Origin of the sequence: Streptomyces sp. TG1A-8, assembly GCF_030499535.1 — a bacterium.
In the GTDB taxonomy this organism is placed as follows: Bacteria; Actinomycetota; Actinomycetes; order Streptomycetales; family Streptomycetaceae; genus Streptomyces.
Genome location: NZ_JASTLB010000001.1, coordinates 3,325,284 through 3,440,009 on the forward strand (window position 1 = coordinate 3,325,284; position 114,726 = coordinate 3,440,009).

Genomic DNA, 114,726 nt, shown 5'->3' on the forward strand with positions numbered 1-114,726 from the left:
TTCCAACCCAGGGTGTTGACGATGTGGTGGACCAGCGCCGGTTCCAGGCCGTCGGCGGTGGTCACGGCAGTTCCAGCTCGATGTCGTCCGCCCGGTCGGCGGCGGCGTTGCGTTCGGTGTCCGTCAGCTCGCCGGCCGAGACGGTGAGCTGGTAGTGCTTGCGTGGGTCGAATTCCTCGAACTCGTCGACACGGTCGAGCACGTCGGCGACGAGCTTGCGCAGGAAGACGCGGGGGGCGATGCCGACGTTGCCGCCCAGACCTCCGGTGACGGCGGTGGCGAGTTCGCCGACGTAGGAGTCGTCGACCCGCGCGGTGACCCGCTCGGGGTGGCGGGCCGCGCCCTGGTAGAGGTCCCGCACCTGCCGGCCGAGTTCCCCCAGGCGCGGCAGGTCGAAGCCGGGCAGGCGGAGCTGGACGGCGCGGGGCGAGTCGAAGCGGGCGTCCGTGGTGAAGTCGGTGGCGAGCCGCTGGGCCAGGGGCGGGAGACGCTGGACACCCTGCTGGCCGTCGTAGAACGCGGGGGTTCCGGTGATGACGAGGAAGAGGCCGGGGAAGCGTCCGGCGTCGATCTCGTCGAGCAACTGGCGCAGTGCGTTGAGGCCCTTCTCCCGGACGTCGCCGCGGACGCGTTGCAGGGTCTCCGTCTCGTCCAGGACGAGGAGCAGCCCCGGGTGGCCACAGTCACGCAGCACGGTCAGGAGTCCCTGGAGGAAGCCGAGCGCGGCGAAGTGGTCGAGATCTCCGCGCACTCCTGCGGCCCGACGGGCGGAGGCTGCCACGGACTTCTGGCCGCCGAGCCAGGCGATCAGGGCCTCCGCCGTGGCGCCGTCCCCGGCGGTGACAGCACGGCGGTAGCCGCGCAGGGCGGCGGCGAACGCAGGCGTGGTGCGGGCGACATCGGCGAGCCGGCGTTCCATCAGCGTGTCCACGGCCTCGGCGAGGGCTTTTTCGTCGTCCTCGTCGATCTCCGAGCCGTCGAGGACCTCCTCCTCCAGGGTGTAGAACCACGAGTCGACGACCGCACGCAGTGCGCTGGGCTGGTGGGTGGCAGTGGCCAGGCGCTCGGTGAGCCGGCGGTAGACGGTCTCCAGCCGGTGCAGCGGTGTCTCGGTCTCGGAGATCTGCACCTCGGCGGTGGCAAGTCCCGCACGTTTGGCGCGTTCGGCCAGCCAGCGGGCGAAGAAGGTCTTGCCGGAGCCGTAATCGCCGCGGACGGCGTGGAAGGCAGCACCGCCACGGGTGACGGTGGCGAGGTCGTCGTCCAGGGCGGCTTCGAACCGGTCCAGTCCGACCGCGAACAGGTCGAGGCCGGACTGCGGGACGGCGCCGCGCCGCAGGGCGTCGATGACCTCGCGGCGGCGGACCGCGCTCACGGAGGCGGGCTCGGTCACGCCTTCTCCTCCTCCCGCTGTCCGTCTTCGGCCTCGTCCGTCTGCTGCGCGCTCTGCTCCGGCAGGAACTGCCCGCGCAGGAGCGGCACGTCGAGCTTCACCGCGTGCCCGCCGTCGATGAACCCGAGGACGGGGTACCCCTCGACGTTCAGCAGCCGCTGTACCGTGGTGACGAAGCCCTCGATGTTGCGGCGGACCCGCCCGGTCGCGGAGATCGCCGTGGCGAGAGCGGCCGGGGACATGGTTCCGCCCGCGGAGACGAGCGCGTCGACGACCGCGGCCACCACCTTCGCCTCGGGCGCTTTGCGGACGTACTCCTTCTGGGCTGCGTACACCTCGCTGCCTACCACCAACGTCCCCAGAGACTGCGCCACCGGCGGTGCGGCCTCCGTCCGGGCAGACGGCCGCGCCTCGGTGGCCGGCGCGCTCACGGCGGGTGCCGTGGGGTGCGTGGGCGAGGGCACCACCGGCTGATCAGCGGGCACGACAGTGGGCTGGGGAGCGTCCCGGTTGACGTGCGTCCGCCACCAGCCCGGCGTGGACAGCTCCCGCGGCAGCGGCACCCAGTCCTTCGGGGTCTCCTCCCCGGCCGGGAGCAGGACGAGCACCGGGACGGTCACCTCGGCCAGGGAGGCCCCGCCGTGGTATCCGGCGCGCCGCCCGGTGTAGCGGATGTCCTCGCGCCACGGCAGGATCACCGCTCCCCCGCCCTCGCGCACCCTCGGGCCGTGGACGGCTATCTCCCCGTCCCCCACGGCGTCGCCGGTACGCCAGCGGGCGGACTCCGCGCCGTCGGCGGCCGTCATCGGGCCGTCGCTGCGGCTGCCGCGCTCCAGGACGTGTCCGTGGTCGGCGACGAGGACGACCGGGCGACCGTAGCTGCGGGCGGCGGCGAGCAGTTCCCGCAGGTGCGTGACGTCGGCCAGGGACCAGGTCGTGCCGCGGCCGTGCCGGCCGTTGTCGAGTGCCTCGTCGATGGTGTTGAGGACCACGCCCACCACGGCGTCGGAGGCGAGGGCGGTCATCAGCTCGTGGGAGAGCGCGTGGCCGGCCTCGCCACCGATGGCGGCCTTGTGGAAGAGGGCCGCCATCTTGCGCCGCCGCTTCCAGAAGGCGGTGAAGCCACTCGTCTCGGCCGACTGGCCACCGTCGGCCGCCTCGCCCGCCAGCAGAGAGGCACGGCTGACGCGGGTGACGGACGGCAGCATCGAGACGGCGGCGAGCCGTGCGGGGGACTGACCGGGCTCCGGGCGCGGCACGATCTCACGCCAGCCGTCGCGTTCCGCCTCCTCACCGAGCTGGGCGGCGACCGCGCTGCTCATGCCGTCGAGGACGAGGAGGAGCGGAGCGGTCTGGCCGGCCAGCGGGCGTACGACGGTGTCCAGCACGTTCTCGACGACGAGGCAGCCGTCGGGGTGCTGGGCGGTGGCGTGCGCGGCCCAGGCTGCGAGCCTTGGGGCGAACTCCTGATCGAGGCGCTGCCTGCGCTCACGTGCCTGCTCGTACAAGGCGCGCAGGTCCCGTCCGGTCTCCAGGTCGCCTTCTGGGTCGCCCGCCCACAGCACGGTGAGCGCCCGGTCCACCCAGCCCCAGTCGCAGACGTGCGCCCGCACGGCGGCGGCCACGCCGGTGACGGCGGGCTCGGGGCCGCTGAGCCAGCGCGCCACCCGTACGGCCGTCTCGGCGGCCTGGACGTGGTCCGGGCGGAGGCCAGCCAGGGCGTGGCCGAGCAGGTCGGCCAGCGCGGCCTCGCCGGCGGCCGGGGAACGGCGGGCTTCGGCAACGGTCCGGCGCAGTTGCGCGGTGAAGCTGGAGGGAAGGAACCGGCTCGCGGTGAGGCCGGGGGTGAGTCCCGCCTTCTCGGCCAGCTCGTCGGCCCTCTCCAGTACGGCGACGACGCGCAGGCGGGCGTCGTGGCTGGTGCGGGCGTCGGCGATCCAGCGGGTGAGGGTTCCCTCCACGGCGTCGGTGAACACGGCGAGTTCCGACCGCCGGGGCATGACCTGCCCGAACAGTCCGCCGAGGGCGAGCACCGTGTCGGGCTGGGCGGCGGGGTCCCGCAGTGCGGCGCCGAGCAGTCCGAGCGGCAGGGCGTCGTGGCCGAGGCCGGCTTCGGCAAGGGACAGCAGGACGGGGACGGCCGGTCCCGCCACCTCCGCGAGCCATTTCTTCAGTTCGGCGCGCTCGGTGGCCCCCAGTTCGGCGAACCGCCGGGGACCGGCGGGTGTGCGGGACCAGGCGAGCAGAGTGTCGGCGTCGAGAGTGACCTGCCCGTCCTGGCCGGGGGAGCCGTGCACCGCACGCAGGCCGAGCCGTTCGGTGGTCAGGGCGCGCAGGGCCGCGTCCCGGGTCAGCACGCCGCCGACGCGCGGCCAGCCGGCTTCGGCGGGCTCCGCTTCGACCAGGGCTTCCAGCAGCCACCGCTCGCGGTACATCCGCGGGTCCAGGCCGGTGGCACCGAAACGCTGCAGGACGACCTCGGCGTTCTCGACGGTGAGGGTCTTTCGCCGTACGGCTCTGCCGCGTACGTCCCAGCCGAGCTGCTCGTCGTCGACGCCCGTGGTCACCACGAGCACATCGGAGGAAGCAGCCGCGCTCCGGTGCTCGTGCAGGGCGTCGACGACGCCGAGGGCGGAGGCTTCGTCCCGTACGTGAACGCGCCGCGTCTCGCCGTCCAGGGTGATCGTGAACTGCGGCGGGGCGCCGGGCGCGTACTGACCGTGGACGAGTACGAGGCTGCGCTCGCCGAGGTCCTTGGCGTTCGCCGCGAGCAGGGCCTCGACGGTACGGCGGCCCACTCGGGGCAGGGCCGGGGCCATCAGCCGGCAGTCCCTTCGCCGTCCGCTTCCGCCTCGGTTCCGGCGGAGGTGTCGGTCGCGGACCCGGTGTCGGTGACCGGATGCCAGGTGACCTGGATGCGGGTGCCGGGGTGGGCGGCGAGGTAGGCGCGGATCTCCGCGTCGATCTCGGTGACCGCGGTGGCCAGCGACACCTCCAGCTGGGTGGGCTCGACCAGGTGGACGGCGCGCCGGCGACCGGCCTGTGCCGGGACCACGGCCTGGGCGCCGCTCCCGCCGTGAGAGGCGTCGTCCGGAGTGGGCGTCGAGGGAACGGGGGGCTTGCCGTGGTCGGTGAGGCTGACGTCCTCGGCGGTCGGCTCCGGCGTGAGGGGCGCCACGGGCGGAGTGGCCGGCCGGGCGGGCTGGGCGAGGCGGGTGGCCTCACGCATCAGGGCCATGACGGTGTCCGGGAGCCGGTCCAGGACGGGCACGAGCGAGACGGTCTGCTCGTGCTCGCGGGCAGCGCGGTGCACCTCGTCCAGGAACCGAGCCGCCCGCTCGCCGAGGCCGTCCTGGCGTACCGCGAGGTCGCGGCGCACGTCTTCCAGCAGGGACCACTGGGCGCCGCGCAGCACGGCGGCGACCTCGGGAGCGTGCCGCAGGGCGCCCGCGATCTCCTCGTCGGTCACGTCGTACGCGGCGGCGGCCAGCTCCCGCACGCACGCGGCCGGTTCGGTGGTGCGCAGCAGCCGGGCGACGAGGTCGGCGGCGGCCTTGGTGGACTTCAGGCGGGGTGCGTCGGCGCCGGTCAGCCCGAGGTGGCGCGCGTGCTCCGTCAGGAGGGTGCGCACCTCGCCGAGGGCCACGCGGTGTTCCTCCGCGACCGCGCGCACGCCTTCGGCGAGCCGGGCGACGTTGCGGGCGAACAGGACACGCGAGACGGTCCGGCCGAAGATCGTCCCGGCACGGCCGAGCGCGGTGTGGAATTCTTCCTCGGTGGGCAGTTCCACGGCCCTCAGCCCGTATCCGGGGCCGATCCGCTCCAGCTCCGGGGCCTTGGGCAGCGGCGAGGTCTGGTAGACCCAGGTGCGGTCGTCCAGCAGGGCGTACGTGGCGATGATCAGGTTGCTGACGTGGCGGTCGAGGCCGGTGTAGCCGAGTTCCTCGATCCAGTCGCGGATGTCCTCCACGGACAGGTCCGGGCCGGCGTCAGGGGTCTCGGCGGCCTTCTTGTTGATGCGCAGGCGCCAGTCGGTGGTGACGTTCAGCGGGCCGTCGTGGACCTCGCCGAGCTGGAGGGCGTGCACGATCCGGCGGACGACGGGAAGCTGGTGGCTGTCGACCACGACACGCCGGGAGCCGTCCTCCATCGCCTTCGTGATCCATTCGAGCGCGGTCTTCAGCTCGCGGGTGGTGACGGCCTTGCGGGTGAGCCGCGGGTCGAAGTCGGGGTGCTTGGGGTGGCGGGCGCCGAGGAGCCCGTCGGCGAGCAGGAAGAGGTTCTCCTCGAAGCCGACCGCCGGTTCGGGCCGGGTGCGGGTGAAGCCCGGCTGGAGCGAGATCAGGTGTTCGCCGTCGCGGACCTCGGCTCCCGTGGTGCCCGGTTCGGCCCTGTTGATGCCGTACAACTGCAGCAGCGCGTCGGTGAGCTGGGTGGTCAGGCTGTCGCGGGACGCCTTGAGCTGGTTGCGGATCTGGATGCGCTCCTCGGCGGGGCGGGTCGCCGTGTGATCGTCCAGCCGGTCGCGCTCCAGCAGGTAGTTGATCTTCAGAAGGCGTCCGAGGCTGCGGGCCTTCTGCTCGGACAGGAAGTGCGGCAGCCATACGATCGTCGGCGCCGTCTTCCCGGCACGCTTCAGCCGCTCCACCCGCTGGGCGTCGTCCATCGGCGAGTGGTCGTGGCCGTCGAAGGGGTAGTCGAAGACGAAGCGGATGTTGCCCTCGGTCTGCGGCGCGAACTCGGCGTCGGGCAGGTGGGGGTCGCGGACGTTGCCGAAGACGAACTCGACGGTGCGTTTGGTGCCGCGCCAGACGACGGTCCGCTCGCACACGAACGCCTGGGTGTCGGGGATGCCCAGCGCGGCCCACAGCTGGTCCTTGATCCACTGGCGGCGGTAGCCGTCCTGGTCGGCGACGCCCTGCACCTCCTCCAGCAGCGGCTCGACGTCCAGGTCGGACAGGTGCAGGTGGAAGACGGGGTCGGCGGGGTCGCCCTCGCTGCGCAGCTCGCCGTCGAAGCCCTCGGCCTGGAGCTCCTGCAGACGCTTGACGGCGACGGCGCCCGCGTCGCCCACCCGGGTCCTGATGGTGCCGTGGTTCAGCGCGGCGAGCCGGCCGCCGGTGAGCCGGGTCAGGGCGGGCACGTTGGGAGCGAGGGAGGCCAGCAGCAGCGTCTTGACCAGCCGCTCGTCGGTCCGGAAGCGCTTGTCGTCCGCCGAGCCGTACTTGGTCAGCAGGTGCTCGCGGACGCGGGCGTGGAAGCGGTGCGCGATCTCCGACTCCTTGCGGAGCCTGGCGGTGAACGCCTCACCGGTCCGCGCGGCGATCACGTCCCACAGGTCGCCGATCGGGACGAGCTGGCCAAGCCGCAGGTCGTCGCGGTGCCGCCGCAGCAGCTCTTGCACCAGCTTCAGACCGGTCCGCTCGCGCTGGAGCGCGCCGGAGAGATCCACCAGCACGTTCAGCAGCGCCGGGGACAGCGGGTACAGGGTGCGGAAGTCGTCCCAGCTCGCCTCGGTGCGCCCCTGCGCGTCGAGCAGCACCTGCCGCACCTCATCCCGCGACGACTCCACGATCTTGAACGCGTCGTCGCGCGCCTGCTCCATGCCCGGACGCGGGGCGAGCACCCGGTGCTTGATGATCTCGACGAGGTTGCTGTCCTCCAGCTCGACGACGTCGATCCGGCCGGCGAGGTAGTCGACCTGCTGTTCCAGGTTCTGCACGTCGGCGCCGGCCACGTCGGAGCCGATGAGCTGGGACAGGTCACGCTGGCGGGAGATGAAGGACACGAGGGGCACGGGCCGGCCGCTGTCGGCGGACTCGATCAGCTTGACCAGCCGCTGCACCTGGTCGCGGACGAAGTCCTGGTCGCCCATGTGCGCCTGGAGCCACAGGATCAGCTCGTCCAGGAAGAGGACGACGCCGTGGTAGCCCAGTGACTTCGCGTGGCGGGAGATGACCTTCAGGCCGTTCTCCAGCGGGATGAAGGACTGGGCGTCACCGCGGGCGGCCTGCGTGTACGCGGCCATGGGCCCGGTCAGCAGCGCCGACACCAGCCGCTCCCGCTCCTCGCTGCCGGGCGGCGCGGCGAAGGCCCGGTCCAGCTCGGCACTGCTCCAGCCGTCGCTGCCGGGCAGCTCGGTTCCGGCGTCGATGCCCGGCAGATCGTCCTCGTCGTCCGCGCCTCCGCTGCCGGAGGTGGCCGCCGCCCCGGCGCCGAGCCACTGCCGGAACTTGTCGTCGTCGCCGAGGAACTTACGCTGCCGGTCCGCGTCGGCGAGCAGCGCGTCCGACCGGTAGACGGCGGGGGTCGCCGCCTCCGGGTGCAGCTCCCGCACGGTGTGGACGTACCCGCCGAGCAGCGCCGAGTCCAGGTCGGTCGATCCGACCAGGTGGTACGGGATCATCAGGAACCGGCTGCCGCCCAGCCAGTCCCGGTGCTCGGCGACGACCTCCTTCAGCCCCGGCTTGTGCAGAGCCCCCTCGTGGCCCTTGAGCACGGCGTGCAGCACGGTGAGGAAGTGGCTCTTACCGGCGCCGAACGAGCCGTGCAGGTACGCGGCGTGCGAGTCACCCGTGCGGACGGCCTTCCCGACGACGCCGAGCGCCTGCCGGAACGCCCTCTGCAACTGCTCGGTGACGACGTACTCCGCCACCCGCTCGTCGGCTTCGTGAAATCCCTGGGAGAGGTCGACCTTGAAATCGCCCGCGTGGACGTCCTCCTTGATGTCGATGACATCGCGGAGGAACAGCTCTGTGGTCGACATCAGGCGATCATTCCCTCACTGTGCTGGCGGCCGGCCCGGACAGCGCCCCCCTCAGGCGTTGGCGCGACGTCCATCTTGCCAGGTGGGTCCGACAGCGGGAGGAGAGATCGTCACACCTCCGGGAAGAGGTCTCACCATGGGTGATCGGCCGGGCCCGGACGGCCGGGTGCGCTTACGTGGAGTGCCCGGCGCGGGTCCCCGCCGCGAGGTCCAGCTCCGCCCACACCGTCTTGCCCGGCCCGGTGCGCTCGGTCACACCCCAGCGGGAGGCGAGCGCGTCGACCAGGAGCAGGCCCCGGCCCCCGTCGGCGTCCGCGGGCGCCGGGGCCAGGCACACGGGCAGCGCCGGATGCGTGTCGGACACCTCGACGCGGATGAGCGCGGCAGCGGGCCGGTGCACCAGCCGCAGTGCGAAGTCACGCCCCGGTACGCGCCCGTGCCGGACGGCGTTGGCGGCCAGCTCGGCGACGATCAGTAGGAGGGTGTCGGACGCGGCGGAGCCGTACGGCACGCCCCACGCCTCCAGTCGGTGCGCGGCGAGCCGGCGGGCGAGGCGTGCTCCACGGCGGGTCGAGGAGAAACGCTGGGCGAACGTACGTACGGTGACGGTGACTTGGGTCTGCGGCGTCGGCATGCACACCAAGGTCCCGCCGTCGCACCCCCGTCAACAGGACCGACGCCGATACAGAGTCGGCTGTACTGGTTCACTCGCTGGACTGGATGGGTCACGGTGCGTAACCATATAGCGGGTTCGTGTGCACGGTGCACGGGGAGGCGACTGTATGGCGACGGACAACGGCGGGGAGATCGGCAGCGGGGGCGGTGGCTGTGGCGGTGGCGCCGGGGGCTCGAACGGGGAGCACGACCTGTCCGACAGCCTCAAGACCTTCGGCGCGGTACTGAAGGCGCTGCGGGAGGAGGCCCGGCTCACCCAGGAGGAGTTCGCCCGACGAGTGCAGTACTCCACCGCCTACGTCGCCAAGATCGAGCAGGGGAAGCGGTTCCCGCCGAGCGACCTGCCGCCGCGGGCGGAACCGGCACTGGGGGCAGCCGCGGCCAAGGTGCTGGGAGCTGCGGCGCGGAGTCTTACGCGGAGGGCGGGGTTGGCGTCGTGGTTCCGGCAGTGGGCGGGGATCGAGGAGGAGGCGGTGTCGCTTTATGCGTACGAGTGCCGTGCGATTCCTGGGCTGTTGCAGCCGGAGCCGTACATTCGGGCCATCTTCGACCAGAGGTTGCCGCCGCTGACCGAGGAACAGATCGAAACCCAGGTGAGCGCTCGTCTGGAGCGGCAGAGGCTGTTGGACGAGCGCCCGAACACCACGTTCAGCTTCGTGATCGAAGAGGCGTTGCTGGTACGGCGGATGGGGGGTGCGGAGGTGACGAAGCAACTTACTGACCACCTTCTGGCCCAAGGTGCGCGTCGCAACGTCGAGCTTCAGGTGATGCCCTTACAGCAGGAGGATCACGGCGGCATCGACGGCCTGATTTACCTCGCGGAGACACCCGCCCACGAGTGGGTGGGTTACTTGGAGGGCCAGCAGACCAGCATGCTCATCACCACTCCGAAGAACGTGAGCATCATGCTCCAGCGCTATGGCAAGCTGCGCTCGCAGGCACTCGACTGCCGAGGCACTGTACGCCTGCTGGAGAAGATGCGAGGAGCGCTATGAGCACCCCCGAGCTGGACTGGTTCAAGAGCAGCTACAGCGGCAGCTCTGGTGACAACTGCGTCGAGGTGGCTTTGACCCCACAGGCTGTGCACGTACGGGACTCCAAAGACACCCGGATTCAGCCGCTGCTCGTGTCCCCCACCGCCTGGTCGGCGTTCACCGAACACGCCTCCGGCACCGCCCGCTGAGTCGCCGGTTGGCAGCTCGGGGAGAGCGCAGTGGCTCTCCCCCTTCGCCTCGCTCTACGCGTCGTCCAGCTCCGGCTGTTCGGTCGTCTCCCGGCGCTGGGCTTTCCGCCCCCGCGTCTTCCGCACGGGACGCCAGTCCTTCATCTGCGCCTCGCTCACGCCGTGCATGCGCAGGTAGCGCTGGAACTCCGCTTCCAGGTCCTCGGCCGGGGAGCCCTCCCACTCGTCGTCGTACGCGCTGTACCACTGACGTACCCACGGCATGACCTCATGCAGCCCGGCGAGCAGCGGCACGAGCCGTTCGGCGCCCCAGGCGTCGCTCTTGACGCGCGTCTCGATCAGCTGCGTGAGGGCCAGCGCCTGATCCTTGTGGTCCCAGCCGGCCCAGCCGAGCATCAGCGTGGAGTCGCTGTCCGGGCCCGCCTCCGGGTAGGAGATGAACCGTTCCTTGGGCACGTCGAGCTTGCCGCGGTGAGCCCAGTAGGACTGCTTGAGGAAGTCGGAGGACTTGTACCTGGTCGGCGGGTCGATGTCGTGCCGCGTGCCCGTACGGTCCTCCTCGCGCTGCTTCTCCCAGACCTTCTCCCACTCGCGGCGGGTGCGCAGACCGGAGTCCTTGTAGCGCATCGCGGCGAGGTAGGGCACGTGCTCATCGGCGATGATCTCGTTGAGGATCTGCGCGAGGGGGAGGTCCGGCTTTTTAAGGTGGTCGGTGGCGTACAGCGCGGCGACGGACGTGAAGTCGGGATCGGAACCGAGCCGGTCGGCAAGGTTGTTGATGGTCAGCGTCCGTGGACGGCGCAGGCCGTCACGTACCTCGAACCACAGATCCTCGTCCTCGCAACGGTCCAGCAGCCAGTTCCGCAGCGCGGCGCGTTCCTTCTTCTCCCACGAGTCGGTGGCCCAGCGGCGCTTGCACTCCGGGCGCTCGATGAGGGCGATGTCCTTGCGGCTGGTGATCAGGTCGATGCGGGCCTGGACGATCTCGCGGTACCAATCCGGCCAGCGGGTGGGAATCTCGGTGACGCGCTTCGAACCGTGGCGCGTGAACCAGGCGGTCTCCACCTCTCCGGCTTCAACCTTCCGCGCGAGGACGATCTCGAAGGCGCGCTCACCGAGCTTGACCTCGGGGATGGTCTCGGGGTCAGGTGACGGGGTCACGGTCCGGTCGACCTCGCGGTCGCTGAGCAGCCCGTAGAGGCCGTAGACCTGCCAGTCCAACTCCTCTTGCAGGGCGATCATGCGGCGACGAATCCTGGCGTGTTCGGCTTCCGCGTCATCCAGCGCTTGCCGCGTGGGTACGACGGTTGCGGCCACGGCCGAAGGCTCCAACTCGGCGAACTTCTGCGCCTGGGCGTCGAGAATGCAGCCGAGGTGGAGCGGGAGCTTGGCCGGGAGGGGGAACTCTTGCAGCTTGGTCCCGGTGAACTCATAGAAACGTTCCCACTCCTGGGACTTGAAGCCCTCGTTGACTCCCTGGCTACCCTTGTCGTGGCTGACCTGCTTCAACCAGAAACAAGCCGCCGAAGAATTGAGCAACCCCAGCAACTCCAGGTGCTCCTCCTCAACAGCCCCCTCGGGGAGCTTGATCACGGGAGCAGTTCGGTTGAACAGCCGTCCATCTCGGTCGTACGAGAAGTGGTTGTGCGTGGCAACGAAGGCGAACCCGAGCCCCTCCTTGACGCTCAGCTTGCTGGAGTAGTTCTCAAGGTGCACGTACCAGGGCGCGTCGCTGTCTGCCATCGTCTTACCGAAGATCACACGGCGTTCTAGCAGCGCGCGATATGGCCAGAGGGAACGCGCGACCAACGGGTCGGCCTCCCCCACAGGTCGCTTGTTCGCCCGGCCCAGATAAGGGTTGCGCACCTGCGTGACCCTGCCGAACGAAAAGTCCCGGACAACGTCCCCCGTGACCAGCTCCCGAACCCTGTCCCCCTCGTGCAAGCGCTCGGCTGTTTTGCGGTCAGGCAGGAAATAGGCGTCGTCCGCACCGCTCGCGGTCGTACGCCCAATGCTGGCGCACCGATCCCGGAGCCGGGACACCGCTGCCGCTTCCAGATAGCCCTGCACTTCGCCGGATCCGCCGCCGGACAGACTCCACGGAAAATCACTGAGGCTGTGACGTGTGGCATCAACGACGTTGATCCACTCGGACTCGCTGCCGGGCAAGCCGGTCTTCTTGGCGATCTCCTGCCAGACGACGCCATGCTCTGCCTTCCTAGGCTGCGAGGGCTCTCCCCGCACCCCCAGCACCGCCCGCACCGCCCGCTCAGGACTCGGGACCCGGTTCCGCCCGACCAGAATCACCGTCGGCGTGCCGTGCCCCGGAATGTAGGCGCCCGAGGTGTCGATGACATGCGACAGCTCGACCCGGTTCCGGAAGACGACCTCGATCAGCTTCTTGCCGAACTCCCGCTTCATGAACGAGTTCGCGGTGATCTGTCCCACGAACCCGCCCCCGCCCAACCGCCCGCCGGGCCCCTTCACTGCCAGCTCGAACATGCGCTGCGCGAACGGCACCGACAGCGCGTACGTCCCCGCGCACGCGTCGTACGCCGCCCGGTAGTTCTCGTTCTCCTGCTTGTCCTTCACCGTGATGTACGGCGGATTCCCCACCACAACGTGGTACGACCCCCGCCCCAGCAGGTCCACCCGCTTCGCGTACTCCCACACGTCCTCCGTGGCGTACGCGTACGTCTCCCCCTCCTCGCGTCCTACGACCGCCTCCGCGAACAGCGTGTCCAGGTCGGTCTGGATGCCCGCCGCGTCCCGGCCGTGCAGCAGCGAGTCGCCCACGGCCACGTTGATGGGGAACGGCGGCGCGTCCGCGAGCCGCCGTGTCCCCGCCGCGCGCATCGCCGCCACCAGGAGCCGGAAGCGGGCGATGCTCGCGGCGAAGGGGTTCTTGTCGCAGCCGTGGACGGACTCCAGGACCCGGCGGACCAGCGTCCAGTCGTCCGTGCCGGGTTCCGCCTGGCGCCACTTGTCCAGCAGGCGATGGAAGATGCCGAGCAGGAAGTGGCCGGAGCCGCACGCCGGGTCGATGGTGCGCAGGCCGCGGCGCTCCCGGCCGTCGGGGCCGGTCCAGACCGGGTTGAGGCCGAAACCCTGGCCGTCGTCCGCGACCGCCGGTTCCAGGGTCAGGTTGAGGATGAACTCCTCGACGAACTCCGGGGTCTGCAGCAGCGCGTAGGTCTTGCGGGCGTGCTCGCTGAGGTCCTGGTAGAGGTCGCCGAGGAAGCGGGTGTCCCACTCGGGGTCGGTGAAGTCGTAGCGGATCTCGCCGTCCGCGCCCCAGCGGCGCCAGAACATCAGCAGTTCCGTCGCCGTCTCGTAGCTCGGGGTCAGTCCCCACAGCGGGTTGTGCCGCTCGTCGAAGAGGCCGGCGGCCGTCTCGTTGGTGCCCGCCAGGTGGCGGAACGCCTCCATCAGCCAGTCGCGGTTGTTGTGGTGGGGGTAGGTGCGGAAGTGGGCCTCGTGCCGGGCCTCCGCCTCGGCGAGGCGTTCGCCGGGTCCCGCGAGGTACGGCTCGTCGATCAGGCCGTTGTCCTCGCAGAAGCGGACGAAGACGCAGCCGAGCACCCACGCCACTGCGGCCTGTGTGACGCGCTCGTCCCGCCAGGCCGGGTGGGACAGGGCGGTGCGCCGGGCCTCCTTGGCCTCGCGCCACTCGCGGTCCAGGCGGGTGCGGAACTCCTCCTCGGACTGGCTGCGGGCCCGCAGGTCGTCCTCCAGGTCGACGACCAGCTTCTTCAGGTCCTTGAGCAGGGCCGCCTTGTCCGTGCCCGTCGTCGTCACCGTCACTCTTCGCTTCCTTCTCCCTGCACCGCGTCAGCGCCCCACCGCGTCAGCCGCGGACCGGACCTCCCATCCTGCCGCACCCGTGCCCCCGTACGGCGGCCCAGGGTGGTCGCGATCTGGGAAAAGCCGCCGCGAGCTTCTTGATCGGCTCGATAGAGTGATCGTCGTGACGGCCTCGACACCCTCCGCGACACAGCCTCCCGCGTTCGCGACGGCGAGCAGGAACCACTATCGCGCCGCCGTACTGGCCGCGAAGGAGAACCTGCGGATATCCGCCGACCATCTGGCCGGGCTGGCGGCGGAATGCGGTATCAAAGCCATCCTGGCCGATTTCCTGGGTTCTCAGCTCAACACGCGCAACCGACTGGTGAACGACGAAGTCGCCACCTGGGCAAAGAAGAAGGGCGCCCCAGGCGTGCGGGAGTGGAGACCGCAGGAACACGGGCACCTCCCCGAGCTGTGGGAACACCTCACCGCCGTCGCCCACCGCCGCCGGGGAGGCGGAGCGGGCGCGCTCTTCACGCAGCTCATCTGGAAGAACCCGTTCGCCGGCTGGGACGTCGCGGGCCGCTACTGCGACGGCACCGCGATCACCGACGCGGAGGTCGACCGGCACCTCAAGGCCGCGTACGACCTCATCGCCGCCCATGAACAGGCCGGCATCCTGGGCACGAGGACCCACTCATGAGCCGTTCCCGTGCGCGTTTCGACACCGCCTGGCAAGCCGCCCGCGACCACGCTCGGCAGGCAGCGGCGCAGTTCGGCATGGACGTCGTCGTCACCCGCGACGTGCTCGGCCGGGCCTGTCTGCTCATCGACGACCGGGGACGCGCCCTCGCTCACGACGACGCTGACGTCGTCGCCCTCCGTGACGCTTTCGTGGCCGCCACGCGTCCCTTCACGGGCCTCGAACCCCTCCTCTTCGGCGAAAAGCTCTTCGCACCGGAGCTGTACTTCGACGCCGAGGACCGCGCACCGGTCAGCCCACGGCAAGGCTCCACCGGCAGCGTCCACGCGCTGGAGCGAACCGTCATCGGCACCGACTGGGCCCGGAGCGTCCGCACCCCTGCCCACGGGGCCCTCGGGCGCCGGGACCGAAGGGTGGCGTTGTACGGCTTCAAGGGCGGGGTGGGGCGCACCACCGCCACCGCCGTCCTCGCCCGGTACCTGGCCGGGACGGGCCGCTGCGTGCTCGTGGTGGACCTCGACCTGGAGTCCCCGGGCGTCTCGAACCTGCTGGAGGACCCCGCCGGCATCCCCCGTCACGGCATCGTCGACCACCTGATAGAAGGCGGCGTCGGCAACGCCGACGGGCTGGAACTGGTGGCACGCAGCTCCGCACTGCCCGTCAAGGGCAACGGGGAAGTGTGGCTCGCCCCGGCGGGCGGCTCACCGCTGGCGGGGGAGCCGTACGACTACCTCGCCAAGCTGAACCGCATCTACAGCGACCTCGCCGGACTCAACCCCGGTGACGGCGACCGGCCGTTCGCCGCACGGCTGGAGGAGGCCATCGCCGCCTGCGAGGACCAGGTGACCGAGCTGTCGCGGCCACCGGACGTCGTCCTGCTGGACAGCAGGGCCGGCATGCACGACATCGCGGCGGTCACCCTGACCCATCTCAGCGGGCTCGCCCTGCTGTTCGCCGTGGACAATCCCTCCACCTGGGAGGGCTACAAGATGCTGTTCGAGCAGTGGCAGCAGCGGCCTGCCCTGGCCCGGGAGTTGCGGGAGCGGCTGCGGGTCGTGGCGGCCATGTTCCACTCGGCCGGGGACGCGAAGCGGCTGCCCGCCCTGCGCGACCGCGCCCAGCAGCTGTTCGCCGACACCCTTTACGACCAGCTCGGCACGGACGAGGACGGCCCGGACGACGTGGACGACGCAGGCGACGAGGGAGACGAGCTGTACCACCCTCCCCTGGAGGACGACGACGCGCCGCACGCCCCCATCCCGATCCTCTTCGGCAACGACCTGGTGGGCCTTGACCCCCTGCGCAGCCGCGACTGGCCCGAGCTGCCGTTCGTCGAGGCCGCGTACCGGACGTTCACGACTACGGTGGAGCGTCTGCTGCCGCCACCGCACCCCGCCCCGGAGTCCTCATGACCGCCCCGCCGACCACCGACGAGTACCGCACCCTGATCTCCAGGGCCCTCGGTGCCGCACTCGACGCGGACACGGACGGTCCGGACCGGCAACGCCTGTTCACCCCGTCCAGCCACCGCCTCGCGCTCGACCCCGACGTGACCGTGGTCCGGGGCGCCCGCGGCACCGGCAAGACGTACTGGGCGAAGGCGCTGATCGATCCAGAACTGAGGGAGGTGGCCGCGCGGTCGTACATGATGCCGCGGCTACGGCGGGTCCGGGTCACCACTGCGTTCAGGGCGGGCGGCAACAGTGAGACCCCTTACCCGGGCAAGCGGAAGATCGCCAGACTGCTGCGGGACGTGATCGACCCCGACAGCTATGCCTATGACATCTTCTGGCGCGCGGTCGTGATGATGGCGCTCGAGGTACCGCAGATCGCGAGCCTGGCTGACTGGCCCGACCGTATCCGCTGGGCCGCGGCGAACGAAGACGCGTACGACGACGCGCTCGGCAGGGCCGACCGGGAGGCCCGGGACAGCGGCGAGACGCGTGTGCTGCTCTTCGACGCCCTGGACCACCTCCACTCCGACCGCAGGACGGCCGACCGGCTGGTGTCGGCGCTGTTCCAGGTGGCGCTGGAACTGCGGCTGACCACAGGGGCGCTGCGCGCCAAGATCTTCGTCCGTCCGGACATGTACGACAGCGCGCCCAAGGCGTTCGCGGACGCCTCGAAACTGGGGGCCAACGCGGCCGATCTGACGTGGAGCCGGGAGAACCTCTACGGACTTCTCTTCCACCGGCTGGGGAACCATCCGGGCAGGGAGGCGGAGAAGTTCCGGGCGCAGTACGGCACGTGGGAGACGCAAGGTGAGGGGCGGTTCGTCGCGCCGGTCGACCTGATCGCCGACGAGAAGTGCCAGGAGCGGGCTTTCGTCGCTCTGGCGGGGTCCTACATGGGCACCGACCGGCGCAAGGGCCACACGTTCACCTGGGTGCCTAACCACCTCCAGGACGGCAAGGGGCGGGTGAGCCCGCGGACCTGGCTGCTCGCCCTGCGCACGGCCGCGGACCTGACGGCGGAGCGGTACGCCACACAGCCGTACCCGCTGCACTACGAGGCGTTGCGGGAGAGCCTGCACGAGGCGTCGCGGGTCCGGGTGGACGAGCTGAAGGAGGACATCGGCTGGGCCGCCACCGCCATAGAGCTGCTGGAGGGCGGACAGGTGCCCATGGAGCCGTCCCACGTCCGCCAGTACTGGGCGCAGGGCGGGCTGGCGGAGATCTTGCGCCGTAGGGGGGAGAACGACGACGAGAACAGCGGCCCCCGTGACGCCGACGATCCCTTTGCGCTGATAGAGGAACTGGTGGAACTCGGCGTCCTGACCAAACGCACCACCGGCGCCCTCGACCTGCCCGACGTGTACCGGCTGGCGTTCGACATCGGCCGCAAGGGCGGGGTGCGCCGCAGGTCCTGAGTCGGCGGCCGGTGCGGGCCGGGTCCGCTCAGCCGGTCACGGCCGGCACCCGCAGCGAGTCTAGGAACTCCGCGTCCAGGTGCGCCCGTTCGCCGTCGCCGCCGATGACCTCCACCGTCCGGCCGTCCAGCTTCGGCTCCTGCGCGCGTGTCTCGACCGTGCACAGCAGCCACAGGCCGTGCGGCGCGTCGGCGGGGCGGCGGGCGGCGTTCTGGAGCCGGACGAGGAAGGCGTGGCCGCCCTCGTCCCAGTAGCGGGCGACCAGGCCGGCGTCGTGGAGGAACAACACGGTGCGCGGCGCGTCGGCGCGGGCGAGGACCGCCTCCTCCACACGCTGCCAGACCACTCGGACGAAGGACGCCAGCCCGGGCTTGATGCCGCCGGGGGCGGAGAGACTGTCGGCGCGCAGGACCTTCCGCCAGTCCTGGCCCTTCTCCGCGGCCAGGGCGCGGAAGGCGGTGAGGAACACGTCCGACAGATCGACCGCCTCGACCGGGAAGGCGGCTGCCACGGTCTCCGCGGCTCCCGCGAACGCGTTCGGTTTCACCGTGAGGGCGAGGAAGCCGCCCCGTTCCGCCACGGCGGTGAGCCGCTCCCGCAGCGGGCCGTGCGGGTCCTCCCGTTCGGCCCGGGTGACCGGGGTGGGCGGCTGGTAGCTGGTGAGGGCACCGGTGGAGCTCCAGGTGCCCGTCGACTCCGGCGCCCTGGGGAAGAACTTCTCCGCCTCGTCGTCGTACACGAGGTCGAAGCGCGCCCCTTCCAGGGCGTCCAGCAGCTCCACGTGGGTGGGTTCGCGGGAGCCCGACACCAGGTCCAGACCCGGGAAGCGGGCACGCAGGCGGGCCACCAGCTCGCCGACGGTGATCCCCCGGTCGCGGCGGACGCCAGCGCCCGCCTGGGAGATGCGCAGCGCCCGCTCCAGGCTCAGGTCACGCGGGTACAGCTCCAGCCGGGGCGTGGCCGCGACGCCGGGGGCCGTCGCGGCGGCCAGGGACACGAGGCGGGTGTCGGCGAGCGGGGCGAACCCGTCAGGTGCGGGCACGGCGCGCAGGATGCGCAGGACCTCGCCGCGGCCGGGCAGCGGGTCCTGCCGTGCCAGCCGTTCGGCGGCCTGGCCGAGGAGCGCCGCGTAGTCCGCCAGCTCCCTCGGGCTGGGGTCGTCCGCACCCGGCAGGGACTCAGCGGCGAGCAGGACCGTCTCGCTCCGCCGGTGCACGGCGAAGCGGGGCTCGTGCGGCCCATCGAGGTCCTCGTCCGGGCGTTCGGTGGTCTCCGCGTCGGCGGCGGCCCGTACGACGGCCAGGGCCCTGGCGAGCGTCCGCTCGGGCGTGTCCGATCCGGCGCCGTGACGGGCCCGGAGTTCGGCCGCGGCCTCGTCGGCGGTCATCACCCGGCCGACGGACTGGAGGATCTCGGTCAGCTCGGTGCGGACCGGGTCCAGCCAGTCCGCCTCCGTCCACCTCCTGATCTCGATGCGGTGATGCCGGGAGACGGAGGTCTGCTTGATGCCCAGGTGGTCGGCGATCCGGGCCTGCACGGGCCAGACACCGAGCGGGGAGAGTCCGCCGTCGTCTGGGGGCAGGCCCAGGGTGAGGCGTACGACGTCGGCTCGGTGGGAGCCCTTGCGGCCCGGCTCGGGGGCGAGGAGCGCGGCCATGTCGTCTATCGACAGGATGCGGGGCTCGCCCTCGCCGGAGGCGGAGTGCTTGCGGCCGGTGTCGTCCGGCGCCTGCCTGCGGGGTGCGTACGGCGCCGCCGGGCGCAGCGCGGTGGCCCACTGCTTGCGGCGCCGGTTGAGTTCCTTGCGGACGAGGGCGCCCGCGCCGCGCGCCTTGGAGATGGCGTACGGCTGGATGTCCAGCAGTTCCCCGACCGTGGTCGCGCCGAGTCCGCCGGCCACCGACACGGCACGCGGGGACAGGCCGGCGGCGTCCAGCGGCGTCGTCAGGTCGGCCGCCGCAGCGGCCCGGTCGCGGGCTTCCTCCGGGTCGTCGGATGCGGTACCCACGGTGGAGGGGGTTGTGGCGGGGGCGGTCGCGTCGGCCGCCCGGAACACCTCCCGCCAGGCGTCCCACATCTGCCGCAGCGTGTCGAAACGCTGCTCGGTGTCGCGGTGCAGCGCGCGCTGGAAGAAAGCGGTCAGTCCATCGCGCAGCGCGGGCTCGAACAGCTCAGTGGCGACGTGGAGTTCGGCCGACTCGTTGGTCAGCGGGTCGAGCTGTCCCTCGCCCCACAGCGGGCGCTCGCCGCTCGCCATCTCGTGGAGGGTGACGGCGGCGGCGTACCGCTCCGCGTGATCGTCGTAGTGGGCGCGGCGCATCGAGCCGAGGAACGGGTCGAGGTAGCCGCGTGTGCCCGCCTTCACGTCCCGGTCGGAGGCGTCCGTCAGGGAGAAGTCGAACAGCTTGAGCTGCCAGGTGCGGTCCTTGCGGCGCTGGATGCCGAAGTTGTCCGGTTTGATGTCGCGGTGGCGGACGCCCTGCGCGGCGAGCTGGTCCAGCGCGTGGAACAGGTCGTCCGCGAAGCGCTCCAGCTCGTGATAGGTGAGTCGGCCCTTGCCGCGCAGCCGCTCGCCGAGCGACTGCTCACCGGCGTACTCCAGCTCCAGGACGGTCCGCCCGCCGAGCTCCCGCAGCCCTTCGCCGCGCAGCTGGACGACGGAGCCGCCGCCGACCTTGCGGAGCGCCCGCTCCTCGGCGCGCAGCCGCCCCGCCTTCTCCTCGTCCAGGGCGACCTTGAAGACGTGCTCGTCGATCTGGGTGCGGCCGTCCTCGTCCTCGGTGGCCCGCTCCACGAGCAGGGCGCGGGCGGTGGCGCCGGTGCCGAGGACCCGGCGTACCGTCCACTCGGCGTCCAGCGACTGGCCTGGCGCCGCTTCGAGCGGGTCGACGCAGGCCGCCGCCGGTGAGTCGGGGAGGATACTGGCGCGTTCCGCCTCGTCCAGCAGGTCCAGGAACGCCTCGGCCGAGCCGAGCCGCTCGTTGACGTCGGCGCGGGTCGCCCGGAAGACCAGGTCGTCGAGAACGTCGGGCAGACCGTCGGTCACCGCGAACAGGCGCAGGCCGCCGTCACTGCGGAGCCGTTCGGCCAGGTCGCTGCGCTGGGTGGCCGGCGGGCGGCTGCTCAGGATCAGGTAGGCGACCGCACCGAGACCGAAGATGTCCAGGTCGGCGGGGTCGGCGTACGGCTGGTCCGACTCGGGGGCGAGATAGATGCGGGCCGCGTCCTCGATCAGGGCGGCGTCGAGGGCGGAGCCGCCGATGGAACGGAAGAAGGTGGCGTTGCTGTCGAAGTCCCGCGCCGCTGTCTGCCAGTCGGTGATCCGCAGTTCGGGAGCCGCCCCGTCGGCCCGGAACGACACATAGACGGAGCGGGCCGCGAGCGCCCGGTGGTAGAGGGAGCGGTTGTGCGCGTAGCGGACCGCCTCGGCGAGCTGCCGGACGAGGTCCAGGCGGATCTCGGGCGTGAGCCTGCCGCCGTAGGTGTCCAGGTACTGGTTGAGGCGGAGATCGCCGTGCCGGTGGCGGAAGAGGATCGCCGGTCCGCCCTGGTGCTCGCGGAAATCGAGCGCGTCGACGATGCCGCGATGGGTGATGCCCTGCAGCACCTGGTACTCGCGGCGCGCGGCGCGCTCGGTGGCCCGGCGGGCCGCTTCCGTCGCCTTCTGGCTCACCAGGTAGATGCGGACCCGGCCCTCCTCCTGGACGAGGCCGTCGTCCCGGACGGCCAGCCGGTCCTCCCAGGAGGGACCGGCGTCCAGCGGATGCGGCTCCATCTTCCAGGCGTCGCCGAAGCGGAGGTGGGCGGTGGACTGGCGGATCCCGATCGTCTTGAGCAGCTGCGGCAGGGTGTGCCGCGAGAACTCCGGCGTGATACGCCGGTCGGGACGGTCGGGGGGCAAGCCGAGGAAGTCCTGCCAGATCCGCTTCAGGCCGCTGCCGCCGTCGTCCCGCCCGTAGACCTTGATCTGCTGGACTTCGTCCAGGTGGCTTTCCAGGTCGGGCGACGACAGGAGCACGGCGGGCTCGACGCGCGGGACCACTCGCTCGGACAGGCCCAGCTTGCGGGCCGCCCACTGGAGCTGGCTCTTCAGCTCCTTCGACTTCAGGTCGGTCAGGTGCAGCGGGTTGTTGATGGTCCGCATGCGGTCGGATCCCTGGAAGTTCCAGGTCGACCCGGTGTTGCGGAGCTGCCCGGGATGCCCCTTGATCTCGATGAGGAAGAGTCCGGCGGGGACGGCGACCAGCAGATCGCACTCGTTGACGCGGCCGGACATCGCGGTGAAGGAGAACGTGGCCCAGGCACGGAACGGCTCGGCCTGCGGCATGAGCCCCCGCACATGGTCCAGCGCGTCCTGCTCCCACGGGTATGGCGAGGGACGGTCCTGGAACCACTGCCGGGCGGGGCGCGGCGGGCCCGGCTTGGGTACGCCAGGCTTCGATGCCGACGTGCCTGACTGAGCTGTCACCGTCCGGCCTCCCCAGGCTTTCCTCACGGACACGATGCGAAAGTGCCTGGTCGAGCCTATCGCGAGAGAGAGCGGCCGAAAGCGGTTTGTGGACGGGGGCAGAGCCCTTGGCCGCGCAAGGGGGAGCAGGGCCCTGGCCGGGGGGAGCCGGGGCATTTTCAGCCACCCGCCGGTAGCAGCCGGACGCGCCGCGTAATCTCGCAAACATGGAGCCACCCGCATCCGGGGCCGCGCGGGACGCCGTACCGCGGGATCAGGCCGCGCAGAACGCCCCTAGCGAAGCACGCCGCCGGCTGGACGCCTACTCCTACCTCAGCGCCCCCGAGCGGCTGGAGCACCTGGCGATCATGCGGGTCTTCTGCGGGACCCTGCTGGCCGACCTGGCTGTCCCGGACGTCCTGGCGAAGCTGCGGCAGGCCGGGGACCCTGCCGCCGGGCTCGACGCCGACACCCTCACCGTCCGGCTGGAGCAGCTGGTGAAGTGGGGCAACCTGCTGCGCAGCAGCCACACGGTCAAGGCGTCCAGCATCAGCGAGTACCAGCGGTCCCGGGCCCGCTATCAGCTGTCGAAGTTGGGCGAGCGCATCCAGCGGGACGCCGATGGCGTCCTGGCCGAGGCGGACGCCGCCCGGGAGGTGAGCAACGAGCTGCTCGCCCTGGTCGAGCGCGGGCTCAGGGAGCTGGCCGAGCTCGTGACCGCGCCCGGCGGCATCGAACCGCAGGACGGGCTGGAGCGGGTCAGCACGCTGTTCGTGCAGTTCACCGACTTCGCGGATTCCATCCGGGACTTCTACGCCTACCTTGGCCAGGTTCTGGCCCGGTACGACCTGGATAGCGCCGAGTACCAGGGCTTCAAGGAGCTGCTCCTCGACTACGTCGAGGCGATCACTGAAGACGTGGCGTTCCGCGCGCCCCGGATCTCGGCGGCACTGGACACGCTGTGGCCACATGTCCCGGGTCTGCTCGCCCGGCTGGACGCCCATGCCCAGGGCCTCACCGGGCTGTCCCCGCAGGGCGACGGCCGTTTAGAGACGCGGGTGCAGCGCAGCCGTGGGCGTGAGTTCGCTGACTGGGAGGGCCTGCGCGGCTGGTTCAACGACACCGACGGGCAGGGCAGCCAGGTCGATCAACTGCGGGATGCCACTCTGCGCGCGTTGCAGTCGCTGCTCGCCAACGCCAAGCGGATGCTGCGGTCGGCCACCGGGGAGATGTCCCGGCGCAAGGACCTGCTGCGGCTGGCCCGGTGGTTCGAGGAAGCGGCGCCGCAGGACGCGCACGACATCGCCGTCGCCGCCTTCGGGCTGTACGGCGCCCGTCATCTGGGCATACCCCCGGCCACCGACAAGGTGGTGCCCGCCTACACGAGCTGGTGGACCGGGCCGGTGGTTGAAGTGCCGGTGGCCCTGCGGGAAAGGGGCAGCCGCGCCCAGCGTGGCCGGACCGCCACTGTGGAGGACCACTCCGCACAGAAGCAGCGGCTGCGGGAGGCAGCCCGTGAGCGAGCAGCGGCCAGGGCAGCGGCGGCGGACGAACTACGCAGCGCCTCGGGCCACTTCGGCGAGGTGCGCCTCACCTCGGCTGCGCTCGATCTGCTTCTGGAGCTGCTGGCCACCGCACTCGGGAATGCGCAGTTGAGGCGTCGCGCCGGAGCGGGCGCGACGGAATTCGACCTCGACCAGGCACACAGCGAGGACGCCGAGCTGGGCATCCGGCTCACCGTGCGACGCACGGCGGGCGCCCGGTGCGTCTTGCACTCGGTCGACGGCAACCTGCTGCTGGACAACCTAGAGCTGGACGTCGGCCGCACCTCCTCCGACGCGGCCGACGGCGATGCGGAGGTGAACGTCTCATGACCCTCCCTTCGACACACGACGTGGCCTTAGCCGCCGAGCGCCGCAGCGCCGCCCGGCTGCTGCTCGCACATCCGCTGGTCACCTCGGACGGCCCGCACGCCGACCTCTTCCCGCTGATCCGCAGGCATGCCGACTGGCTGGGCAAGCGGTTCCAGCAGGTGCTCGGCTACCGCCTGCTGATCGACAGCTCCTACGCCCGGCTCTTCAAGGCGGGCCTGGGAGCAGGCGCGGGCCGCCGGCTGGAGCGCTCCACCGGCACCCCCTTCACCCCGCACACCTACGCCTGTCTCGCGCTGGCCCTGTCCGTGCTGGTGACCGCACCCGAACAACTGCTGCTGTCGCAGCTGGTGGCCGACATCAGGGCCGCCGCGGCCGACGCGGAGATCGAGCTGGACGAGACGGGTAGGGCTGCCGGGAAACGGACCTTGGTAGCAGCTCTGCGCCTGCTGGTCGGGTGGGGCGTCCTCATCGAGACCGAGGGCCATGTGGCCGCTCTTGCACAGGATGCGGGCGGAGAGGCTCTGATCACAGTGGACCGCGAGCTGGCCCGTGTCGTCGTAGCCGGCCCACTCGCCCAGGCCCGTGATGGCGCCGACCTGGTCCGGCGGGCAGCGGACCCGGGGTTCGGCGGACCTCGCACCTATGTGCGCCGGATGCTCGTCGAGACACCCGTCGTCTACCTTGACGAGCTGACCGACGCCGAACGCGACTGGTTGCGCACCCGGCAGCGCCGCGAAGCGCAGGCGTTCTCCGAACTTCTGGGCCTGGAGATGGAGATCCGCGCCGAGGGAGTGGCGCTGGTGGATCCAGAGGACGAGCTGACGGACCTGCACCTGCCCGGCACCGGGACGGTCGCGCAGGCCGCGCTCCTGCTGGTGGAACGGCTCGTGGAGCGCCTTCGGCCGCGGGAGCCCGGCCACCCGGCGACCGGAGGGACGCTCGTCATCGGCGTGGCTGTTCCGGACAGCCTGGTGGACGAGTTGCTGGCCGAACTGGTCGCTGAGTACGGACAGCGCAGCAACTGGCAGCGTGACTACCTGGAAGACATCCGCGCCCTGCGGGAGGCCGTGCTGGACCTGCTGGCCCGCATGCGGCTGATGGCCCGGACTGGCCGGCTGCGTGCCGAGGGCTATGGCCTGCCGGAGGGGTACGCCGATGAGGCACCGGAGGGGCGCACCGTGACCGATGTCCGCGGGGTACGTCCCGGCGGTGACGGCTGGGTGCTGCTGGCCGCGGCGGCGCGCTACGCCACCCACGTGACCGTGAGCCCGGCCACCGCAGTCGGCAAGGGCACGGATGTTCAAGAGGAGTTGCCGTTGTGACCACCGATGCGCGTGGCCTCGTCCCGCTGCCGCGTTCCGGCCCCACGACCACCGCCGGCACCCGCTTCCGGCTGCACCGGGCGGGCATCCAGAATGTGTGGCAGTACGACGAGCAGGAGTTCGCCTTCGGTGACGGACGGTTGCTCCTGCGTGGCAAGAACGGCGCGGGCAAGTCCAAGGCCCTGGAAATGCTGCTCCCGTATCTGCTGGACGGCGACTCACGGGCGCTGGACGCGACGGGCACCGGCAGGACCACTCTCGCCTGGCTGATGCTGGACGGGTTCGAGCAGACCAACCGTCTCGGCTACCTGTGGGTGGAGTTCCAGGGCACGACCGACGGCGGCGACCATCGCCACCTCACCCTCGGCGCCGCCATCCGCGCCTCGAAGTCGACGCAGAAGGCGCTGCCGACGTTCTTCGTCACGCCGCTGCGCGTCGGTGAGGACCTGCACCTAGTCGAGAGCGGAAGGCCCCTGCCGGTCGACCGGCTCAAGGAGATCGTCGGCTCCGACAACGTCACTGACCGCGCGGTCGTCCACCGCTCGCGGGTGGCCCGGGAACTGTTCGGCATCACCGACGCGACCCGCTACCGCAACCTCACCCAGCTCCTCCACCGGCTGCGGCGGCCCACCGTCGGGGACCGTATCGAGCATGGAGGACTCGCCTCCCTGCTGAGCGAGACCCTGCCGGGACTCGACGAGGACGTGGTCGAGAAGGTCGCGCGCAACCTCCACGACCTCGACGCCGTACGCGACGAACTCGGCCGCCTGGAGCGCACCGATACGGCGTTGCGCACCTTCCTCACCAGTTACCGCGGCTACCTGTCCGGTGTCCTGCGCACCTCCGCGCAGGCGGTGAGCCGGGAGCTGGAGATCCTCGCGCAGCGACGCCGGGCGACCGGAGACGCCGCACAGCGGACCAGCGAGCTGAGGACACAGGAGGAGGAGTCAGAAGCCCGGCTGGAGGCTCTGCGCGAAGAGGAAGAAGCCGCCCGGACCGACCTCGCCGCCCTGCATGCCAGCCACGCCTATCGCAGCCTGCGCGAGCTGTCGGAACGCCGCACCACGGTCGAGGCGCTGCACACCGCCGCCGTGGCTGCCTTCACTGCGCTCAGCAACGCACACGGCGCAGAGGAGGGTGCGGCCGAGCGCCTGTCCGACGGTGTCGACCACCTCGGGAGCCGGCTCGCCGAACTGGGCACTGAACACCGGGAACTGCTGACGCAGGCGGAGAAGGCCGGACTTCCCACCGGCCATCTCGGCGAGGCAGTCGCCCTGCCCCGCACGGTTCGCTCCCAGGCCGGCGAGACGGAGCTGACCGCTCCGGACGGGGAGACGCACATCGTGCAGCACCGGTCGGCCGTCCGTGTGGACACGGCGGCGGTGCAGGACGGACTGCGGTCATGGCAGGGGCAGCTGGAGGACGCCGAGACGGTCGTGAAGAACCGGACCCGGATGGTCCAGGAGGTGACGCGTCTCACCGCGCAGGCCGAGAAGGCCCGAAGCCGGGCGGAGCAGGCCGACACCGAGCGGGAACGGTGGGAGGGCGAGGCGGAAGAGGCCGCCGGCCGTCTCGACGCCGGCCGCGAGAAGGTCGCCGAGGAGAGCGGTGCCTATGCCCGCCAGGTCGCCGAGTGGGTCACCCGCACGCGAGCCGCCGTCGGGTCCGACTGCCTGCCGCTGGATGCCGTCCACGTAGTGGTTGCCTTCGAGAGCTCCGCCGACGCCGCGTTCGCGGACCGCACGCTCCCGCCCGACACCGACAGCCAGGCGTGGCAGGCCGCCCATGCCGCACTGGATCCGTACAGCGAGGAACTCACCAGCCGCCGCGACGCCCTCGCACTCACCGTCGGCCGGCTCGATGAGGAAGTCGGGCACCTGGCGCGTCAGAAGCGTGACTGGGAGCGACGTACGGATCCCGAGCCGCCGGTCCCCCACCACCGCGTCGCCGAAAGGACACCTGGCACCGGAGCGCCCTTCTACCGGCTGGTGGACTTCGTGGATGATCTGAGCCACGCGCATCGAGCCGGTCTGGAAGCAGCGCTGGAAGCCAGCGGAATCCTGGACGCGTGGGTCGGTGCAGACGGCGCCCTTGTCGATCCCGGCACTCGTGACACTCTGCTCCGTCCAGGCCCCGCGCTGCCGGATGGGGCGACCCTCGCCTCGGCCTTGCGCCCAGCGCCGCAACCGGGGTGTGGAGTCACGTCCGAGCAGGTGGAACACCTGCTGGCCACTATCGCGCTCGCACCGGCCGAGGAAACGACCGCTCATGACGCGGTGGACTACAACGGAAGCTGGCGTCTGGGCATCCTCAGCGGCCGGCACCACAAGAGTGACGCCGAGTATGTGGGAGCTGCTGTACGCGCCGAGACCCGACGGCGCATCCTGGCCGAGCTGGAACAGCGGCTCACGCAGACGGAGCAGCGGCTGGCTGACGCCCGTCACGAACTCACCGAGGCCGACGCCCGGCGTCGGGCTCTCAGGCTCGCGGAACAGAACTTCCCCCGGGCACGCGGTCTCGCCGACGCCTGGAGCAGAACCGAGTCGGACGAGAGGAGACTGCGTGACCTGACCGCCAAGGCCACCAGCGCGGCACGGCTGGCCGAGGAGGCCCGCGCCCTCGCCGTAGCCGCACGCACCGAGGCGGACGCCACCGCCACCGCTCATGACCTGCCTAGCGACCCCGCCGAGCTGGAACGCGTGCGCACCGCGCTGGCTGCCCTTCTCACCGGCATCGGACATCTTCGCCGAGCGATCGGCAGCACGAGCGAGCGGCTCGGCACCCATCACGCCGATGCCGAGCGATACGAACGCGCCCGTACAGAACGCCTGGCTGCGGAGGAGAACTACCGGCTTCGCCTCACCGGGCTGCATACCGCGCAACAGGACCTGCGCACCCGCGAGGAGGCCATCGGGGCGACCGAAGAAGAGATCCTCACCCGCGAGCAGGAAACCAGACAGCGCATCGCGCACGCCGCCCAGGCCCTTCCGGCGGCACAGCGGGCCCGCGACGACCTTCATGACCGGCGCGTGCGTGCAGAAGAGGAGGAGAAGCGTCTGCGCGAGAACCTGGCCGCGCAGGAGACGGCGGTCATCGCAACCGGCAGCGCACTTCGCGGCGCACTCGGCCGGCCGGAGGTGATGCGCGGCGCCGGGCTGGACCGATCCTCACTGCCCGAGGACGTGGCGGACGATCCCGGCTCGGGCGTCCGCAGCCGTCTGCGGGCACTGCGGACACTGGCCGACGCCGTGGAACAGGCCCTCGGCCGTCCGAAGGGCGAGGTCTCGGACAGCACCCTGCTCAACCGGCACACTGAACTGCGCGACCAGCTGGCCGGCGGTTACGACGCGCAACTGGAGGAACGCGACGGGATCAAGGTGTGCCGCCTGATCGACGACCACGGCTCCCACGACGTCGCGGCCGTGGGCGAGCGGATCGCCGTCCAGGCGGCAGAGGCCCGAGGACGGCTCACCGAGCGCGAACGTGAGGTGTTCCAGCGGTTCCTGACCGGCGAGCTCGGCGACCATCTCTCGGCCCAGGTCATCACCGCGGCGAACCTGGTCGCGGCTCTCAACGACACCCTGCGGACCGTACGCACCTCCCACGGTCTCGGCGTGGAACTGCTGTGGAAGCTGGACGAGGACGTCGACGCGGACGTGCGGGCGGCTGTCGAGCTGCTGCGCAGTCCGTCAAGCCTGCGCACGCGTGAGCAGACCGAGCAGCTCCGCGAGGTGCTGCAACGCCGGATCGAGGATGCCCGACGGGCCGATCCCTCAGCCGGTTACGCCGCTCATCTGCGAATCGCGCTCGACTACCGCGACTGGTTCCACTTTCACACCTTCGTGGTCGAGGACGCCGCCCCGGGACGCAGGCGGAAACTGACCGGCCGCACCGGGCTCAGCCAGGGCGAGCAGCGAGTGCTCTCCTACCTCGTTCTCTTCGCCGCGGCCGCTGCCCACTTCACCAGCCTCGCCGAGTCCGCACCCCACGCCCCCCGGCTGATCCTCCTGGACGACGCCTTCGCCAAGGTCGACGAACCTACCCACGGGCGGCTGGGACGCATCCTCGTCGACCTCGATCTCGACTTCGTCCTCACCAGCGAACGGCTCATGGGCAACTGGCCGGAGGTGCCGTCCCTGCACATCTACGAGTGCCTCCGCGATCCCCATGTGCGCGGGGTGGCCACCCTGCACTACACCTGGAACGGCCGGCACCGGCGCCTGGTGCCCGTATGAGCAAGCTGCCCGCGGCGACACAGGACTGGCTGGCCGGTCCCGGGCTGACCAGGCTCTGGGAAGCCGTACGCAAGCGCCTGGAAAGCAACGGCGTGCAGGCCACCGGCTCCCTCCGGCTGACCTCGCTGAGCACCCAGGAACGCAACGACCTGTCGCTCCTGCTGGGCAAACCCGTCACGGGTGCTGCCGTAACTGTGCGACTCGACGGCCTCGACACGCGGCTGCGCGCCTCGGCGGCCGGACTCGGACTCAGAGAGGTGCTGGAGGAACTGGGCCCCCCGCTCATCGACCGCCGTGCCGTCCGCGCGGGTACCGCGGCACGGCGCGAGCACGTCTGGTCGTCGCTCGCCTCGGCGCTGGACGCCTCTCCGCTCGCCGGACAGGACTGGACCGGGCAGTGGTACGACCTGCTGCGCCGCACCGGCGTACCGAGAGGAGTGACACCCGAAACGGCGGTACGCACGCTTCAGCAGGCAGTGCAGGTCCTCACCGTACTGCTCGGCCCGGAACGGGGTGGCACCCGAGGCCGAGGAGAACTCGCCGCCCTGGCGACCGGGTCCGCACACGGCCTGGACGACGGCACCTGGCTCGCACGTCTCGTCCAACGCGGCATTGCCCTCGCCCACAGCACCGAGTTCCCCGGCGACGCGGCCGGTCGGCGCGCACTCTGGCGGCTGGTGTCCGTCACACCGGACGAGGTCTCCAGCACAGTGCTGACCTACGGGCTGCGGCCCATCGGCGGGGGCTGGCGGGAGCAGGCTCTGAGGCAGCGAGCCGACCATCACGCCGAAGCCCACCTCACCTCCCGGGACCTGCACGACCTGCAACTGCAACTGCCTGCCGGAACAGTGATCCACATCTGTGAGAACCCACGCGTGGTGGAGGCTGCGGCGGACGCTGCCGGTGTCCACGCCCTGGTGTGCACCTCCGGCAGCGCCGCCACGGTGGTCCTCACACTCCTCGACGCCCTCGCCGCCACCGATTGCCGTTTCGCGTATCACGGGGATTTCGACTGGCCGGGCATCGCTCTAGCGAACCGGATCATCCGCCGCTACGGAGCCCGGCCATGGCGCATGGGCGCCGAGGACTACGAGCACCTGGCCGCTCGCAGCCAGGCCGATGGAATCCCTCAGCTGCCGCTCGACGGGCAGCCCGTCAGCGCGGCCTGGGACCCGGGTCTCGCCCCCGCGATGACCGCTCTCGGGGTCGCGCTCCATGAGGAGGTCACCCTCGACCTTCTGGTGAACGACTTGTCGGGTCTGGCGTAAGGACACCCTGGACACGCGACAAATGCTCAGGGTAGGAGTGCCGGTGCTGGGAGCCATCTGGGAGCCAACCCGCTCCCCGAGCCCCTTCCCGGCCGCGCGACACCAACCGAGTCCACTGCTCCGACCTGCGGAGATGCCATCAAGGCTGGCAGTCTCCCCAACCGAACCTCATTCGGGACGAAGAGGTCGTGGGTTCAAATCCCGCCACCCCGACAGAGAAACACCAGGTCAGGCCCGGTGCTGAGAAATCAGCACCGGGCCTGGTTCGCTTTGTGTCCCTGATGTGGGAGCCATCGGGGAGCCGACTCCTGGAACCGGCTCCCAGGGCCCGTCTGTGACGAGCGCGCAGGAGCGTGCGGTCAGAGCCAGTCCCAGTGCTTGAAAGCGAAGTACAGCGTCAGAGAGGCAACGACGATGACGACGCTGGAAACGATGAAACCCCACTGGTGTGCGAAGCCGGGGCAGGGAAGGTTCTGTCCGTAGAAGCCGGTGATCGCCGTGGGCACGGCGGTGATCGCGGCCCAGCTCGTCACCTTCTTCGTGATCAGGTTCATCCGGCTCGCCTGCACCGACAAGTTGGTCCCCATCACCGGGGCCACCCGGTCGCGCAGCGACTCCGTCCACTCGCCGGCACGCAACACGTGGTCGTACACGTCTCGGTAGTACGGCAGCAAGGGGCCGTCGACGACGTCGAGGTCGGGGCGCATGAGGGCGTTGACGACCTCCCGCACGGGCAGGACCACGCGGCGGAACCGGACCGTCCTCGGGCTCGTGGTGTTCCTCGCCGCTCCGGGGCCCTCCACGGGGACCGTGTGTGCCTGGTGGGTGCCGGCGGTGTCGATGAGGATCTGTACGGCATCGGTGACGTCGTCAGCCCGGACAGCCCTGGCCATCGCGGCACGGGCGGCCTCGACTGTCGCGTGCGGCGGGACCACGAGAAGAGAGAAGTGGTCCTGGTCGCCCCCAGTGATCAGGACGGTGCCGTCACCCAACGGAAAGGAGTCGATACGGACGACCTGGTCGCCGATCACCAGGCGCGTGGGAAGTTCATCCCAAGCGGTGGCGTCCAGACCGACGCGCGTGATGGGGCCGAGGTGCCCGGTCAGCGCGTGGACGGGGCCGGGCAGCTCAGCACCGATGTCGCGGGAACCGGGAACGCGGCCGCCACGCACCGTCGAGGTTGCCTTCCCGGGATCGTGTCGTCTCCAGCCGCAGAAGGACCGTCCCGGGTTTCGCGGCCCGATGGATCGCGTCCGGCAGGAGCCCGGGGGCACGAGGGGCGTCGGATTCGATCATGATGTGTCCGCCTGTCCGCGGGATTCGGTACCGCCGCCGACCGCGGGACCTCGTCCTCCCACCGTGAGCCGTGCTTCGCCGCAGCAACCGCGCCGACGGTCCCGGGCCTCGTTGCCCATCAGTGCAATGCCTGTTCACGCACATGTCCCGGGACCTCCGCAGCGGCGTAGAGTGAAAGCACCGGGAGTACTTCGCACACCGGCCGCCACGCCGGTGCCGTTCTCGGCGAGCAACAACACCGGCCTCCGCGAGGAGGCTCGGGGACAGGTCCGCGTCATGACCGCGACCATCGAACCCACGATCATTCAAGAGCGACTGCTGTCGGCGCCGGCCCGGCTGTCCCTGGCGCCGGCCGGCTCGGTTCCAGGTCTCCTGGACGGTGCCTGGTGGCCCCGCTCCCGTGATCTCCTCCGCGAGATCCCCACTCTGACGGACGCGCTGGACGCGTGCTGGGGCCGGATCACCCACGTCACCGTGAACCCGACCCACTGGCCCGTCATCCCGCGCAAGGTCCCCGTCACGGGGCACACGGTGCGTGTCGGCTGGTTCGCCGCCGAGCAGGACCCGAACAAAGTGATCCTCCTGTCCTACGCGGTGGGCCGCCTGGACCTGCTGGTGATCCCTCCGCAGACGGACCCGGCCGCCGCCGCCCGGCTGATGGCAGCGGCAACCGTTCCGAGAGGTATCCGCACCGCCGGCGGTCTGATGGCCGACGAGGCCATCAGCCACGACGCGACAGGTACTCAGATCCGGGAAGAGGAAGGGGAGACCGACGGTGGAGCCGCTTCGACGGCAGGAGCCGCGACCGGGGTCCTCCGTTCCGCCCTGAGGGGATGAAGACGTGGAAACGGCCGTCACCGTTGCCGTGATCCTCTTCGTGATCGTCGCGGGCATGTTCCTGATCCACCGGCTCAACGTGCAGCACGCCGAGAGGATCGGGGCGTTCCGCTACAGCGATGCCCTGCCGGGAATCCGTCAGCGGACCCGTAAGGGCCCGGGCGCCACCGTGTCGAACGGCCCTCCGGCCGACACCACACGTCGTGAGCACCGACAGGGGGGCCGCTGATGCCGCAGACCTGCTTCCAGTCGGGGTGGGTGTGAGGCGACGGCCGTCACGCCCATCGGCACGTCGCCCCCGCTGCACGACTTCCTGCAGGAGCAAGGGACACCGTGAAGTCACCGGAACCGCCGTCAGCCGGGCACGCGGAGGTCCGTGTCGTCGCCGCGGACCCGGAGGCGGCTCGCCAGGTCACGGAGGTTCTCCGGCGTTGTTTCGCCACCACCGGGGCGCGCGGCTACCCCGCATCCACCGACGGCGGAACACGCCTCCACCTCACCGTGGACACCACGCGCATGGCGGAGGCGGTGCGTACCTGGCTGTTGACCAGCCAGTCCTCCCGGGACGGTCACCCACACCCGGACGAAATCCGGGAGACGGGCCTCGGTGGGAGAAGGACGCTGCCCCAGACGTACGGGTTTCCGTCGGTGCCGCACGAGAGGCGGCGACCGGAGGAACCCCAGGCACTGGAACGGCGGGCCGGCAAGCCCGTGGGCGAAGCCGGTGCGCCGGTCGCGGGCGCAGGAGGAGTTGCGGCCCGGACAGCATGATGTGCGGCCAAGCATCACTACGATCACGGTCATGGATTGGCTGGAGCGTGCCGCGAAGCTGAGGCAGTGGAGTCGGGATGGTGCGCGGGCGCCGCACAAGCCGTTGCTGCTGCTGTACGCGCTGGGCCGTTTTCAGGCGGATGCCGCGGACGAGCTGCCGTACAGCGCGGTGGAGTCGGATCTGAAGAAACTGCTGGTGGAGTACGGTCCGCCGCGCGGGACCACGCCCGCCTACCCCTTCCACCATCTGGTCAGCGACGGGGTGTGGGAAGTGCGGACCGAGCACGGCGCTGGCAGCCCGGGCACCGGGGTGCGGGAACTACGGGCCAGCCGGGCCACCGGGCGGCTGGCGCCGGACCTTCAGGTGGCGCTCCGGCGGGAACCGTCGCTGTTGGGCCGCATGGCAAGGGTGCTGCTGGATCTGCACTTCCCGGCGTCGCTGCACCAGGACCTGTGCGACGCGGTGGGCCTGGAACCGGAACTGGCGGAGACCAACGCTCCGGCAGCGCCCGAGAGGCGGCAGCGGGACCGCCGGATGCGGGAGGTGGTGCTGACCGCGTACGAGTACCAGTGCGCCTTCTGCGGTTACGACGGCATGATCGGCACGGCGCCCGTGGGGTTGGAGGCGGCACACGTGCGCTGGTGGGCGTTCGACGGCCCGGACGACGTCGACAACGGACTGTGCCTGTGCTCGCTGCACCACAAACTCCTCGACAAGGGCGTCCTCGGCATAGGTGACGGCCACCGCATCCTGGTCTCGCAGCGATTCACCGGTCGCAGCCAGATTGCCCGCGAGCATGTGACGGCGCTCGCGGGCCGTCCGCTCATAGGCCCCCAACCCGGCATCCCGCCCATTGCGGCAGCCCACCGCTCCTGGCACACCAGCCAGGTCTTCCACGGCAGCCCCCGCCCGACGGCCGCCTGACCCGGTGTTCAGCGCGGGACGTCAAGGGCGGGGTGCACCTAGCAGCCCCGATCGCTCCTCATGTTGCTTCAAACGCGCGTGCGTGATCCGGTCCGTCGCCCCGGGCAACGCTCCACCTCCCGCCCCGTCGAGGTGCAGGAGGCCACGCACGTGTGGAAAGGGCCTCGGCCGGAAAACGGTCGAGGCCCCCCACCGCATCGCGTGCACCCCCGTCACCGGCTGTTTCACCGCTTCACGGCGCGCTGGTTCTCGACGAGGCGGTGCTCAGGCGTCCCATCGGTGGCCAGGTGGTGATGCGTGAGCAGTTGGCGCGGCTGCTGAGGACCACGGAGGAGCCGCACACCACCGTGCAGGTACTGCCGTTCCACCAGGGCGAGCACGATGTCATGGGCGGCTCGCTCACGGTGCTCACCATGCCGGACGGCTCGGAGACCGCTTACACGGAGGGCGCGCACTACGGCCAACTCATCGAGGATCCGGACGAGGTGGGGAGTTTCGCGCTGACCTACGATCGGCTGCGGGCGGCAGCCCTGCCCCCGCTCATGCCGCTCGACGTGATCCGATCCGTGATGGAGGACAACCACCGTGGAGCGAAGGTCCCGTCCCGATCCGACCGGCGCCGCCTGACGCAAGAGCAGTTACAGCAATCAGGAGGGGGGCGACTGCGCGGAGGTGGCCGACGGGTTCCGAGGGGCCGTCGTCCCCGTCCGTGACAGCAAGGTCCCGCACGGTCCGGCGCTGTGCTTCGAAGCCGCCGTCTGGGCCGCCTTCATAGGCGGGTTGAAGGCCGGGCACCACCGTCCCTGAAGCGGCCGGACGCCGGCCCCCGGCCGTCTTCCGGGCGCACCGGGTCCTTGTCCGCGAGGACCCGGCGAGCCGCTGACCTCCTGAAAGAACCGGGGGACAGAACCACCCGCCCACCCACCCTCCCCCGCGAGGAAGCCTGCGCCACCCGTCCGGGTGACCGGCTTGCAGGTCCGGGACGCGGACGGTTACGTTCGCCGCGACAACCGCACACAGACGACGGCCCCCGGCCGGGACTGGCATCCCGATCGAGGGCCTGACCGATCAGGAAGAACGCACTTCCCGATGGCTGACCCGCAGTCTAACGCGCGCCTGCGCGCCGGCGCCGGAGCTCCGACCTCCGGCGTGATCCACGTCCGCACCCGGCTGAGGCCGACTTCACCGTGATCTCCAACGCCCTCGCCCAGCGGCGCGGCAGCGCGGTCACGGTGGGCGTCGCGGCGTACATCTCCTCCCCGCCCGACGGCTCCCCGTGAGCATCGCCGCCCTGTGCGAGCACTTCAGCGAGGGCGAGATCCTCATCTCACGAGCGCTCAGGGAGCTCGAAGCGGCCGGGTACCTGGAGCGCCGCCGCGAGCGAACGCCCACCGGGCAGGTCCGCACCCGGACGTACTTCCACGACGTTCCCGCGGCGGCGCGGACCCGGACGGCCCGCCGAATCCGCCGAAGCCGCACCGGCCCCGCAAGCCGTCCGCAACCGAGAACGCGACGCCCACCACTGAAGCGGGCCCCGGGGATCTGCGCAGAGCCCGGGACGGTCAGGCCCCCTCCACGAGGTGGTACCCGACTACCGGTGGAAGCTGCTGCGGACGCTGGTCGCGTCCGGCCCGTCTACGAACGCCACGGAACCAGGACGTGTCCGGCGGACCGTGACGACTCCCGTGCGGGACGTGCTGCGCCCCGCGAGGACGGGGCAACCGCCTGACTACGATGTCCCACGCCTGCACAGGGCGGCGGGAGGGGAGACATGGGCGAGAGGACCAATGGTCCGGCTGCCGGAAGGGGAAGCGCCGGGACTTCGCATTCGGCCCTGCGGCACCTTGGCGCCATGCATCTGAGCGGGGCCGTACTCCTGCTCACGTTCTTGGTGCCCCCGTGGTGGATGCTGGACTTCGGCTATGCGACCTCGCCAGGCGATCCCACTGCGGATGCCCCCTTCGCCCTCCTCCTCGCCGTGCCGCTGGCATGCGCGAGTCTCCATGTGACGGTGCAGGTCCCGGCTGGGCTTTTGGGAGCCTGGCTGGGCAGGGGCCGCACGGCACCCGTCAGGTACGGGAGCGCAGTCGTAGCGGCGGGCGCACTGAGTTCGCTCCTCTTCTGGAGCCTGGGGTGGAATGCCGGGGGCAGCGTTTTGCCAGCATGGGCTGACGCGATGGTGCGAGTATCGATTGGTCTGGCCGGGCACATGTGGGTCATGCGGGTGCGGCCCGGATCCGCGCAGCACGACGAGGCACTGTCCTGAGGATCACGGTCTGAGTCATAGGCGGACCGCTGCTGCGGTGACGGTGCCGGGGAAGACGTGGGCCGGTTTGTCGTAACGGGTTGCGACGGCGCGGAAGTTCTTGAGTCGGTTGGTGGTTCGCTCGACCTCGTTGCGACGCCGGCAGCGGTCGCGATCGAAGCCGGTGGGCCTGCCGCCGTACTGCCTTTGCGTCGACGGTTGGCCCGCTGGTCCTCCGGCTTTCGAACTGCCAGGGGGTACCAGGGCCCTCCGGGCCCTCCGGGTCACCGGTGCTGCCGGGTGAAGGTTCCTCCGGGTGCGGGGGGTGGGTCGGGGCGGCGACGCCTCGCCGGTGTGTGGGCGCGGTCCGCGCGAACGGGGCCCGGCTTCAGTTGTTCCAGGTCTCGTCGTACGGGTCGTGCGGGGTGGGTGCCGGTTTCGACGAGGTGACCCTCAGGTACGGGATCGGGCCGTCGTTGACCGGGTCGTGGGTCAGGGCGGGGGTGTAGGTGCCCGTGACCTCCAGCCAGGCGTCCGGGCGCAGGACCGGGGGCAGTGTGCCGGTCAGGGCGATCTTGACGGGCTGGGCGTCCGCCGCGCAGCAGTTGAGGGCCATGCGGACCAGGTACGGGGCGCCGGTGCGGTCCAGGGCGAGGAAGCCGGTGACGCGGACCGGGCGGCCGTGCAGGGAGCGGCCGTGGTCGTAGGCCGCGCGGGAGGCGTAGTCGACCACCGTGAGCGGGACGGGGTCGCCGGCGGGCGGGGGGCCGTAGCCGTACGGCTTCTGCAGGGCCGTGCCGGCGCGCACGGCGCTGTAGGAGCCGAGGGCCGGCGGGGCGACGAGGATGAGGGAGAGGAGGGGGAGCAGCAGGAGCCAGGCGCCCCGGGGTTCGGGGTGGGGGCCGGCGGGCGCGGACCGCGGGTGCGCGTGGGCGGGGCCGGGGGTCCCGGCCGGGGTGCCGGCCGTTGCGGCTTTCCGGGCGGCTTTCCGGGCGCGTCCGCACTCGTACCGTGCCGTCGCCAGGGACGTCGCGATCAGGACCGCGCCCGCCGCCAGGAGCAGGGGACGCAGGCCCGCCTTGACGTAGCGCAGGTACAGGTCGGTGGTGGCCGCGTGCAGGAGGGCCGCTCCCAGGAGGAACAGCACGGCCGCCTGGGCCTGCCGGTTCACAGCAGCACCGTCCCGGTCAGGACCGCGCCCGCGACGGCCAGGGCGAAGGCGGCGGGCGCGAAGCGCAGGGCGAAGCCCCGGCCGAAGGTGCCCGCCTGCATGGCGAAGAGCTTGAGGTCAATCATCGGTCCCACCACCAGGAACACCAGCCTGGCCGTCGGGGAGAACTGGGTGAGGGACGCCGCGACGAAGGCGTCCGCCTCCGAGCAGATCGACAACACCACCGCCAGCACCGCCAGGGCGAGCACCGCGACCACCGGATTGTCCGCGGCCGTCCGCAGCCAACTCGCCGGAGCCACCGCCTTCAGCGTCGCCGCGGCCGTCGCGCCCAGGACCAGGAAGCCGCCCGCGTGCGCCGTGTCGTGCCGGACCGAACCCCAGAACGCCTCCCCCTGGTCTCCCCCTCGTGCGCCGCGTGCCGCGGCGGGCGCAGCCGGTCCGTGCGGCCCAGCCACTGCCACAGCCAGCCCATCGTGCACGCCACCAGCAGGCTCCCGGCGAACCGGGCCAGGACCATCGCGGGGTCGTGGGGGAAGGCGACGGCCGTCGCGGTCAGCACGACCGGGTTGATCGCCGGGGCGGAGAGCAGGAACGCGATCGCCGCGGCCGGGGTGACCCCGCGGCGGACCAGGGCGCCGGCCACCGGTACGGACGCGCACTCGCAGCCCGGCAGCACCGCGCCCGCGAGCCCGGCCACCGGTACCGCCAGCGCCGGGCGGCCGGGCAGCGCGCGGGCGAAGAACGACGGCGGGACGAAGACGGCCAGGGCCGCCGACAGCAGCACGCCCAGCACCAGGAACGGCAGCGCCTGCACGACCACGGCCACGAACACCGTCATCCAGCTCTGCATCACCGGCCCGGCCAGCGCCCCGCGGATCGGCCCCTGCAGCACCACCGGTCCGACCAGCAGCAGAACGAGGAGGAGGGGGGAATCCGGCCGGTGGCCGTCGCGGTCCGCCCGGCCCCGGCTCGCACCGGCCGTGCCGGGGACCGGCCCGCCCGGCAAGGACGGGACGTCCGAGGAGGGTGGGACGGACGGGGAGGGTGGAACGGACGGGGAGGGTGGGACGGACGGGACGGACGCGGAAGAAGGTGGAGGGGACGGGGCGAGCGCGGAGGGTGGAGGGGACGGGGCGGGCGGGGCGCAGGACGCCTCCGGGGGCCTCGGCTTCTCCGGCGGCCGGTGCTCCTCTCCCGTCGAGGGCGCTGTTTCGGTGCTGGACACGAGCCGGGTACCTCCCACGAAGCGGCGACGGCGGGCCTGCCTCCCCCTCAGTACGGGCGGTCGGCGGCCGCGTCTCAACGCGGGCGGCGGTGGCCGCGGTCCCCGCTGGAACCGGTCGTCGGCCTGGGGCAGTCTTCTGTCCCGTGGGGAGCGTGCCGAATCAAGCGGGGCCCGGTGGGCCGGTCGCGCACATGGTGGTGTGCGGGGACGACGGGCTGGCGTACCGGCTGGCCGCCGAGCTGGGCGGGGTCCACCGGGAGCGGGTCACCCTGGTGGTGCCGCCGGACAAGAGCGCGGTGCGGCCCCCCGCGGCCGGGCGGGCCCGGACCGCCTCGGCGGCGCTGTTCGACCGGGTGGTCGGCGTCACCGTCGGGCGGGGCGCCGGCACCGCGCACGTCACCGGTGCCGGGGGCGCGGGACAGGGGGCCGGCGCGGGGAGCGGGCAACAGGGCGACGGTGTCACGGTGGTGGAGGCCGCCGGCCTTTCCGAGGCCGTCCTGTCCGGGGCCGGGGTGGAACGGGCCGCCGCGCTGGCGCTCGTGTACGACGACGACGAGACCAACATCCGGGCCGCCCTGACCGCCCGCCGGCTCAACCCGCGCCTGCGGCTGGTCCTGCGGCTCTACAACCGGCGGTTGGGGCAATACATCGAGGAACTCCTGGACCAGACCGCCGCGTTGGCGGCCGGGGAGGACGGTGGCGGGGCCGAGGCGTCCACGACCGTGCTGTCCGACGCCGACACCGCCGCGCCCGCGCTGGCCGCCGGTGCCGTCGCCGGCACCACCCGGGTCGTCCAGACCGAGGGGCTGCTGCTGCGGGCCGTGGAACGGGGGCCGTCCGACGGCGCCCGGGCCGCCGGGGCCGGGCTGTGCACGCTGGCGCTGCTCTCGGCGAGCGGCGCCGAGCGCGCCGGGACGGCGGACGGGACCGGGCGCGGGGCGGAGCAGGAGCCGGTGCTGCTGCCGGACGACGAGGACGTGCGGCGGGCCGGGGGGCGGGCCGCCCTGATCCTGGAGCAGGTGTCCGCGTCGGACGGGCCGGCGTCGGACGGCACCGGGCGGGCGAGGGGGGTCGTGCCGCCGCTGGCCTCGCTGTTCTCACGGCGGCTGCGGTGGTCGCTGGCCGGGCTCGTGGGGTGCGTGGTCGCGCTCGCCGTCGCGCTGTGGGTGGTGACCGGGGTCCACCCGCTGGGAGCCTTCTACCTGACGTTGCTGGACCTGTTCGCGATCGACGATCCGGCGATCGGGGAGTCGACCGGGCGGCAGGTGCTGCAACTGCTGTCCGGACTGGTCGGGTTGCTGCTGCTGCCGGTGCTGCTGGCGGCCGTGCTCGAAGGGCTGGGGACCTTCCGGACCGCCTCCGCGCTGCGCAAGCCGCCGCGCGGCCTCGGCGGGCACGTGGTGCTGCTCGGACTCGGGAAGATCGGCACGCGGGTGCTGACGCGGCTGCGGGAGCTGCACATCCCCGTGGTGTGCGTGGAGTCCGATCCGGAGGCGCGGGGACTGGCGACCGCGCGGCGGCTGCGGGTGCCCGTGGTGCTGGGGGACGTCACGCAGGAGGGGGTGCTGGAGGCGGCGAAGATCCACCGAGCGTACGCGCTGCTGGCGGTGACCAGCTCGGACACGACGAACCTGGAGGCCGTGCTGTACGCGCGGTCCGTGCGGCCGGACCTCCGGGTGGTGCTGCGGCTGTACGACGACGACTTCGCCACGGCGGTGTACCGGACGCTGCGGGCCGCGCACCCGCAGGCGCAGACGCGCAGCCGGAGCGTGTCGCACCTGGCCGCGCCGGCCTTCGCCGGGGCGATGCTGGGCCGGCAGGTGCTGGGGGCGATCGCCGTGGAGCGGCGGGTGCTGCTGTTCGCCGCGGTCGACGTGGCGGGGCGGCCGGAGTTGGAGGGGCGGACCGTGGCCGGGGCGTTCCGGGCCGGTGAGTGGAGGGTGCTGGCGCTGGAGGGGCGGGCCGGGGTGGGCGGCGAGCACGTGCTGCGGGCCGGGGACCGGGTGGTCGTCGCCGCCACGCGACGGGGGCTGGCGGCGCTGCGCTGACGCCGGGGGCCCGCCGCCGGACCCCGGCCCCGCCCACCGCTCACCGGGTCCGGCCGGGACGGGTGAGCGGAGGGCCCCCTACGCTCCCGGCAAGTGCTTCGCCGCGAACTCCATCTCCAGTTGCACCTGCTTGATGCGTTCGTCGACCACCAGGGAGCCGTGGCCCGCGTCGTAGCGGTAGACCTCGTGGACCGCGCCGCGTGCCTCCAGTCGCTCGACGTAGTTGTCGATCTGGCGGATGGGGCAGCGCGGGTCGTTGACGCCCGCGGAGATGTAGACGGGGGCCTGCACCCGGTCGACGTAGGTCAGCGGGGAGGACGCCGCGAAGCGGTCCGGGACCTCCTCCGGGGTGCCGCCGAGCAGGGTGCGGTCCATGGCCTTCAGCGCCTCCATCTCGTCGTGGTAGGCGGTGACGTAGTCCGCGACGGGCACGACCGCTATGCCCACCGCCCACGCGCCGGGCTGGGTGCCGAGGCCGAGGAGGGTGAGGTAGCCGCCCCAGGAACCGCCGGTGAGGACCAGGCGCTCGGGGTCGGCGAGGCCGGAGGAGACCGCCCAGTCGCGGACCGCGGCCACGTCCTCCAGCTCGATCAGGCCGACCCGGTGCTTGAGGGCGTCGGTCCAGGCGCGGCCGTACCCCGTGGAGCCGCGGTAGTTGACGCGGACCACCGCGTAGCCGTGGTCCACCCAGGCCGCCGGGCCCGCGGCGAAGGAGTCGCTGTCGTGCCAGGTGGGGCCGCCGTGCAGGTCGAAGACCGTGGGCAGGGGACCGGTCGCGCCGGCCGGCTTCTGGACGAGGGCGTGGATGCGGCCGCCGGGGCCCTCCACCCAGACGTCCTCCACCGGCACCGACGGCGGGCACTTCATGCCGGGCGGGTCCAGGACGATCCGGCCGGCCGTGGAGCGCACCACGGACGGCTCGGCGGCCGACGACCACAGGTACTCCACGCTGCCGTCGGGCCGGGCCGTCGCCCCGGAGACCGTGCCGGGCGGGGTGGGGATGCGGGCCAGGGCGCGCGCCGCCAGGTCGTAGCGGTACAGCTCGCTGCGGGCCTCGTGACTGTGGGCGATCAGCAGGGCCGCGCCGTCCGGGTACCACTGCGCGCTCACGTCGCCGGGCAGGTCGAGGGGCAGGTCCGTCTCCTCGCCCGTGACCACGTCCCACACCAGGGGCTCCCAGCGGCCACGGCGCTGGTGGCCGACGAGCAGACGGGTGTCGCCGTCGACGGGGGCGAAGCCCAGGACCTCCAGGCCCAGTTCCTCCGTGCCGCCCCTGGTGTCGTCCAGTTCGGCGACCGTCGTGCCGTCCGGGCGCAACACGCGCAGGGCCGCGTGCATCGCGTCGCCGTGCTCGGTGTGCTCGACGGCGATCAGGGAGCCGTCGTGCGAGAGGTCGCCGACGCCCGCCGACTCGCGGTGCCGGTAGAGCACGACGGGCGTCTCCCCCTCGCGCGCCAGGTGGATCGTGGTGCCCTCGTCGTCGGTCGAGCGGCCGACGACCGCCGTGCGGCCGTCGCGGGCCAGGGCCAGGCCGGCCGGGTAGGAGGGGCCGAGGCCGGGGACGGCCGGCTCGTCCGGGCCGCCCCCGAAGGGCTGGCGGCGCCAGACACCGAACTCGTCGCCGTCCTTGTCGTCGAACCACCAGATCCACGCGCCGTCCGGGGAGAGCACGCCGTCCGTCGTGCCGTTCGGCCGGTCCGTCACCCGCCGCTGCTCGCCGCTCGCCCGGTCCCACGCGTACAGCTCGTACGTCCCCGTGGCGTTCGACACGAACAGGGAGCGGTCCGGTGCGTCCTCCGCCCAGTCGGGCAACGACACCCGCGGCGCCCGGAAGCGCTTCTCCCAGTCCGGCATGTCCGGCGCGTCCGGCGTCCTGCTGTCACTCATGGCCCCAGTCATGCGCCCATAGTGCCTGGTCGCACCCACTTCGCGCTGGCGAGTGCGCGCAGCCCGCGGACGACTTTCCCCGCCCGTCCGCGTCCGCCGCGCCGGATGCCGCCGGCCGGCCCGCGCCATCCGGCGGGAAACGGCTCACCCCCGGGCCGGCCCCCGGCCGCGGGCGCCGTACCGTTGTGGGCGTGTACCGGTTTCTGCTGACACCCCGCTGGTGGGGCATCAACGTCTTCGTGCTGCTCGCCATCCCGTTCTGCGTCTTCATGGGGTCGTGGCAGCTGAGCCGGTTCGAGGGGCGGGTGCAGGACCACCGCGCCGCGACCGAGCAGGTCGCCGCCGGCCGGCACGAGGAGGCCCGGCCGCTGGACCGGATGCTGCCCGTCGACAAGAGCACCTCGGGACGGCGGGTCACCGCGAGCGGCCGGTACGGCGAGCAGCTCCTGGTGCCGGGCCGGGAGCTGGACGGCAAGCGCGGCTTCTACGTCCTGACGCTGCTGCGCACCGGCTCGGGCAGGGCCCTGCCGGTCGTGCGCGGCTGGCTGCCCGGCACGGCGGACGCGGCCGGGGCGCCGGCCCCGCCGGCCGGGCAGGTCACCGTCACCGGCGCGCTGCAGGCGTCGGAGACCCCCGGTGACGACGGGGTCAGCGCCCGGGGCGGGCTGCCGGCCGGGCAGACGGCGGCGATCAGCTCGGCCTCGCTGGTGAACCTGGTGCCGTACCGGCTGTACGACGCCTGGGTCACCCTCGACCGGGCCGACGCGGGCATGAAGACCGTGCCCGCGACCGTGCCGGAGGGCACCGGCCTGGACCTGAAGGCGTTCCAGAACCTCGGCTACACCGGGGAGTGGTTCGTCTTCGCGGGCTTCGTGGTCTTCATGTGGTTCCGGCTGCTGCGCCGCGAGGCGGAGTCCGCCCGCGACGCGGCGCTCGGCCTGGTGCCCGAGGAGGGCGAGGGGGGCGGGGGGACCCCCGGACGGGACCGCGCGGCCCCCGGGCGGGACGACGCCGCTCCCGGGCAGGGGAGCGCCTCCGCCGCCGGCACCGTCTGAGCGTGGCGGCGCAGGCGGCACCGCCGGCGCCGTCCGGGGGCCGCGGCGCCGCCTCCCCCGGTCGCTACGACGCCGCCAGGAGCCCGGTGTAGTACACCGTCCCCGCGCACGCGCCGGTCACCACCGCCGTCACCGCGGGCGAGCCGCCCTCGGCGGTGTGGGTGACGAGAACGCTGCCGTCGGCCGTGCCGTCCTCGGTGACGAGCTGCGGGGTGACGCCCTGGGTGCCGCTGGTGTCCGTGCCCCCGGTCGCACTGGCGTCCTGGCTGGGGGACGGGTCCGGCGAGGGGGTGCCGCCACCGGTCGTGCCGCCCGTGGTGCCGCCGCCGGTGGTGGGGCAGGTCTGGGAGGGTACGAAGGCGAACTTCTCCTCGTAGGCGGCGCCCGGCTTCAGGACTAGACCGTCGGCCTCCAGCGAGGGGTCGGGCAGGCCGGCCGCCGCGTCCCCGGCCACGTGCCGCGCGCCGCTGACCAGGGCCGGTTCCGCCGCGCCCTGCGCGCTGACGTCCACGGAGCCCGCGCCGCGGACCGTGCAGGCGGTGGCGGAGACGTTGGTGACGCGGAAGGTGCCGTAGACGACGCCCGCGGAGTCGGGGGCGCCGACGCTCTGCGTGGGCGAGCCCAGTTGGGCGGTCGTGCACAGCGGGGCGCCCGCGGCCGGGGTGGCGGAGGGGCCGGCGCCGCTGGACGGGCCGGTGCCGTCGCCGCCGCTCCCGCCCCGGGTGCCGCCCTTGCCGCCGGCCCCGCCCCGCGTGGTGGAGGTGCCGCCCTCGTCCTGCGGGGAGCCGGAGCCTGCGTCGACGTTCTTGCCCCGGCCGCCGGCGCCCTGGGTCTGGGAGGACTGGCCGGCCATGGCGGTGTTGGGGTCGGAGCCGGCGGAGTGGGAGACGTGGATGAGCGCCGGGACGGCGGTGCCGACGAACAGGGCCGCGGCCGCCATGCCGACGAGGGCCTGGCGCTTGCGCGCCCGGCGGGCCGGAACCGCGCGGCGCAGGTGGTCGAGCGTGCCGGCGCGCGGTGCGACGTCGTCGACCGCCGAGTGCAGCATCCGGCGCAGGACCAGCTCGTCCGGGGCGAGCCCGAGCCCGGCGTCCCGCGGGCCGGTGCCGTCGAGGGCCCCGCCGGGGAGCCCCGTGCCGCCGGCACCGCCGTCGCGGCCCTCGTCGTCGTGGCCGGGGCCACGGGATGCCGTGCCGTCGGATGCCCCGCCGTCCGGACCGGTGCCGCCGGCCCTCCTGCCGTCGAGGCCCTTGCCCGTGGGGCCCTTGTCTTCGGGGCCGTGGTTCACAGTTCCGTTCCCAGCGTGCGGTGGCATGTGCTCTTGGTCGTGCCCGGTCGGTTCGTGCCAGGCGTAGGGCTCGTGGCGCTCGTGGGAGTGCCGCTCATGGGAGTCGCCCCCTTCCGTGCGCGCGCTCATGCCGACGCCTCCATCGCCACGCGCAGCGCGGCGATGCCCCGCGAGCCGTAGGCCTTCACGGAGCCCAGCGATATGCCGAGCGTCTCGGCCACCTGCGCCTCGGTCATGTCCGCGAAGTAGCGCAGCACCAGGACCTCGCGCTGCCGGCGCTGCAGGCCCTTCATCGCCTTGATGAGGTCGCGCCGCTCCAGCCGGTCGTAGGCGCCCTCCTCCGCGCTCGCCATGTCGGGCATCGGCTTGGAGAGCAGCTTCAGGCCGAGGATGCGCCGGCGCAGCGTGGAGCGGGAGAGGTTGACGACCGTCTGCCGGAGGTAGGCGAGGGTCTTCTCGCGGTCGCGGACGCGTTTGCGGGCCGAGTGCACGCGGATGAAGGCCTCCTGGACGACGTCCTCGCAGGAGGCGGTGTCGTCGAGGAGGAGCGCGGCCAGGCGGAGCAGCGAGCGGTAGTGCGCGCGGTAGGTCTCGGTGAGGTGGTCGACGGTCGTGCCGGCGACCACGGGCTGCGCGCCGTCCGTGGTGGTGGCGACGGTCGCGATGTCGTCGGAGCCGTCGCGCTGGCCGGGTATGCGGGCGGGCCGCGCTGCGGGCATGGGCGCGATCACCGGCATGCCGCCGGACGCTCCGGGCAGGCGCGGCCGGAGGGCCGCGCGAGGCGGCCGGAGGGCCGCGGTGCCGCGGGCCGCACTGAGTTCGAATACCTCTGCCACGCCAGTTGGACACGCTTCCCCCCGTCAGGGTTGTACGTGCCGGGCGTCACATGTGCGACAACCGACGGTGCCTCAAGTGCCGTCATGTGTCCCGCTCTTCCCTTGTATCCCATTTGAACGGGCGTCCCCACGCCCCGATCACGGCGTCCCCACGCCAGGATCCCCACGCGCCCCGCGACGGTGTCCGCAAAGACGCTCCCCGCCCTCCACGCGGTTGCGGGGGACGGGGAGGAAAATCCTCTGTCGGCGGCGGGCCCGGCTCAAGTGATTTGGACCATGCTTCCGGCCACATTTCCTGAATGCGTACGACAAGCGGTCCGGGGTCTAGCCGCGGCCCGGCGGGCGGCCCGTGATCTCGGCCGCCACCAGCTCCGCGATCTGCACGGTGTTCAGCGCGGCACCCTTGCGCAGGTTGTCGCCGCAGACGAAGAGCTCGAGCGCGCTCGGGTCGTCCAGCGCCCGCCGCACCCGGCCGACCCAGGTCGGGTCGGTGCCTACCACGTCGGCGGGGGTGGGGAACTCGCCGGCGGCCGGGTCGTCGCAGAGCACCACGCCGGGCGCGGTGGCGAGGATCTCGCGGGCGCCGTCGACCGTCACCTCGTCCTGGAAGCGGGCGTGCACGGTCAGGGAGTGCCCGGTGACCACGGGCACGCGCACGCAGGTCACGGCGACGGGCAGGGCCGGCAGCCCGAGGACCTTGCGGGACTCGGCCCGCACCCTCATCTCCTCCGACGACCAGCCGTCCGCCCGGAGCGACCCGACCCACGGGACGACGTTCAGCGCGACCGGTTCCGGGAAGGGCCCGGTGGCCTCCCCCACGGCCCGCCGCACGTCACCGGGGCCGGTCCCCAGCTCGGTGCCGGCGACCAGGGACAGCTGGGCCCGCAGCGCCTCCACGCCGGCCCGCCCGGCCCCGCTCACCGCCTGGTACGACGACACCGCCAGCCCGCGCAGCCCGAACCCGGCGTGCAGCGCGGCCAGGGCCACGATCATCGACAGGGTCGTGCAGCCGGGTCCGGCGACGATCCCGCGCGGGCGCGAGCGCACCGCGTGCGCGTTGACCTCGGGGACGACGAGCGGCACGTCCGCGTCCGTCCGGAAGGCGTCCGAGTCGTCGACGACGACCGCGCCGCGCGCGGCGGCGACCGGCGCCCACCGGGCGGAGACCTCCTCGGGCACCTCGAACACCGCGACGTCGACCCCGTCGAAGGCCTCCTCGCCCAGGGCCACCACCTCGACCTCCTCGCCGCGCACGGTCAGCTTGCGGCCGGCCGAGCGCGGCGAGGCGACCAGACGGATCTCGCCCCAGACGTCCGCCCTCTGGGACAGGATCCCGAGCATGACCGCGCCGACGGCCCCGGTCGCTCCCACGACCGCGAGCGTCGGGCGCGGCGTCATCGGCCGGTGCCTCCGTAGACCACGGCCTCGTCGGTGTCGGAGTCCAGCCCGAAGGCGGTGTGCACGGCGCGCACGGCGTCCGGCACCTCGTCCTTGCGGGTGACGACGGAGATGCGGATCTCGGAGGTCGAGATCAGCTCGATGTTCACGCCCGCGTCGCTCAGCGCCTCGAAGAAGGAGGCGGTGACGCCCGGGTTGGTCTTCATGCCGGCGCCGACCAGGGAGATCTTGCCGATCTGGTCGTCGTAGCGCAGGGATTCGAAGCCGATGCCGGAGCGGTTCTTCTCCAGCGCGTCGATGGCCTTGCGGCCCTCGGTCTTCGGCAGGGTGAAGGAGATGTCGGTGAGTCCCGTGGACGCCGCCGACACGTTCTGCACGACCATGTCGATGTTGATCTCGGCATCGGCGATGGTCCGGAAGATCGCGGCCGCCTCGCCCGGCTTGTCCGGCACGCCGACGACCGTGATCTTGGCCTCGGAGGTGTCGTGCGCGACACCGGAGATGATGGCCTGCTCCACCTTCTTGTCCCCTTGCTCGATCGGCTCGCTGCTGACCCACGTGCCCTGCAGCCCGCTGAAGGAGGAGCGGACGTGGATCGGGATGTTGTACCGGCGCGCGTACTCCACACAGCGGTGGAGCAGCACCTTGGAGCCGGAGGCCGCGAGCTCCAGCATGTCCTCGAAGGAGATCCAGTCGATCTTCTTCGCCTTCTTCACCACGCGCGGGTCGGCGGTGAACACGCCGTCGACGTCGGTGTAGATCTCGCAGACCTCGGCGTCGAGCGCGGCGGCGAGCGCCACGGCGGTCGTGTCGGACCCGCCGCGCCCCAGCGTGGTGATGTCCTTCTTGTCCTGGCTGACGCCCTGGAACCCGGCGACGATGGCGATGTTGCCCTCGTCCAGCGCCGTGCGGATGCGGCCCGGCGTGACGTCGATGATCCGGGCTTTGTTGTGGACCGAGTCGGTGATGACGCCCGCCTGGCTGCCGGTGAACGACTGGGCCTCGTGGCCCAGGTTTTTGATCGCCATGGCCAGCAGGGCCATGGAGATGCGCTCTCCGGCGGTCAGCAGCATGTCGAACTCGCGTCCGGCAGGCATCGGCGACACCCGCTCGGCGAGATCGATCAGCTCGTCCGTCGTGTCGCCCATCGCGGAAACGACGACAACCACCTGGTTGCCGTTCTTCTTCGCTTCCACGATCCGCTTGGCGACGCGCTTGATGCCCTCGGCATCGGCTACGGAGGAGCCTCCGTACTTCTGCACGACAAGGCCCACGTGCGCTCCTCGCTCGGTTCGTGTGTGTCGGCCCAGTCTATCGAGCGTCCGAATTTCACCGTCCTGCTCCCGCATGGTGAGACATCGGCCGTCCGGGCCGGCACCCGCACGGCGACGCCCACCGGGTGCGGGCCGCCCCGGAACACCGCGCCGCCGGCCCGGAGGGACGCGCTACGCGCCCTGCAGCCCCAGGGGGCCGCCGATCTCCTGCGCCATCACGCGGCCGGCCTCGATCTCCAGGGTCTCGTCGCCGATCTCCTGGTCGGTGTCCAGGCCGTCCAGTTCCTCCAGGGGCTGGTTGAGGCGGACGTGGGCGACCAGGGACTGCAGGGCGCGCAGGGTGGCGGAGGCGGTGCCGCCCCAGTTGGAGAAGTAGGAGAACTGCCACCACCACAGGGCCTCCGTGGTGCGGCCGGCGCGGTAGTGGGCCATGCCGTGGCGCAGGTCGGTCATGACGTCGGCCAGGTCGTCCGAGATCCGGGCGGGCACCGGCGCCCTGCGGGGCTCGTAGGGGTCGAACACCTCGGAGTAGACGTCGATCGGCTCCAGCAGGCGCGCGAGGTTCTCGCGCAGTCCGTCCACGTCCGGCTCGGGGCCGAGGTCGGGCTCGTAGCGCTCGTCGGGGAGGATGTCCTCGTGGGCGCCGAGACGGCCGCCGGCCAGCAGCAGCTGGGAGACCTCCAGGAGCAGGAAGGGGACGGCCGAGTCGGGCTCGTCGCCCCTCGCCACCTCCGTGACGGCCACCAGGAAGCTCTCGATCTGGTCCGCGATCTGGACCGCGAAGTCGTCCGGGTTCCGCGTCGCGTCGTGCACTGTGGCGTCAGACATCTAGGAGTCGTCTCCCCTCGAAGGCGCGGCCGAGGGTCACCTCGTCCGCGTATTCCAGGTCGCCACCCACCGGGAGGCCGCTGGCCAGGCGGGTGACCTTCAGGCCCATGGGTTTGATCATCCGGGCGAGGTACGTCGCCGTCGCCTCGCCCTCCAGGTTGGGGTCCGTGGCCAGGATCAGCTCCGTGACCGTCCCGTCCGCCAGCCGCGCGAGGAGTTCCCGGATGCGCAGGTCGTCGGGGCCCACGCCCTCGATCGGGCTGATCGCTCCGCCGAGGACGTGGTAGCGGCCGCGGAACTCGCGGGTGCGCTCCACCGCGACCACGTCCTTCGGCTCCTCCACCACGCAGATGACCGACGGGTCGCGGCGCGGGTCGCGGCAGATGTTGCACAGCTCCTCCTGTGCCACGTTGCCGCAGACCGCGCAGAAACGGACCTTCGCCTTCACCTCCAGGAGGGCCTGCGCGAGCCGCTTCACGTCCGTCGGCTCGGCCTGCAGGATGTGGAAGGCGATCCGCTGCGCGCTCTTGGGACCGACGCCGGGCAGCCGCCCCAGCTCGTCGATGAGGTCCTGGACCACGCCTTCGTACAACGGACTGCCCTTCCTGGAGACCTTTCGGTACGTACGGTAGTGGGCCGGGCGTCAGAACGGCAGACCGGGGATGCCGCTCCCGCCGCCCAGTCCCTGGGCCAGCGGGCCGAGCTTCTGCTGCTGGAGCGCCTGCGCGTTCTCGTTGGCCGCCTGTACGGCCGCCACGATCAGGTCGGCGAGGGTGTCGGTGTCCTCCGGGTCCACCGCCTCCGGGTCGATCTTCAGCGCGCGCAGCTCGCCGGAGCCGGTCACGGTGGCCCTCACCAGGCCGCCGCCCGCCTGTCCGTCGACCTCCGTGTTCGCCAGTTCCTCCTGCGCCCGCTGCAGGTCCTCCTGCATCTTCTGGGCCTGCTGGAGCAACTGCTGCATGTTGGGCTGGCCACCACCGGGGATCACGATCAGCTCCTGGTTCTTGGCGTTCTTGGCGTTCTTGGCGTTCTTGGTGCGCTACGGGTCTGCGTCTTCCCGCCGTGCCGCGCCGTTCACCGCTGTGCACGAGCCTACGTGGTCCACGCGGCCATCGCCGCGCCACTCTTTCGGGTGAGACGGATGCCCGGCGTATACCTGATCAAGACGCACTTACGGGCGGAACAACCGGGAAAGCCACGTGCGGGCCACCCATTGGGCGGTAGGAAGGGTGCCCCGCGCCGGCAGGTGACGTGACGCACCGTGACCGGGCGGGGTCCGTTCCGTGGACCCCGCCGTGCGCCGTGCCGGGTCCGGTGCCGCGACCGGCGCCGCGTTCGTGTCGTGTTCAGTAGGGAGTGCCGGGTGGGTCAGCCGGAGATGCAGCCCGAGGGTCCGCCTCAGGACGGGCGGGGCGAGGGCGCGGCCGGGCTGCGGCCGGACGACCTGTCCGGGCGGGTGTTCCCGCTCGGGGACTGGGGGGAGCCCGCCGAACGGCTCGACGAGCTGTACCGGTGGGTCGAACACGGCGCGCTGGGGACGGCGGCCTGGTACCTGGCGGACCGGGTGTGGAAGAGGCGGGGCGCCCGCGCGCTGCGCGCCGGGGCGGCGGCGGGGGCCGTGGCCGGCGCGACGCTGCCCCTGCTGGACCTGACCGGGGTGGCCGGCGGGGCCGCGCCCTGGGGGTACCTGGCGCTGCTGCTCGCGGGGGCGTGCGCCGGCGTCGACCGGTTCTTCGGCGTCAGCCTCCGGGTGGATGCGGGACGTGGCCACCGCGCAGGCCGTGCAGCGCCGGCTGCAGTCGCTGCAGTTCGACTGGGCCTCGGAGAGCGTCCGGGAGGTGCTGGGGCCGGCCGAGGGCACGGCGGGCGAGGCCGCCGAGCGGTGCCTGGGGATGCTGCGGCGGTTCTCGGAGGACGTGACGGAGCTGGTGCGCACCGAGACGGCCGACTGGATGGTGGAGTTCCGGACCGGACCGGCCCCGCTGGGCATCCAGGCGGCGGTGTCCTGCGGTCACCGGCCGGAGGCCGGGGCCCCGGCCGGCAGGTTCCCGCTGCCGCCCGCGAGCGGCGCCCGCCCGAACATGCCCAGGCAGCGGCCGCCGGAGCCCCGGTGAGGGCGCCCGCCCCCGGCACGGCTCACCGCTTCGTGTAGGTCAGGCTCTCCCCGCCGCCCGCCTTCGTCCGCCTCAGGCGGCCGTCGGACAGCAGCGCGACCTCCGTGGCCTCGCCCGGGGAGCAGGACGACGCCGGCTCGCCGCTGGTCACCGTGGACGGCCCGATCTCCAGCGGGCCGTCGCCGCCCGGCTCCCCGGCGAGCGGTGCCTCGAAGACGCAGTGGTAGGTGCCGCCCGCGGCGGGGCCGTCCGCGACGAGCGTGAGGACCGTGTCGCCGACCTCACCCTGCCGGATGGTGAGTTCGCGGGTGGCGGAGCCGTCGGAGTTCTCGATCGTGGTCCGCCAGGTGCCCAGGTAGGCGGCCGGGACCGCGCCGTCGGAGGGAGCGGAGGAGGTCGGCACCGGGGTCGTCGGGGCGGGCGGGTCGGACGTCGTGGGCGAGGCGCGGGTGACGGTCGGCACCGGGCCGGCCCTGCCGTCGTCCCCGGCGCCGCCGCGCTGCATCAGCGCGTACACCGAACCGCCGGCGCCCAGCGCCACGACCAGCGCGATCACGACGAGCAGCGCGGTGGAGCGCCCGTTCCCGCGCTCCGGCTCCTGCCCGGCGGCGACCGGTGGCGGCCCGTACGGCGGGGTGGAGCCGGGGTCGCCGCCGTAGGGGTGGTACGGCTGCTGCGGATACCCGTAGGGACCGGGGGACGCGGCCGGGGGCGCGGCGGGCAGGGCATGCTGCTGGACGTACTGCTGCGGATGGCCGTACGGGCCGGGGGTGCCGTACGCGGGAGGCGTCGCGGGCCCGGCGGGCGGGGTCCGCCCGTTGACCACGGCGGGCGGACGGCGGACGGGCTGCCCGTGCTCCGGGGCCCCGCCCGGACCGCCTCCGGGCCACTGGGCCCGGGCGGGCGGGGGCACGGCGGCGGCCGGCCCGCTGTCCGCACCCCCCGCGCCGCCCGCGTCCACCGCCGGGCCGTTCGCCGGGCCGAAACCGCCCGCACCCGCCGGCGGCCCGTCCGCCGCAGCGGGGCCGTCCCCGTCCGGTGACGCCGGCCGCGCGGGGCGTGCGGACCGCGCGGTCTCCCCCTGCGGGTCCTCCACCTCCAGCAGCTGGACGGCGTGCCGCCCCAGCTGGGCCACCAGCGCCGCCGGCAGCCAGGGGTCGCGGGAGCGCCCCCCGGACACGGTGTCCTCCGCGCCCGTCCGTTCCAGGACCGCGTCCAGCGAGGGCCGCGCGGCGGGGTCCTTCCTCAGGCAGTCCCGGATCAGGTCGGCGATCCCCTCCGGCACCCGCTCCAGGTCCGGCTCCTCCTGCGCGATGCGGAACATCAGGGCGTGCACCCCGCTGTCGGCGCCGCCGAAGGGCTGCGCCCCGGTCGCCGCGTAGGCCAGCACGGAACCGAGGCAGAAGACGTCGCAGGCCGGGGTGATCCGGTCCCCCCGCACCTGCTCCGGGGCCATGAACCCGGGCGACCCCACCAGCGAGCCGGTCCGGGTCAGCCCGTCCCCCGCCGACGTCTCCAGCGCCCGCGCGATCCCGAAGTCGATCACCCGCGGCCCGTCGATGGTCACCAGCACGTTGGACGGCTTGAGGTCCCGGTGCACGATGCCCGCCGCGTGGATGTCCTTCAGCGCGTGCGCGAGCCCGGCCGCGAGGATCCACACCGACCGCTCGGGCAGCGCCCCGTGGTCGTGCCCGACGACCCGTTCGAGGCTGGGCCCGGCCACGTACCCGGTGGCCACCCACGGCACCGCCGCCTCGGTGTCCGCGTCCAGCACCGGCGCGGTCCAGTACCCGCCGACCCGCCGCGCGGCCTCCACCTCCTGCCGGAACCGCGCCCGGAACTCCTCCTGCTCGGCCAGCTCCTCGCGGACCAGTTTCACGGCGACGGTACGGCCCCGGTCCGACCGGGCCAGGTACACCTGCCCCATCCCGCCCGCGCCCAGCCGCGCCAGCAGCCGGTACCCGCCGATCCTCCCCCAGGGCTGAACGCCCGGGGGGACCCCCACCGGATCCCCCGCCCCCGGCTTCTCCATGAACCGCCCCGCCTTCCCCAGCGCGCGCCCCCGGTACCCGCACCCCGTGCGCGCATCCCGCTCGCGCGGCCCCTGCACCTGCGACGCACCGAGGATAGTGCGGGCGCGCCGGGGGCCGCCCGGGCCGGCGTCTACGGTTCCGTAACAGCTCGTCCCGCCCGTCACGGCCGGTCCGGGGCCACCGCCGGCCGCACCGGCGGCCGGTGCGGCCGGACGCCGGGCGGCCCCGGCACCGCCGGCGGGGTCGACACCCTGTCGCGGAACCGCCCCGTCCACGGAACAGGACGCCGGTACCCCCTCCGCGTCCCGGACCTCTACCCTCGCGGGCATGACCCCTCAGCCCCATCCCGAAGCCGGCGCCGCGGTGAAGGCCGCGGACCGCGCGCACGTCTTCCACTCCTGGTCCGCGCAGGACCTCATCGACCCGCTCGCCGTCGCCGGCGCCGAGGGGTCCTACTTCTGGGACTACGACGGGAAGCGGTACCTGGACTTCACCAGCGGGCTCGTCTTCACCAACATCGGCTACCAGCACCCCGAGGTCGTCGCCGCGATCCAGGAGCAGGCCGCGCGCCTGACGACGTTCGCGCCCGCGTTCGCCGTGGAGGCGCGCTCGGAGGCGGCCCGGCTGATCGCCGAGCGGACGCCCGGCGACCTGGACAAGATCTTCTTCACCAACGGCGGCGCCGACGCCGTCGAGCACGCGGTGCGCATGGCCCGGCTGCACACGGGCCGCCCGAAGGTGCTCTCGGCCTACCGCTCGTACCACGGCGGCACCCAGCAGGCGGTGAACCTCACCGGCGACCCGCGCCGCTGGGCCTCCGACAGCGGCGCCGCCGGGGTCGTCCACTTCTGGGCGCCGTTCCTCTACCGCTCCCGCTTCTACGCCGGGACCGAGGAGCAGGAGTGCGCGCGGGCGCTGGAGCACCTGGAGACGACGCTCGCCTTCGAGGGCCCGGGGACGGTCGCCGCGATCGTCCTGGAGACCATCCCCGGCACCGCCGGCATCATGGTGCCGCCGCCGGGCTACCTGGCCGGCGTCCGGGAGATCTGCGACGAGCACGGGATCGTCTTCGTCCTGGACGAGGTCATGGCCGGGTTCGGGCGGACCGGTGAGTGGTTCGCCGCCGACCTCTTCGGCGTCGTGCCCGACCTGATGACCTTCGCCAAGGGCGTGAACTCGGGATACGTGCCGCTCGGCGGTGTCGCCATCTCGCAGCGGATCGCGGAGACCTTCGGCAAGCGGCCGTACCCGGGCGGGCTCACCTACTCCGGGCACCCGCTGGCCTGCGCCGCCGCCGTCGCCACGATCGGGGTGATGGCGCGGGAGGGCGTCGTGGAGAACGCCAGGCGGCTCGGCGAGTCGGTCCTCGCCCCCGGGCTCGCGAAGCTGGCCGAGCGGCACCCGAGCGTGGGCGAGGTGCGCGGCACCGGCATGTTCTGGGCGCTGGAACTGGTGCGCGACCGGGAGACGCGCGAGCCGCTGGTGCCGTACAACGCGGCCGGCGAGGCGAACGCCCCCATGGCCGCGTTCGCCGCCGCCGCCAAGCGGCACGGGCTGTGGCCCTTCGTGAACATGAACCGCACCCACGTGGTGCCGCCGTGCACGGTCACCGAGGAGGAGCTGGAGGAGGGCCTGGCCGCGCTGGACGCCGCGCTGACCGTGGCCGACGAGCACACGGTGCGGTGAGCGCCCCGGCCGCGGACGGCCACGGCGGGTGGTCCGGCCGCTCCTGCCCGGGCGGGGCGTGAACGATTAAGGTGACGTGCTCGTAGGAGACAGGCGAGTGCGTACGAGTACGTCACCCGAACGCGTGAGGAGAGCCTCGACGATGCCCGGCACCGGCGCCGTGACGCGCAGCACCCTGCGCCAGCAGATCGCGGACGCGCTGCGCGACGAGGCCCTGGCGGGGCGGCTGCGGCCGGGCAGCGCGTTCACCGTCAAGGAGATCGCCGAGCAGTACGGCGTCTCGGCGACCCCGGTCCGCGAAGCGCTGGTCGACCTGTCCGCGCAGGGCGTCCTGGAGGCCGACCAGCACCGCGGATTCCGCGTCCCGGAGTGCACCCCCGCCGACTACCGGGGCATGATCGAGGCCCGCAGCCTGGTCACCGACGGCATGTTCCGGGCGCTCGCCGCGGGCCACCCGGCCCTCTCCGGCACCGACGGCGCGCGGACGGCGGCGGCCCTCGCCGTGGTGCGCCGGCGCGGCGAGGAGGCGCAGCGGGCCGCGGCGGCCGGCGACCTGACCGTGCTCATCGGCTACGACCTGCGGTTCTGGCACGAGCTGAGCGGCCTGTTCGGCAACCCCTACCTCGCCGACTTCCTGCACCGGCTGCGGGTGCGGTCCTGGGTGTGCGCGGTGCAGCACCTGCGCCGCCTGCCCGACGTGCGCGGCCGGCTGTGGGCCGGGCACACCGAGCTGGTCGACGCGCTCGCCCGCCGCGAGGAGGAGACCGCCCGCGCGATCGTCGCCGAGGCCAACGCGCACTCCCTGGCCCTGGTGGAGCAGTTGGCGCAGGCCGGCCGGACGTGAGGGGCGGCGGACCGCACGTCCGCGTCGTCCGCACGTCCCGCACGGGGGGAGCCGACCCCGCGCCGCACCGCTACCCTTCCCTTTCCTGACCGCCCCGCTGTGTGAGGAGCCCTCTTTGGCCTGTGACCTGTGGCTGGTACCGCTCGTCGACGTGTTGTGCCACACGCCGGACAACCCGTTCGCCGAGGAACTCGCGCACTACAACAACGCGCTGGCCTCGGCCGGACTCCCGCCGGTGCCGGTGTACCAGTACATGCCGGGCCTGTCCGGGGAGGTCGCGCCGGTCGCCGGATTCGACTACGACGCGCTGCACTTCCTGCGCCGGGTCTACCTGCTCCAGGTGTGCGGGCTGCCGGTGACCCCGGTGGACGACCTGGGCGGCGACTACGAGCAGTTGCTGGAGATGTTCGAGTCGACCGCCCAGCAGTCCCACCTGGTCTGGCACTACGACCACGCGGGCGCGTACGTGCCCGTGGACTTCCCGCACCCGCTGTCGAACGACGAACTGCTCGCGGGCGGCGGCCCCCTGGGCTCCGCCCAGGCCCTGCTGCGGGAACTGGAGTACGTAGCGCCGTCGATCGGCATCGATCCGGCCAACCCGCCCGCGGCGCCACAGCCGCCCGCCGGCCCCACCGAGCTGGAGGAGCCGGCCGTCCCGGCGCCGTACGACCCCAGCCCCTTCGCCCGCGAACGGCACGTGTGGCTGGGCCTGCACGCGGCGGCGACGCGGTCCCTGGCGCAGGGGTCGATGATCGTGTTCAGCTGAGCACCGGCGGGGCTCCGGCCGCCGTCAGGGCCGGCCGGTCATCGAGATGCCCGGCGGCCACAGCACCCCGCCGCCCAGCAGCAGCGCGGGCCCCAGGTGGACCGGGCACACCCGCAGCGGCGGCCTGCCGTGCCGGGCGGCCTCGAAGACCGCGGGGGCGCCGCAGCCGCTCCCGCCGGACCGGCCGCCCTCACCGCCGTACGGGCCCCGGCACCGTACGTCCCGGTGCGCGCTCATGCCTCCAGTGCACCGCGCACGGCGCCGGACCGCCCGAGGATCACGTCCGGGGGCGGACCGGCGGGCGGCCGGCGCGCCGGCCGGGACCGGCTCGGGCGCGCCGGCCGGGACCGGCTCGGGCGCGCCGGCCGGGACCGGCTCGGGCACGCCGGCCGGGACCGGCTCAGAGGAACGAGTTGACCTCGATCGTCTCGTCCCGGCCCGGGCCCACGCCGATCGCGGAGATCGGGGCGCCGGACATCTCCTCCAGCGCCTTGACGTAGTTCTGGGCGTTCTTCGGCAGGTCGGAGAAGGACTTCGCCTTGGTGATGTCCTCCGACCAGCCGGGCAGCGTCTCGTAGACCGGCTTGGCGTGGTGGAAGTCCGACTGCGAGTACGGCAGTTCCTCGACGCGCCTGCCGTCGATCTCGTACGCCACGCAGACCGGGATTCGCTCCCAGCCGGTGAGGACGTCCAGCTTGGTGAGGAAGAAGTCGGTCAGGCCGTTCACGCGGGTCGCGTAGCGGGCGATGACCGCGTCGAACCAGCCGCAGCGGCGGTCGCGGCCGGTGGTGACGCCCCGCTCGCCGCCGATGCGGCGCAGCGCCTCGCCGTCCTCGTCGAACAGCTCGGTCGGGAACGGTCCGGCGCCCACCCGGGTCGTGTACGCCTTGAGGATGCCGATGACCCGGCTGATCCTCGTCGGGCCCACGCCGGCGCCGGTGCAGGCGCCGCCCGCGGTCGGGTTGGAGGAGGTGACGAAGGGGTACGTGCCGTGGTCGATGTCCAGCAGCGTGCCCTGGCCGCCCTCGAAGAGGACGACCTTGTCGTCCTCCAGCGCCTGGTTGAGGACCAGCACGGTGTCCGCGACGTACGGCTCGATCTGCTCGGCGTAGCCCAGCAGTTCCTCGACCACCTGGTGCACGGCGATCGCGCGCCGGTTGTACAGCTTGGTCAGGATCTGGTTCTTGACGTCGAGGGCCGCCTCCACCTTCTGGGTGAGGATCGACTCGTCGTACAGGTCCTGGACGCGGATGCCCACGCGGTTGATCTTGTCGGCGTAGGTCGGGCCGATGCCGCGGCCGGTGGTGCCGATCTTGCGCTTGCCCAGGAAGCGCTCCGTCACCTTGTCGACGGTGACGTTGTAGGGCGTGATCACGTGCGCGTTCCCGCTGATCAGGAGCTTGGACGTGTCGACGCCGCGCTCGTTCAGACCGCTCAGCTCGGAGAGCAGGACCGATGGGTCGACCACGACGCCGTTGCCGATGACCGGCGTACAGCCGGGGGAGAGGATTCCGGAAGGGAGGAGGTGGAGCGCGTACTTCTGGTCGCCGACGACGACCGTGTGGCCGGCGTTGTTGCCGCCCTGGTAGCGCACTACATAGTCCACCGAGCCACCGAGCAGGTCGGTCGCCTTCCCCTTGCCTTCGTCACCCCACTGAGCACCGAGCAGCACAAGTGCGGGCACGCGCGTACACCCCTTCCGGGCGGGGCATGTCCAAGGCCAGGGGTGCGGGCGTAAGGTTCACCGCCGCGCGCCACCGCGACCGTCGTTGGCCGCACAACCGTCGGACCGGATGCCCCGGAATAGACGAAGCCCCTGGCGCAACAGCGCAAGGGGCTCTTGCACAAAGATGCTACCCGAGGAAGCGAGGCAGGACCGAGGTGGCGACCTTCGCGACGTCCGATCAGCTGCTGGTGATCATCGATCCGGCGGCCCGGCAGACGGACGGGGAGTCCGTACGGATCGCGAAGGACGTGCTCACCGCGGGCGCGGCCGCGAAAGTGTGCCTGCCGGACGGCCCGGAGGAGTTCGCCCGGGTGCTCGGCAGGCGCGGCTCCCGGCGCCCGGTGGTGATCGGCGACGACCGGGCACTGGTCCGCGCGGTGACCGTGCTGCACCGCCAACGGGAGCTGGCCGGCTGCGCCCTGTCGGTGGTGCCGGTCGGGGACGCGCGCCTGGCCCGGTCGCTCGGTGTGCCCGCCGGGGCGGTGGCCGCCGCGCGGGCCGTGCTGGACGGGACCGTGCGCCGCCTGGACCTGCTGGTCGACGACAGCGACGGCGTGGTGCTGGGCACGCTGGGCATCCCGCCGGAGCCCGTGCGGGAGGCGGCGGAGCCGTTCGCCGGCGCCCCCGGGGGGCCGTGGCTGCGCACGACGTACCGTTCCCTGGTCCGCACCCTGGCCACCCGCCCCGTCCGGCTGCCCGCGATACCGGCCGCCGGGCCCACCCGGCTCCGGGTCGAGGTCGACGGCGCCACGGTCGTGGACCTCGACCAGCCCGTGCGGGCGGTCTCGGTGGTGCCGGGCGCGTCCGGCGTGGCACGGGTGGAGGTGCGGCCCCTGCCGGTGGGCGCGGAGGCGACCTTGCTGCGGGTCTCGGGACGGGCGGTGACGGTGGTCGGCACGGACTTCCGGTACCGCGCCGACGCGCTGGTGTCGGGCCCGGTGCGGCGGCGGACGTGGCAGGTGGCCGAGGGGGCCTGGGGGCTCACGCTGCCCCCGGCCCAGACCCGGACCCGGACCCAGACCCCGGCCCCGGCGCCGTGAGGGGGCTTGCGCGAGCGCTCAGACCACTTCCACGCTCAGTCCCCGCAGGCCCCGGATCACGAAGTTGGGGGTGCGTTCCGGCTCCGCCGCCGGCGCCAGGGTCGGGGCCCGCTCCAGCAGGGCCGTCATCGAGGCCGCCAGTTCCATGCGGGCCAGCGGGGCGCCGATGCAGTAGTGGATGCCCGCGCTGAAGGAGATGTGCGGGTTGTCCCGGCGGGCGAGGTCCAGGGTGCCGGGATCCTCGAAGACGTCCGGGTCGTGGTTGGCGGAACCGAAGAGCATGGCGATCTCCGCGCCCCGCGGGATCGTCGTGCCGCCGATCTCGATGTCGTCCAGCACCCAGCGCTCGAAGAGCTGCAGCGGGGTGTCGTAGCGCATCAGCTCCTCCACGGCCGTGGGCACCAGGGAGTGGTCGGCGCGCAGGGCCGCCAGCTGGGCCGGGTTGCGGAACAGGGCCCACCAGCCGTTCACCGTGGCGTTGACCGTGGCCTCGTGGCCCGCGTTCAGCAGGAGCACGGCCGTGGAGACCATCTCCTGCCCGGTCAGCCGGTCGTCCTCGTCGTGGGCCGCGATCAGTCCCGAGATCAGGTCCTCCCCGGGCTCCTCGCGGCGGGCCGCGATCAGCTCCGTGAGGTAGTCCGAGAACTCCACCGACGCCCGGACCGCCCGCGCCGCCGTCTCCTCGGACGGGTTCAGCTCGTACATCCCGCAGATCGCCGCCGACCAGGGCCGCAGCAGCGGCCGGTCCGCCTCCGGGATGCCCAGCATCTCGGCGATCACCGCGACCGGCAGCGGTTCGGCCACGTCCGCGAGCAGGTCGCCGCCGCCCGCCGCGACGAGCGCCCCCACCAGCTCGTGCGCCAGGTCCCGGACGTAGGGCCCGAGCCGCTCCACCGTGCGCGGGGTGAACGCCCTGGACACCAGGCGCCGGATGCGGGTGTGGTCCGGCGGCTCCAGGTCCAGCATGCCGTGGTCGTTCAGCACGTGGAACGGCTCGTGCTCCGGCGGGGGCGGGGTCCGGCCGAACTCCTCGTGCGTGAAGCGGTGCCGGTAGGTGCGGCCCAGCCGGCGGTCCCGCAGCAGCGCCGAGACGTCCGCGTGGTGCGGGACGAGCCACTGGTCGGTCGGGTCGTGGCGGATCACCCGGCCACGGGCCCGCAGTTCGGCGTAGGCCGGGTACGGGTCGGCGACGAACGCCGGGTCCCACGGGTCGAAAACGAGGTCCGAAGCAGCTGCCATGGACGGACGCTAGCCCGCCCCCGCCCGTCCCGACCAGGGGCGCCCCGATCCGCCGCGGCCGGGGCGGCTCAGCCGGGCGTGACCAGCCGGACCTCGCAGGCGAACACCGCCGCCTGCGTGCGGTCCCGCAGGCCCAGTTTCACCGGATCCGGCTCACGTGCGTCTTGACCGTCGACTCGGCCGCCACCAGCCGCCCGGCGATCTCCGCGTTCGCCAGGCCCTGCGCGATCGGGACCAGCCCCTCCGTCCCCCGCTCCGCCAGCTCCCCGTACGCCGCCCGCGCCGCCTGCGTCGGGCGGGGCGCCTGCGACAGCCGCGAGGACTCGGCGATCAGGCGCCGGGTCACCGACGGCGCCAGAGCGCCTCCCCGGACGCCACCACCCGCACCCCGTCGGCCGGCTGCCGCGCCGGGGCGTCCTTCAGCAGGAATCCGGAGGCGCCCGCCCGCAGCGCCTGGCAGACGTACTCGTCCAGGTCGAACGCGGTCAGCACCAGCACCTTGGCCGCCGCGTCCGCGGCCACGGTCTCCCGGGTCGCCCCGATGCCGTTCAGGTCCGGCATGCGGATGTCCCTCAGCACCACGTCCGGGCCCAGTTCCCGGACCCGCTCGACCGCCTCGCGGCCGTTGACGGCCTCGCCGACGACCTCGATGTCCGGCATCGCGTTCAGCAGGACCGAGAAGCCCTCGCGGACCGTCATCCGGTCGTCCGCGATCAGCACGCGGATGGTCGTGCCGCGCCCTCGCCCGCACCGGGGACCGGCAGGAACACGGTCACCTCGTGGCCGCCGTCCGCTGGGCGGTCACCTCCCGCTGGGCCTGCCGGCGGATGTGCCGGACGGTGACGGCCAGCAGGACCAGCGCGGCAGGAACACCGTGGGGCCCGTGCCGGTGCCGGAGTGGCCCCGGCCGAAGGCGGCCTCGGCCCAGAAGCCGTACAGCGCGGTCAGCCCCCACAGCCAGGCCGCCGTGCGCGGACGGGTGCGCAGGGCCACGACCGTGAGGACCCTCAGGTGCGACGGGAAGCTGCTCGGCGGCCAGGGCCAGGTGTCGCGGCCGGCGCCGGTGACCGCGGTGAGCGCGGTCGCCACGAGCGACAGCAGAACACCCCGGCCGGGCGCACCAGGGTCAGCAGGACCGGGCCCAGGGCCAGCGGCGCGCACAGCAGCGCCGACGGGCCCGTGTGGCCGTCCGCCAGCGCGACGAGCGCCGCCGCCCCGCCGGCGGCCGCCACCGCCGCGTGCGGGGCCCGCCCCGCGTACTGCCGCGCGCGGTCCGGCAGGCGGCGGCCGAGCGGGCCGTCGGCGGCGGCGCGGGGCAGCGGGCGGTGGGCGAAGGCGTCGTGGAACAGGTCCTGCCGCAGCCCCCGCAGGGCGTCCGCGGCCAGCCGGAACGCGGGGCTGCGCGGCCTGCCCGCCGCCCCCGGCCCGGTCGTCTGCGTGTGCGTCGTCTCGGCCACGTACGAACGGTAGGCCGGACCCCGCGTCCGGTCGTCCCCTTGGAGGGGGTGCCGGGGGTCCGTCCCAGGTACTACGCGTACCACGCGGCGGGGGCCGCCGCTCCGCCGGTCGCCGCGCACCCGTCTCACCGGGCGAGCCGGGCGATCTCCTCCGCCACCACCGCGCAGGCGCCCGCCGCCGGGTCGATCAGCGGGAAGTGGCCGGTGTCCTCCAGCAGCGTCAGGCCCACCGCCTCGCCCGCGTCCGCCGCGGCGTCCGCGTAGGACTCGGCCACCGCCTGCGGGACCACCCGGTCCGCACGGCCCTGGACGAGGGTGGTCGCGATGCCCGTCGGCAGGAGGAGGGCGGGGTCGGCGTACGGCCGGCGCTCCGCGAACGCCCCGTGCCCGCCGAGGAGCTGCACCGACGCGTCGCCGCAGACGTTCAGCCTCGTCGCCACGGCCAGGTCCGCGATGGGGGCGAGCGCGACGACACCCCGCAGGGGGGCCGGTTCGTCGGTGCGCCAGGGGGCGTCGGCGGGCAGGACGTGCCGGGCCGCCGCCCACAGCGCCAGGTGGCCGCCCGCCGAGTGGCCGGTCAGCACGGTACGGCGCAGGTCGGCCCGGGGCAGGGCCGCGCGGGCCAGGGCGGGGAGGGCGTCCAGGGCGGCGGCGACGTCGTCGAAGGTGTCGGGCCAGCGGCCGGCGGGGAGGACGGGTCCGGTGCCGGGCGCGGGCCCCGCGCCGCCGGCGGGGACGCGGGGCGTGCCGCCCCGCCGGTACTCGACGCAGGCCACGGCGAAGCCCCGGCGGGCCAGGTGGTCCGCGAAGGGGGTGACGTGGCGGCGGTCGTGAGCGGCCCGCCAGGCCCCGCCGTGCAGGACGACGACGAGGGGGGAGGCGGGGGCTGCCCCGGGGCCCCGGCCGGGGCGGGGGACGTAGAAGTCGATCACCTGGTCGGGGTGGTCGCCGTAGGCGGCGGTGGCGTCGGGCACGACCGGGGCGTGCGAGAAGGCCGACGCCTCCTCGGCGGCGGCGCGGGCTGCTGCGGCGTCGTCCGGCATGCTCCGGCCTCTCAGCGGGGGGAACGGGTTCGGTGGGGGGACCAGGTGGAGGACCGGTCGCCGGCCGGGACGGTACCGGGCCGGTGACGTGGGGTCCCCCGGTCGGGAGCGGGCGGTCACGGGGGCGGACTGGTCGGGAGCGGGGGCCACGGGGGACGCCGGCCGGAGCGGGGGCCGCCGGGGCGTCGGCCGGGGGCGGTGGCGGTGCCGCCGGGGCCCGGCCCCGGCGCCCGGGCCGCAGCACGCCGGCTGCGGCGTCCCCGTCACCCCGCCCGGGCCGGCTCGGCCGTCGCCGCGCCCCCGGCCGGCCCGTCGCGGTCCGCCACGACCTCGCCCAGCACCCGGGCCGCCCTCTCCACGTCCGCGAAGCTCACGTACAGCGGGGTGAAGCCGAAGCGGAGGACGTCCGGGGCGCGGTGGTCGCCGACGACCCCCCGGGCGATCAGGCGCTTCATGACGTCCGCGGCGTCGGCACAGCGCAGGGCCACCTGGCTGCCCCGCTGCCCGTGGGGTCCGGGCGTCACGGAGGTGAGCCGGCCGGGCTCGGTGTACGCGGTGACGCACTCCAGGAAGAAGTCCGTCAGGGCCAGGGACTTGGCGCGCACCGCGGCGAGGGAGACGCCGTCCCAGACCTCCAGCGCCGCCTCCAGGGCCAGCATGGACAGGATGTCCGGGGTGCCGACCCGGCCGCGCGCGGCGCCCGGTGCCGGGGTGTAGGACGGGGCCATGCCGAAGGGTTCGGCGTGGGAGTTCCAGCCGGGCAGCGGGGAGTCGAAGCGGGGCTGCAGCGCGCGCCGGACGTACAGGTAGGCCGGGGCGCCGGGGCCGCCGTTCAGGTACTTGTACGTGCAGCCGACCGCCAGGTCGACCCCGTGCTCGTCCAGGCCCACCGGCAGCGCGCCCGCGCTGTGGCACAGGTCCCACACCGCGAGCGCGCCGGCCGCGTGGCTCGCGGCGGTGAGGCCGGGCAGGTCGTGCAGGCGGCCGGTGCGGTAGTCGACGTGGTTCAGCAGTACCGCCGCCGTGCGCCGGCCCAGCGCGGCGGGGACCTCCTGCGGCGTCACCGCGCGCAGGGTGCGGCCGGTGAGGCGGGCGGCGGACTCGGCGAGGTAGCCGTCCGTGGGGAAGGTGGTGGCGTCGACGAGGAGCTCGTCGCGGTGCTCGCCGGCCATGCGGACCGCCGCGACCAGTGCCTTGAAGACGTTGACGCTCGTCGAGTCGCCGACCACGATCTGGCCCGGTGCCGCGCCGACCAGCGGGGCTATGCGGTCGCCGATCCGCTCGGGCGCCGCCCACCAGCCGCTCTCCTCCCAGGAGCGGATGCGCAGTTCGCCCCACTGCCGGCGCACGACGTCCGCCACCCGGTCCGGGACGTGCGCGGGCAGGGCGCCGAGCGAGTTGCCGTCGAGGTAGACGGTGCCGGGGTCGAGGACGAAACGGGAACGCAGCGGCGCGAGGCCGTCCGCGGCGTCCAGTTCCTTCGCCCGCAGGGACGGCTCAGACATGGGACCTCGCCGTCCACAGCTCGGGGAACACGTTCTTGCGGGCGCGCTTCTCCAGCCAGGCCACGCCGGCGGAGCCGCCCGTACCGGGCTTGGCGCCCATCGCGCGCCGGGTGGCGACCAGGTGGTCGTTGCGCCAGCGCCACACCAGTTCGGCCACGTCGCTCAGCGCCTCCCCCAGACGGGCGAGCTCGGCGTCCTGGTCACCGGAGTAGATCTCCGCCCAGGCGGCCTCCACGGCGTCGCAGGGCTCGTAGGGCCGGGAGACGTCACGGCCGAGGACGGACGCCGGGACCGTGTGGCCGCGGCGCGCGAGGAGCCGTACGGCCTCGTCGTACAGGCTCGGCTCGTACAGGGCCTTCTCCAGTTCCGCGTGGACGCGCGGGGTGCCGCGGTGCGGGACGAGCATGGACGCGGACTTCTCGCCGAGCAGGAACTCCAGGCGGCGGTACATCGCGGACTGGAACCCGGAGCCCTCGCCGAGGGCGCCGCGGTACGCGTTGAACTGCGCGGGGGTCAGCTGGCCGAGCGGCTTCCAGGAGGCGTTCAGCGCCTCCAGCTCCCGCACCGAACGCTTCAGCGCCGCGACGGCGACCGGGACGTCGTCCGAGCGGAGCGCCTTCGCGGCCGTCTCCCACTCGTGCACGAGGACCGTGAACCACAGCTCCATGACCTGGCTCGTGACCAGGAAGACCATCTCCCCGGGATCGTCGGACAGGGTGTGCTGGAGGTGGGTGAGCACGTCCGCCCTGACGTAGTCCTCGTACGGCGTCGTACCCGCGAAGTCGAGGTGCGGGGTCTCGGGCTCAGCGGCCTCGGCAGGGGGGTGAGCCTGGTGGGACATCGCTGTCTCCTGTTGTTGCTCCGGGTGGCGGTCCGCCCCTGCCGATGCCGGCACGGGGGCCCCGGTCCCCAACCGAATCCTCCGCAATTCCCGCGGGCGCGGCAAGGCCCGTCCGCCGCCGGACGGGCCGCACCGCACCCCTCACGGGCCGTCCCGGGGTCAGCCGAGGGTCTGCGCCGCCGTCGGCGAGGAGTCCTCCAGGAACTGCGCGCAGCGCTCGTACTCCTCCTGCTCGCCGATCGCCTGCGCGGCGCGGGCGAGGGCGTGCAGGGCGCGCAGGAAGCCGCGGTTGGGCTCGTGCTCCCAGGGCACCGGGCCGTGGCCCTTCCAGCCACTGCGGCGCAGGGCGTCCAGGCCGCGGTGGTAGCCGGTGCGGGCGTAGGCGTACGACTCCACGACCGCGCCCCGCTCGTACGCCTCGTCGGCCAGCCGGGCCCAGGCGAGGGAGGAGGTGGGGTACTTGGCGGCGACATCCGCGGGCGCGGTGCCGGACGCCAGCAGCTCGCGGGGCTCCGGGACGTCCGGGAGGTGGGTGGGGGGCGGGCCGCCGAGGAGGTTCTCGTGAATCGTCATGGGCCCAGTCTGTCACCGGCGGCCGCGGCCGGCCGGTGGGTGCGGGCTCCCCGGGGGTTCCCGGACACCGGCCCGGCGTCCGGGCGCCCCCGGGCGCACGGCGGGCCCGGCGCCGCGGACGGCGGGCCCGGCGCCGCGGACGGCGGGCCGGGCCCCTCGGCGCGCGCCTCGCGGCGCCCGGTGCTCACTTGATCCGGTTGCCCGCCGAGCGCAGGTGCCGCGTGGCCTCGACGACACGCTTGGCCATGGACGCCTCGGCCAGCTTGCCCCAGGTGCGCGGGTCGTAGGCCTTCTTGTCGCCGACCTCGCCGTCGACCTTCAGGACGCCGTCGTAGTTCCTGAACATGTGGTCGGCGACCGGGCGCGTGAAGGCGTACTGGGTGTCGGTGTCGAGGTTCATCTTCACGACGCCGTTCTCCAGCGCCGTCAGGATCTCCTGTTCGGTGGAGCCGGAGCCGCCGTGGAAGACGAAGTCGAACGGGGACTGCTTGCCGAACTTCGCGGCCACGCCCTCGCTCAGCTCCTTCAGCAGCTCGGGACGGAGCACGACGTTGCCCGGCTTGTACACGCCGTGCACGTTGCCGAAGGAGGCGGCGAGCAGGTAGCGGCCCTTCTCGCCCAGGCCGAGGGCCTCGGCGGTGCGGATCGCGTCCTCGACCGTGGTGTAGAGGGAGTCGTTGATCTCGTGCGAGACGCCGTCCTCCTCACCGCCGGTCGGGGTGATCTCCACCTCCAGGATGATCCTGGCGGCACGGGCCTGCTCCAGCAGGTCCCGCGCGATCTCCAGGTTGTCGGCGAGGGTCTCGGCCGAGCCGTCCCACATGTGGGACTGGAACAGCGGGCCGAGGCCGGCGTCGACGCGCTTCTTGGAGAGCGCGAGCAGCGGGCGGACGTACCCGTCGAGCTTGTCCTTCGGGCAGTGGTCGGTGTGCAGCGCGATGTTGACCGGGTACTTCTCGGCGATGACGTGGGCGAACTCCGCCAGCGCGACCGCGCCGGTCACCATGTCCTTGCTGTACTGGCCGCCGAGGAACTCCGCGCCGCCGGTCGAGATCTGGACGATGCCGTCGCTCTCCGCCTCCGCGAAGCCGCGCAGAGCCGCGTTCAGGGTCTGGGTCGAGGTGACGTTGATGGCCGGGTAGGCGAACTTGCCTGCCTTCGCCCGGTCGAGCATCTCGTTGTAGACCTCGGGGGTTGCGATGGGCATCTGTCCGCTCCTTGGGTGTGCGGGTGAACGTTCTGCGTACTACGGCCCTGACCTAGACCTTGGGGGTGACGTCATCGTCGGCCCCATCTTTCCAGACCGGACGCGCCGGCCGACGCCCCCGGTCGAGTCCGGGTCGGAGGAGCGCGTCAGTCCAGACCCAGTTCGTCCTTCGAGAAGGCGAACCGGTACGGCACGCCCGCGCCGGCCTCGATCTTCTCCGCGGCGCCGGTCGCCCGGTCGACGATGGTGGCGACGGCGACGACCTCGGCGCCGGCCTCGCGCACGGCCTCCACGGCGGTGAGCGGCGAGCCGCCGGTGGTGGAGGTGTCCTCCACCACCAGGACGCGGCGGCCGGCGATCTCGGGCCCCTCCACCCGACGCTGCAGCCCGTGCGCCTTCGCCGCCTTGCGCACGACGAAGGCGTCCAGCTTCCTCCCGCGCGCGGCGGCGGCGTGCAGCATGGCGGCGGCGACCGGGTCGGCGCCCATGGTCAGTCCGCCCACCGCGTCGAACTCCAGGTCCGCGGTGAGGTCCAGCAGCACCCGGCCGACCAGCGGGGCGGCCTCGCCGTCGAGCGTGATGCGGCGCAGGTCGACGTAGTAGTCGGCCTCCAGACCCGAGGAGAGCGTCACCCTGCCGTGCACCACGGCCTTGTCCTTGATCTGCTGCAGCAGCGCGCCGCGTACGTCCGTCATGGCAGCCAGCTTAGAGGCGGCGCCAGCTCCAGGTGGTCGTGGCCTCCAGCGGCTCCAGCGGCGTGACCAGGCGGGGCAGGGTGTTGAGCCCGTTGGGCGGGCCGGTCTGCGGCTCCACGCACACGGCCTCCTCCTGCTCGTCGTAGACCACGACCCACTGCTCGCGGCTGGTCACCCTCAGCTCCAGCCGCCCGGGCCAGGTGAGGGTGACGTCGACGCCGTCGGGCATGCCGAAGCAGTCGTCCCAGGGGCCGGGCCGGGGGTCGATCCGGTTGCCGGTGGGCAGGTGGTCGTCGCCGCGCTCCTCCTGCCAGGCCGGGGTGAAGTCCAGCCGTACGTCCTCGCCGCCGAGGTTCCGGCGGAACCAGGGGTGCCAGCCGATCTGCGCCGGGAAGGAGGAGTCGTACGTCTCCACGGACATGGTCAGCGTCAGGCTGTCCCCGGTCAGGGTGACCACCTGGGTGACGCGGCCGGAGTGCGGCCAGGGGTCGGTCAGTTCGTGGGTGAGGACGGCCTCGTGGGCGGCGGTGCGGGCGGTGCGCCAGACACCGTCGCGGGCGGTGCCGTGGATGGCGTGCGGCGGGGAGTTGAGCGGCATCCGGCGGACGGTGGCGCCGTCCAGGAAGCGGCCGTCCCGGATCCGTCCGCACCAGGGCACCATCGGGAAGCAGCCGAAGCGCTCGCCCTGCCGCAGCAGCTCCGTGCCGCCGATCCGCAGCCCCCCGATGCGGCCGCCGTGGCCGGGCCGCACGGTCGCTTCCGCGTCGCCCGCGGTCAGCGTGATGTCTTCGTTGCTCACGGGACGACCCTACTGGGGCGATCAAGGGGGCGCCGCCGGGCGCGGAGCGGCGTCCGGCCGGCGTCCGCCGGGGGAACGGGGCCGCCCGGAGGCGGGCGAGGGCGCCGGCGGACGCGTCCGGCACCGCCCGGGCGGGCGGCGCCACGGCGGTGCTCCCGGACGGAGGCGGGCCGCACCGCGCTGCGCGGGACGGTCCCCGGTCCCGGTGGCTGCCGCGCGGGGCACGGACGCGGGGGCGCCGCACCCGCGGCGGCGCTCGGCTAACCGCGCCTGCGCAGGGCGCGGCCGACCACGATCGCCGAGGCCAGGGCCAGGGCGGCGGCCGGGGCCGCCCAGCGCAGGGCCTGGCTCGTGACCGGGGTCCGGGGAGCCGGTACGGGGGCGTAGCGGCCGCGCGGCGGAGCGTGGTCGACCTCCTCGGCGCTGCGTCCGATCATTGTGCGGCGCGCGTGCGCGGCCTCGGCGGGGGGCTCGCCCGCGCCGGCGAAGCCCCCGGGGAGGGGGGCGCCGGCCGGGGCCGCCCCGCCGGAGCCGGGTCCGGCACCGGGAGCGGCGTCGGCGTCCGCTTCGGCGTCCGCGTCCAGGGAGGGCGGGGGGACCTCGGTGTCGAACACGGAGACGTGGCCGGCCGCTTCGGAGTCCGGTCCCGCCTCCGGCCCGGTCCGAGCCCGGGGATCGCCCTCGGCACCGGAGTCGCCCTCGGCATCGGCATCGGCATCGGCATCGGCATCGAAGTCAGCCGCGGACCCGGAGTCGTCCTCGGCGTGCGGCACGGCCTCGGGTCCGGACCCGTCCTCGGCCCCGGACCCGTCCTCGGCACCGGGCCGGGCCCCGGCACCGGAGTCGGCCGCGGACCCGGTCCCCGCCCTGTCCCCCGCCTCCGGTTCCGCCTCGTCCCCGGCTTCCGGTTCCGCCCTCTCCCCCAGCCCCTCCGCGAAGCGCGTCAGCAGGCGGGTGAGTGCCGCGTTCACCGTGTCCCCCGGCAATTCCGCGATCCGTCCGTCCGCCTCGGCCGTGCCCTCGGCCGTGACGGTGGTGCCGCCCTCCGCGGCGGCGAGGCGCAGGGTGAGGGCGAGGGCGGCCCTGCCGGTGCCGCGGGCCTCGGCGGCCTCGCCCTCGACGGCGTACGCACCGTCCCCGCGCGGCGTGATCCGGACCGTTCCGCGGTAGGTGACGGAGTGTCCGCCGATCCGCAGCTTCAGCCGCCCGGAGACCGGTTCGGCGCCGGCGTCCTGCTGGAACCCGGGGACCGCCCGGGCGACTCGCACGGGATCGGCGAGCGCTTCCGCGAGCCGCTCGACCGCTGCCGGGACGAAGACCTGGTGCTCCATGTCGGTGCAGCCTACCCACCGGTGTCCGGATCGTACCCCCGTCCGCGCGGCACGTCGTCCCGGTCAGTACCGCGGATGCACCAATGTCGACGCGGCCAGCCCCTCCCGCCGGGTGCGCTCCGCCGCCGCCCCGTCCGCGCGCAGTCCGTCCTCGGTCAGGGTGCGCGGGCGCGGCCCTGCGGCGTCCAGGCGCGGCGGCGGTGCCGACCGGCCCGGCGCGGCCAGCAGGAACCCCCAGTCGCGCGGGGCTCGGGAGGCGCCGGCCGGGTGGCCGGGGACGCGGTAGGGGGAGGCGGCGAGGCCGGCCGCCCGCAGCGTCGCGGCGACCGTCCAGAAGGCGCGGGGACGGCTGACGGGCCCCCCGTACACGACCAGGCGGCCGTCGGCGGCGAGGACGCGGCGGACCAGGCCGTAGAACTCCTGGGAGTACAGCTTGGCGCCGGCGGTGACACCGGGATCGGGCAGGTCGGCGACGACGACGTCGTACGGCCCGCCGTGCGCCCGTCGCAGCCAGGTCAGGGCGTCGGCGATGGTGACGTGGACACGGGTGTCGCCGTAGGCGTGGTGGTTGAGGGCGGACAGGCCGGGGTCGTGGCGGGCCAGGCGGACCAGGCCGGCGTCGAGCTCGACGACGTCGACGCGGCGCACGTCCCGGTGGCGCAGTACTTCGCGCGCGGCCAGGCCGTCGCCGCCGCCGAGGACGAGGACGCGCGCGTGCGGGCCGGTCATCGCGGGGTGCACCAGGGCCTCGTGGTACCGGCGCTCGTCGTGGCCGCCGACGCGCAGCCGGCCGTCCAGGAAGAGGTCGAGGGGGCGGCCGCGGGTGCCGCCGGTGAGGACGACCTCCTGGACGCCGGTCCGCAGGGCGACCCGGACGTCCTCGCCGTACACCGCGTGCCGGGCGGCCCGCTCGAAGTCGGCGGCGAAGGCGGCGGCGCAGGCGAGGACCCCGAGCACGAGGAGGCCGGTGAGGACCAGCGTCCAGCGGGCGCGGTGGGTCAGGTCGCGGCCGAACAGGCCGAGGACCAGGGCACCGCCCGCCACGACGTTGACCGTGCCGGTGAGCAGCGCGCCGGTCAACTGGCCCAGGAACGGCAGCAGCAGGAAGGGGAAGGCCAGGCCGCCGGCCAGCGCGCCCACGTAGTCCGCGGCGAACAGGTCGGCGACCGCACCGCCCGCGTCCTGCCGGCGGATGCGCTGGATCAGCTCCATCAGCAGCGGGACCTCGGCGCCGACGAGCAGGCCGATGGCCAGGGAGAAGGCGACCAGGGTGCAGCGCGGGCCGTCGGCCCACAGCCCGCCCCAGTCGCCGGTCCAGGCGAACACGGCGTACAGCGCCATCGCGCTGCACCCCCCGACCAGCGCCAGCGCGGCCTCCACCGCGCCGAGGCCGGCGGCCGCGTGCCGGCGCAGCCGCTTGGCGGCGAGGGAGCCGATCCCCATCGCGAACACCATCACGGACAGCACGACGGACGCCTGGGTGACCGAGTCGCCGGTCAAGTACGAGGCGAACGCGACGAGTTCCAGTTCGTAGACGAGTCCGCAGGCCGCGCAGACGAAGGCGCACACGAGGACCAGGAACCGCCCGGCACCGGGTCGCACGGGCAGTCGGGCGGGCAGTCGGGCGGGGTCTGCCCGGGGCGGGGCGGCCGGTGGCGCGGGGGCGTACGGATCGATCACCTTGCGACCGTACGTCACGCACCGGGTGCGTTCCGTCACCCACACGCGCGGAACTCCGGGCGGTTGACCTGTTACGGGTTCACGCCGGTGCGGTCCGTTTCGCGTCCGTGGAGCCGGCGCCGTCCCCCGGGACCGGCCGCCGCCCGCCTCCCCGGCCCCGTCGCCCCGCGGGCACCCGCGCCCCGACCCGCGTGCGGGTGGCGACCAGTTGGCCGTCCTGCGGGTAGGCGTGCCAGGTGCGCCAGTGCACCTGGCCCTCGTGCCGGTGGGCCAGCATCGCGGTGAAGGCGTGCGGGCTGCCGGGGAAGACGCCGGCGAGGCCGTGCGGGTGGTCGGAGACGAGGGCCAGCAGCTCCTGGGCGCGGCCCGCGAACGACCCCGGGGTGAGCACCTCGACGCGCGCCGCGAATTCGTATTCCCAGTCGCCGGCCCGCTTGGTGACGCCGAGCGGCAGCGGGGTGCTGGACCCGGGGATGCACGCCACCGTCTCCGAACAACTGCCGCGCTCCTGCTGGAGCAGTACCTGGTGGGAAGCGCCGAGCAGCCTCAATTGCACTTTCGCGTCCGGCAGTTCCAGGTCGAGGGTGGCCAGGGCGGGGAGCGGCTCGCGGCCGAGGGCCCAGGCGAGGTCGGCGGCGCGGGTGTCGGTGTAGGAGGTGTTCAGGGTCGTGAGCATGGATCGGCTCCGCTAACGCGCAAGGAGAGGGGGAGATCGGCCATGTCAGCCCGTTCGGCCCGGCCGTCCTGGCCGGGGAGGGGGGTCTGCGGAACGTCCGCGGGGCTGCGCTGGTGAGTTAGAGGGAACCACGAACCGTGGCCGCACCACAGCGTTTTTACCCAACTTCGGAGGGTTTCCATCCCTCAGAGGGCTCCACAGCTCAACTGTTCAACTACGGCGTGCGCCGGGCGCGGTTCCGGACGCGGCCGGGCGCCCGCCGGATGCCTCCCCGGCGGGCGCCCTCGCGCGAGAGCTCAGCCGCCCCGTGTCAGCTGCCTCCCCCGCATCCGCCCCCGCCGCCGCACGAGGACCCCCCGCCGCACGACGACCCCCCGCCGCACGACGAGTGGCCCCCGCCCCCGCAGGAGTGGTGGCCGCCGGACGAGCCGCCGGAGTCGCCGGCCCACCAGCTGGTGCTCCCGTCGTACCCGCCCCGGGGCGAGGACCACGGGCGGGGCCTCCCGCCCCCCTTGCCGCGTCCTCCCCTGGAGGCCGCGGACGCGACGATCACGAAGCACACGACCGCGATCACCGCCACGACGAACACGGTGCCCATGGCGTCACCCACCTTCCGTTCCCCCCGAAGCGGCCCCCCGTGGGCGCCCCGCCGGTTCCGCGTCTGACGCGGTGACCGGGAGATGCCCGGGCGCCCGCGCGGCCAAAGCAGAGTTGAGGAAGTCCAGAGCTTGGGCGCAGGATGGCTGCCATGACCTCCAGCCCGCGCCCGCACCTCAACCGCCGTCTGACCGAGTTCGGTACGACGATCTTCGCGGAGATGTCCGCCCTCGCCCTGTCGACCGGGTCCATCAACCTCGGTCAGGGCTTCCCCGACACGGACGGCCCCGAGGAGGTCAGGGAGGCGGCCGTGCGGGCGCTGCGCGACGGGCGCGGCAACCAGTACCCGCCGGGCCCGGGCGTCCCCGAACTGCGCGCCGCGATCACCGCGCACCAGCTGCGCCGCTACGGGCTGTCGTACGACCCCGACACCGAGGTCCTGGTCACGGCGGGCGCGACGGAGGCCATCGCCGCCTCGCTGCTGGCGCTGCTGGAGCCGGGCGACGAGGTGGTCGCGCTGGAGCCGTACTACGACTCCTACGCGGCGAGCATCGCGATGGCGGGCGGCCGGCGCGTGCCGGTGACCCTGCGCCCGGACACCGGCGGCGGGACCGGGGAGGCCCGCTTCCGGCTGGACCTGGACGAGCTGCGCGCGGCGGTCACGGACCGGACCCGCCTGCTGCTGATCAACACCCCGCACAACCCGACCGGCACGGTCCTCACCCGCGCGGAACTGGCCGCGATCGCCGATCTGGCCGTGGAGCGGGACCTGCTGGTGGTGACGGACGAGGTCTACGAGCACCTGACCTTCGACGGCGCCGAACACCTGCCGCTCGCCTCGTTCCCCGGGATGCGCGAGCGGACGGTGACCATCAGCTCGGCCGGCAAGACGTTCTCGTTCACCGGCTGGAAGGTCGGCTGGATCACCGGCGCCCCCGATCTCGTCGCCGCCGTCCGCTCGGCCAAGCAGTTCCTGACGTATGTCGCATCCGGGCCCTTCCAGTACGCCGTGGCCGAGGCCCTGCTCCTGCCCGACTCGTACTTCGCGGACTTCCGCGCGGACATGCTGGCCAAACGGGACCTGCTCGCGGGCGGCCTGGAGCGGGCGGGCTTCAAGGTCTTCCGCCCGGCCGGCACGTACTTCATCACCACCGACATCCGGCCCCTCGGCGAGAGCGACGGTTTCGCCTTCTGCCGTGCGCTGCCGGAGGGCTGCGGGGTGGTCGCGATCCCCAACGCGGTCTTCTACGACCACCGCGAGCAGGGCGCACCCTTTGTCCGCTTCGCGTTCTGTAAGCGGACGGGCGTGCTGGAGGAGGCGGCCTCCCGGCTCAAGACGCTGGCCGCCTAACAGCCACAGACGTACCAGCGGATGCACCGGTCACACGGCCCGGTTGCTCCGAGCCGCCGCGCACCCGCACCCGACTGCCGCCTGGTGGACCGGGACACCGGTGATCGGCAGTCATATCACGCAGCCCGTCTGTCGGCGGACACGCTTCCACCAGCGATCAACCGGCGCCGCCAGGCCCGGTGACAGCGCCCCCGGATCATGTGACAGGGGCAGCAGGGAGTCATACCGGCCCCGAAGGATACGAACCCGAGCCGGGCTCCACGAAGGAGGTGACGTGCGGGCAGTAGCCCTCCTCTGCCAGCCAGGCGCGGGTCCGGCCGCGCCGTCGCTCATCGCTGAGCCGGTGGTACTGGCGCCGGGGGCGGTCACGCCCTGGTCAGCGGTGCCGCTTGCGGCCACTCTTGCCGATGGTGCGCCGACGCTTCCGGGCGCGGCCGAGCCGAGCGGCAGGAGTACGCAGTGCCCGGGCCGCGAGCTGCCCGAGCTCTTCGAGTCCGGCCCGGTCCGGGTGCGCGGAGTCCAGCGCGGCGGCAACCGCGTCCCTGGCATCGCGGCCCTGGGCACGCAGCACCTCCTCGGCACCGTCCCCGCCGCCCGCCAGTTCCACGAGCTGGAGCAGGCTCTCGGCGACCAGCAGCAGTTGCTCGGCGTCGGTCATGTCCTCGGGGGACAGCAGCTCATGGTGCGCCAGCGCGGTCAGCACGAGCGGCGCCAGCGCTGCGTCGCCGCGCAGCCCGCGCAGCAGCCGCTCGCCCTCGCCGTCCGGCAACGCCGTCAGCAGTACAGCGAGCATCGCCTGCGCACGCACCCGGAAGGGCATGGACCGTACCGCATCGACGAGTTGCCGCAGCGCGGCACCCCGCTCGCCGCGGGCCGTGATCCAGCCGGCCAGCTCCGTGCGGGCGGCGTCCGGGTCGTAGTCCTCGGCCAGCACTCCCAGCAGGCCGGCCGCCGGTGCCTGGGCCAGTTCACCGACCAACGGTGCGTCCCTGCCGGCCGCCAGCAACCGCTGTCGTACGGCCCGGGTACCGAGCTCGGTGAGACGGATGAGCTCGACCGGCCCGGCGGTCAGCTCCTCTCGCCGGGCGTCGGCACGCTCCCGCGCCGCCGGGTCCGCCGCCGTCCCCGCGACGCCCAGTAGTTCCGCGAGCTCCGGCGGCATGTCCGCGAGCGGTTCGGGACCGGCATCGGAGAGGTCGATGTCGAGGAACACCGGATCGGCCATCCCACGGTCACGCTCGATCGCGCCCAGGTCGTCCAGCAGGTCGAGCACCGCGCGCAGGCCCCGGTCGGCGTGCTCGAACCACATCCGGTGCTGAAGGTCCAACCGGGCGTCGAGCTGGAAGGAGGTCCGATAGGCAAGGTGTACCGTGTCGCGCAGCCGCGGCCAGGGCATCGGGTACGGCAGGCCGTAGAGCGTGTTCAGCACGTCGTCCAGGATGTGGTTGTAGACATCGAAGAGCATCGACTCGGCGTGCCACCCGCTGCGTGCCCCGATCAGGGCCTGCCGCAGCTCGAAACACGCGTCGAAGGCGCGCAGCCACAGCTGGAGCGGGTCGGCCAGCACCGGCCGGGCCTTGGCCACCGCGTACAGCCGCCCCTTGACCACCCGGACCAGCCGTGCCTTCTTCGCCCACTCCATCAGCAGTCCCAGCCGCGGCAGGTCGGCCGAAGAGCGCACCCCCTCGATCCTGTCGCCGGTGCCGAGCACGTCCACCAGCTCGCGGGCCTCCGCCATCCGCAGCCGTCCCGTCGCCGTCACCGGGCGGCCGCCCTGCCCCGCCCATTCGGCGAGTCCGCGCAACTGGGCCACGGTCGTCGACGCCTCGGCCCGTCGGCGCAGTTCGTCGTCCGGGGGAAGCATCACGGGCAGTTGCGGCTCGGCCCGGGCCACGCCGGACAGTGCGCGGCCGGTCAGCCGCCGTTCCATGATCGCGGCGAGAGCCTGCTGGTCGTAGGCGACCTCCCCGCGCTGCGCTCGGTCCGCGAAGCGCTGAAGCGCCGCCCCGTCCTGGACGTCCACGCCCTGCTCCGCGGCCGTCATCGCCCAGAACTTCGCCAGTCCCCAGCGAGTGCGGTCCGTCATCGCCGCCGGATGCTGTTCCGCGACCCTGTCGACCGCGGCAAGGGAATCCTGGAGTGAGGGGCCGCGCGGGTCCGCCAACTGCGCGGCGTGCAGATAGCGCAGTAGCGTGCGCAGTGTGCCCGGGGCGTCGGCGCGTTCCTCCCCGGGAAGCTCGGTGACCTGCTGGGGAAGCCAGGAGAGCAGTAGCTCCTCTACTTGGCGCGGCTCCCACAGCCCCAGCCGGCCGTCGGCAGTCGCCAGGTGCCGGTAGTCCAGCGCCGTCTCGGCCATGTACCCGTCCACCGGCAGTCCCTGCTCCCCGGCCCACCGGACCAGGCGGTCGACCAGCAGCCCACGCGCCGCCTCGAACTCCTCCTCGGCCTCGGGTTCGAACCGCATCCGCATGAAATCCCGTCCACCTGTCCGCAGCAGTCGTTGCCGTGCCACGTTATCGCCGAACCGGGGCCGGCAACTCGGCCGAGGACAAGCGGGCCCCCTGCCTCAGGGCGGTACGTGGTGGTTGTCGCCCGCAGCAAACGCGGCTTCGAACCTCCTTGCGGCGTCGTGGTCCTTGCGTGTGGAAGAGGTCGGGACGACCTCGGAGATCAGCAGGACGTCCTCGAAGCCGTAGCGCTCGCCCTCCTTGCGTGCGTCCTCGCGCAGGATCGCGAGGTCGGGGGCGGAGTTATCGTCGGCGGGGAAGTCGGTGTAGACATCGGAGGTGACCTTCGCGTGACGGCCGAGGGCGGGAGCGGAGTCGATCCGCATCGACCTGATGGTGCTGGAGTGCTCTTCGCTCCGCGGGGTCGTGATCACCTTTCCGTCGGCCCCGAACGGGACCGTGCACCCCTTGGGGAACACGGGACGGCTTCGCCTTCCGCCGCGCCCTGCCCGGGCGCGCGGGCGTGGTGGCCGTCCCCGACGCGGTCTTCCACGACGACCGCGGGGCGGGCGCGCCGTTCGTGCGGTTCGCGGTCCGCGAGCGGGAGGAGGTCCCGCGGGAGGCGGCGGAGCGGCTGCGCCGCGTGTAGCGCGGGACGCGGGAACGGCGGGACGGGAGCGCGGCGGGGCCCGGGGGCGGCGGCTCCCGGGCCCCGGCGGCGGGACGGCTACTCGCCGTCCTCCTCGGGCTTCTCGGAGTCGTCGACCTCCTGCTCCAGGCCCAGCTGCTCCACCAGCCACTTGTCGAACTCGATCGCGGCCCTGACCCAGCTGACCGTGGAGGAGACGAAGTGGTTGATGTCGACACCGGTGCCGATCAGCATCTGCGCCTCGCCGATGAGGCGGACGGTGCCGTCGTCATGGGTGTGGGTGTACACCTTGGGCCACAGCGTGCGGCGGTTCCAGTCGTCGACGGACTCCAGCAGCTGGGACTTCTCGTCGATCGGGTGGGGGCGGTCGTAGAAGGTCCGCACCGAGAAGACGGCCTGCTCGGCCTCCCCGCGGAACATGAAGTAGGTGCGGAACTGCTCCCACGGCGCGGCGAGGTCGCCCTCCTCGTCGACGACGTACTTCAGCTCCATCTGGTCGAGGAGCTGCTTCACGAGGTCCTGATCCGGGACGACGGGGCCCGCCGGTCCTTGGGGCTGCGGCTCGGGCTGGCCCCCGAAATTCGGAATCGAGGACGGGTCGATGGTCACCGTGATTTTCCCTTCGTACGGATCTCGCCATCCTCCCCCATGCGGGGAGGGGGGTGGCAAGCCCCGGCGACCCTGTCAGCCCAGGGCTGACACGATCCGGTCACCGGGGCGCGGCCACTGACGAGTACCCCGCCGACGGGGCCCTCCCCCGCCCCGCCTACAGCGTCTTCCCGGTCGCGGGACCCACGATCAGCCCCTCGCCGAAGCGGTCCACGCGGACCGTGTCGCCGTCCTTGATCTCGCCGGAGAGGATCTCCCGGGCGAGGCGGTCGCCGATGGCGCTCTGGACCAGGCGGCGCAGCGGACGGGCGCCGTAGGCCGGGTCCAGGCCCTCCTCGGCGAGCCAGGCCAGCGCCCCGGGCGTGACGTCCAGGCTGAGCCGGCGCTCGGCCAGCCGCCTGGCCAGGCTCCCGAGCTGGAGCTGGGCGATCCGCTCCAGCTCGGGCTTGGTCAGCGCCGAGAAGACCACTAGGTCGTCCAGCCGGTTGAGGAACTCCGGCTTGAAGGAGGCCCGCACCACCTCCAGCACCTGTTCCCTCTTCTCGGTCTCGCTGGTGAGCGGGTCGACCAGGTACTGGCTGCCGAGGTTGGAGGTGAGCACCAGGATGGTGTTGCGGAAGTCGACCGTGCGGCCCTGGCCGTCGGTCAGGCGGCCGTCGTCCAGTACCTGCAGGAGGATGTCGAAGACCTCGGGGTGGGCCTTCTCCACCTCGTCCAGGAGCACGACGGAGTACGGGCGGCGGCGGACCGCCTCGGTGAGCTGGCCGCCCTCCTCGTAGCCGACGTATCCGGGGGGCGCGCCGACCAGGCGGGCCACGGTGTGCTTCTCGCCGTACTCCGACATGTCGATGCGGACCATGGCCCGCTCGTCGTCGAAGAGGAAGTCGGCGAGCGCCTTGGCCAGTTCGGTCTTGCCGACACCGGTCGGGCCGAGGAAGAGGAAGGAGCCGGTGGGGCGGTCGGGGTCGGCGATGCCGGCCCGCGAGCGGCGTACGGCGTCGCTCACCGCGCCCACGGCCTCGCTCTGGCCGATGAGCCGCTTGCCCAGCTCGTCCTCCATGCGCAGCAGCTTCTGCGTCTCGCCCTCCATCAGGCGGCCGGCCGGGATGCCGGTCCAGGCGGCGACGACGTCGGCGATGTCGTCGGAGCCGACCTCCTCCTTGACCATGGTGTCCCGGGCGACCTCCTCCTCGGCCGCGGAGGCGGCCTCCAGCTCCTTCTCCAGCTGCGGGATCTCGCCGTACAGCAGCTTGGCCGCGGTGTCGAAGTCGCCGTCGCGCTGGGCGCGCTCGGCCTGGCCGCGCAGGTCGTCCAGCTTCTCCTTCAGCTCGCCGACCCGGTTGAGGGACTGCTTCTCCTTGTCCCAGCGGGCGGTCAGGCCGCGCAGCTCCTCCTCCTTGTCCGCGAGGTCGCGGCGCAGCTTCTCCAGGCGCTCGCGGGAGGCCGGGTCGGTCTCCTTGGCGATCGCCAGCTCCTCCATCTTCAGCCGGTCGACGGCGCGCTGGAGCTCGTCGATCTCGACGGGCGAGGAGTCGATCTCCATGCGCAGCCGGGAGGCGGCCTCGTCCACGAGGTCGATGGCCTTGTCGGGCAGGAAGCGGGAGGTGATGTACCGGTCGGACAGGGTGGCGGCGGCCACCAGCGCGCTGTCCGCGATCTGCACCTTGTGGTGGGCCTCGTAGCGGCCCTTCAGGCCGCGCAGGATGGCGATGGTGTCCTCGACGGTCGGCTCGGCGACCAGCACCTGCTGGAAGCGGCGCTCCAGGGCGGGGTCCTTCTCGATCCGCTCCCGGTACTCGTCCAGGGTGGTCGCGCCGACCATGCGCAGCTCGCCGCGGGCGAGCATGGGCTTGAGCATGTTGCCCGCGTCCATGGCGGAGTCGCCGCCGGCCCCGGCGCCCACGACGGTGTGCAGCTCGTCGATGAAGGTGATGATCTGCCCGTCGGAGTCCTTGATCTCGGACAGGACGGCCTTGAGCCGCTCCTCGAACTCGCCGCGGTACTTCGCGCCGGCCACCATCGCACCGAGGTCGAGCGAGACGAGCCGCTTGTCCTTCAGCGACTCGGGCACGTCGCCCTTGACGATCCGCTGGGCGAGCCCCTCGACGACGGCGGTCTTGCCGACGCCGGGCTCGCCGATGAGCACGGGGTTGTTCTTCGTGCGGCGGCTCAGCACCTGCACGACCCGCCGGATCTCCTGGTCCCGCCCGATGACCGGGTCCAGGCGGCCCTCGCGGGCGGCGGCGGTGAAGTCGGTGCCGAACTTCTCCAGGGCCTTGTACTGGCCCTCCGGGTCGGCGGTGGTCACGCGGCGTCCTCCCCTGGCCTTGCGGAAGGCCTCCTGCAGCTTCTTGGCGTCGGCACCCTGGCCCCGCAGCACCCCACCGGTCGCGCCGCCCTTCGCGGCGATGCCGATGAGCAGGTGCTCGGTGGACAGGTACTCATCACCGAGCGCCCCGGCCCGCTCGGTGGCGTCGGCGATCACGGCGAGCAGCTCGCGGTTGGGCTGCGGCGGCGCGACGGTGGAGCCCGTGACGCTCGGCAGCGCGGCGAGCACGCGCTCGGCGCCGGCGCGCACGGCGGCCTGGTCGGCGTCGACGGCGGCGAGCAGGTCGGTGATGTTCTCGTTCTCCTGCCCCTGGAGCAGAGCCAGCAGCAGGTGGGCGGGGGTGAGGTCCGGGTGCCCCTCGGTCACGGCGCGCTTGCTCGCCGCGTTGATCGCGTCCCGGCTCCTGTTGGTCAGCTCGGCGTCCACGTCTGCGTTCTCCTGTTCGGGTCGGCTCGTCGGCCACGTCTCCCATTGCTGACTTAACCAGCGTACACAAAGTTGAGTCTATTCCACTCAAGGCGGTGGGGTTCGGTTCGGCACTAGATTTCGGGACATGGCCACGTACTCCGTAGACCCGGCTGCCCCCGACGAGCCGTACCTCGCCTTCTGGCGGGAGCGGCACCTGTGCACCCTGACCACGCTCCGGCCCGACGGCAGCCCGCACGTGGTGCCGGTCGGGGGGACGTTCGACCCCGGGGCGCGGCTGGCCCGGGTGATCACGAACCGGACGAGCGCGAAGGTGTCCCACGTGCTGGCGGCCGGCCCCGAGGGGGCCCGGGTCGCCGTGTGCCAGGTGGCCGGGCCCCGCTGGGCCACGCTGGAGGGCCGGGCGCGGGTGCGCACGGAACCGGAGCGGGTGCGCGAGGCGGAGCGGCGCTACGCCGAGCGCTACGGGCGCACGCCCGGCCCCAACCCGGCCCGCGTGGTGATCGAGATCGAGGTCGAGCGGGCGCTCGGACGGGGCTGACGCGCCGTCTCCGCGGAGCCGGACGGAGGCCGGGGCGGGATCGGCGCGGGATCGGCGTGAAATCGCGCACAGACGGTGATCGAGCCGCCGCGCAGCCGATTTTCAGCCACCGTGGGCGCCCACGCATACGGTGAAATGTCGCCACAAATCACAGCGGCGTCACCGTGTTCAGGTCACGGTGACGCCGCTGCGGGGGGAAGTGCCTGCGCGATCTGTTTACGACGGGGGAATCGCGTCAGGCACTGCGGGGGGTGGCCGAAATAGTCCTCACATCCGGTACCTCCGGTTCCGCCAGCCGGTGGTCGCGTTGGTCCAGGTTCACGAAGATCATGCCGTACCGGACGGCGCACCGCACGGGTTGGGGGGCCCCGCGGGGTTTGCGCAGGCACCGGTACGCCCGCACGTCCTCGTCCTCGTCCCTCGCGACGACGACCGGTTCACCGAAGACGGTCACCATCAGCGAGTCACCGCTGTGGGGGATGGCGGTGACCAGGTCGATGAAGTGCCAGCCGGAGCGATAGGCGGTGGCCATCTCGCGACGGAAGGATCGGTCGTCGGGTGGAGTGGCCACGTCAGCTCCCGGCTCCGGCCGCCGTCGCGTCGGTGTGCGCGGCCACCGAGGGCCACTCGGTGACCGCCCTGACGTCACCCTTCCCGCCGGAGACGCCACTCAGCACCCCGAGGGCCACCAGGGCGGAAAAGGCGGCGCCGAGCACCGAGCGAAGCAGTCTGTTACGCATGGTCGGCTTCGTCCTCACTTGAAGGTCCCCTTTTCCCCCGTCAGGTACGACGATGGCTCATTCGGGCACGTGATGGCCACAGAATCAGTGCATCATGTTCCTGCACGTTCAGGAGCCTGGGGGGTGGAGATTTGGCAACAAATCATGCGCAAACGGGACATCCTCATTCGGTGACCGAGCTGTGCGAGGAAGGCGGCCGCCTTTACGCCATTGCGCTGCGTTCGGGACGCATCGCCCGGTCCGACGCGGAAGCGGCCCCCTGCCTGCTGGAATTCGCCCTGCTGCACCCGGACCCCGACGATCCCGCGTGGCTGCGTCCGGTGCCCCCGACGGTCGCCCTGGCCCGCCGGCTCCACCCCATCGAGCACGAGATCACCGAGCGCCGCCAGCTGTCCATCCAACTCTCCCGCGCCTTCGAGCCGTTCATGGCGCTGAGCGCGGAGGTGCACGCCCCCGGCGACGCCATCACCGTCCTGGAGGGCGGTGAGCGCATCAACGCCGCGCTCAACCTCGCCACGTCCCAGTGCCAGAGCGACCTGCTCACGGTGCAGCCCTCCGACCGCATCTCGGAGAGCAGCCTGCTGCAGGGGCTGGAGCGGGACCGCGCCCTGATCGAACGTGGTGTGAAGATCCGGAGCCTGTACCAGCACACGGCCCGCTACAACCCGGAGAAGCTGGCGTACGCCGCCCAGCTCTCGGAGGGCAAGATCGAGTACCGCACCATCGACGAACTGGTGGAGCGCCTCATCATCTGCGACGGCGCCGTCGCCTTCATCCCGGCCCGCGACGACCAGAGGATCGCCCTGGAACTGCGCCACCCCGGACTGGTCCGCTACCTCACGAAGGTCTTCCAGTACCTGTGGGACCGGGCCGTGCCGATGAGCGCGGGCGGCCCGTACGAAGTCGACGCCGTCGGCATCACCGAGATCCAGCACTCCATCGCCAAGCTCCTGGTGGAGGGCCACGTCGACGAGGCCATCGCGCGCCGCCTGGGCATGAACGTGCGCACCTGCCGCGCCCACATCGCCAAGCTGGCCCAGGCCCTCGGCAGCGGCAGCCGCGCCCAGCTCGGCTACCTCATCGCCGAGTCGGGCATCCTGAAGCAGGACACGACCCCCTCCGGGGCCCGCCGGTCCTGAGGCGGACCGCCGGTGCGCGACGGCGGCCGGGTCCGGGCGTCTCACCGCACGCTCGGGGAGCCCTGGTCGGGCACGGCGAGCACGGCCGTGTGCGGCGGGCCGTCCAGGCCCGCCTGGGCGATGCGCACGCCCAGCTGGGTGCGGCTGGCGGCGCCGAGCGTCTCCGACAGGCGGGCGATGTGGGCCCGGCAGGTGCGCACGCTGATGCCGAGCCGCTCGGCGATCACCGCGTCCTGGTGGCCCTCGGCGAGCAGCGCGGCGATGGACCGCTCGCGGTGCGAGATGCCCTCGATGCCGGTGTCGGGCAGGGGGGTGGTGAGCGGGATCGCGAGGCGCCAGAGGCGCTCGAAGACCGTCACCAGGTAGTCGACCAGCGCCGGGTGACGCAGTTCCAGGGCCATCGTGCGGTCGGAGTTGGCGGGGACGAAGGCGACCGTGCGGTCGAAGAGGATGAGGCGGTCGATGACCTCGTCCAGGGTGCGGGCCTCCACCGCGTCACCCATGAGTTCCAGGTAGTTGAGCAGTCCCTGCCCGTGCCGGGCCACGTGCGTGTACAGGTCGCGCATGCGCACGCCCCGGCCACGCAGTGCCAGTGCCCGGTGCAGTCCCTCGGTCAGCTCCTCCTCGCGCCGGATGCCGCCGGGCTGCACCGTGAGCACCTCGGTGGTGCAGGCCGCGGTCGCCTCGTCCATCGCGGCCCGGATGCGGGACAGTCCGTCCAGGACGCGGATCGAGGTGCCCTCGGCGGGCACCGTGAGCGCCTGCAGCCGGCTGCCGAGGCCGGCGTACCGCTCGAAGGCGGTCACCGCCGAGCCCACCCGCCGCTGGCTCTCCACGACCTCGTCGTAGACCCCGCGCAGCAACCGGGTCATGACCTCCTGCGGGGAGGTCGGCACCAGCCAGTCCATGTCGTCCGGGTCGGGGTGCAGCAGGGCCAGTTCCAGCAGGCAGGGCACCACGTCGGCGTCCGTGCGCGGTACCCGTCCCCGCCGTACGGCCCGGGAGTACACGCGGTCCCCGGCCTCGCACAGTCGGTCGGCACCGTGTGGATGCTGCTCCGTCCCGTGCCCGGCCATCGCCCATTCCACCCCCGGTTTGCTGCCACTTCCGTGGCGCAACTATGCGCGGCCCCGTCCGGGTCCGCAACACGGCTCTCCGCGCGGGGGCCGCCGTAAACCACCGCTTCGGCCCGGTGCCGACGGGCCGTGTCACCGACCGGGGCCGCCTTCCACGCCGTTGGGGTGGGGCGGCGCGGCACGGTGCGGGAGGGGAGGGGACGGGGGAGGACGGAGGAGGGCGGGAAAGGCAAGGAGGGGGAGGGGAAGGCTACTTCAGGCCGATGGCGGTGCAGGCCGCCTTGAACTTGGCGGTGCAGATCTCGGAGACCTTGTAGATCCCGTCCGCGATGACCGTGTCCCTGATCTTGTCCTTGGTCAGGGCGCTCACCTGGACCAGCTTGGACGGGATGTTCTTCCGGGTGGGGCTGTCGACCTGGTCCTGGGTGAGGGCGTCGAACTGGATGTCCTTGCCCTGCACCTTGGTGACGGCCATCTCGGCGGCGGCCTCGGCCTCGTCCGGGTAGGACTTGTAGACGCTCATGTACTGCTCGCCCGTCACGATCCGCTGCACCGCGTCCAGTTCGGCGTCCTGGCCGGTGACCGGGGGCAGGTGGGTGACGCCGGCGGCCTTGAGGGCCCTGATGACCCCGCCCGCCATGCCGTCGTTGGCCGAGTAGACCGCGGCGATGTTGTCCTTGCCGATCCGGTTGACCGCCTCGGTCATGTTGGCCTCGGCGTTCTCGGGCTTCCAGTCCTTGGTGTCGAAGCTCGCCGCGATCGTCACCTTGCCGTTCAGCTCCGACAGCGCGCCCTGCTTGAACTGCTTGGCGTTCGGGTCGGTGGGCGAGCCGTTCATCATCACGATCTTGTCGGAGGTGTTGGCGTTCGGGCCCAGGGCCTCCAGCAGCGTGCGGCCCTGCACCTCGCCGACGAGCTCGTTGTCGAAGGAGACGTACGCGTCGATCGGGCCCTCGGCCAGCCGGTCGTAGGCGATGACCGGGATGCCCGCGTCCTTGGCCTTCCGCACCTCGCCGGCGATGGCGTGCGCGTCGACCGCGTCGACCAGGATGACGTCGACCTTGCCGTCGATCATCTTCTGCATCTGCCCGGCCTGCCGGTCGGCGTCCGCGTCGGCGTTGGCGTACTCCACCCTGCCCTGCTTGTGGGTCAGTTCGGCGACCTTGGCCTTGATGATGGGGTAGTCGAACTTGTCGTAGCGGGTGTTCGCCCTCTCCGGCAGCAGCAGCCCCACGGTGAGGTCGTCGCCCTTGGTGGGGCTCGCGCTCGCGCCGTCGTCCGTCGCGTTCAGGACGCCGCAGCCGGCGAGCGAGAGGGTCATCGTGGAGGCGGCCACGGACATGGCGATACGACGCATTCAGGGCTCACTTCAGGTGCGTTCCGGACGAGGTTGCTGCTTTACGACCCAGGTGTCTGAAAAGACAACGCGGACGACACACCCGGCGTCAAGCGGCAGCACTTAACGAGTACGCAACACCACGCGCCGCCGCCCGTGTGAACATCCGGCGCAACCCCCTTCAAACACTCTGCACGAGCCCTCCGGACAACGACGCCCCACAGGACGGCCGAAAGCGGAACAACCAAGTCCATTCCACACCGCTCGTGGCCACCGGCGGCCGTGCGCCGCCGCCCGGCACCGCGGCGGGAGGACCGAACGAACCCGGCCACGCGCAGAGCGCCGCCGGGGATGCCGGTGCCCTCCGGGAACCGGCCGCACGGAACCGCACGGAACCGCACGGAAAAGGGGCCGGGATGTCCCGGCCCCTTCCGTTCCATTCGGTTCCCCGTACCGCCCGGTCCGGCGCGCGGCCGGGCTCAGTCCTGCGGGGTCTGCTGCCGCTTCGGCCGCCACACCACCAGGGCGCTGGTCTGCTGGACCTCCTGGTACGGGACCAGGTCGCGGCGGTAGGAGGCGTGGACGGCCGCCTCGCGCTGCCGCATCGCCGCCGCCGCGCCGTCCAGGGCCGCCTCCAGCTCCGCGACGCGGGACTGCAGCGCGGCGACCTGGTTCTCCAGCTCGATGATCCGCTTGATGCCGGCCAGGTTGATGCCCTCGTCCTGCGACAACTGCTGTACCTGGCGCAGCAGTTCGATGTCGCGGGCCGAGTAGCGGCGGCCCCGGCCGGCGGTGCGGCCGGGGGACACCAGGCCCAGGCGGTCGTACTGGCGCAGCGTCTGCGGGTGGAGGCCGGAGAGCTGGGCCGCCACCGAGATGACGTAGACCGGGGTCTCCTCGGTCAGTTCATACGGGTTGCGCCGACGGCCAGAAGTGTCCATGGCGGCTCTCAATCTCCCTTCGCGGCCTCGAACAGCTCCGCCCGCGGGTCCTCGCCCGCGGTCGCCTCGCGAAACGCCTCCAACGCGTCACGAGCCTTCCCCGACAGGTCCTTCGGGACACTCACCTCGACGGTGATCAGCAGATCGCCGTGGGTGCCGTCCTTGCGCACCGCGCCCTTGCCGCGCGCCCGCATCGTACGGCCGTTCGGCGTGCCGGGGGGCAGCTTCAGCGTGACGGCGGCGCCGCCGAGGGTGGGTACCCGCACCTCGCCGCCGAGGGCCGCCTCGGTGAAGGTCACCGGCACGGTGACGGTGAGGTTGTCGCCCTTGCGCCCGAACACCGGGTGCTCGCCCACGTGCACGACCACGTAGAGGTCGCCCGCCGGTCCGCCCCGCTCGCCGGGCGCGCCCTTGCCGCGCAGCCGGATGCGCTGCCCGTCGGTGACGCCCGCCGGGATGCGGACCTGCATCGTGCGCGAGGACTTGGCGCGCCCGCTGCCCTTGCACTCCGTGCAGGGGTGCTCGGCGATCAGGCCGCGCCCCTTGCAGTCGGGGCAGGGGTCGGTGAGCGAGAACCCGCCGCCCGAGCCCCGCGCCACCTGCCCGGTGCCGACGCAGGTCGGGCACACGCGCGGGGTGCCGTTCTTGTCGCCGGTACCCGAACAGGCCGTGCAGGGCGCCTGGGAGGACATCCTCAGGGGCACCGTGGCGCCCTCGATGGCCTCCGTGAAGCTCAACGTGACCTCGGACTCGATGTCCTGGCCGCGCCGGGGCTGGGTGCGGGCACCGGTGGGTCCGCCCCGGTTGAACAGGCCCCCGAAGACGTCACCCAGGCCGCCGCCGAAGCCGCCTCCGCTCTGGGTGCCGCCCCCGAAGAGGTCGCCCAGGTCGAAGTTGAAGGAGCCGCCGGCCGCGCCGGGCCCGGGGCGGAATCCCCCGTTGCCGAACAGCGCGCGTGCCTCGTCGTACTCCTTGCGCTTCTTGGGGTCGCCGAGGACGTCGTTCGCCTCGGAGATCTCCTTGAAGCGCTCCTCGGCCCTGACGTTGCCCTTGTTGGCGTCCGGGTGGAACTCGCGGGCGAGCTTCCGGTACGCCTTCTTGATCTCGGCCTCGGTGGCGTCCTTGGGGACGCCGAGGACCTTGTAGTAGTCCTTCTCGATGAAGTCCTTGGTGCTCATCCCCGACGCCCCTCCTCTCCTGCTACGTTCGTCGTGACGTCAGCCCTCCTCCGGGCCACCGTTCTCCTTGTCGTCGGCCGCCTCCGCCTCGGTGTTCTTCTCCTCGGCGTCCTCGGCCTTGACGGTCTGCGCGCCGGGCTGCGGCTCGGCCACGGCCACCCGCGCGGGACGGATGGTGCGCTCGCCGATGCGGTACCCGGGCTGCAGGATGGCCACGCACGTCGTCTCGGTGACGTCGGGCGCGTAGGAGTGCATCAGGGCCTCGTGCACCGTCGGGTCGAAGGGCTCGCCCTCCTTGCCGAACTGCTGCAGGCCCATCTTGGCCGCGACGGTCTCCAGCGACTCGGCCACCGACTTGAAGCCGCCGACCAGTTCGCCGTGCTCCCGCGCGCGGCCGATGTCGTCGAGCACGGGCAGGAGTTCGGTCAGGAGGTTCGCCATGGCGATCTCCCGGACCGCGACCCGGTCGCGCTCGACGCGGCGGCGGTAGTTCTGGTACTCGGCCTGGAGTCGCTGGAGGTCCGCCGTGCGCTCGCCGAGCGCCGTGCGCACCTGGTCCAGCTGGGCCACCAGGCCCGCCTCTGCTGCTCCGTCCCCGGCCGGGGCCGCCGCCTCCTCCGCGGAGGGGTCGGCGGCCTTCGGCTCGGCGTCGTCGGGGGTCGCGCCGGAGGGGACGTCGGGCTTCTCCTCGAAGCCCGGGGTCTCCTCCGTCACGCGGCACCGTCCTTGCGCTCGTCGTCCACGATCTCGGCGTCCACGACGTCGTCGTCGGCCTTGGCCTCACCGGCACCGGCCGAGGCGCCGCCGGCGGCCTGCGCGCCCTGGGCGTCCGCGTACAGCGCCTGGCCCAGCTTCTGCGAGACGGCCGCGACCTTCTCGGTGGCGGTGCGGATCTCGGCGGTGTCCTCGCCCTTGAGGGCTTCCTTCAGCTCGCCGACCGCGGCCTCGACCTCGGTCTTGACCTCGCCGGGGACCTTGTCCTCGTTGTCCTTGAGGAACTTCTCGGTCTGGTAGACGAGCTGCTCGCCCTGGTTGCGGGTCTCGGCGGCCTCGCGGCGCTTGTGGTCCTCCTCCGCGTAGCGCTCGGCCTCCTCGCGCATGCGGTCGACCTCGTCCTTCGGCAGCGAGGAGCCGCCGGTGACGGTCATCTTCTGCTCCTTGCCGGTGCCGAGGTCCTTCGCCGTGACGTGCATGATGCCGTTGGCGTCGATGTCGAAGGAGACCTCGATCTGCGGGACGCCGCGGGGCGCCGGCGGCAGACCGGTCAGCTCGAACATGCCGAGCTTCTTGTTGTAGGCCGCGATCTCGCGCTCGCCCTGGTAGACCTGGATCTGCACCGACGGCTGGTTGTCCTCGGCCGTGGTGAAGATCTCCGAGCGCTTGGTCGGGATCGTGGTGTTGCGCTCGATCAGCTTGGTCATGATGCCGCCCTTGGTCTCGATGCCGAGGGACAGCGGGGTGACGTCGAGCAGCAGGACGTCCTTGACCTCGCCCTTGAGGACACCGGCCTGGAGCGAGGCGCCGATGGCGACGACCTCGTCCGGGTTCACACCCTTGTTGGCCTCCTTGCCGCCGGTCAGCTCCTTGACCAGCTCGGCGACGGCGGGCATGCGGGTGGAGCCACCGACGAGCACGACGTGGTCGATCTCGTTGATGGAGATGCCGGCGTCCTTGATGACGTTGTGGAACGGCGTCTTGCAGCGCTCCAGCAGGTCGGCCGTCAGCTGCTGGAACTGGGCCCGGGTGAGCTTCTCGTCCAGGTGCAGCGGGCCCTCGGCGGACGCGGTGATGTAGGGCAGGTTGATCGAGGTCTCGGTGGACGAGGACAGCTCGATCTTGGCCTTCTCGGCGGCCTCGCGCAGACGCTGCAGGGCCATCTTGTCCTTGGACAGGTCCACGCCGTGACCGGACTGGAACTGCTTGACCAGGTAGTCGACGACGCGCTGGTCCCAGTCGTCACCGCCGAGGTGGTTGTCGCCGTTGGTGGCCTTCACCTCGACGACGCCGTCACCGATCTCCAGCAGGGACACGTCGAAGGTGCCGCCGCCGAGGTCGAAGACGAGGATCGTCTGGTCGTCCTTGTCGAGGCCGTACGCCAGTGCGGCCGCGGTGGGCTCGTTCACGATGCGCAGGACGTTCAGACCGGCGATCTCGCCGGCCTCCTTCGTCGCCTGGCGCTCGGAGTCGTTGAAGTAGGCCGGGACGGTGATGACCGCGTCGGTCACCTTCTCGCCCAGGTAGGCCTCGGCGTCCCGCTTCAGCTTCTGCAGGATGAACGCGGAGATCTGCTGGGGGTTGAAGTCCTTCCCGTCCAGCTGGATCTTCCAGTCGGTGCCCATGTGGCGCTTCACCGAGCGGATGGTCCGGTCCACGTTCGTGACCGCCTGGCGCTTGGCCACCTCGCCGACGAGCACCTCGCCGTTCTTGGCGAAGGCGACGACGGACGGCGTGGTCCTGGCGCCCTCGGCGTTGGTGATGACGGTGGGCTCGCCGCCCTCCAGAACGCTGACGACGGAGTTAGTCGTGCCCAGGTCGATGCCGACCGCACGTGCCATGGTTGATTCCTCCAGCTGACTTGAGTGGAACAGGCTCAAGTGTGCACCAGCGGGGGCCCGGGGTCAACAGACCTGAGCCGTCCGGACTCAACTCTTATCCGTTCCTTACACGCAAGTGCCCGCTGACCTGCGTGGACGTGTCCCGGCGCGATGGATGGACCGTGACGCAGAGAAGTACGAGGACGGCCACCGCGACCCCTCCGGCCACCCACAGCACCGCCCCCGCCCCGGTCCACCCGGTGTGCACCAGCACCCCGACGAGCACCGCCGAGAAGGCCGCGGCACCCAGCAGGACGACCGCGCCCGGCGGGGTGACCCCGAGCCGCCGCAGCCGGTGCGCGAGGTGGTCGGGGCCGCGCCGCAGCAGCGGCCGGCGGGCGGCGAGCCGCGCGAGGACGACCAGGGCGGCGTCGGCGGCGGCGACGGCGGCGAGGCAGAACAGCACGCCCGCGGTCGGCCCCGGTCCGTAGCCCGCGCGCGTGAACACGGCCGCCGAGGAGAGCAGGAACCCGGTGAACAGCGAACCGCAGGCGCCGAGGCCGATCCGCGCGGGAGGCCAGTTGTGCATCAGGAAGCCGGTCAGGGCGGCGGCGAACACGCTGAGCAGCACGGCGAGCCCGTCCATCACCTCGGCGGCGGCACAGGCGCCCGCCCCGAAGGCGGTGACCACCCCGACCGTGCCGGCCAGTCCGTCGGCGTGGTCGAGCCCCCTGAAGGCGAGCGAGGCGATCACGATCCAGCCGGCGGCCAGCACCCCACCCCCCCACCCCGTCTCGTCGTAGGGCACCACGCACAGCGCCGCCAGGGCCGTACCGGCGGCCGGCACCCGCGCGCGCAGCCGCCACACGTCGGTGACCAGGCCCAGCGCCGCGACCGCGCCGGCGGCGGCGAGGAGCCGCCCGACGCCCTCCCCGAGCGGCGCCACCGCGGTCCACTCCCCCACCCAGGCGACCAGGCAGGTGACGGCCACGACGGCGGGACCGCCGAGCACGGGCAGCGGCCGCTGCCTGCGCCGGTCGACGATCCCCGCGCGCAGCGCGGGGACCCGGAGCAGCGCCGCGAGCACGGCGGTGAGCAGGAGTGCGGCCGTGGCCGCGGCGATCCCGTAGAGCACGGCTCCAAGGTAGGCGCGAACAGGGCAATTCCGTACGAATAACACGATCGGATTGCCTGCCGGATCCACCCCGGCCACCCCCGCGGCCCGGCCCGGCGATCGGCCCGGCGGTCCGGGGCCCGTTCCGCGCGCCCGGCGCCGGCGTGCGAAGGTACACCTCAGCGACCCAGATCACCCCGCACCCTGCTGCATCCTGGCGGAGGATGGGGGTAGTCTCAGACGAATCAAATAAGTTACCGCTTAGTAATGTCGCTCAATACTCCTCTCGAGGCCGCCTCAGGAGCCCCCAATGCAACTCGCTGCGATCATCGTGTCGCTGGTGCTCGCCGTGGTCGGCGTGGCGCTGTTCGGCCGAGCCATCGCCCAGATCTACCGGTTCGTACGGCTCGGCCAGGACGTTCCCGCGGGCGTCCGGACCAATGACTGGACCGCCCGCACCGCCACGGTGATCAGGGAGTTCCTCGGCCACACCCGGATGAACCGGTGGGGCGTGGTCGGCGTCGCCCACTGGTTCGTCGCGGTGGGCTTCTTCTCCCTGGTGCTGACCCTGGTGAACGCCCTCGGCCAGCTCTTCCGGGCGGACTGGGCGCTGCCGGTCATCGGCCACTGGCTGCCGTACGAGCTGTTCGTCGAGTTCATCGGCACGATGACCACGCTCGGCATCCTGACCCTGATCGTCATCCGCCAGCTGTCCCTGCCCAGCCGGCCGGGGCGCAAGTCGCGGTTCGCGGGCTCCAACTTCGGCCAGGCGTACTTCGTCGAGTCGGTGATCCTCATCATCGGCCTGGCGATCCTCACCCTGCGCGGCCTGGAGGGCGCCCTGGCCGGCGTCGGCCACTACGAGGCGGCCTACTTCGCCTCGTACCCGCTGGTCGCCGCCTTCCGCGGGCTGGGCACCGGCACCCTGCAGAACCTGATCTACCTGACCGCCATGATCAAGATCGGGACGTCCTTCATCTGGATGATCACGGTCTCGCTGAAGACGGACATGGGCATCGCCTGGCACCGCTTCCTGGCGTTCCCGAACATCTGGTTCAAGCGCAACGCGGACGGTTCCACCTCCCTCGGCGCGCTGCAGCCGATGACGAGCGGCGGCAAGCCGATCGACTTCGAGGACCCCGGCGAGGACGACGTCTTCGGCGTCTCCCAGGTCGAGCAGTTCTCCTGGAAGGGCCTGCTGGACTTCTCCACCTGCACCGAGTGCGGCCGCTGCCAGTCGCAGTGCCCCGCCTGGAACACCGGCAAGCCGCTGTCCCCGAAGCTGCTGATCATGTCCCTGCGCGACCACGCGCACGCCAAGGCGCCGTACCTGCTGGCCGGCGGCGGCAAGACGGCGGAGGGCGAGGAGCGGGCCTCCGAGGAGCAGCTCGCCGCCGTGCCCGCCGCGGCGCTCGCCGAGGCCGGGCGCCCGCTGATCGGCACCGCCGAGGAGAACGGCGTCATCGACCCGGACGTGCTGTGGTCCTGCACCACCTGCGGCGCCTGCGTCGAGCAGTGCCCGGTCGACATCGAGCACGTCGACCACATCGTCGACATGCGCCGCTACCAGGTCATGATCGAGTCCGCGTTCCCGTCCGAGGCGGGCACGATGCTCAAGAACCTGGAGAAGAAGGGCAACCCCTGGGGCCTGGCGAAGAAGCAGCGCCTGGAGTGGACCAAGGAGGTCGACTTCGAGGTCCCGGTCGTCGGCAAGGACGTCGAGGACCTCTCCGAGGTCGAGTACCTGTACTGGGTCGGCTGCGCCGGAGCCCTGGAGGACCGCGCCAAGAAGACCACGAAGGCCTTCGCGGAGCTGCTGCACATCGCGGGCGTCAAGTTCGCGATCATGGGCGGCGACGAGAAGTGCACCGGCGACTCCGCCCGCCGCCTCGGCAACGAGCCCCTGTTCCAGGAGCTCGGCATGGAGAACGTCATGGCCCTGAACACGGCCTTCGGCGAGGAGCTGGACGACGAGGGCAAGGTCACGGCCGAGTCGCGGAAGCCGAAGTCGGCGAAGAAGATCGTCGCCACCTGCCCGCACTGCCTCAACACCCTCGGCAACGAGTACCCGCAGCTCGGCGGCGACTACGAGGTCGTCCACCACACCCAGCTGCTCCAGCACCTGGTGGACGAGGGCAGGCTGATCCCGGTCACGCCGGTCGAGGGCGTCATCACGTACCACGACCCGTGCTACCTGGGCCGCCACAACAAGATCTACACGCCTCCGCGCGAGATCATCGGCCGGGTCCCGGGCCTGCGCAACGAGGAGATGCACCGCCACAAGGAGCGGGGCTTCTGCTGCGGCGCCGGCGGCGCGCGGATGTGGATGGAGGAGCGGATCGGCAAGCGCATCAACAACGAGCGCGTCGACGAGGCCCTCTCCCTCAACCCGGACATCGTCTCCACGGCCTGCCCGTTCTGCCTGGTCATGCTGACCGACTCGGTCAACGGCAAGAAGAACGACGGCAAGGCCAAGGAGTCCATCCAGGTCGTGGACGTCGCCCAGCTCCTGCTGGACTCCGTGAAGACCCCGGTCGACCCCGCGGGCGAGGCGGAGACGGAGGACGCACCGGAGCCGGAACCGGTGAAGTGACGGCCGCCGAACGGCGCACGGCGCCCCCCGCCCCACCGTGGGCGGGGGGCGCCGTCGTGTGCGCGGCGCCGCGCTAGGCGTTCTTCGGCCCCGCCTGCTGCACCACCTCGAAGGACCACAGGGTGGAACCCGAGGCGGCCGGCCGGGGCCGCTCGCCGCCCTCTGCGCCGCCCTGGTGCGCGGACTTCATCGGGCCCTCCATCCACGCCCGGAACGACTCCTCGTCCCGCCAGCGCGTGTACACCAGGTAGGTGTCGGTGCCCTCGACGGGCCGCAGCAACTCGAACCACTCGAAGCCGTCGGAGCCCTCCACGGCGTGGGCCCGCGAGGCGAACCGCTTCTCCAGCACCTCCCGCTGCTCGGCGGGCACGGTCAGCACATTGATCTTCACTACGCTCATGGACCCATACTGACCCACGCCGCGTCGTTCAGGGCCGCGCCCGCCCGTCGGCCCCGGTCTCCGGCGCGGTTCCCGCGGCGCCCACCCGCAGTCGCTCGGTGATCTGGACGAACGCGGCCCGCAGGTGCTCCGGGATGCCCGGGGCGGCCGCCGCCTGCTCGGCGGAGAGGCCGGGCCGCACCCGTCCGGCCCGCCGACCGCGCGTCCGCACCCCTGCGACGAGCTGTCCTGAGGGCTCGGTCACGGCTCCGTGACCGAAGGAGTCCCGGTGGTCCTCCCGCCGGGACTCTCCCCGTCGGGCCCCGGCGGCAGCGGCGGACCCGGCCGCGCGCCCTCCGGCGGACCGGGCGGAGCCGCGTGCGGTCGCTTTCCGGCCGTGATGGCCCCCGCCCGCGCCCCTCATGGACTTCGCGCCCCGGCCGGACCCTCCGCTCAGCCGAGGGCGTCGACGACGATCACCAGCACGCGGAGCGCGAGCAACAGGGCGGACCCGACGGTGGACAGCAGGGTGGTCCTGCCGGACGTGATCTCGTCGGGCGTCAGGACGTTGCCCAGGCCCTCCGGGTCGCACACGACCTCGACGGTGCCGCCCACGGGAACGGTCGTCCACTTGAACGGCCCGACGCTGACCTTCTTGGAGCCGGCCGGCGTGGAGAACCGCACCAGGAGTTCGGTACGGCCGTCGTCGGTGCGGGTCCCCACGCGCCTCGCCCGGGTGCGAACCCCCGGGTCCGCGGCACACGGCCGCGCGCGTGAATTTCCGCAGAGGAAAACAGCACGGTGTCCGAGGCGTGCAACATCGGGCTGACTCCGGTCCGTTCGTCGTACCGGTCCCGGGACCGGGGGCAGGCCGGGCACGGGCGTGGTGCGTGCCCGGCGTCGGCAGGGTCAAAGAACGCGGGAGACGCGGGTTCCGCGGCCTTCGCCGGCCAGGAGCGGCATCATCTCCTGGAACAGGCTGGTGAGGTGCTCGCTGGCGAGGTGGGCGTCGAGGGCCGCCTGGTCGCGCCATTCCTCGATGAGGATCATGTGGCTGTCGTCGTCCAGGTCGCGCAGGAGGTCGTAGCGCAGGCAGCCGTCTTCGGCGCGGGTACGTTCCACGACGCTCTGGATCAGGGAGCGGACCTGGTCGGCCTTGCCTTCGGCGGCGTTGCTCTCAGCGATGATCATGACGGTGTCGTTCACGGTGCTTCTCCTCTGGGGTTCGAATTGTTCGGGAAGCGCCCCCTTGGGAGCGCCTTGCTCGCAGGGGTCAGCCGGCGAGCAGTTGCTGGTAGAAGTCGGCGGGGTCGGCAGCCAGGGACGCCTTCACGTAGGCGCTCCAGTCGTCGACGATGACCTCGATGAGGCCCTTCTCGACGCCGTCGAGTGCGGCGCGGGCGACGTCGGCGGGGTCGGTGAGGGGGCCGTCGTAGTCGACGCCGGCCATGATGTCGGTGTCGGCCGCCCCCAGGACGACGCCGGTGACCAGCGTGTTCTGACCGGCGAGTTCCAGGCGGATGCCGCCTGTCATGCTCCACTCAGCCGCCTTGGCCACCGCGTAGGCGTTGCTGCCGTCATAGGAGAACCACGACAGGGCCGAGAGCACGTTGACGATGGCCCCTCCGCCGTTGGCGGCCAGGACGGGGGCGAAGGCGCGGACCATGTTCAGGTTGCCCCACAGGTGCGTGTCCAGCTCGCGCCGCACGTCGTCGAGGTCGCTGCCCAGGAGGTTGGTTCCGGTGGAGATCCCGGCGTTGTTCACCAGCAGGTCGACATCGGTGGCCGCCGCTGCGGCGGCCTCGATCGAGGCCGGGTCGGTGATGTCGAGCTGCAGGACTTCCACGCCCGGCAGGTCGATGCTGCCGGGCCGTCGTGCGGTCGCGTAGACCTTCGCGCCCCGCTGGACGAGCTGCGCGGCGAAATGGCGCCCGATCCCGCGGTTCGCGCCGGTGACCAGCGCCGTCGCTCCGGCAATGTCCATGATCCTGCCCTTTCGCTGACGTGGGCCAGGTACGTCGGCCCATGGTTCCCGCCGGACTCCGACGGCGTTGATAACGTAAAACCTGACGTCAACGTGAGGTACAAGCGGAAACGGAGTGACCTGCGTCATGCGCATCGGACAGCTCGCCAGACGCTCGGGGGTCAGCGTGCGGGCACTTCGCTACTACGAGGAGCAGCAGCTCCTGGAATCGACCCGGACCCCCGGCGGGCAGCGCGACTACTCCGACGACGCTCTGGAACGGGTCGAGCTCATCCAGGATCTCTTCGCCGCCGGCCTCTCCAGCCGCACCGTCGTCGAGCTCCTGCCATGCGTGAGCACCGGCGTCGCCACCCCCGCCGTACTGGACCAGCTCACCACCGAACGTGACCGCATCACCGAACGCATCCAGGACCTGACCCGCGCCAAGACCAAACTCGACCGCGTCATCGAGTGCGTCATCGCGGCGGGCGTGGTATCAAGCTGATCACCCGGCCCGCCGCTCTCACAAACGACCCTTTGTCCGAGCAAGATCAAAAGAGGCAGAGTGAAGGCCACCGAGAAGCGGATCGACTCTCAGAGCCCGTTCGCACGCAAAGGCGGCCGGAAGAGGGTTCCGAGACTTGCGTTGTGTGAAAATCCGGGTCCGTGACGGATCCTCAAGGACCTTCCGCCGGACCTGAGTCCGGAGCCGACCTCATCGAGCGCCACCCGTGCCCGAAGTACAAGGCCGCCCCGGCTCGCCGTGCCGCTCACGCAGCGGGGCAGTCACGAGCGCATACCACACCGGCCGCTTCACCAAGGTGCCGAAACCGGCGAAGGAACTGAGGGTGCCGGCCCCGGCCAACCGAAGGCCGGGGCAGCCCTGGCGCCCCGGCAAGTCGGTGCCCGCGGCCGTCGATCCCGGTCTGCCGAGCGCGGACATCCGCATCGGGTACGCCCCTTGCTCGCACCTTGGCCAGGAACTCGACTCGCAGCTGGACGCGCTCGCCAAGCACGGCATCAGCAGGGACAGGATTTTCAGCGAGAAGGTCAGCACCCGGATCAAGGTCCGACCGCGGTTCGAGGAGGCGCTGAGGACCGCCCGGGAGGTCGAGGCGCATGCCCCGCACTGCCGGGTCATCTTCACCGTGTTCGAGATGAAGAGACTCGGACGGGACGCGGCGGAGCTCACCGCCCTCGCGGACCATCTGACCGAGCGTGGCCTGGTGCTGGAGATGCTCGCTGGGCCGCTGCCCGGCATCTACGACCCCACCGGCCCCGGCAAGCTGCTGTTCGGCTTCTTCGCCGCGATGGCGGAGACCGAGCGGGAGAACATCCGAGAATCGACCCTGGAGGGGCTGGAGACCGCGGCCCGCAAGGGCAAGTACGGCGGCCGGCCCCCGGTCATCACCGACGACATGCTGCACACCGTGCTCCGACGCAAGACGCCCGGTGAGTCCGCCGAGCAGATCCAGCCCGACCTGATCATCCCCACCGGCAAGCGCAAGGGGCAGAACCCCAGCCTCTCCAGCATCTACCGGGCATTGGCCGAACACGGGAAAGCCCGGGCGTACCCGGAGGCCGTCGAGACGGCGCAAGCCGACCTCGCCGTCCTCCAGCAGCGCGACCGCAGCCCCGTGTAGTTACTCAGCCTTACTCGCCACCTGACGGCAGCTATACGAGAACACGGCCGACGACCCCGGCGGAGACGTCGGCGGCCATCAGGCCATGTGACATCCAGCGCAGACAGGTTCGGCCAGCTCAGTGGCCATGATCAATCTCAGCGCTACTTCCTGTACGGCGACTACTCGGACCCGACCCCGGAGCGCTCCCGCTGGCCCCTGCCGTCGCTCGCGGCGGTCACCGCGTGCACGGCGCTCGCGGTGACGCTGTGGGAGGCGGCCGGCAAGTGACCCGAGCGGCACACCGCCCACGACCGGCAGGACTCGGCTTCCCGAGTTCGGTGGCGGCTTCCTGGACTGAGCTGCTGAGCCCGGCCGGGCTGGGCCGATCCGGCCCGGACTGATTCGGGCCGGACTGATTCGGGCCGGACTGATTCGGGCCGGACTGATTCGGGCCGGACTGATTCGGGCCGGGACCGAGGCCGGGCCCCGTCCCGCCGGATCCCAGCCCACCCCCTGCTCTACACCCTGACGTCCGCCCCGACCCGTCCCCCGACACATCCCCCGGACAATGCCCTGACGGTCCCTTAGGGGATGTCACAGGTCGGCCGCAAAGCCGGGTCCGGGTGGCCGGGCCCGGCACATGACCCGGCGGGACCAGGTACGTTCGATGACGTGGCTGGATTCAGGATCGGACGCGGGGACCGGGACAACCGCACCCCCCAAGGACAGCAGGCGCCGCAGGGACCGTCGTACGGACACGGACACGGGCCCGCCCAGGGACGTGGTCACGGTCACGGCCAGGGGCAGCCCGCGCGGCCGCCGTACGGGCACGGACAGCAGGGCACGCCGTCGTACGGACAGCAGGGTCCGTCCTACGGCTACCCGCCGGCGCCGCAGCCGCCGTACGGGCAGGGACCGGCGTACGGCCGCCCCGGCCCGGCCGACGACGGACCCGAGTACTTCGGCGACGGCGGCCACCCGGACCGGGCCGGCACACCGGACCCGTACGCGGCCAACAACCCGGGCCACACCCAGGCCTTCTCGATCGACGAGGCCTCCGGCTACACCCAGGGCGCGACCTACCACGCCGGCACGGCCCCGGCCGGCCCGCCCCTGCACTGGAAGGAGCTGCTGCGGGGAGTCCTCCTCTCCCCCGACCAGACCTTCCTGCGCATGCGGGACTACACGATGTGGACCCCGGCGCTCATCGTCACCTTCCTGTACGGCCTGCTCGCCGTCTTCGGCTTCGACGGCGCCCGCGCGGACGCGATCAGCGCCACCCTCTCCAACGCGGTGCCGATCGTCCTGGTGACCGCGGTCGTGATGGTGCTGGGCCTGTTCGTCCTGGGCGTGGTCACGCACACGCTGGCCCGCCAGCTCGGCGGCGACGGCGCCTGGCAGCCCACCGTCGGCCTGTCCATGCTGATCACGTCCCTCACGGACGCACCCCGCCTGGTCTTCGCCATGTTCTTCGGCGGCGACGCCGGCTTCGTGCAGATCCTGGGCTGGGCCACCTGGATCGGCGCCGGCGCCCTGCTCACCCTGATGGTCGCCCGCTCCCACGACCTGCCCTGGCCGAAGGCGCTGGGCGCGTCGGCGATCCAGCTGGCCGCGCTGCTGTCGATCGTGAAGCTGGGCACGTTCTAGCAGGCCCGGGCACGCCCCGCCGGCCCCGCCCGCGCACACGGGAGGGCCTCCGTCCGCTTGGGTTCAAGGGGTCCTCGCACCCCCCGCACATCGCGGGTGTTGCGAGGACCGTTAGAACCCAAGCCGCACACGGTGCGGGCCGGGGGCCCTCGCCCGTCGCGGGACCGGTCGGCGCGCGCCCTCAGGCGTCGAGGACCTGCCCGGCCCGCCTCACCACGGGAGGCAGGACACTCCACGGGAAGTTGATCCAGTCCTCGGTCCGCTTCCACACGTACTCGCACTTCACGAGCGAGTGGGACTTCTCGTAGATCACGGCGGAGCGCACCTCGGCGACCGCGTCGAGGCAGAAGTCGCGCACCAGCTTGAGCGTCTTGCCGGTGTCGGCGACGTCGTCGGTGATGAGCACCTTCTTGTCGGAGAAGTCGATGCGGTTGGGCACGGGCGCCAGCATGACCGGCATCTCCAGGGTGGTGCCCACCCCGGTGTAGAACTCGACGTTCACCAGGTGGATATTCTTGCAGTCCAGGGCGTAGGCGAGCCCGCCGGCGACGAACACCCCGCCGCGGGCGATGCTCAACACGACGTCCGGCTCGTACCCGTCGTCGGCGATGGTCTGCGCCAGCTCGCGGACGGCGGTGCCGAACCGCTCGTAGGTCAGGTTCTCCCGCACGTCACCGCTCATGTCGTCCGCCCTCACACCTGGGTCCGGTGGAAGTTCAGGAAGGATCGCGAGGCCGTGGGCCCGCGCTGCCCCTGGTACCGGGAGCCGTAGCGCTCGCTGCCGTACGGGGACTCGGCGGGCGAGCTGAGCCGGAACATGCACAGCTGGCCGATCTTCATGCCGGGCCAGAGCTTGATGGGGAGGGTGGCGAGGTTGGACAGTTCGAGGGTGACGTGTCCGCTGAACCCCGGGTCGATGAACCCGGCGGTGGAGTGCGTGACGAGCCCGAGCCGTCCCAGCGAGCTCTTCCCCTCCAGCCGCGAGGCGAGGTCGTCGGGCAGCGTGATGACCTCGTACGTCGACGCCAGCACGAACTCCCCGGGGTGCAGGATGAACGGCTCGTCGCCCTCGGGCTCCACCAGCCGCGTCAGGTCGGCCTGCTCGACCGAGGGGTCGATGTGCGGGTACCGGTGGTTCTCGAACACCCGGAAGTACCGGTCCAGCCGTACGTCGATGCTCGACGGCTGCACCATGGATTCGTCGTAGGGATCGATCCGTACCCGCCCGGCGTCGATCTCGGCCCGGATGTCCTTGTCTGAGAGAAGCACGTCCCGAGGATACGCAAGGCGCGCGGAGCCGTGACAATCGTGACGACTCAGCGCGCCTGTGATCCGCTCGGCCTGCGCCGCTCCCGCCGCGCCCCTAGTGCTGCTCCTCCAGGGCGACCGGCACCGCGCTGCGGAGGCGGGCACACCGCGGGCACCTGACCAGTCGGCCGGGTCCGAGCCGTTCGGCCTGCTGCATCGGGAACGAAGTGGTGCCGAAGACGTGTCCGTCCGCACAGCGCACGACGGTGCGTTCCATCAGGTCTCTCAAGTCCCTCAAGTCCCTTCCCCAAGAGCCGCGTCCGGCGTTGCTGCCCGGACGGCGAAAGCCACATTACGGGATCAAAGAGACGACTCTCCAGGCGGCACTCCAGCCCCGCCCGGCCCCTCTCCCACACCTTCACCGTAGCCCCCCACCCTGTTCCCCCGCAGCGGGATCCCACGCCTACAACGCACGCGGACCCCCGGTCCGGGCACCGGGGGTCCGCGATGATGTAAAGTGAGCGAACGTCGGGGCCTCGACCTCACCAGGTCGATCCGTCCGACTTACGCGGGTGTAGTTTAATGGTAGAACATCAGCTTCCCAAGCTGAGAGCGCGAGTTCGATTCTCGTCACCCGCTCCACGAAGAAGGCCCAGGTCACGGACCCGGGCCTTTTTGCTGTGCGGTGTGCTCACTCGTCGCGTGCCAGATCCGTGCCAGAAGGCTCGTCGGACGCCTTCCGTGCCGCGGCGGCCCGTGCCTTCCGGACGGTGGCGTCGAGGCCGGCGGCGACCTCTTCCTGCCGCTCGTCGTCGGAGTGCTGATAGATCAGCGCGGCTTTCTCGGACGACTGCCCGGCCCGCACCATCGTGTCCTTGAGCGTGGCGCCCGAGCGGGTCGAGAGCGTGTGCCCGGTGTGCCGGAGATCGTAGAAGCGGAAGCCCTCGGGCATGCCGACGATCTCCCGTGCCTTCCGTCACCGCCGCCCGAAGGTGCTGCGCCGGAAGGGGGCGCCCTTCTCCCCGACGAAGAGGAGCCCGTCAGGCCCCGACTCGGCGAACGACTCCAGATGCCAGCCCAGCTCCCGGCGGAGGAAAGCGGGAAGGATCACAGTCCGGGTTCCGGCCTCCGACTTGGTGTCGCCCTGGACGCGTCGCCCGTTCATCCGCTCCGGTTCGGCGAGGCGGACCCGGACGCGGAGGTTGTCGAGGTCGACGTCCCGGCGGCGGAGGCCGGCCAGCTCTTCCGGCCGCATCGGACCGTAGGCGCCGAGGTAGACCATGAGCCGCCACCGCATGCCGACAGCTTCGGCGAGCGCGTCGACCTGGGCGACGGTGGCAATGCGCCGCTCGGCCGCCTTCTCCTTGCCGGCACCCTTGATCCGGCACGGGTTGCGCGCGATCAGCTCGTCATCCACGGCCGTTTCCATGATGGCCTTGAGGAGCCGGTACGCCTTGGCGGTGATCGTCTTGGCCCCGGTGACACGCAGCCGCTCGGCACGCCATTCACGGATGCGCGGGGCGGTGATCTCGTCCAAGTCCAGGTCCGAGTCCGTGAAGGCGGCCAGGTGCTTGTCGAGGAGGTACCGGTAGAGATCACGCGTGAGCGGGGCCAGCTCCCGTTCCTCAACCCACTTGTCCGCGTAGGCGCGGAAGCTCACCGCGCCCGCTTCGGGGTCTCTCCACTCGCCCCGGCGGATCTCGGTCTGTTTCTCGGCGAGCCAGTCGTCGGCGTCGGCGATCGTCTCAAAGGTGAAGGGAGCCGGGCGCATGACCCCGTCCGGGCCCGGATAACGCGCCTGATAGCGGCCGGAAGGAAGCCGCCGGATCGCTCCGAAGCGGCGCCGCCGCCCTTTGTCGTTCGCCATCAGGCAGCCCTCCCGTAGCGGGCACGGGAACGCCTCAGCGGTTGCACCGTGTGCGAGTCGATGAACTCCCGCACCGCGCTCTCCGGGATGCGTACATGACGGCCGACCTTCACGTACCGGATGCGTCGTTCCTCGATGAGCCGCCGAGGGAACCGGACGGAGGTGCCGAGCAACTCGGCGACCTGGTCGACGGACAGGTAGCGGTCGTTCATGTGGCGGGAACTCCTTCCGTCCCGGAGACGGGTTCACGAGTGGCGGCCAGCCAGGTTTCTGCGGCGGTGAGGCCGGTGCCGGCGAAGCGCCAGTGCGAGAGGACGAGGACGGTGTCCGGGTCGGGCAGTGGGTGGCCGGCCTGGGCCGCGCGTTCGCGGGTGAGGGCTTCGTTGTGGTCGGCGCGTTCCTGGCGGAGGGCGCCGAGGGTGACGGAATAGGCGCGGGACTTGGTGGAGAAGTGGCCGCGGAAGCCGAGCATGTGGGCCCACTTGCGCAGGCGCAGGTCTTCGAGTTCCGGCAGCGCCCCGAGGTGCCAGCAGGTGAGGATCATCCGCCGGGCGTGGTCGGTGACGCCCGAGCCGATCAGGTCGGTGATCGGGTTGCGGATGCGCCGGTCCAGGGTGCCTGCGGTCTCGGCGCCCTTAGTGGCGTACTTGGCGATGTACGCGGCAACGGCCCGGCTGGACAGCTCCGAGGTGCCCGCGAAGTCGGCGGAGCGGATGGGGCGGATGTCGAGCTGCGTGCCGAAGCGGAAGGAGTACGGGCGGCCGTCGAGCACGGGTCCGGGTGTCTCGGCGAGGCGGGCCGCCGAGCGGATCGCGTCGGTGAGGAGTTCGGTGGTGGCCCAGGCCGGTGGGGTGTCTTCTGCGCCGTCCGGGCCGTCGAGGCGGATGACGGCGTGGAAGTGGACGGCCCCGCGCCGCTGGTACTCGGCGACCTTGGCGTAGGAGACCTTGAGGCAGTGGCGCAGTGCGGAGCGGCCGATGCCCGCGCGGGAGGCGAGCTGCTGGCGCAGGTAGGTGGTGAAGCGGCCCCACAGTGCCCCGGCGTGCGCGTTCCACAGGACGGCGGCGCGGTAGTCGTAGCGGTCCGGGTCGAGGGGTGTGCCGAGGGCGGGGTCGTCGTCCGGGTGGGAGCGTCCGCAACGGCACCGGCCGCCGGCGGGGCGGTTGTGAACGGGCCCGAACGAGGGGGCGGTGAAGGTGGCGAAGACGCGGGGGTGCTGGGCGACGGCCGGGCCGATGCCCTTGCCGCCGCTCAGCCCGGCCGTGACGAGGTGGAAGGTGTCCTTGCGGTACACCTCGGCGCAGGCGGCGCACCGGGTGGCCCGACGGTTGTTGCAGCGAATGAGGAGCTGTCCGGCCGGAAGGTCGCGGTCGATGATTTCCCGGACGATCTCACCCGTGGCGGCGTGAACGTCGAGCCGGTGGCCCTCCATCCGTACGGGCCGCTCGCAGCCGCCGAGACGCTGGACCTGCCGGGCGTAGGCGCCCAGGTCGCCGTACCGGGCGAGCGCGGTCAGGTGGCGGATGGCTCCAGTCGGAGCCGGGGCGTGCATGTGCGGTGTTCTCCTTGCGAGTGCGGGTGCTGGGGACGAGCGGCACCCGGCCTGCTATTTGTCGAGGGGGCTAGACAGCACAGGCAGGCCGGACGCGAGTAGGAGCAGGCGAATCAGCGGCGGCCGAGGAGGACGGAGCGCATGACGACGGCGCACACGGCGACGGACACGGCCGTAACGGCAACGGCGAGGAGCATCGAGACGAGGACGACGCCGACGACCAGGACGACGGCGGTGCCGCCACCGATGAAGGCGAGCGCGGTCTTAGGGGTGAGCTGGACGGCCGGACGGGACGGCGCCACAGCCGCAGAGGCGACGAAGGCCGGCTGCTGGGCCGGTGCCGGGGCGACGGCGGTCGGCTGGATGACGGCGGGCGGGGTGAGCAGGCCGGTCGGCTGGGGCATGGTCGGGATCTTCGGCTGGAACATGGGCGGGTCTCCTTCCGGGGTTACTTGACGATGGAGTCGATGACGGGGGCCAGAAGGCTGTCGGCGAGGAGGTAGCCACCGAGGAGCAGGGCGGCGATGAGCCACCAGGGCGGGCGGATGAGCTTGACGCCCAGGACCCCGACGCAGAGCAGGGCGAGCCAGAGCGGGACGTTCATGCGGGGGTCTCCTATCAGGCCGAGCAGTGGTGGGTACGGGCGGCGAGTTCGGCGGCGGCCCGGCTGTCGTACTCGGCGGAGAAGTCGCAGCGGGGTGCGGTGCAGGCGGCCAGGTGGCGGTTCTTGCCGCGGTCGAGGTAGGAGGCGACGTTCACGGGTCCGATGCGGCGGACGTTGCGGAAGCGCCGGTGCATGGTGTTCCTCTCAGAGGTGGGCGGCGACGGATGCGGTCATGGACGGGGGCAGGCCGAGCCGGGCCCGTACGGCGTCGGGGTCGGCGGGGCGGCCGGTGGCCGAGCGGTGTTCGTCGGCCAGGGCCCGGACGCGGTCGACCAGGGCGGGCGGCAGCGGGACAGCGACCACGGGTGCTGGGATCAGGGCCGGGCTGTCGTTCGGTTCGGCGGTGGTGGTCAGTTCGGGAGGAGGCGCCGAATCGGTGAGCGGCGCCGGTGACGCGGTCCGGCCGGTCTCGTCGTCCGTGGCCGGGGCAGGGCGCGGCTGCGTGCTCGTGTCCGGCACCGGGGAGGCCGCCACCGCCGGGTCGTGTGGGGTGTGGGCCAGGAGCGTGCCGCCGAAGAAGGCGACAGCGGGCCAGCCCGCGACCACGACACGGAGCGGGGCAGGAACGTGGTCCAGGTCGAGGAGTCCGGCGGTGGCGATGTTGGCGCCGAGGGATGCGGCCAGGGCAACGACGAACCACAGCCGCGGCCCCCCGGCCGCCTGTCCCGCTCGCTGTGGTTGGCGCATCCGACGCCAGGCGGCGACCAGCAGCAGGTCGACGCTCACCGGGTAGGCCCACGCCTTCCAGCCGCCCTGTCCGGCCGCCGAGGCCAGGTCGTGCAGGTGTGAGAAGGACAGGGCGCCCGCGATGACGGCTTGGACGATCACGGCGTCCACGCGGACCAGGTGGGCACGCATCGGCTCCGGTTCCTTCCTGTTGCGGGCATGGAGGGGGTAGGGACGTGGCGCGAGACGGTCACGCCGACCGTGGAGGAGTGCGGTTACTCGGTCACCGGTCGAACGGTGGGCACGGCAACGGCCGTAGAGGCCGGCCCGGCGAACTCGACGGCGACGACGGGCCGGAAGGCGTCGAGCCGGGGCAGTTCCGGCACCAGGGCCGAGGTGTCGCGGCAGACAGCGGCCGCGTCTTCGAGACTGAGGTGTGGTGAGCGGACTCGGGACCAGCCGCCCGAGGAGTCACCGACGACCGCGACGCCGGGCCGCTCAGCCGGGATGGCGGTGGCAGCCAGCGCGGCTTCCGGGGAGATGTCGGCCAGCGCCATGTTCGCCGACGACTCGTCATTGACGCGATGGCAGACACGGCCGGTCAACTGGGCCCGCAGCATGGTCGCGCCCTTGCCGAGTTCGGAGCCGAAGCGCTGCCCGCACACCTCCAGGTAGATGCCGGCCGCGCGGCCGAGCTGGGCCAGGCGGATGAGCTTGGTGACCATGGCGTCCCGACGCTTCTCGTCGTCCTTGCTCGCGGCGAGGAACAGTTCCGCGACCTCATCCACGACGATCACGACCGGTACCGGCCGCACCGCTTCCGGCAGCCCCCACACGTCCGAGGTGAGTACGGCGTCCGGACCGGCCCCGCCGCCGAGCCCGATCAGGCGGAACCGCGCTTCCATCTCTTCCAGCAGCGCGTCGAGGAGTTCGTTCGCCCGGTCCGGGTTGTCAGCCAGCGCGGACAGCCGGGGCGCAAAGGGCGCGAGTTCGACGCCCCATTTGCAGTCGATGCCGACGAGCACCACCCGTTGCCGGGCCAGGCCGCACAGCAGGTTGCGCAGGTAGACGGACTTGCCGGACTGTGTAGCGCCGAGGATCAGTTCGTGCGGCACGGTACGGAAGTCCCGTACGTGCCACTCACCGTCCTCCCGCAGCGCCAGCGGCAGGCGGAGCGGACCGGACACCAGCCGTCGCCGGGCGGGACGCACATCAGCGAGCACATCCCAGCCGACCAGTCGCAGTTCGAGCCGCCCCGGCTTGGTGGGGCGCACGTGCACGGCATGGGCGCCCCAGGCGTGCCGCAGCCGGTCGGCCGAGGCCGCGAAGTCCTCGGGCGCCTGCCCGGCCGCCATACGCAACCGCATCACCAGACCCGACCCGGTTGGCCGCGGGAACGAACGGCGAGGCGGTACGGGCGCCGCCTGCCGCCCCATCATCCGGGCGGTGGCCCGACGCACTGCCGAGGCCGGAACCGTCAAGCCGCAGGCGTCCATCGTCGCCCGGTACGAGGCGAGCACCCGCAGCGCGACGACCGGATACCCGACCAGCCACCAGAACACCACCGGCATACGACGGCGGACCACCAGCAGCGCGACCAGGACCAGCAAGACCGGTAACAGCACTCGCACAATGTCGGTCATGGCGGTCAGCCCTGCACCGCGGCCGGGGCGTTGACCATGACGGCGTCGGCCCGGTAGGCGATGCCGTGCCGCGCACGCCCGCCGAACTCGCTCTCCCACGGCCGGGCCATCAGACCGGACAGGATGACCGGCGCCCCCATGACCACGCCCTCACCGATGCCCTGCTCGGGAACGGTCACCTTGATCATGTCCGAACCGCCCGCCGCGATGAACACCAGCTCCAGCGTCATGAGCCGCTGGTTGGTGACCGGGTCCACGGCCACCTCACCGGTCTGCCGGTCCCGCACCTTCACCTCGGGCAACTTCGTGACGAGGAGCGTCGCGGCCGACGTGTCCACAGGGATCACACGCATTGTCAGTACCTCACTGGGTTGTCGGCGCCCTTACGCGGCGCCATCCGAACTGCATACCCCCCTAGACATTGCAAGGAGGGGCCCACCCCATCTGTCTAGGGGGGTTGACGACAACGGTAACCGACGACCCATCAACTGTCTAGGGGGGTATACGAGTATGTCGCGGAGTGCGTGTGCCCGCTACAGCAGCACCCAGTGAAGGGCGGTCGCATCGTCGCGTACCTTGCCACGCGGCCAACGCCGGCCGTTGGGGTCGCCGCCCTCCGCTTCTCGCACGCGACGAATCAGTTCATCCGGCCCGAACGAGCCGAGGACAGGCACCAGTTCTTCCCAGTCAGCGAGAGCGAAGCTGTCGACAAGGCGCGTCGCTCCGTCGCTCAGCAGCGTCACGGACGTCAGCGAGCGGAGCGGCACCGCTCCCGTCAGGGCGTGTTCGGCCGCCCGCGGGTCGGGACCGGCAATCCAGAAGCCGTCCGGCCGATTGCGAAGCCCCGTCAAGGCATCCCGGTACTCGGCCAACGCAGCGGAGTGCTCATGCGAGCCGGTGGGCAGCGCGTCGACCGGCCCGCGCAGCCGCTTACCGACCTCGTCCAAGCGCTGGTCGGTGATGGCGGCAGTTTTCCCGGCCTTGTCGGTGAGGAGGAGAGTCGAGTCGCCGAGTACGAGGTACTCCAGGGCGTCCGCGCCAGTCCGGACCGCGACGACCGTACTGGTCGGACTGGCCCGGTAGGTCAGGTCGCAACTGTCCTCGTGCAAGGACCGGACGACCCGGATTGAGTCGGTGAGGCAGTCGACGAGTGGCCGGACGGGGTGTGCCGTGATGCTGCTCAGCAGCAGCCCGCCCAGCGTCGAGGAGAACCACGCGATGCCGTGCGTGCATCCGGTCTCCGCCCCGGCTACGCCAGCACCATCGAGGAGGACGGCCGCGCCGGGAGCGACGGCCGCGAAGTCCTCGTTCTCCTGTCCCGGTTCGGCAGGCAGCGAGCCGAGGGCGACGTTCACGCCGGCGCCTCCTCGTCGTGCAGGTAGAGGGGGCAGAGCAGTTCGACGGACTGCGGTTCGTCGGTCTCAGGGTCGTACTCGACACTCACCAGGGTGGAGAAGCGACGCTCACCCACCTGCCCCCATAGCGCGCCGAGGTCGGAGGCGAGCAAGTGAACGACGCCGAGGGAACCCGCCGTGTGGATGCCGGCAATGGCGAGCACCGATCCTTTGCCGTCCGGGCGGGCCAGTCGGCCGAGGTATCCGACGTCGTGCGGACGGTACGGTTCTATGTCCGCTCCCGCGTGGTACGCCGTGCCGGTACGGCGGTCCACGAGTGCCCACGGTGCACCTTCCGGGTGCTCCCAGCCGAGTACCGGGTCCTGGGCGTACAGATCGCTCATGGCCTGGGACATACCCGGTCCGCAGACGACGACAAGGCCGTCCCGGTTGAGGTCGACCTCACCGCTCACACTTACGTGACCGGAGCTGGCGTCGAGCCCGTACGACTTCGCAAGCTCTTCCAGGCGCTTGCCGGAGTTCACGTCAGCCATGGCGACGACCGGTCGCTTCTTCGCCTCGTCCCATCGCAGCGGAGTCACGACCGTGACGGCGCCCGCAGCCAGGAAGGCCCCTTCGGGTGCCGGGCCGGTGTGCCGAATCTGGTGGATCCGCCCGCGGCTGAGGCCGGCCTTCGCGGCGATCTGCGCGTACGACAACCCCTGCGCATGGAGGTCCTGCACCACACGTCGGCGGAGGCGGGCCAGCTCGGTCACCTCCTGCTGGGCGTCGGCCAATCGGGTTGTGACCTCGCGCAGAAGCACGTATGGATCATCGATCGACATGATCCGTTGCAGTTCGTCCGACATGACCCCACCTCCCAGCAGTGACCAGGAGTCTAGGGCTCTAGACGGAATGGGTGGGAGTCGCCGTCCCGTGCGGACGCCGATCACGAAGAACCCGCCCCGCCGCCGAGGCACGCCGCGAGGGCTCACGGGTCACCGCCAACGCTGCGACAACACAGACGTATCGCACCTGTCGCACTCACGCACTGACTCGCACCAGTTCGGCCCACACAGAACGCCCGCCGGGACGGATCGTGTACCCCCAGTTTTTCGCGAAGGCTGCGATCAGCCGCAGGCCATGACCTCCCTCTTCGCGATCGGTGGCGTGGCACAGGTGGGGCACGCGGTCGCCGCCCTGGTCGACAACTTCGATACGCACCAAGTCGTCACCCAGGCAGACGACCACGAAGAAGCGGCCGTCGGCCGATCCACTCCGGGTGTGCCGTACGGCGTTGGTCGCCAGCTCACTCACGACCAGGACTGCATCCTCGACGGGACCGCGGTCGCTCAACAGTGAGGCGACGAAGTGACGAGCATGGGCCACCTCTTCAGGCAGGCCAGGGAAGACACGGCACCACTGGGCAGGCATGGGAGAACTCCTCACGTCGCGGGCCGTCTAGGGGGCTAGACGATGCAGCGGCAGAGTATTCCCATACGCGGCAACCAGGCCAGGCATCTAGAGGAATTATTCCTCTAAGGGGTGAGGCTGTCCCCCCAGGCTCCGGAACTCCTCCATCAACCGCAACAGCAGTTCCCGCACTTCAGCACCGAAGATGGCGGTCTCCTCGAACCGCGCGAACTGCTCCTCGTACGCCGTCAGGTCAGCGTCGTCGTCCGTGACGCGCTCGCTGTCGAAGGTCTCCACCACGACCGCCCGACGGTCGCACAAGGTGAACCCATGACGAGGCAGCACCGGCACCGGCCGGCGCCAGGGGATGACACCGAGCCGGACCGTGCTCAGGCTCTCGACGGCCAGCAGCCGGTCGAACTGGGCGAGCATGAGCGCCGGAGTTCCCGGCCAGGTACGCAGCACGGCTTCCGTCAGCACGAACACCGACTCCCGCCCTGGCTCGTACAGCACGCTTTGCCGCTCCACCCGAGCAGCAACAGCCCGGCCAACCGCTTCGGGGGTCGCATGGGGCGCACTGTCGAAGACGTGCCGGGCGTACTCCGCGCTCTGGAGCAGGGCCGGGAGGACAACGCACTGGAAGGAGCGCACCAGCCGAGCGGACCGCACCTCTTCGTCAACGGTCAGACCCGCCAGGGGCACAGGGTCCGCCGGTTCATCGGAATCCACGGCAGCCGCCACGGCGGCCAAGAGGTCACGCACCTCACGGACGGCCGACTCGTCCAGGTCGAGGGCACGCGAGAGCCGGTCGAGTACATCCAGGCTCGGAACCATGCGCCCGGTCTCGACCTTGGACACGGTCGGCTGCCCTACGCCAGCCCGTTGCGCCAGTACGGCACCCGTCAGGCCAGCCTCTGTCCGAAGCACCCGAAGACGCACACCAAGCGCCCTCATCCGCTCCCGCCGTTCACTCCCCATGTTCAGGGTTCTACACCACAGAACAGCAGCGACCGGGCGCATAGGCCACGTCGATCACCAGCAGTCCGAGCATGATTCAAACTTTCTCTACTGGTTCAAGGCGGCTCGCTCCGCTCCCCGCGCACGGCCCGGCCCCCGGCCGGGCCTGCGCTCCTGTCTCCGCCCCGCTCCAGCCCGGCCGGCGCCCGTGCCGCGCGCACAGCAATCAGCCGCCTAACGTCAGGGAGTACGTCGTGGCTGGGGCCGGTCGGCTCCACGGCTTTAGCCACCTCCCCGGTCCGGGTCCCGCGTCGAGCAAGACCAGGGGGCCACTCGTGCACATTACGGGCAGGTCCAAAGCCTGCCCGAGTTGCCAACCAGCGTACGGCCCCCTGATCATGCTCGACCCCAGACCTGGCAGGCCACCGGCCAAACCCGCTCCGCCTTGTTAATCCGACGTGCGAGCTCGCGCACCGCAAAATGCAGCTCATCGCCGCCGTTCATGCCAGTGCGGATCGATCGACAATGACAGAAGGCCAGCGCTAGATCCCACGATAAGGGATCGCCCCACTTGAGAAATCGACGTGACGGGATGATAAACGGGGATCTCCATCAACCGTTTGCCCTCAAGGGGGTCCCAGAGTCGCACAGTTCTATCGTCGCCCCCACTGGCCAAAATGGTTTTACCCTTGGAGCGAAAAAAAGCAACAGCCCTGACCCAGTCTGTATGCCCATCAAATGTAGCCACAGAGTTACTGCTCAATGGATCCCACATGCGAACCAGAGCATCCCTACCCCCGGTGACCAACAGCGAACTGCCATTGGCTTCGAATGCCTCGACACACAAAACGCTATCAGGCTGCGCGCCGAACTTACGCACAACCTCGCCCGTCACCGGGTTCATTAGCGCAAGGGCACCACCAGCAAAGCCTTCACCCGCGCAGGCAAAAAGCGGTTTTCCTTCGCACAGCAGACTGCATACATCGTAGGTCTCCCTGTACCAGTCTTCGACTCGAAGTACACATTCTCCAGAAATCGGGTCCCAGACACATATAAGTCCGCTCTGGTCGGCACTCACAACGAGGGACCAATCGAAAACATTTACGTGACACATTGCGACGACCGGTGACGTATGGGAGTGAAAGACCGGCACGAAGTCACCTACAGCAAGGGGTTCGCGCATCCGAATAGCGCCATCAAACCCACCCGCCAAAACAACTTGTCTGCCAGCCACTTGAGTAGAGAGTGCTGACAAGACGCCTTGCGGCTCACGTCGGAGGCGACGTACAACGTTTCCCGTCTTTACGCTCAACAGGCGAATTGATCCACTGTAATCACAAGACAATACCGAAGGACGCGACCGAAGTGAGAAGCTCTGAACTGCGAAAACCCCATGCGAGATCTCAGACAGCGTGTGCCCCATCGCCAAATTCGGATCCCACAGGCGGACCGAATTGTCGAGCCCGCTACTCGCCAACATGGAGCGCTGACCGACTTGAACACTGCACACGGCGAGAACATCCTCGGTGTGCCCTTTCAAACGACGGACCAATCGCCCATCTTTCGGATTCCAAAGCAGAATATTTGCGTCACAAAACCCTGCTATTAGATCCGACTCTCCATCACTTACGACGCATAGCCCGCGAACGGGGTCGCCGGGAGATTCGATTGTCAGCGTCGCCTTGCCGTTGTCTAGCCGGCGCAGAGTCACTCCTCGCGTCGAAGCGCTTGCCACACACGGAGTATCGTTAACGACAACTTGGCATATCGCGTTTATCTCTTGTTCGTCGGTGTAGTAGTCTTCATTCAATTCCCCTTCATCCGACATTCCCAATCGTCGAACGACTTTCCCAGTGCGGGGGTCAATTACACTTATGTCTCCAGATTCCGAGCATACAAGAAATTCTTTCCCTTTCAGTGTTGCCGTACAGATTACCTCCGCCCAGTTTACGGAAGAAACCGTACGGAGATGCCGTCCAGACGATGGATGCCAAATCGAGATTCGCCCACTGTAGTGTGCAATCGCGAGGATATCTTCGCCCCCAACACGAACGCTTCTTAGCGTAAAGGCGTCAGTAGCGTCTGCGTCTTCACCTTCTCTAGAGTCATTTTTCAGTGAACGGATTTTGATACCAGTCGTCGGATCCCAAAGCCATACCTCGTTTTCCCTTCGGCTCGTGGAATCTGCAATGCTTGCCAGTAGGGTGCGGCCTCCCGTCTGAATACTGCAAAGTGCGATTACAGTACCGGCATGGCCCTCTAGCACCCTGATAGTTTCGCCACTCGAAGGATCAGACAACCGGAGGTTTCCATTACGGCTACCGCTTGCTAGGAGCTGGCGCCCCCCAGCCTGAACGGCGCAGAGCGCTCCGACTCCGCCGGCGTGGCCTTCGAGTGTAACCTCCTCTGATCTAGGCGCTACAGTGGTCCATTCAGCTCTGTAAGGAGTGTCTGCCCGGTATTCCTTGAAATCACTGCCTAGACGCTCCTGCAGTTCAGTAACACTGAATAGAGAAACGCGCTCAGCAGGATTGGCACCAATCGCCTGTGGCGCTTTTCTGAGAAGTTGGGCACGGTGGCGAGTAGCCTCGCTTGCTCCACCATCTGCTAGTGGAATGAGCCGCCTCAGATCTCCCCGCAGCAGATACTCGTCATCCGTAAGAACCTCATCGAGAATTCTGCCCCGATGGGCGTGACCAGCGAGAGACCTGAAAAGATACGATGGGCAGTTCTGCCATCGCAAAGACCGCCCCTCCGCCATGAACGACCTAGCAATGGCCCGCTCATCCTCTTCTCGCGAGGATTCATCACGCCGACGGGAAATCAGTGCATCGTTCAATGCCTGATGAAAAAGTCGATACTGACTCACTTCGCCCACATTGCTAGTTTCGATCAAGAAATTAGCGGCGGATGACCGGGTAAAATTCTTCACTGCCGAGATACTCAGATCGACACCTGATATCGCCGCCACCGCTGTTTTCCACAAATCAAGAGGAAATCCGGGTGCTTCGGCGTACGCTAGGGCTGAAAGTGCGACTTCTGCCCTGACCCCTCCAACGTCGGGAAGCCTTTGCAGGTAGTTCCTGAGAGCCGCTTCGACTGTTGGCGTAAAGGATACGTCCTCGGGCTTAATTGCAACGTCGTCATACAAGCCATGAGTGCGGGCGACGAGTCCTGCTACTAGGAAATTCCTTTCAGAAAGATCAGCAATCCGAAGGGCAACAGGGTTTGCTACCTTCTGATCCAGGTATGGATTACATGGTCGTTCATCTCCCAGAAGACGTAGTGTGGCCTCCGCATACGCCGCA

Annotated in this window: 94 protein-coding genes, 1 tRNA gene and 10 pseudogenes (2 of these 105 running past the window's edge); 33 read left to right on the forward strand and 72 right to left on the reverse strand. The window is 71.9% G+C overall.

The genetic code is table 11. The annotated features are described in order from the left end of the window. The 5 genes from QQY24_RS14345 to QQY24_RS14365 form a co-directional block, all read right to left on the reverse strand. Positions 1-65, reverse strand: the 5' portion of a protein-coding gene (locus tag QQY24_RS14345; RefSeq protein ID WP_301973076.1) for a DEAD/DEAH box helicase. The gene continues 2,059 nt to the left of window position 1, outside the view; only the first 65 of its 2,124 coding nucleotides appear in the window; its start codon is at positions 63-65; its stop codon lies beyond the left edge, outside the window. Then, positions 62-1,393 (reverse strand): BREX system ATP-binding protein BrxD, encoded by a 1,332-nt coding sequence (brxD, locus tag QQY24_RS14350; RefSeq protein WP_301973077.1) that lies wholly within the window; start codon positions 1,391-1,393, stop codon positions 62-64. Before brxD ends, QQY24_RS14345 begins: the two co-directional genes overlap by 4 nt. Continuing rightward, entirely contained in the window at positions 1,390-4,212 is a 2,823-nt protein-coding gene (pglZ, locus tag QQY24_RS14355; RefSeq protein WP_301973078.1) for a BREX-2 system phosphatase PglZ, read from the reverse strand. Before pglZ ends, brxD begins: the two co-directional genes overlap by 4 nt. Next, on the reverse strand, positions 4,212-8,159 hold the full coding sequence (locus QQY24_RS14360; protein WP_301973079.1) for a PglY protein: 3,948 nt from the start codon (positions 8,157-8,159) through the stop codon (positions 4,212-4,214). The genes pglZ and QQY24_RS14360 overlap by 1 nt, the downstream gene beginning before the upstream one ends. Before the next feature lie 172 nt (positions 8,160-8,331). Next, the gene (locus QQY24_RS14365) at positions 8,332-8,793 is read right to left on the reverse strand and encodes an ATP-binding protein (protein ID WP_301973080.1); all 462 of its coding nucleotides are present in this window, start codon (positions 8,791-8,793) and stop codon (positions 8,332-8,334) included. 148 nt (positions 8,794-8,941) lie between these two features. On the opposite strand from QQY24_RS14365, the gene QQY24_RS14370 reads away from it, so the two are divergent. Next, entirely contained in the window at positions 8,942-9,829 is an 888-nt protein-coding gene (locus tag QQY24_RS14370; protein ID WP_301973081.1) for a helix-turn-helix transcriptional regulator, read from the forward strand. Continuing rightward, positions 9,826-10,017 carry a DUF397 domain-containing protein gene (locus QQY24_RS14375; RefSeq protein WP_301973082.1) on the forward strand — a complete coding sequence of 64 codons (192 nt, stop codon included), beginning with the start codon at positions 9,826-9,828 and terminating at the stop codon, positions 10,015-10,017. Before QQY24_RS14370 ends, QQY24_RS14375 begins: the two co-directional genes overlap by 4 nt. A gap of 54 nt (positions 10,018-10,071) precedes the next feature. Here QQY24_RS14375 and pglX read toward each other — a convergent pair whose 3' ends face one another. After that, positions 10,072-13,821 (reverse strand): BREX-2 system adenine-specific DNA-methyltransferase PglX, encoded by a 3,750-nt coding sequence (gene pglX / locus QQY24_RS14380; protein WP_301973083.1) that lies wholly within the window; start codon positions 13,819-13,821, stop codon positions 10,072-10,074. A gap of 163 nt (positions 13,822-13,984) precedes the next feature. Between pglX and QQY24_RS14385 the strand changes: the two genes are divergently transcribed. Genes QQY24_RS14385 through QQY24_RS14395 form a run of 3 tightly spaced genes read left to right on the forward strand, consistent with a single transcriptional unit; the run spans position 13,985 to position 17,375 of the window. Next, positions 13,985-14,506 (forward strand): hypothetical protein, encoded by a 522-nt coding sequence (locus tag QQY24_RS14385; protein ID WP_301973084.1) that lies wholly within the window; start codon positions 13,985-13,987, stop codon positions 14,504-14,506. Continuing rightward, on the forward strand, positions 14,503-15,918 hold the full coding sequence (locus tag QQY24_RS14390; protein WP_301973085.1) for an AAA family ATPase: 1,416 nt from the start codon (positions 14,503-14,505) through the stop codon (positions 15,916-15,918). Before QQY24_RS14385 ends, QQY24_RS14390 begins: the two co-directional genes overlap by 4 nt. Beyond that, positions 15,915-17,375, forward strand: coding sequence for a hypothetical protein (locus QQY24_RS14395; RefSeq protein ID WP_301973086.1), 1,461 nt, complete (start codon positions 15,915-15,917; stop codon positions 17,373-17,375). Before QQY24_RS14390 ends, QQY24_RS14395 begins: the two co-directional genes overlap by 4 nt. A gap of 28 nt (positions 17,376-17,403) precedes the next feature. Here the strand turns inward: QQY24_RS14395 and pglW are convergent, their stop codons facing one another. Then, on the reverse strand, positions 17,404-21,876 hold the full coding sequence (gene pglW / locus QQY24_RS14400) for a BREX system serine/threonine kinase PglW (protein ID WP_367657998.1): 4,473 nt from the start codon (positions 21,874-21,876) through the stop codon (positions 17,404-17,406). A gap of 173 nt (positions 21,877-22,049) precedes the next feature. Between pglW and QQY24_RS14405 the strand changes: the two genes are divergently transcribed. Genes QQY24_RS14405 through QQY24_RS14420 form a run of 4 tightly spaced genes read left to right on the forward strand, consistent with a single transcriptional unit; the run spans position 22,050 to position 30,521 of the window. Continuing rightward, positions 22,050-23,696 (forward strand): TIGR02677 family protein, encoded by a 1,647-nt coding sequence (locus QQY24_RS14405; protein WP_301973088.1) that lies wholly within the window; start codon positions 22,050-22,052, stop codon positions 23,694-23,696. Further along, complete coding sequence (locus QQY24_RS14410; protein WP_301973089.1) at positions 23,693-25,018, forward strand: TIGR02678 family protein; 1,326 nt, start codon at positions 23,693-23,695, stop codon at positions 25,016-25,018. Before QQY24_RS14405 ends, QQY24_RS14410 begins: the two co-directional genes overlap by 4 nt. Continuing rightward, positions 25,015-29,253, forward strand: a complete 4,239-nt coding sequence (locus QQY24_RS14415; RefSeq protein ID WP_301973090.1) for a TIGR02680 family protein — start codon at positions 25,015-25,017, stop codon at positions 29,251-29,253. The genes QQY24_RS14410 and QQY24_RS14415 overlap by 4 nt, the downstream gene beginning before the upstream one ends. Further along, the gene (locus tag QQY24_RS14420) at positions 29,250-30,521 is read left to right on the forward strand and encodes a TIGR02679 family protein (RefSeq protein ID WP_301973091.1); all 1,272 of its coding nucleotides are present in this window, start codon (positions 29,250-29,252) and stop codon (positions 30,519-30,521) included. Before QQY24_RS14415 ends, QQY24_RS14420 begins: the two co-directional genes overlap by 4 nt. A 359-nt stretch (positions 30,522-30,880) precedes the next feature. Here the strand turns inward: QQY24_RS14420 and QQY24_RS14425 are convergent, their stop codons facing one another. Together QQY24_RS14425 and QQY24_RS14430 are read right to left on the reverse strand one after the other, a co-directional pair. Further along, the gene (locus QQY24_RS14425) at positions 30,881-31,228 is read right to left on the reverse strand and encodes a CorA family divalent cation transporter (RefSeq protein WP_301976247.1); all 348 of its coding nucleotides are present in this window, start codon (positions 31,226-31,228) and stop codon (positions 30,881-30,883) included. Positions 31,229-31,354: 126 nt separating this feature from the next. Then, positions 31,355-31,817: pseudogene (locus QQY24_RS14430) on the reverse strand (DUF5994 family protein); the annotation flags it as partial. A gap of 276 nt (positions 31,818-32,093) precedes the next feature. On the opposite strand from QQY24_RS14430, the gene QQY24_RS14435 reads away from it, so the two are divergent. The 7 genes and pseudogenes from QQY24_RS14435 to QQY24_RS14465 form a co-directional block, all read left to right on the forward strand. Further along, the gene (locus QQY24_RS14435; RefSeq protein WP_301973092.1) at positions 32,094-32,654 is read left to right on the forward strand and encodes a DUF5994 family protein; all 561 of its coding nucleotides are present in this window, start codon (positions 32,094-32,096) and stop codon (positions 32,652-32,654) included. Between the two features lie 4 nt (positions 32,655-32,658). Further along, positions 32,659-32,883 (forward strand): hypothetical protein, encoded by a 225-nt coding sequence (locus QQY24_RS14440; protein WP_301973093.1) that lies wholly within the window; start codon positions 32,659-32,661, stop codon positions 32,881-32,883. Between the two features lie 104 nt (positions 32,884-32,987). Next, positions 32,988-33,215: pseudogene (locus QQY24_RS14445) on the forward strand (hypothetical protein); the annotation flags it as partial. A gap of 241 nt (positions 33,216-33,456) precedes the next feature. Further along, positions 33,457-34,350: a phosphorothioated DNA-binding restriction endonuclease gene (locus QQY24_RS14450; protein WP_301973094.1), complete on the forward strand. Its 894-nt coding sequence runs from the start codon at positions 33,457-33,459 to the stop codon at positions 34,348-34,350. Positions 34,351-34,592: 242 nt separating this feature from the next. Next, a pseudogene (locus QQY24_RS14455) lies at positions 34,593-35,063 on the forward strand (DUF5753 domain-containing protein); the annotation flags it as partial. Further along, entirely contained in the window at positions 35,023-35,157 is a 135-nt protein-coding gene (locus tag QQY24_RS14460; protein WP_301973095.1) for a DUF397 domain-containing protein, read from the forward strand. The pseudogene QQY24_RS14455 and the gene QQY24_RS14460, both read left to right, overlap by 41 nt. 282 nt (positions 35,158-35,439) lie before the next feature. Then, a pseudogene (locus QQY24_RS14465) lies at positions 35,440-35,841 on the forward strand (hypothetical protein); the annotation flags it as partial. Between the two features lie 790 nt (positions 35,842-36,631). Here the strand turns inward: QQY24_RS14465 and QQY24_RS14470 are convergent. The 3 genes and pseudogenes from QQY24_RS14470 to QQY24_RS14480 form a co-directional block, all read right to left on the reverse strand. After that, positions 36,632-36,837 (reverse strand): annotated as a pseudogene (locus QQY24_RS14470) (IS5/IS1182 family transposase); the annotation flags it as partial. Between the two features lie 146 nt (positions 36,838-36,983). Next, the gene (locus tag QQY24_RS14475; protein WP_301973096.1) at positions 36,984-37,766 is read right to left on the reverse strand and encodes a TIGR03943 family protein; all 783 of its coding nucleotides are present in this window, start codon (positions 37,764-37,766) and stop codon (positions 36,984-36,986) included. Continuing rightward, a pseudogene (locus tag QQY24_RS14480) lies at positions 37,763-38,772 on the reverse strand (permease). The gene QQY24_RS14475 and the pseudogene QQY24_RS14480 overlap by 4 nt, the downstream one beginning before the upstream one ends. A gap of 410 nt (positions 38,773-39,182) precedes the next feature. Here QQY24_RS14480 and QQY24_RS14485 point away from each other — a divergent pair. Continuing rightward, positions 39,183-41,039, forward strand: coding sequence for an NAD-binding protein (locus QQY24_RS14485; RefSeq protein ID WP_301976248.1), 1,857 nt, complete (start codon positions 39,183-39,185; stop codon positions 41,037-41,039). A gap of 78 nt (positions 41,040-41,117) precedes the next feature. Here the strand turns inward: QQY24_RS14485 and QQY24_RS14490 are convergent, their stop codons facing one another. Further along, a complete protein-coding gene (locus tag QQY24_RS14490; protein ID WP_301973097.1) occupies positions 41,118-42,926 on the reverse strand; it encodes a prolyl oligopeptidase family serine peptidase in 1,809 nt (602 codons plus the stop codon). A 191-nt stretch (positions 42,927-43,117) separates the two neighbouring features. Between QQY24_RS14490 and QQY24_RS14495 the strand changes: the two genes are divergently transcribed. Then, complete coding sequence (locus QQY24_RS14495; protein ID WP_301973098.1) at positions 43,118-43,981, forward strand: SURF1 family protein; 864 nt, start codon at positions 43,118-43,120, stop codon at positions 43,979-43,981. Positions 43,982-44,045: 64 nt separating this feature from the next. On the opposite strand, the gene QQY24_RS14500 is transcribed toward QQY24_RS14495, so the two are convergent. The 7 genes from QQY24_RS14500 to QQY24_RS14530 all read right to left on the reverse strand — a co-directional run bounded on the left by QQY24_RS14500 (position 44,046) and on the right by QQY24_RS14530 (position 50,593). Further along, entirely contained in the window at positions 44,046-45,398 is a 1,353-nt protein-coding gene (locus tag QQY24_RS14500; protein WP_301973099.1) for a hypothetical protein, read from the reverse strand. Further along, positions 45,395-46,027 carry a SigE family RNA polymerase sigma factor gene (locus QQY24_RS14505; RefSeq protein ID WP_301976249.1) on the reverse strand — a complete coding sequence of 211 codons (633 nt, stop codon included), beginning with the start codon at positions 46,025-46,027 and terminating at the stop codon, positions 45,395-45,397. The genes QQY24_RS14500 and QQY24_RS14505 overlap by 4 nt, the downstream gene beginning before the upstream one ends. Before the next feature lie 402 nt (positions 46,028-46,429). After that, positions 46,430-47,503 (reverse strand): aspartate-semialdehyde dehydrogenase, encoded by a 1,074-nt coding sequence (locus QQY24_RS14510; protein WP_301973100.1) that lies wholly within the window; start codon positions 47,501-47,503, stop codon positions 46,430-46,432. Beyond that, positions 47,500-48,777 (reverse strand): aspartate kinase, encoded by a 1,278-nt coding sequence (locus tag QQY24_RS14515; RefSeq protein ID WP_301973101.1) that lies wholly within the window; start codon positions 48,775-48,777, stop codon positions 47,500-47,502. The genes QQY24_RS14510 and QQY24_RS14515 overlap by 4 nt, the downstream gene beginning before the upstream one ends. 171 nt (positions 48,778-48,948) lie before the next feature. Next, a complete protein-coding gene (locus tag QQY24_RS14520; RefSeq protein WP_301973102.1) occupies positions 48,949-49,605 on the reverse strand; it encodes a DUF5063 domain-containing protein in 657 nt (218 codons plus the stop codon). Continuing rightward, a complete protein-coding gene (recR, locus tag QQY24_RS14525; RefSeq protein ID WP_258777573.1) occupies positions 49,598-50,197 on the reverse strand; it encodes a recombination mediator RecR in 600 nt (199 codons plus the stop codon). The genes QQY24_RS14520 and recR overlap by 8 nt, the downstream gene beginning before the upstream one ends. A gap of 51 nt (positions 50,198-50,248) precedes the next feature. Next, positions 50,249-50,593: a YbaB/EbfC family nucleoid-associated protein gene (locus QQY24_RS14530; protein ID WP_301973103.1), complete on the reverse strand. Its 345-nt coding sequence runs from the start codon at positions 50,591-50,593 to the stop codon at positions 50,249-50,251. Positions 50,594-50,968: 375 nt separating this feature from the next. Between QQY24_RS14530 and QQY24_RS14535 the strand changes: the two are divergent. After that, positions 50,969-51,719: pseudogene (locus QQY24_RS14535) on the forward strand (SLATT domain-containing protein). A 22-nt stretch (positions 51,720-51,741) separates the two neighbouring features. On the opposite strand, the gene QQY24_RS14540 reads toward QQY24_RS14535, so the two are convergent. Next, positions 51,742-53,751: a serine/threonine-protein kinase gene (locus tag QQY24_RS14540; protein WP_301973104.1), complete on the reverse strand. Its 2,010-nt coding sequence runs from the start codon at positions 53,749-53,751 to the stop codon at positions 51,742-51,744. 328 nt (positions 53,752-54,079) lie between these two features. Between QQY24_RS14540 and QQY24_RS14545 the strand changes: the two genes are divergently transcribed. The 3 genes from QQY24_RS14545 to QQY24_RS14555 all read left to right on the forward strand — a co-directional run bounded on the left by QQY24_RS14545 (position 54,080) and on the right by QQY24_RS14555 (position 57,048). Continuing rightward, entirely contained in the window at positions 54,080-55,438 is a 1,359-nt protein-coding gene (locus QQY24_RS14545; RefSeq protein ID WP_301973105.1) for an aspartate aminotransferase family protein, read from the forward strand. 142 nt (positions 55,439-55,580) lie between these two features. After that, the gene (locus QQY24_RS14550) at positions 55,581-56,282 is read left to right on the forward strand and encodes a GntR family transcriptional regulator (protein WP_301973106.1); all 702 of its coding nucleotides are present in this window, start codon (positions 55,581-55,583) and stop codon (positions 56,280-56,282) included. Positions 56,283-56,397: 115 nt separating this feature from the next. Further along, positions 56,398-57,048 (forward strand): hypothetical protein, encoded by a 651-nt coding sequence (locus QQY24_RS14555; RefSeq protein ID WP_301973107.1) that lies wholly within the window; start codon positions 56,398-56,400, stop codon positions 57,046-57,048. A gap of 24 nt (positions 57,049-57,072) precedes the next feature. Here QQY24_RS14555 and QQY24_RS14560 read toward each other — a convergent pair whose 3' ends face one another. Then, positions 57,073-57,285 carry a hypothetical protein gene (locus QQY24_RS14560; protein WP_301973108.1) on the reverse strand — a complete coding sequence of 71 codons (213 nt, stop codon included), beginning with the start codon at positions 57,283-57,285 and terminating at the stop codon, positions 57,073-57,075. 163 nt (positions 57,286-57,448) lie between these two features. Continuing rightward, positions 57,449-58,732 (reverse strand): adenylosuccinate synthase, encoded by a 1,284-nt coding sequence (locus QQY24_RS14565; protein WP_301973109.1) that lies wholly within the window; start codon positions 58,730-58,732, stop codon positions 57,449-57,451. 197 nt (positions 58,733-58,929) lie between these two features. Between QQY24_RS14565 and QQY24_RS14570 the strand changes: the two genes are divergently transcribed. Next, positions 58,930-59,814 carry a diacylglycerol kinase gene (locus QQY24_RS14570; protein WP_301973110.1) on the forward strand — a complete coding sequence of 295 codons (885 nt, stop codon included), beginning with the start codon at positions 58,930-58,932 and terminating at the stop codon, positions 59,812-59,814. Positions 59,815-59,832: 18 nt separating this feature from the next. Here QQY24_RS14570 and QQY24_RS14575 read toward each other — a convergent pair whose 3' ends face one another. From QQY24_RS14575 to QQY24_RS14640, 14 genes and pseudogenes are all read right to left on the reverse strand, one after another. Then, on the reverse strand, positions 59,833-61,053 hold the full coding sequence (locus QQY24_RS14575) for a cytochrome P450 (RefSeq protein ID WP_301973111.1): 1,221 nt from the start codon (positions 61,051-61,053) through the stop codon (positions 59,833-59,835). Between the two features lie 68 nt (positions 61,054-61,121). Beyond that, positions 61,122-61,752, reverse strand: a pseudogene (locus QQY24_RS14580) (response regulator). Positions 61,753-61,854: 102 nt separating this feature from the next. Then, positions 61,855-62,046: a hypothetical protein gene (locus QQY24_RS14585; protein ID WP_301973112.1), complete on the reverse strand. Its 192-nt coding sequence runs from the start codon at positions 62,044-62,046 to the stop codon at positions 61,855-61,857. 14 nt (positions 62,047-62,060) lie between these two features. After that, positions 62,061-62,510, reverse strand: a complete 450-nt coding sequence (locus QQY24_RS14590) for a hypothetical protein (RefSeq protein WP_301973113.1) — start codon at positions 62,508-62,510, stop codon at positions 62,061-62,063. 125 nt (positions 62,511-62,635) lie between these two features. Next, complete coding sequence (locus QQY24_RS14595) at positions 62,636-63,553, reverse strand: alpha/beta hydrolase (RefSeq protein ID WP_301973114.1); 918 nt, start codon at positions 63,551-63,553, stop codon at positions 62,636-62,638. Positions 63,554-63,816: 263 nt separating this feature from the next. After that, the gene (gene kynU / locus QQY24_RS14600) at positions 63,817-65,058 is read right to left on the reverse strand and encodes a kynureninase (RefSeq protein WP_301973115.1); all 1,242 of its coding nucleotides are present in this window, start codon (positions 65,056-65,058) and stop codon (positions 63,817-63,819) included. Next, positions 65,051-65,899 carry a tryptophan 2,3-dioxygenase family protein gene (locus QQY24_RS14605; protein WP_301973116.1) on the reverse strand — a complete coding sequence of 283 codons (849 nt, stop codon included), beginning with the start codon at positions 65,897-65,899 and terminating at the stop codon, positions 65,051-65,053. Before QQY24_RS14605 ends, kynU begins: the two co-directional genes overlap by 8 nt. 159 nt (positions 65,900-66,058) lie before the next feature. After that, a complete protein-coding gene (locus QQY24_RS14610; RefSeq protein ID WP_301973117.1) occupies positions 66,059-66,472 on the reverse strand; it encodes a DUF3151 domain-containing protein in 414 nt (137 codons plus the stop codon). Positions 66,473-66,656: 184 nt separating this feature from the next. After that, positions 66,657-67,679 (reverse strand): class II fructose-bisphosphate aldolase, encoded by a 1,023-nt coding sequence (fbaA, locus tag QQY24_RS14615; RefSeq protein WP_301973118.1) that lies wholly within the window; start codon positions 67,677-67,679, stop codon positions 66,657-66,659. A gap of 146 nt (positions 67,680-67,825) precedes the next feature. Beyond that, positions 67,826-68,374, reverse strand: a complete 549-nt coding sequence (pyrE, locus tag QQY24_RS14620) for an orotate phosphoribosyltransferase (RefSeq protein WP_301973119.1) — start codon at positions 68,372-68,374, stop codon at positions 67,826-67,828. A 10-nt stretch (positions 68,375-68,384) separates the two neighbouring features. Beyond that, on the reverse strand, positions 68,385-69,173 hold the full coding sequence (locus QQY24_RS14625) for an aldose 1-epimerase (protein WP_301973120.1): 789 nt from the start codon (positions 69,171-69,173) through the stop codon (positions 68,385-68,387). 260 nt (positions 69,174-69,433) lie between these two features. Then, positions 69,434-70,504, reverse strand: coding sequence for an SRPBCC domain-containing protein (locus QQY24_RS14630; protein WP_301973121.1), 1,071 nt, complete (start codon positions 70,502-70,504; stop codon positions 69,434-69,436). Between the two features lie 63 nt (positions 70,505-70,567). Continuing rightward, positions 70,568-72,184, reverse strand: a complete 1,617-nt coding sequence (locus QQY24_RS14635) for a polyamine aminopropyltransferase (protein WP_301973122.1) — start codon at positions 72,182-72,184, stop codon at positions 70,568-70,570. 79 nt (positions 72,185-72,263) lie between these two features. Continuing rightward, the gene (locus QQY24_RS14640; RefSeq protein ID WP_301973123.1) at positions 72,264-72,860 is read right to left on the reverse strand and encodes a DUF2617 family protein; all 597 of its coding nucleotides are present in this window, start codon (positions 72,858-72,860) and stop codon (positions 72,264-72,266) included. Between the two features lie 739 nt (positions 72,861-73,599). On the opposite strand from QQY24_RS14640, the gene QQY24_RS14645 reads away from it, so the two are divergent. Next, the gene (locus QQY24_RS14645; RefSeq protein ID WP_301973124.1) at positions 73,600-74,808 is read left to right on the forward strand and encodes a pyridoxal phosphate-dependent aminotransferase; all 1,209 of its coding nucleotides are present in this window, start codon (positions 73,600-73,602) and stop codon (positions 74,806-74,808) included. Positions 74,809-75,184: 376 nt separating this feature from the next. Here QQY24_RS14645 and QQY24_RS14650 read toward each other — a convergent pair whose 3' ends face one another. Both QQY24_RS14650 and QQY24_RS14655 read right to left on the reverse strand, forming a co-directional pair. After that, positions 75,185-77,278, reverse strand: a complete 2,094-nt coding sequence (locus QQY24_RS14650; protein ID WP_301973125.1) for a hypothetical protein — start codon at positions 77,276-77,278, stop codon at positions 75,185-75,187. A 96-nt stretch (positions 77,279-77,374) separates the two neighbouring features. After that, complete coding sequence (locus QQY24_RS14655; RefSeq protein WP_301973126.1) at positions 77,375-77,641, reverse strand: hypothetical protein; 267 nt, start codon at positions 77,639-77,641, stop codon at positions 77,375-77,377. 95 nt (positions 77,642-77,736) lie between these two features. Here QQY24_RS14655 and QQY24_RS14660 point away from each other — a divergent pair. Beyond that, positions 77,737-77,904, forward strand: a pseudogene (locus tag QQY24_RS14660) (aminotransferase); the annotation flags it as partial. Positions 77,905-77,982: 78 nt separating this feature from the next. On the opposite strand, the gene QQY24_RS14665 reads toward QQY24_RS14660, so the two are convergent. Further along, entirely contained in the window at positions 77,983-78,513 is a 531-nt protein-coding gene (locus QQY24_RS14665) for a YbjN domain-containing protein (RefSeq protein WP_301973127.1), read from the reverse strand. 157 nt (positions 78,514-78,670) lie between these two features. Next, positions 78,671-81,268 carry an ATP-dependent chaperone ClpB gene (gene clpB, locus QQY24_RS14670; RefSeq protein ID WP_301973128.1) on the reverse strand — a complete coding sequence of 866 codons (2,598 nt, stop codon included), beginning with the start codon at positions 81,266-81,268 and terminating at the stop codon, positions 78,671-78,673. A 127-nt stretch (positions 81,269-81,395) separates the two neighbouring features. Here clpB and QQY24_RS14675 point away from each other — a divergent pair, with 127 nt between their 5' ends. Continuing rightward, positions 81,396-81,809 carry a pyridoxamine 5'-phosphate oxidase family protein gene (locus QQY24_RS14675; RefSeq protein ID WP_301973129.1) on the forward strand — a complete coding sequence of 138 codons (414 nt, stop codon included), beginning with the start codon at positions 81,396-81,398 and terminating at the stop codon, positions 81,807-81,809. Positions 81,810-82,044: 235 nt separating this feature from the next. On the opposite strand, the gene QQY24_RS14680 is transcribed toward QQY24_RS14675, so the two are convergent. After that, entirely contained in the window at positions 82,045-82,341 is a 297-nt protein-coding gene (locus tag QQY24_RS14680) for a (2Fe-2S)-binding protein (protein ID WP_301973130.1), read from the reverse strand. A 40-nt stretch (positions 82,342-82,381) separates the two neighbouring features. Continuing rightward, positions 82,382-82,549, reverse strand: a complete 168-nt coding sequence (locus QQY24_RS14685) for a hypothetical protein (RefSeq protein WP_301973131.1) — start codon at positions 82,547-82,549, stop codon at positions 82,382-82,384. A 116-nt stretch (positions 82,550-82,665) separates the two neighbouring features. Here QQY24_RS14685 and QQY24_RS14690 point away from each other — a divergent pair, with 116 nt between their 5' ends. After that, positions 82,666-83,688 carry a helix-turn-helix transcriptional regulator gene (locus tag QQY24_RS14690; protein ID WP_301976250.1) on the forward strand — a complete coding sequence of 341 codons (1,023 nt, stop codon included), beginning with the start codon at positions 82,666-82,668 and terminating at the stop codon, positions 83,686-83,688. Between the two features lie 41 nt (positions 83,689-83,729). Here the strand turns inward: QQY24_RS14690 and QQY24_RS14695 are convergent, their stop codons facing one another. The 7 genes from QQY24_RS14695 to QQY24_RS14725 all read right to left on the reverse strand — a co-directional run bounded on the left by QQY24_RS14695 (position 83,730) and on the right by QQY24_RS14725 (position 91,888). After that, positions 83,730-84,764: a LuxR family transcriptional regulator gene (locus QQY24_RS14695; RefSeq protein ID WP_301973132.1), complete on the reverse strand. Its 1,035-nt coding sequence runs from the start codon at positions 84,762-84,764 to the stop codon at positions 83,730-83,732. A gap of 250 nt (positions 84,765-85,014) precedes the next feature. After that, complete coding sequence (locus QQY24_RS14700; protein WP_301973133.1) at positions 85,015-86,121, reverse strand: sugar ABC transporter substrate-binding protein; 1,107 nt, start codon at positions 86,119-86,121, stop codon at positions 85,015-85,017. A gap of 458 nt (positions 86,122-86,579) precedes the next feature. After that, on the reverse strand, positions 86,580-87,041 hold the full coding sequence (locus QQY24_RS14705) for a helix-turn-helix domain-containing protein (RefSeq protein ID WP_301973134.1): 462 nt from the start codon (positions 87,039-87,041) through the stop codon (positions 86,580-86,582). An 8-nt stretch (positions 87,042-87,049) separates the two neighbouring features. Next, positions 87,050-88,219 carry a molecular chaperone DnaJ gene (dnaJ, locus tag QQY24_RS14710; protein ID WP_301973135.1) on the reverse strand — a complete coding sequence of 390 codons (1,170 nt, stop codon included), beginning with the start codon at positions 88,217-88,219 and terminating at the stop codon, positions 87,050-87,052. Between the two features lie 39 nt (positions 88,220-88,258). Beyond that, positions 88,259-88,933, reverse strand: coding sequence for a nucleotide exchange factor GrpE (gene grpE / locus QQY24_RS14715; RefSeq protein WP_301973136.1), 675 nt, complete (start codon positions 88,931-88,933; stop codon positions 88,259-88,261). Continuing rightward, on the reverse strand, positions 88,930-90,774 hold the full coding sequence (dnaK, locus tag QQY24_RS14720) for a molecular chaperone DnaK (RefSeq protein ID WP_301973137.1): 1,845 nt from the start codon (positions 90,772-90,774) through the stop codon (positions 88,930-88,932). The genes grpE and dnaK overlap by 4 nt, the downstream gene beginning before the upstream one ends. 94 nt (positions 90,775-90,868) lie before the next feature. Beyond that, positions 90,869-91,888, reverse strand: a complete 1,020-nt coding sequence (locus QQY24_RS14725) for an MraY family glycosyltransferase (protein WP_301973138.1) — start codon at positions 91,886-91,888, stop codon at positions 90,869-90,871. Positions 91,889-92,177: 289 nt separating this feature from the next. On the opposite strand from QQY24_RS14725, the gene QQY24_RS14730 reads away from it, so the two are divergent. Further along, a complete protein-coding gene (locus QQY24_RS14730) occupies positions 92,178-94,460 on the forward strand; it encodes a (Fe-S)-binding protein (protein WP_301973139.1) in 2,283 nt (760 codons plus the stop codon). A 73-nt stretch (positions 94,461-94,533) separates the two neighbouring features. Here QQY24_RS14730 and QQY24_RS14735 read toward each other — a convergent pair whose 3' ends face one another. From QQY24_RS14735 to QQY24_RS14755, 5 genes are all read right to left on the reverse strand, one after another. After that, on the reverse strand, positions 94,534-94,860 hold the full coding sequence (locus QQY24_RS14735) for an antibiotic biosynthesis monooxygenase (RefSeq protein ID WP_301973140.1): 327 nt from the start codon (positions 94,858-94,860) through the stop codon (positions 94,534-94,536). 28 nt (positions 94,861-94,888) lie between these two features. Beyond that, positions 94,889-95,104: a hypothetical protein gene (locus QQY24_RS14740; protein ID WP_301973141.1), complete on the reverse strand. Its 216-nt coding sequence runs from the start codon at positions 95,102-95,104 to the stop codon at positions 94,889-94,891. Between the two features lie 188 nt (positions 95,105-95,292). After that, complete coding sequence (locus tag QQY24_RS14745) at positions 95,293-95,562, reverse strand: hypothetical protein (protein ID WP_301973142.1); 270 nt, start codon at positions 95,560-95,562, stop codon at positions 95,293-95,295. 186 nt (positions 95,563-95,748) lie between these two features. Next, positions 95,749-96,045 carry a putative quinol monooxygenase gene (locus QQY24_RS14750; RefSeq protein WP_301973143.1) on the reverse strand — a complete coding sequence of 99 codons (297 nt, stop codon included), beginning with the start codon at positions 96,043-96,045 and terminating at the stop codon, positions 95,749-95,751. 67 nt (positions 96,046-96,112) lie between these two features. After that, positions 96,113-96,823, reverse strand: coding sequence for an SDR family oxidoreductase (locus QQY24_RS14755; RefSeq protein WP_301973144.1), 711 nt, complete (start codon positions 96,821-96,823; stop codon positions 96,113-96,115). A gap of 127 nt (positions 96,824-96,950) precedes the next feature. Here QQY24_RS14755 and QQY24_RS14760 point away from each other — a divergent pair, with 127 nt between their 5' ends. The 4 genes from QQY24_RS14760 (at position 96,951) to QQY24_RS14775 (ending at position 100,074) form a co-directional block, all read left to right on the forward strand. Beyond that, a complete protein-coding gene (locus QQY24_RS14760; RefSeq protein WP_301973145.1) occupies positions 96,951-97,307 on the forward strand; it encodes a MerR family transcriptional regulator in 357 nt (118 codons plus the stop codon). A 343-nt stretch (positions 97,308-97,650) separates the two neighbouring features. After that, on the forward strand, positions 97,651-98,445 hold the full coding sequence (locus tag QQY24_RS14765) for a recombinase family protein (RefSeq protein WP_301973146.1): 795 nt from the start codon (positions 97,651-97,653) through the stop codon (positions 98,443-98,445). Positions 98,446-98,532: 87 nt separating this feature from the next. Then, on the forward strand, positions 98,533-98,715 hold the full coding sequence (locus QQY24_RS14770; RefSeq protein WP_301973147.1) for a hypothetical protein: 183 nt from the start codon (positions 98,533-98,535) through the stop codon (positions 98,713-98,715). Between the two features lie 303 nt (positions 98,716-99,018). After that, entirely contained in the window at positions 99,019-100,074 is a 1,056-nt protein-coding gene (locus tag QQY24_RS14775) for a YIP1 family protein (protein ID WP_301973148.1), read from the forward strand. Between the two features lie 181 nt (positions 100,075-100,255). Here the strand turns inward: QQY24_RS14775 and QQY24_RS14780 are convergent, their stop codons facing one another. The 3 genes from QQY24_RS14780 to QQY24_RS14790 form a co-directional block, all read right to left on the reverse strand. Then, positions 100,256-100,756 (reverse strand): phosphoribosyltransferase, encoded by a 501-nt coding sequence (locus QQY24_RS14780; RefSeq protein WP_301973149.1) that lies wholly within the window; start codon positions 100,754-100,756, stop codon positions 100,256-100,258. 11 nt (positions 100,757-100,767) lie between these two features. Then, positions 100,768-101,343 carry a dCTP deaminase gene (dcd, locus tag QQY24_RS14785; protein ID WP_067033216.1) on the reverse strand — a complete coding sequence of 192 codons (576 nt, stop codon included), beginning with the start codon at positions 101,341-101,343 and terminating at the stop codon, positions 100,768-100,770. Positions 101,344-101,437: 94 nt separating this feature from the next. After that, positions 101,438-101,620 carry a hypothetical protein gene (locus QQY24_RS14790; RefSeq protein ID WP_301976423.1) on the reverse strand — a complete coding sequence of 61 codons (183 nt, stop codon included), beginning with the start codon at positions 101,618-101,620 and terminating at the stop codon, positions 101,438-101,440. A gap of 270 nt (positions 101,621-101,890) precedes the next feature. Between QQY24_RS14790 and QQY24_RS14795 the strand changes: the two genes are divergently transcribed. Then, positions 101,891-101,964, forward strand: a tRNA-Gly gene (locus QQY24_RS14795). Between the two features lie 49 nt (positions 101,965-102,013). Here the strand turns inward: QQY24_RS14795 and xerC are convergent. The 14 genes and pseudogenes from xerC to QQY24_RS14865 all read right to left on the reverse strand — a co-directional run. Then, positions 102,014-103,189, reverse strand: a pseudogene (xerC, locus tag QQY24_RS14800) (tyrosine recombinase XerC). Continuing rightward, positions 103,189-103,401, reverse strand: a complete 213-nt coding sequence (locus QQY24_RS14805) for an excisionase family DNA-binding protein (protein WP_301973150.1) — start codon at positions 103,399-103,401, stop codon at positions 103,189-103,191. Before QQY24_RS14805 ends, xerC begins: the two are co-directional and overlap by 1 nt. Then, positions 103,398-104,741, reverse strand: a complete 1,344-nt coding sequence (locus tag QQY24_RS14810; protein WP_301973151.1) for a replication initiator — start codon at positions 104,739-104,741, stop codon at positions 103,398-103,400. Before QQY24_RS14810 ends, QQY24_RS14805 begins: the two co-directional genes overlap by 4 nt. Positions 104,742-104,854: 113 nt before the next feature. Continuing rightward, the gene (locus QQY24_RS14815) at positions 104,855-105,169 is read right to left on the reverse strand and encodes a SpdD-like protein (protein ID WP_301973152.1); all 315 of its coding nucleotides are present in this window, start codon (positions 105,167-105,169) and stop codon (positions 104,855-104,857) included. A 20-nt stretch (positions 105,170-105,189) separates the two neighbouring features. Next, a complete protein-coding gene (locus tag QQY24_RS14820) occupies positions 105,190-105,345 on the reverse strand; it encodes a hypothetical protein (protein ID WP_301973153.1) in 156 nt (51 codons plus the stop codon). A gap of 14 nt (positions 105,346-105,359) precedes the next feature. Continuing rightward, the gene (locus tag QQY24_RS14825; protein WP_301973154.1) at positions 105,360-105,539 is read right to left on the reverse strand and encodes a mobile element transfer protein; all 180 of its coding nucleotides are present in this window, start codon (positions 105,537-105,539) and stop codon (positions 105,360-105,362) included. A gap of 10 nt (positions 105,540-105,549) precedes the next feature. Beyond that, complete coding sequence (locus QQY24_RS14830) at positions 105,550-106,263, reverse strand: DUF2637 domain-containing protein (RefSeq protein ID WP_301973155.1); 714 nt, start codon at positions 106,261-106,263, stop codon at positions 105,550-105,552. Between the two features lie 83 nt (positions 106,264-106,346). Then, positions 106,347-107,714, reverse strand: coding sequence for an FtsK/SpoIIIE domain-containing protein (locus QQY24_RS14835; protein WP_301973156.1), 1,368 nt, complete (start codon positions 107,712-107,714; stop codon positions 106,347-106,349). A 5-nt stretch (positions 107,715-107,719) separates the two neighbouring features. Beyond that, complete coding sequence (locus QQY24_RS14840) at positions 107,720-108,067, reverse strand: hypothetical protein (RefSeq protein WP_301973157.1); 348 nt, start codon at positions 108,065-108,067, stop codon at positions 107,720-107,722. A gap of 180 nt (positions 108,068-108,247) precedes the next feature. Continuing rightward, positions 108,248-109,069, reverse strand: coding sequence for an integrase (locus QQY24_RS14845; protein ID WP_301973158.1), 822 nt, complete (start codon positions 109,067-109,069; stop codon positions 108,248-108,250). Beyond that, the gene (locus QQY24_RS14850; RefSeq protein WP_301973159.1) at positions 109,066-109,917 is read right to left on the reverse strand and encodes a sigma-70 family RNA polymerase sigma factor; all 852 of its coding nucleotides are present in this window, start codon (positions 109,915-109,917) and stop codon (positions 109,066-109,068) included. Before QQY24_RS14850 ends, QQY24_RS14845 begins: the two co-directional genes overlap by 4 nt. 175 nt (positions 109,918-110,092) lie before the next feature. Beyond that, positions 110,093-110,482, reverse strand: coding sequence for an ATP-binding protein (locus QQY24_RS14855; protein ID WP_301973160.1), 390 nt, complete (start codon positions 110,480-110,482; stop codon positions 110,093-110,095). 96 nt (positions 110,483-110,578) lie between these two features. Further along, on the reverse strand, positions 110,579-111,439 hold the full coding sequence (locus QQY24_RS14860; RefSeq protein WP_301973161.1) for a helix-turn-helix transcriptional regulator: 861 nt from the start codon (positions 111,437-111,439) through the stop codon (positions 110,579-110,581). Positions 111,440-111,905: 466 nt separating this feature from the next. Continuing rightward, positions 111,906-114,726: the 3' portion of a WD40 repeat domain-containing protein gene (locus QQY24_RS14865; protein WP_301973162.1), read on the reverse strand. The gene runs 74 nt beyond the window's last position; the window shows 2,821 of its 2,895 coding nt (coding positions 75-2,895); its start codon lies off the right edge, out of view; its stop codon occupies positions 111,906-111,908.

Excerpts from the sequence above, each read along its gene's own strand:
- pglZ (WP_301973078.1), bottom strand. The coding sequence starts at position 4,212 with ATGGCCCCGGCCCTGCCCCGAGTGGGCCGCCGTACCGTCGAGGCCCTG.
- QQY24_RS14360 (WP_301973079.1), bottom strand. The coding sequence starts at position 8,159 with ATGTCGACCACAGAGCTGTTCCTCCGCGATGTCATCGACATCAAGGAG.
- QQY24_RS14365 (WP_301973080.1), bottom strand. The coding sequence starts at position 8,793 with ATGCCGACGCCGCAGACCCAAGTCACCGTCACCGTACGTACGTTCGCC.
- QQY24_RS14370 (WP_301973081.1), top strand. The coding sequence starts at position 8,942 with ATGGCGACGGACAACGGCGGGGAGATCGGCAGCGGGGGCGGTGGCTGT.
- QQY24_RS14375 (WP_301973082.1), top strand. The coding sequence starts at position 9,826 with ATGAGCACCCCCGAGCTGGACTGGTTCAAGAGCAGCTACAGCGGCAGC.
- QQY24_RS14390 (WP_301973085.1), top strand. The coding sequence starts at position 14,503 with ATGAGCCGTTCCCGTGCGCGTTTCGACACCGCCTGGCAAGCCGCCCGC.
- QQY24_RS14395 (WP_301973086.1), top strand. The coding sequence starts at position 15,915 with ATGACCGCCCCGCCGACCACCGACGAGTACCGCACCCTGATCTCCAGG.
- QQY24_RS14405 (WP_301973088.1), top strand. The coding sequence starts at position 22,050 with ATGGAGCCACCCGCATCCGGGGCCGCGCGGGACGCCGTACCGCGGGAT.
- QQY24_RS14410 (WP_301973089.1), top strand. The coding sequence starts at position 23,693 with ATGACCCTCCCTTCGACACACGACGTGGCCTTAGCCGCCGAGCGCCGC.
- QQY24_RS14420 (WP_301973091.1), top strand. The coding sequence starts at position 29,250 with ATGAGCAAGCTGCCCGCGGCGACACAGGACTGGCTGGCCGGTCCCGGG.
- QQY24_RS14425 (WP_301976247.1), bottom strand. The coding sequence starts at position 31,228 with ATGCGCCCCGACCTCGACGTCGTCGACGGCCCCTTGCTGCCGTACTAC.
- QQY24_RS14435 (WP_301973092.1), top strand. The coding sequence starts at position 32,094 with ATGACCGCGACCATCGAACCCACGATCATTCAAGAGCGACTGCTGTCG.
- QQY24_RS14450 (WP_301973094.1), top strand. The coding sequence starts at position 33,457 with ATGGATTGGCTGGAGCGTGCCGCGAAGCTGAGGCAGTGGAGTCGGGAT.
- QQY24_RS14485 (WP_301976248.1), top strand. The coding sequence starts at position 39,183 with ATGGTGGTGTGCGGGGACGACGGGCTGGCGTACCGGCTGGCCGCCGAG.
- QQY24_RS14490 (WP_301973097.1), bottom strand. The coding sequence starts at position 42,926 with ATGAGTGACAGCAGGACGCCGGACGCGCCGGACATGCCGGACTGGGAG.
- QQY24_RS14500 (WP_301973099.1), bottom strand. The coding sequence starts at position 45,398 with ATGAGCGCGCGCACGGAAGGGGGCGACTCCCATGAGCGGCACTCCCAC.
- QQY24_RS14510 (WP_301973100.1), bottom strand. The coding sequence starts at position 47,503 with ATGACGCCGCGCCCGACGCTCGCGGTCGTGGGAGCGACCGGGGCCGTC.
- QQY24_RS14520 (WP_301973102.1), bottom strand. The coding sequence starts at position 49,605 with ATGTCTGACGCCACAGTGCACGACGCGACGCGGAACCCGGACGACTTC.
- QQY24_RS14540 (WP_301973104.1), bottom strand. The coding sequence starts at position 53,751 with ATGGAGAAGCCGGGGGCGGGGGATCCGGTGGGGGTCCCCCCGGGCGTT.
- QQY24_RS14545 (WP_301973105.1), top strand. The coding sequence starts at position 54,080 with ATGACCCCTCAGCCCCATCCCGAAGCCGGCGCCGCGGTGAAGGCCGCG.
- QQY24_RS14550 (WP_301973106.1), top strand. The coding sequence starts at position 55,581 with ATGCCCGGCACCGGCGCCGTGACGCGCAGCACCCTGCGCCAGCAGATC.
- QQY24_RS14560 (WP_301973108.1), bottom strand. The coding sequence starts at position 57,285 with ATGAGCGCGCACCGGGACGTACGGTGCCGGGGCCCGTACGGCGGTGAG.
- QQY24_RS14575 (WP_301973111.1), bottom strand. The coding sequence starts at position 61,053 with ATGGCAGCTGCTTCGGACCTCGTTTTCGACCCGTGGGACCCGGCGTTC.
- QQY24_RS14595 (WP_301973114.1), bottom strand. The coding sequence starts at position 63,553 with ATGCCGGACGACGCCGCAGCAGCCCGCGCCGCCGCCGAGGAGGCGTCG.
- kynU (WP_301973115.1), bottom strand. The coding sequence starts at position 65,058 with ATGTCTGAGCCGTCCCTGCGGGCGAAGGAACTGGACGCCGCGGACGGC.
- QQY24_RS14605 (WP_301973116.1), bottom strand. The coding sequence starts at position 65,899 with ATGTCCCACCAGGCTCACCCCCCTGCCGAGGCCGCTGAGCCCGAGACC.
- QQY24_RS14610 (WP_301973117.1), bottom strand. The coding sequence starts at position 66,472 with ATGACGATTCACGAGAACCTCCTCGGCGGCCCGCCCCCCACCCACCTC.
- fbaA (WP_301973118.1), bottom strand. The coding sequence starts at position 67,679 with ATGCCCATCGCAACCCCCGAGGTCTACAACGAGATGCTCGACCGGGCG.
- pyrE (WP_301973119.1), bottom strand. The coding sequence starts at position 68,374 with ATGACGGACGTACGCGGCGCGCTGCTGCAGCAGATCAAGGACAAGGCC.
- QQY24_RS14630 (WP_301973121.1), bottom strand. The coding sequence starts at position 70,504 with ATGGAGCACCAGGTCTTCGTCCCGGCAGCGGTCGAGCGGCTCGCGGAA.
- QQY24_RS14640 (WP_301973123.1), bottom strand. The coding sequence starts at position 72,860 with ATGCTCACGACCCTGAACACCTCCTACACCGACACCCGCGCCGCCGAC.
- QQY24_RS14645 (WP_301973124.1), top strand. The coding sequence starts at position 73,600 with ATGGCTGCCATGACCTCCAGCCCGCGCCCGCACCTCAACCGCCGTCTG.
- QQY24_RS14650 (WP_301973125.1), bottom strand. The coding sequence starts at position 77,278 with ATGCGGATGCGGTTCGAACCCGAGGCCGAGGAGGAGTTCGAGGCGGCG.
- QQY24_RS14655 (WP_301973126.1), bottom strand. The coding sequence starts at position 77,641 with ATGCGGATCGACTCCGCTCCCGCCCTCGGCCGTCACGCGAAGGTCACC.
- QQY24_RS14675 (WP_301973129.1), top strand. The coding sequence starts at position 81,396 with ATGGCCACGTACTCCGTAGACCCGGCTGCCCCCGACGAGCCGTACCTC.
- QQY24_RS14680 (WP_301973130.1), bottom strand. The coding sequence starts at position 82,341 with ATGGCCACCGCCTATCGCTCCGGCTGGCACTTCATCGACCTGGTCACC.
- QQY24_RS14685 (WP_301973131.1), bottom strand. The coding sequence starts at position 82,549 with ATGCGTAACAGACTGCTTCGCTCGGTGCTCGGCGCCGCCTTTTCCGCC.
- QQY24_RS14695 (WP_301973132.1), bottom strand. The coding sequence starts at position 84,764 with ATGGCCGGGCACGGGACGGAGCAGCATCCACACGGTGCCGACCGACTG.
- QQY24_RS14700 (WP_301973133.1), bottom strand. The coding sequence starts at position 86,121 with ATGCGTCGTATCGCCATGTCCGTGGCCGCCTCCACGATGACCCTCTCG.
- QQY24_RS14705 (WP_301973134.1), bottom strand. The coding sequence starts at position 87,041 with ATGGACACTTCTGGCCGTCGGCGCAACCCGTATGAACTGACCGAGGAG.
- dnaJ (WP_301973135.1), bottom strand. The coding sequence starts at position 88,219 with ATGAGCACCAAGGACTTCATCGAGAAGGACTACTACAAGGTCCTCGGC.
- dnaK (WP_301973137.1), bottom strand. The coding sequence starts at position 90,774 with ATGGCACGTGCGGTCGGCATCGACCTGGGCACGACTAACTCCGTCGTC.
- QQY24_RS14730 (WP_301973139.1), top strand. The coding sequence starts at position 92,178 with ATGCAACTCGCTGCGATCATCGTGTCGCTGGTGCTCGCCGTGGTCGGC.
- QQY24_RS14735 (WP_301973140.1), bottom strand. The coding sequence starts at position 94,860 with ATGAGCGTAGTGAAGATCAATGTGCTGACCGTGCCCGCCGAGCAGCGG.
- QQY24_RS14755 (WP_301973144.1), bottom strand. The coding sequence starts at position 96,823 with ATGGACATTGCCGGAGCGACGGCGCTGGTCACCGGCGCGAACCGCGGG.
- QQY24_RS14760 (WP_301973145.1), top strand. The coding sequence starts at position 96,951 with ATGCGCATCGGACAGCTCGCCAGACGCTCGGGGGTCAGCGTGCGGGCA.
- QQY24_RS14775 (WP_301973148.1), top strand. The coding sequence starts at position 99,019 with ATGTCACAGGTCGGCCGCAAAGCCGGGTCCGGGTGGCCGGGCCCGGCA.
- QQY24_RS14780 (WP_301973149.1), bottom strand. The coding sequence starts at position 100,756 with ATGAGCGGTGACGTGCGGGAGAACCTGACCTACGAGCGGTTCGGCACC.
- QQY24_RS14805 (WP_301973150.1), bottom strand. The coding sequence starts at position 103,401 with ATGAACGACCGCTACCTGTCCGTCGACCAGGTCGCCGAGTTGCTCGGC.
- QQY24_RS14810 (WP_301973151.1), bottom strand. The coding sequence starts at position 104,741 with ATGCACGCCCCGGCTCCGACTGGAGCCATCCGCCACCTGACCGCGCTC.
- QQY24_RS14815 (WP_301973152.1), bottom strand. The coding sequence starts at position 105,169 with ATGTTCCAGCCGAAGATCCCGACCATGCCCCAGCCGACCGGCCTGCTC.
- QQY24_RS14820 (WP_301973153.1), bottom strand. The coding sequence starts at position 105,345 with ATGAACGTCCCGCTCTGGCTCGCCCTGCTCTGCGTCGGGGTCCTGGGC.
- QQY24_RS14825 (WP_301973154.1), bottom strand. The coding sequence starts at position 105,539 with ATGCACCGGCGCTTCCGCAACGTCCGCCGCATCGGACCCGTGAACGTC.
- QQY24_RS14830 (WP_301973155.1), bottom strand. The coding sequence starts at position 106,263 with ATGCGTGCCCACCTGGTCCGCGTGGACGCCGTGATCGTCCAAGCCGTC.
- QQY24_RS14835 (WP_301973156.1), bottom strand. The coding sequence starts at position 107,714 with ATGACCGACATTGTGCGAGTGCTGTTACCGGTCTTGCTGGTCCTGGTC.
- QQY24_RS14840 (WP_301973157.1), bottom strand. The coding sequence starts at position 108,067 with ATGCGTGTGATCCCTGTGGACACGTCGGCCGCGACGCTCCTCGTCACG.
- QQY24_RS14850 (WP_301973159.1), bottom strand. The coding sequence starts at position 109,917 with ATGTCGGACGAACTGCAACGGATCATGTCGATCGATGATCCATACGTG.
- QQY24_RS14855 (WP_301973160.1), bottom strand. The coding sequence starts at position 110,482 with ATGCCTGCCCAGTGGTGCCGTGTCTTCCCTGGCCTGCCTGAAGAGGTG.
- QQY24_RS14860 (WP_301973161.1), bottom strand. The coding sequence starts at position 111,439 with ATGGGGAGTGAACGGCGGGAGCGGATGAGGGCGCTTGGTGTGCGTCTT.